Genomic DNA, 113,586 nt, shown 5'->3' on the forward strand with positions numbered 1-113,586 from the left:
AGTTATTATTAAGCTAATTAAATATCAATTTTATATTGTTTAAAAGAGTAAATAGATAAACTTACTTATAAAAATTATAGTTTTACTATTTACTCTAGATGACGACAAATATGATCTTTTTCTACAATGTGAGTAAATAGTATAATTATTTTTAATAAAATACGTTAACCATTACTCTTGTAAAAAACATTAAATTATATTTACATAAAACATTATTGTATCTTTTCATTTTTAATTATATGTTGTAAAACTTTATCTCTTATATGTATAAATAGAAAAACTGCGTATTTGTCGTCAATAAGAGTAAATGATAAAACTATGGTTTTTATAACAAACTTTTAATGTTTACTCATTTAGTTAAGTAAAAAAAGAACGCTTATCGAAAGATAAACGCTACCATAAATTGTTCTATGAAATTGTAACTATGAGTAATGAACATCATCCACCATATAGTTCTACCAACTAAAGGTATCTTTGACCAGTTTTCTTTAATACGCACTTCCTTTATGTAAAGTAGAAAAACTACTCCGAGCATACTAATAGCACCGAAGCTTATTAGTACATCATCCCAATAGTGAGGGTTGTACTTGGTTAAGCACAAGAATACCAGAGTTGACACTATTGTAATCAATAATAAAATACCAAAAACCATTAACGCTTTACTCGACTTTTCTTTACTCATAATATCCTCCTATAGAAAAAAGGTAAGGGTATTAAGCTAATAATCTTGCTTTAGCTTTCGTAAATTCTTCTTCGTCTAACAACCCGTCTTCATACATGTCGGTTAGTTTACGAAGTTCGTCTGCCATGGAGTACGGGGATTCGGAAGGTGAATCATTAAAATCAGGATAATACCCTTTTAACCCAATTAATTTTTCTAATAGAGCCATTGTTCGCACGTTGGCCATTTCATAGGCTTCGCCACCTGTGAAAAACCCTCGGCGTGCGTACGTTGTAAGGTATATAACGTCAATATCTTCCGTATAAACTTTCAAGGTAACCGTGTTGTCTGACATATGTATCCTTGGTACAAATTGTGCATCTAAAATGTTATAGCCATCGGTAATGCTAAAACGTTGTTCATACACAAACGCAACTTTCCCTTTGTTTCGGTCTAAAATAAGGGCAGTACCGTCGTTTTCTACTCGATCGTCGTGACGATACACTTCAAAATCATCTTCATGACAGTTATACGATTTAGTCATTTCCGCTTTGCATTTGTTGATGGAAGACGTTAAACGGGCATTGGAAAGGTTCCATTTGGTTTTGCGTCTCGCTTTGTTTAAGATATTAAGAACAATAAGACTGATGACAATGATTAAAAATATTTTCATGTGTGTGTTCCCTTCTAAGTTGTTAATAGTTTTAAAGTCTTAGTTATTTTAGCATAAAGTAGTTAAATAAGTAATATATGCTAATAAAATTCAACAGGACTATTAAAATAACCTCTTAGGAGAAAATTTTAAGTTGATTTTAATAAACTATCTCTGTACAAACGAAGAGAGCAGCCATCATATACTGGTTGCTCTCTTCTAGCAAAACCGATTCAAAAAAATTAATGTTTTACAACAGTTACATACGTAAGTTTACTTACATTATTTGAAGCATCCTTAGCAGTTACGTTAAGTGTAGTACCCTTTTTCTGTACTGGGATACTAACAGAGAATATTCCCTTCGAATTTGCTTTTGCATACCCAATTCGATTTTTCCCTACATTAACTGTAACAGTGGAATTAGCCTCAGCTTTACCAGTTACGACCTTATCATTATCGTCTACTTTATTAACTGTTGGCTTGTTAGGCGGCGTAACATCTGCTTTCACAACAGTTACATACGTAAGTTTACTCACATTCCCTGAAGCATCCTTAGCAGTTACATTAAGGCTAGTTCCTGCTTTTTGAACAGGGATGTTAACCGAGAATGAACCATTTGAACTCGCCTTTGCATATCCAATTCGACTTTTCCCTACATTAACAGTGACTGTTGAACCTGCTTCTGCCTTACCTGTTACAACTTTATCGTTATTGTCTACCTTGTTAACAGTAGGTTTATTTGGTGCAACTGTATCTTTAGCCTCAGCTTGAAATAAGGTTGAGATTCCATACACGTCATCAGTTTCACTACTATTTAAATCTAGAACAGGTATGTAATATGTGCCTGCTTTATTAACTTTGTATTCTTGGACTTCTACCCCATCATCATATTCAGAATCTAAGTATTCTAAATATCCATGATCTTGGTAATCATATTCGGTTGCCACAAATAATAAATCTATATCGGAAGGAGTATCCGTTACCCCTCCTACTAATAAAGTACCTTTTCCAGATACATATACCTTATAAAAATCTATATCGAAAGTATCGTCAAACTGTCCAAATGTCATTCTATCATTTAGTAAAGTGTCTGCTATTTTGAAATCATCATTGGGCTCACTCTCATACATTGGCGAACCGCTACTACCACTAATACTGGCAGCATTTGATTTTTTTGCTGAAAAAGACTTCGGAGTTTTTAATGAGTTCAGAGTTTTCTCTTTAAAATCATTAAGTACACTAGGACTAATTACGTTATGATTGAGTGGTTTATTAGTCTCTAATTGACCTTCAATTGCCTTCTTTGAAGCCTCGTAAGTATTGCTGTCCGCTTGAGCTGTACCTACTGATAATGAGGAAGCTAATAGTCCTACAGATAATAATGAGATAATACCCTTTTTCTTCATCGAATCTCTCCCCTTGGTTATATATGACCACCCACTCGCTATGACTATGATACTATTAATTTTCCAACATAACCATCTATTCTCATATTCAAATTTCGACAAAAAAGACAGCCACTATAGTAGCAGCTGCCAATGTATCATCGTCTAGTTTTATTATTCTTCGGTGGTTCAACTTCAATCATTTGCATTTAAAATATTTGATTTTCTGTAATGCCCAATTCACGCATTTCATCCTGGAGAGTAAGTACGCCATTCTTCTATTTTAATTCTTTTCTTTCTTCCTTCTCTTAGTGTAAATTCCCTAAACCAAACCACGTTAATTACTAACCCATTTTGTTTAGTTTCTTCTATACAAATACGAAAAGAGCAACCATCATATACTGGCTGCTCTCTCCTAGCAAAAACGAACTTATATAGATATGTATGTCTGTACTTATATTAAAGCATACAAACATAAGATAAAAAAGGTAAGCAACATATAAAATTCCAAATAATAATATTTACTCATCATTTCATATAGTTGTAAACTAAAATGTAGCAACGGTCTCTTGTAAGTTCCCATAATGTACGTACTTGTTCAGCTTGTGATAAGGTACCGCCACCTTCTTCATCAAAAGTTTCTTGGGCAGCTGCATCTCTAGATTCGATCCATTGGCGTTGATCAGATTGAAGCGTACTCATTTCTGAAGCAGATAATTGTGTCTTTAAAACACCGTAAATCTCGTTTAATAAACCATCCCACAATTGATAATTCTGGCTATATTGTTGCTTTCTTTCCATATCATTTTCAGAAGTAGCACTTGCTTCTAGCATATCTTTAGTATGGTCCAGTTTATATAGATACTCTTCTTTTTTGCTAGCAGGTGCTGGGCTGTTTGTAACTGTTTGATTATCTGTAGACTGATTTTGATTATTCGTTGCTTTACTTTCTGAAACAGTTGTTATTGGGCCATTTTTAGCGATATCTGTTAAAAATAAATGGTCATCATGATAAATTGCAGAATACATCCAATTATATTTTTTAGTGGCTTGGGAACCATCAGGCTTAATGATTGTAACAGTCTCGCGGGTTGCTATCTTATAAAGACTTCCTTTTGAAGATTCCCCAGTTTTATTAAAACTAACTAAAGAATAATCTTCCCATCTTTCCTTAATACCTTGTTTATATAGTTTACTAACTAATGACTTTTGTTGATTATAGAGGGATCCTTCAATAAAGTCACTAACATAATAGTCGAATCTTCCTGTATTAATAGCGTCTGTTAATCCACCTATATAATCACTCATAAGAAGACCTGCTGTATCAATTGATGGACTACCTGTATTATTAGACGTTGAATTGCTACTCACCGTCGTATCTTTATTACTAGACACAGGTTGGGAATCATTTTTATGAGTATCAGTTGCATTGCCACTACCTTTTACGGTGTTGTCATTGTCCACAGTGGTGCTTTTACTTCCTTCACTTTTATTTTCAGACGTGTTATCGCTGGTAGTACTACCGCTACCTTCCGTAGTCTTAACAGCATTGTTATTACCAGCTTCCTGATTACTACCTTTCTCAGTTTCTACCGTTTTTGAATCTGCCTTTTCCTCTGATTGGCAACCACTAATTAAAAATGTAGTTGCTGCTACTAATGAAATAATACCTTTTTTGTACATTATTGTTCCTCCTCTTAAGATGTTTATTGTATGTATGTTTAACAATATAGTTAAATATGAATATAGAATTATGCTACTTCGGCTACTTTAGCATCTACTAAGTCCATTAACTCTAATAATTCTCTTTTATGAGCACAATGAACATTTACTACTTTTCTTCTTCCTGATGAAAAAGTCACAATAAGCCTAAAATTACTTCTTTTATGTATAAGATAACTTAATAAAATTGCTGTTCCGTAGTATTTTGCATAGGTAAATACATCCCCCATAAGTAAGGATGCAATAAATCCTAAAACGCCTACTATCCCTATGTTTATTGCATATCCTGGCGTGTCCTTAGCCATATTTGTATTTACTACCTCTTTTAGGAAAATAGAATAATCTTCTTTCCAACCTCCATTTTTCTTGTCACGTATAACGAGACGTTTATTAGTTAAGATAATAGTAAGTTTCCTTTTCCACTTATACTCCTTAACAATTTGTTCACCTTGAGCTAATATCATGCTGTATCTCCTTTTAATCCTACACTTTTTCTATACTAAGACAGATATACACTTCTATCTTAATATCTATTTACGTAATAGACTTGTTTATTAGTTTGAAAGTATTAGTTATTTTAGAATAATGTTCATAAAAAATAATACTTGTTAATGAAAAGGAGTGAAGGTAACCCCCACACTCCTTATGCTTGTTTATTATTCTTGGTTACTACAGAATAAACTTTCCGTATCGGCTTCATCTCCGTTGTATACGTTAAAACAATGGTCTAAAGTTTCACTTGAGCCATCACCACTTGAAGCTAATTCCGCCTCAATCTTTTGTTGAGCCTCTGGTGATATCCAACCTTGCATATCTGATACTGCCTCATATGCAGCATAAATTTTTTCTTGTTTAGCTTGTGCGTCTGCATCAGCTTGGGCATCAGCTTGAGCTTGCGCCGCTGCTTCCGCATCTGCTTTTGCCTGTGCATCAGCTTCTTCCTGAGCTTTTTGTGCTTCCTCTTCGGCTTTTTTATCTGCATCTTCTTGAGCTTTTTGTTCAGCTGCAGCTTGCTCTTGTTTCTCTTTATCGGCTTTAGCTTGTGCTTCCGCCTCTACTTGAGCTTGTTTGTCTGCTTCAGCTTGAGCATCAGCTTCTGCCTTAGCATCAGCTTCTTCTTGAGCTTTTTGTTCAGCTTCTAGTTGAGCATAGTAATCGTCTAACTCTTTTTGCATTTGCTTTTGCTCAAGATCTGATAATTGCGCTTGTTGATCTTTGATTTGACTTTGTAATATGGCAATTTGATCTGCTGAAGCATTGTCAATTAAATTAACATTTTGAATGTAGTTACCTGTATTATCAAAAGTCACTTCCATTATTGAAAAGACATTTTGTTCTTGGTTAATTCCGTAATAGATATATTCGTTATTACCTACTTGGATATATTGATAGCCAACCATTAAACTCATAAGGTAATCCATATCAGCATTATTGGAGTTAACAGCTTTTTGTAAATCTGTTGCCTTCGTCTGTAGAGTGTGAGGTGTAGCTTCTTTTACAGTACTCGTGTCTTTAGTAGTGTCCTTGTTAGTATCATTTGTATGTACTGCTGTTCGCGGTGTAGTGACTTCTTTTTGTGGTTCAGATTCACTACTTTCATGACCACAACCAGCTAACGCCAGCGCTAATAATGGAGCTCCCAAAACAACTTTTAACATTTTCATAGATAATTATCCCTCGTACTTTTCTTTTTTTTACTTTATTGTAATTCTTGAGAACTACAAAAAGCCTTTCCTATTATACCAAAATTAAGTAGTAGTGCTTATATTTTCTTGTAAAAAATTAAAAAAATTATACTAGAAACATCTTAAGTCACAATAAAACCTCCTTAAAATCATTAAAAAAGCCCCTAGATAAACTAAGGGCTTCATAGATTCACATTAAAATGAGCGTCCAGGACCAATTGATATATTTCGTTTTGGACTAGGTAAATACTTCTCATAATAACCAAACGTATAAACTTTTAGCTAAGCATAATTTCTTTTATTTATCTCTTCTTCTTTATTAATCTTAGTCATTGCTGCGTAATCGAAAATTATATTAACATTGGCTATACTTTTCAAATTCTGTGATTGAGAGATGACATAGAAGACGAAGAGAAACAAATACTTGAAAATTAAAATATAATTAAATGTACATACTTTACACTTATTTTGAGCAGACTACTTAAGATGGATAAAATCATCACAAATAATCTTTAATTAAGTCACGAAAAAACCTGTTGGCTTGTCAGGCACGAACAGGTTTTTTCGTTTTATCTTCGCATATTTTTATAAACGTTTAGTTAACATAAAACCAATTATAAGAAGTAACAAAACTTTAACCCCTGTTTTTAAAGATTTTTTCTATTTGTAACTCAAATGTTGTAAGAGAAAAGTTCCTAAAAGGATAATGAACCTTGCATCAGTTTATTCTTTAGGATACAATTTAATACTGAGATATTTTCTCACCATCTTTATTCTGATTTGAAAAACTACTGCACTCTTTCTTGTGCAGTAGTTTTTCTAGTTAGATAAGTATATAGTCCAACTATAGTACACATGACTGATTGAAAAATAAATAAGGAAACCTAAAAATATATTTATGCAAATCTCAATAACGCTTCTTATAATTTTACATGGAGTAAAATATATGTTGACTTTTAATTCTAAACTAACTAAGATGATATACATTACATATGATTTAATTTAATAAACAAAAGCGAAGATAGGACCGTAAGTAACTTTAACCTCCCTGTTATAGAGAGCTGACAATAGGTGGAAGTCAGTACAAAGATTAGAGATGAAATTCACTCCTAGAGCTTCCTCTTCTAAAGTTGTTTTAGAGAGGACGGATAAAACCGTTATGCTAATTGAGAGGTAAGATGTTTTTTACAATATAGGGTGGTACCGCGAAATTTTCGTCCCTGCTGAATGATTCAGCAGGGGCTTTTTTATGTTAAAAGGAGGGCATCATGAAAGAAAATACTGCATCAAAGAATACGTTAAAAAAGCAACTATTACCGCGACACATTCGAATGATTGCTATTGGAGGAATGATTGGAACAGGAATTTTCAAAGGAAGTGCTGATACGATTGGATTAGCAGGACCTTCCGTTATCTTTTCATACTTATTTGCTGGTCTATTGCTTCTCATTGTAATGGGAGCTTTGGCTGAAATGGCCATTGTATACCCATCTCACAATATGAAGGATCTAATTCAAAAAGCTTTTGGGAGGCGTTTTTCTTTTGTAACTGGAGCTACTTATTGCTTTATGTGGCTTACCGTGTGTGTTATTGAAGTCATCGCTGCAGGTAGTTTTCTGCAGTATTGGTTTTCTTCTATTCCTTTATGGATTCTTTGTCTTATTTGTTCCATCGTACTTATCTTAATCAATGCTACAAGTGTAAAGTCTTTTGGAGAAATTGAGTTTTGGTTTGCAGGCATTAAAATCTTTGTTATTATTGCTTTCATTCTATTAGGTGTAAGTATTTTATTTGGAATCATTCCAAGTAATAGCCCATCTTCTGAGTACCTTCATAATTATAGCAACTTTGTCCCAAATGGTTGGAAAGCCGTTTTTTCTACCTTGCTTGTAGTCATCTTCTCATATGGAGGCTCAGAACTAATTGGCTTAACTATTACAGAAACGAAAGATGCTGAAAAGGTCTTACCAGGCGTAGTTAAAGGTGTTATGTGGAGAGTAGTTCTATTTTACACCTTACCTATCTTTATTATCTGTGGCTTAATACCTTGGGATAAAATTGATGCAAATGCTAGCCCTTTTGTCCAAGTATTCGAAATAGCCGGGCTTCAAGGGGCTTCTCATGTTATGAACTTTATTTTATTAACAGCTGTCCTTTCAGCAGCCAACTCAGGTATTTATGGCTGTACAAGGATGCTTCATTCTTTATCTCAGTCGGGGGATGCACCTAAAAGCTTATCCTATGTAAATAAACAAGGCGTACCTATTTACAGTTTAGCTTTCAGCGTCTTATTCTTATTAATGGGAACATACATTGTGTACTTATATCCTGAAAAAGCTTTTTCTTATTTATTAGCTATTCCTGGTTTTACAGTTTCTCTTATATGGATTAGTATTTGCTTAGCTCAGCTAAAGCTACGTCCTCAATATAAACAAAAACCATATTTTAAGCTTTGGGGATTCCCTTATTTAACACTTTTTGCTGCATGTGCATTAGTTATTAGCTTTATAGTCTTTCTAATAGATAGTGCGAATAGATTAAGCTCTACAGTTTGCGTGGCTTTCGTTCTTGTAATGATAATCCTTTCATTATTCAAAAGGGATAACAGATTCACTTCTCGTAAAGCACCAAATGATACAAATTAGATTTTAAATTCTCTAAGAACTTAAATCAAAAAAGCTACTTTAATAAAGTAGCTTTTTTTGATTTATAGTTTCTCTATAATGAGTTTACTACTGAAAGTACTCTCAGTAATTTAACTCACAATTTGTTTTTGAGTTTTTTCTTCCTCATTCCAAGCCTCTAATGTTTCACGACCTGGTAAGTGTGAGATACTGTCTGCATGAAATACCGGATCTTTCCCTTGTTTCTTTTGAGCTATATAATCTTTTAATACGGCTTTAGCTACTTTAGATAAGCGAGTAATGGCATATAAATTAATTAGAACCATTAGTCCCATAAAGATATCTGCAAGAGACCAAACTAACTCAGCGCTATATAATGCCCCAAATAGGACCATTAAAATGACTCCAAAACGATAAAATAAGATTGTTTTCTTGCTATGTTTCATAAAGCTAATGTTTGACTCACCGTAGTAATAGTTCCCCATAATTGTACTCAACGCAAATAAGAAAACAGATATAGATACGAACGTTGCGGCAAATCCACCAAGTCCTACACGTAAAGATTCTTGTGTTAATGGAATACCTGTTAACTCAGAAGTTTTATAGACACCAGAAACTAACACAATCATCACTGTAGATGAACAAATAACAAATGTATCGATGATAACGCCTAAAGCTTGAATAAAGCCCTGTTTTGCTGGGTGAGTAACATCAGCTGCAGCTGCAGCATTCGGTGCAGAACCCATTCCTGCTTCATTAGAAAATAATCCTCGACGGATACCCTGAAGTACAGCTGCACCCATTACCCCACTAAATAATTGTTTAAATGAGAATAGACCTTCCGAAAAGATAGCACTAAACACACTAGGAAGTACGTGATAGTTTGCAATCATAATCCATAACGATAACAGAATATAAGCGCCTGCTTTAATTGGTACTAAAATTGTAGAAAATTTAGCTACGGAATGAACGCCACCAAATATAATAAGAGCTGTAATAACCGTAAGAATGATCCCCGTCATTGTCGTATTTATTCCGAACTCATTGTTAATTGATGCAGCAATCGTATTCGCTTGAACAGCATTAAAGATAAGACCAAAAGACAACGTAATTAAAATACTGAAAGCAATACCTAATTTTCTTTTTCCTAGACCTTTTTCCATATAATAAGCAGGTCCGCCTCGCCAAGCATCTCCGTCTTTCACTTTATAAACTTGGGCTAACGTACTTTCTACAAAAGCTGAAGCTGAGCCAATTAAAGCGATAACCCACATCCAAAATACTGCACCGGGACCTCCTAATGCAACTGCTGTTGCTACTCCAGCTATATTACCTGTACCAATACGAGCAGCCATACCAATCATGAATGCTTGCAAAGAAGACACACTCTTCTTATCTTTATCTTTATTTTTGCGTCCGTCTCCTAATAAACGTACCATTTCAGGTAAGAACTTTATTTGTAAAAAGCCAAATCTAATTGTTAAGAAAAGCCCAATTGCGACCAAAAAGATAACAATCAGTTTGGACCATAAATAATCATTAAGCATTGCAATAAATTCTGTCATATTTTTCTCCTCGTTGTAAAAATTTTTAGACTATAAAGATTATAATGTTAAGCATATTATTTTGTAAACTAGATAAAATGTGGAATTCACAAATATTTTTTATAAGTAACTAACCTATATTTAAATGGTTACACAGTTGCTATTTGAGAAAATTCATCAGAAGCGCAGGTTATTATAATGGTACTTTAAGAATAAAAAAGAGCCTCCTCAAAGAATGAGAAGGCTCTTTTCGTAGTTAGAATCACCCACTATAATTTCCGTTACAGTAAGGTAAAGATAGTATAAATAAAATTCAATAGAATGTAAATAGAAAAAAACAACTGCCCATAAATAAAGAAACATGTTCCACCATGACCCCTTTGAACAGTTGCTAAAATTAATTTTCAGAATAATTAAATTATACCCCGTATGATCTGTTATGTATATTTCATTTTTAAAAAGGAAATAGCATGATTTTCTTTTTAATCCATGTTATGGTTTTAGTAGAAACCCACTTTTTAATAATCTCTCTTGCAACAATCTAATGTGTGATTTAGATACTTCTTAAATTTAAAACGAAAAAGACTTTCTCAAATAAGAAAGTCTTCTCCTAGTCTGAATGAATGTACTTGGTTAAGGTTAACATTCTCCCTTATTATACGTATTCTTCAGGTGTCTGTCACCTAGAAAACACACCATCTATTTGAGTTATTGTACTAAGAATAATTAGAAATAAGAGAGATAAAACATAATTAAAGTCTTCATTACAAAAAGGTGATTTGGAGGATTATAATGGCCATTTTAAGAGGAACAAAAGATAATTTTTTCTCCCTAATTAAGGATGGTATAACCTTAGCTTATTTTTCTAATCCGGAGACAGAAGAGTGCCAAGCAACTCGAGCAAACTTAGAATCTATAGAGAAGAATATAAAAAAAGACATTAAGTTCGTAGAAATTAATGTGAATGAAGAAAAAAAAGTAGTCGACAAATTCCCAGTCGACATATTTCCGACCATTATTTTGTTTAAAAATGGGAAAATACTGAAAAGTAAAATCGGAGGACAGCCCAGATCACAACTAACACAGTTCATAAGTCCTTTTAACTAAATATTGCACTTTTAACATGTATGTATATCAACCTAATTAAGTGATTTTTCTATAAAAGTTTGTTAACATATATTTTGAAGAAACTTATTTTCGATGAGATAATTTCTTCGAATCACATAACATGTATTTATCCAAGGTCTAAGGGTATTAACGCAATGTCTTTTGGATAAACTACCTACGATGCCGAGAGGCATTAACTTTCCTATTCTATTTTAAATGGAAGAAGCTACTGTTGATGGAGTCAGTCAGTAGCTTTTTCACCTAAAATAAGCTTCCTACAATTGAACCTCTTTCTAAAAATATGTTACAATTTAATAGACAAAAGACAACCTTTAAAAGGCCATCTAATTTGCAACCATTAGATGGCCTTTTTCGTATATTCAATTATAAGTTTTTTGTTATTCTTGGACTGTAAGTTAGTTAACATAAAACAGCTTTCCGAAAGACACGAAAAAACGGGTCCTTGGTACAAAAGGGCTCATTGGCTTCCCATATTTATCGTTTATACAATTTTTATTCATATATAGAAGCGCATAAAAAATAGTCTGTATATTGAAAAATATGTTATAATATCTTTATCGTTCATACTCAGATATGTATGAATGAACCCTTACATGTAGCAACCTCGCACTCACTGCAGAGGTTGCTTCTTTATTTTGTTAATGATAATAACCATTTTAATATGTTGAAATGTATTTAAAGATACTGTCCTTAGAAGTAAGCTCTTTAGAATCTCGGCAGTTGTAGAAAAAGTTATTCTGTTTCACCAACAACCGTAAATCTTTCATTCACATGTTGTGGCTTTTCGATTTCATCTATTACGGCAATAGCATAGTCAGCATAACTGATATAACTTTGGCCTTTATTATTTAGTATGACATGATCTTTTCCTGCTTTATAAGAACCCGTTCTCTTTCCTTCTGGATCAAAAAAACCTGCAGGACTAATATATGTCCATGCAATAGATTCTGAATTTTGTAGCTCCTCAAGTTGTTTTCCTGCATTGTATGCCGTTGGGAGAACAAACTCTGGAAAATCAGGCGTGTCCATCAGTCTCTGTGTCTTCTCTTCGTCTACAAATAGACTTCCAGCACCACCCACGACAATTAATTTTGTGTCTAAATTACCTTTAAGAGCTTCAACTAAAACCCTTCCGGCTTCTATATATAACTGTTCTTCTCCTTGTGGTGCTCGATATGTGCTAACTACAACATCAAATGCTTTTAGTTCTGAGGCTGTAAGAGTAAAAACATCGTTTTCAAGAATAGTCACATTTGGTTCTGTAACTTTTGAAGCATTTCGAACAATTGCGGTTACGTCAAATCCTCTATCCATAGCTTCTTTCATAATAAGCTTTCCAACTTTACCAGTCGCACCAATAATCGCGATTTTCATTATAAATCCCCCTTGGTTTTATTGTTTATTAACGTATATTCATATATTATGGCATTAGAAAAAAAAACAAAAGTAGTCATATTTTTATGACGTAGTCACAAAAACATGACCATTAAGAAAAGAGAGGGCTTGAATATGGCACGAACTCGATTTGAGGGTGAAACACCCCCAGAACAGAGAGAAGTTTGTCCGGTCACGGCAACGCAAAATATCATCGCGGGGAAATGGAAAATTATCATTCTTTGGCATTTAAGTAACCAGACCCTACGATTTGGGGAACTTCAACGACTGGTTCCTGGTATTTCAAAAGGAATTTTAACTAGCCAGTTAAGAGAACTAGAAAGAGACCAAATGGTTATAAGAAAAGTATACCCACAAGTACCTCCAAAAGTAGAATACTCCTTAACAGAAGCAGGAAAGGGGTTTACACCTATCCTAGAAAGTATGGGAAAATGGAGTAAAAAATATGCAATGATGAAATAAAAATGAGGAAGAAGTTTTGAAAGAGAATGTCTATGGAATTACAAAAAATTGATATTTTATATAAAACTAAATTGGTTATAGTGACTGATCAAGTAAAAGGTTCCTAATTAGCTTTCGATGTATTCTTTTTCTATGTATTATCTCATTTCCCCTTACTTTCTTGTGTAGCTTGTAATAATTAATGAATAAATTTAGAAGTTATGATAAAGAATTAATTGATAAAGTGTAATCTACACAATGTTATTAATTTCTACTCAATAAGTATAAAGAAGCGTAAAACTTAGTTAAAAAATAATTAATAAAAAAGCATCATTCCTTGTTTTCATGACGGGATGATGCTTTTTTCATTAAAAATGTGTCAGTAGTACTACAAGATGTTTCATTTCCTGTATATATGGGTATCAGAGGTTTTAGGACATTTCTCTCATAGTATGCTTTCGATTAATGACAAAACATCGTATACGCAACATGATTTGTTCATTTTCTGCTTTGAAAGGACGATTTTATTATTTATTGTCTTTCTTTTTATTTTATATAAAAACAATGAAGTACTCTCCAGAGTACTATTATCCTTAGTCAAGGGAGTTGAGATATTGTGAAAAAAACAGAGCACATCAAGAGATATGAGCAAGGTATTACTAGTAAGTTTGCTGTGTACACCTTTCCATATGTTTATGAATTTTCTATTTATGCTATTGACATCTTTTATTCTGATACAGAAGAATACCTCTTTGGTTGTGCTCAGAATACTACATTTGAAAGATTCTTTACTCGTAAAATCTACCAAGATGAGCTTGGTTATTATTTCAAGTATGTTCAAGAAAAGATCTATCTCAACAGGTTTAAGCCAATAAAGAACAATATGTTACAGTTAGCTCAATGAACTAGCTTTTTTTATGTCCTCTAAGACAAACGACTTATCCTATTCACATAGGGTAGTTTTTTCATTTGTTAGTAGTATATTTTTTATATGATTGGACCAAAATGCAATTAAAATACCTTCCGAAGTTGGTATTCGTAACACGATTTTCTAATTCTCTGTTAGGTTGTATATTATATCCATTTATTGTTAAAAATAAATTATCGGAAATAAAGATGTTATAGGGAATTTATGATACAATTTAGGTGTACTATACAACTAAATAAAGAATATAAGTAACTTAACATTTCATTGATCTTAATACACTTTTCAACATGTTTAGTCCTCTAATCCTCATCTATTAGAGGACTTTTACTTTTTTATATACTAGGAGGGGAATTTTTGCCCTATATACCACAAGAAAAATTACATGCTATTAGAGAAAATATTTTACAACGAAAAGAAGAGCTAGCTGAAAATAAAAGAGAAGATCTTGCGGAATCTCATCATATCTATACAGAGTTGACTACTTTTCGATTGGACCTTCTTACAACTTATGCTGATTCTCTTTTAATGGAAAAAGAGGCAGCAAATGAAGTCATGGCACAGTGGGGAAACAATATGGCTAATTTATTAGTCAATCATGGACTACCATTAAACCTAGCTTTAGAGGAGATTAGCTATTATCGAGATGTAATCGGAGAAATAATCAAAGAAGAAGCAAAGGATAATGATTTTTCCCTCGATGCTTTTTATCAAATCATTTCTCATTTTAATAGTATTGTAGATAATGCCATTCAGTTCGTAAGTAAGTCGTATGTAAAAGACTACACTGACAAAATAAATTATGCTCAATATGCCATTGATGAATTATCTGTACCTGTTGTTCGTATGACAGAAGAAATAGGCATCCTTCCTTTAGTAGGTGATTTAGATACCAAACGGGCACAATATTTGATGGAGAGTGCCTTAGAGAAAGGAAGCCAATATAAATTAAAATGGCTTATTATTGACTTATCAGCTGTGCCCATTATTGATACGATGGTAGCAGATCAACTGTTTAAAGTAATAGCTGGACTACAGTTATTAGGAATCGAAGTCGTTATCAGTGGGATACGTCCAGAAATTGCTCAGACCATGGTGAGCTTAGGAATAAAAGTTGAGGGAGTTAGAAGTTTCTCTAGTTTACATCAAGCTGTTCAGTATACAAATTCACTTACAGAATCTTTAATGTGAATATTTTTATGGATTATGAGCAAACTACACGAGACGCTGTGAAGCTTCTGTTTGGAAATCCTCATTACTTGTTGAGTTAACAACATGCTTCGTTAAAAAGCTACTGAACCCTGTTCAGTAGCTTTTACTTTTTAAGAAATTTATTTTATATGTGCTTTTTACTTTACATAAAACCCCTTTATAAGAACCAATCCCCCTTTATCCTATTTAGATAAAGGGGGATTTATTTATCTATAATTACTTTCTACAAGTACCCCCAAATTATCTAAATCTTGACTGATATTTAAGATAATTAGGTAGTTCCATTCTCCCTTACGTTTCCCTAGATTTACTACTTGATGAACTTCTACTTGATCATTCTCATATTCTCTAGCTGCTTCACACATTTCCCTCAAAGTACTACCAAACTCTGTGTTATCCCAATTTCTTACCGTCAAATCAATATAAGATTGGCTCTTTTTAAAATTCATATCTCACTCACCTCTATTACTAAAAATAACATTAAAGTAATAGTTTAGGTGAAAAAATTAGTTACCATAATCACAGTTCTAGGAAGCGTCAAAAACCCACTTCATAGTTTCATCTTATTATGAAGTGGGTTTTAATTAATATATAACGTAACTTTTAAATTTTAGCGTTAGCAGCGTCCAGGTCAACTACATCAGGAACGTTCTCATAAGCAGAATTAGCATACTCCTGAAGTTTTTTTAGGAAAAGTAGAATCTCTGTACCTTTCATTTTGGCATGAGTAAGATGAAAAATATTATCTTTCCCAATATTAAGCTCATCTTCTGATAAATATAAAGGCAACGTTCGGAATACATACCAGGGATAATAAAGAGAGACGAATGTTTCTCTAAAATAAATTCCATTTTCACCAATAATAATACCGTCTGTCTTCTTTAAAGGAAACGTACATAAAAAAGCAACAATCTCTTTATTAGGTTGTAAATTAAAATACTTTATTATTTTCTTTTTCAAATCTGAAGGGATATGCTGATCTACTAACAGGCCATTATTAGGCTCAAAGGCTTCTTCATATTTCTCAAATAATGTACTTATGTTCATTAAGTCATTATACGTTACAGAAGAAGATACATTGTGCGGTTTTACAAGTAATTCGTACGAATATTCGTTTAAGAAATCTCTTATATTTGTCAAAAGTTCTATAAATAATGGGATCGGATACGTATTTCCTCCACCTATTAAACATGCTTTTCTATTGTCGAAATGAACTTCGAGATTATTTTGAACTGTAATCTGATTTACTTTACCAAATTCAGTCCATTCAATATTGTCTAATTCACCACTTAGATTTTTCCACCTTAACGCCTTATCGGTAAAACACACACCGATTTTCCCTGATCCAAATATTGTACAGTCGAGAAAAGCAATCACTTCTTCATTATTTGAAATGTTAAACCTTTTATTTGCCTTAGATAAAATAGAGAGAGGAATTTCTTCGATGAAAAATTTGTCTTGTTGATACCTTGAACATAAGTCGGTTAAATAATTGAATTTTATATTATGCATTTAAATAATCCCCGTTCGTTTTTAATAAACATTTCCAATATCTATTAAATCATAATTTTTACCTTTTATTCCATTTAAAAGTAAAATATAAGCAAATCAAAATGCATAATATATTCATTTATAGTTAACATAATGTGCTTTATAGTAATAAAAAAGCCCTTCTATAAAGGGCTTTCGTCCTTATAACATGCAGAAAGATGATACCATCAACAAAAATATTATTCTACTTTATCGTAATGTTTTGTTAAAAGGTCTTCTAGTTTAACTTTCACTACATTCCACTCATTATTTGTAATACTATATAGAACTGCATCGCGAATACGTCCGTTATGTAACATTCTCTCGTTGCGTAAAACTCCTTCCTTTATTCCTCCAATACGTTCAATAGCCTTCTGTGCACCTACATTTTGGCTATCTGTTTTGATTTGAACACGTACCATATGTAATGTTTCAAAAGCATGCTTTAGCAATAAATATTTACACTCGGTATTCACACTTGTTTTTCGAACAGACTGGTCATAAAACGTAGACCCTAATTCTACAGTTTTACGATCATAAGATATATCATACAAACGAGTACTTCCAATAATGGTATTACTAACTTTATCTATCACGACAAAAGGAAGTTCTATTCCTTTATCAAAATTCTTTATTGCCTCTCTAACTAGCTTTTCCATATCTTCTAAACAATCCATTTTGCGAACCATGTATGTCCATAGATTGGGGTTTTGCTGAACAAAGTTGTAGAGGGCTTTTACATCTTCTATATTCATGATCCTTAGCTTTGCTCTTTGACCGATTAACTCCATAAATCTTCATCCTTTCCTTCTAAATAAATCCATTATGTTCCATTTTAACAATAGTATCACTTTAAATCACTATGTATATCATATACATTGCTAGTTTACATAAACACGCATATAGGAAGAAATTCAATATTTAAATTAAAACATAAGTTTTAATTCTGCTATCAAGTCCTTAACATCAACATTATCAGTTCTATTTTATCTAAAGTAATTGTTTTTTTACCAAATTGAGGTAAAATAATAATATAAAAAAGCATTGAAAAAGAGGAGTACATATCTATAGCATTACAGAGAGCTAATGGTTGGTGCAAATTAGTATGTGAGGATATGGAATGGACTTTGGAGCTTCGAACTGAAACATAAAGATTAGGATTCGACAGATTTCCTTCTGTTATCAAGGAAGCATATTCATTTTAGTTCGAATATGCATAAGTGAGTTACAGATGTAACTAAGTAAGGTGGTACCACGGGGTTTCTCGTCCTTTTATGGATGGGAAACCCCGTTTTTATTTTCAGTATAAATTTGGAGGAGATTACATGAACAAGCCTATTGTATTAACAGGAATTAAACCTACAGGTCATCCCCATCTTGGAAACTACATCGGTGCTATCAAGCCGGCGTTAGAAATGGCAAAAAAAACTAATTATCAGAGCATGTACTTTATTGCTGATTATCATGCTTAAATCCCCCAGACTATAATTGGAACAATAACTACATATGCTGCTGTAATAAAGGCGCTATTTGAAGGAGTGGTGTATTTAATACCTACAGTCTGTGTAATATAACCTCCAAAATTAAGCAATCCTACGACTAATCCTACTTTAAATTCTTTTAAATTCATTTTGCATATCTTCTTATAAAAAAAGAGAAATAAAAAAAAGCAAAGATTAGTCCTCGAAAAAAGTTAATAAACCCTGCAGGTACATTGGCATCTAAAGCAAATTTTGTTGCTACAAATCCAGATCCCCACAGCACGGCTACTACTAATAATAAAGCGTTTGCAATCAATTTTGTCATTTTCATATAATAAAGCTCCCTTCTCCCTAGTAAAAACTGTCTTAGAGATAAAGAGAGTTTTTACCTTTATTAAATTAAACTAAACCGTCTATGTACTAAGCTTTTTTCTTATAGATCAAGTGAATTCATCTCTTTGTTCATCCTTAATTCTTAGTTAATAAAAGAATAAGTATAGCAAAAAATACACCTACCTAGTACGCGTAAATTAAAAATCACCCTATCAAATAATAAGGTGATCTTTAAGTGCAAATTAAAAGCTATTTCTTTATATATTATTTAAATGTTTGTAGATATTCAGATACTTCTTCAAGACCTTTTTGTAATGTTTCCGTTTTACATGCATATCCAATTCGAACATGGCTTTCAATGTCGAAACAAGATCCAGGTGTTAAAAAGGCACCGTTTGCTTTAAAAAGACCTATGCAAAACTCTTCTGAAGACACAGGCAAATCATATTTAAGCATCGCAGTCGTTCCCGCACGTGGTTTAACATATGAAATTAACGACTCCTTCTCCACCCACGCATCTAAGATAGATAAGTTCTGCTTAATTAATTTCCGATTTCGATCCAAAATCTTGTCATAACTCTTTAATGCCTGAACAGCTAAAATATCGTCTAACATGCCGCAACTAATTGTTGTGTAGTCACGATGATGAAAACAATCGGTGATGACTTCTTTTGGAGCTGCAATCCATCCCAGACGTAGACCAGCTAACGAAAGTACTTTAGACATACTAGAGGTGCTAATTCCTTTTTCGTAAATATCAACAATAGATGGAACATGTAAGTCGTCTTCTTGTAATAGTCGACGATATACTTCGTCACAAAGAATATATGTGTCACAAGAACGCGCAATTTCTACAATCTCTTCGAGCATCTCTTGTTCGATAATAGCACCAGAAGGATTATTTGGATTATTAAGAATGATCATTTTAGTTTTTTCATTAACTAAAGACTTTAACTCTTTTACATCGGGTAAATAGTTATTTTCTTCTCTTAAAGGTAATAAGTCTACAGTTGCGCCAAATGATGCAGGTACTTCATATAATTGCTGATATGTCGGATGAACAGCAACTACATGATCACCTGGTTGAATTAATGAATAGAGCACTAAAAAGTTTGCACCAATTCCTCCATTAGTAACTAATACATTTTCAGCATCAATTGAATCATATAATCCTGCCACTAATTTTCTAAAGTCTGGAGACCCTTCAATGTGTCCATATGTTAATTGGTTTTTCCCTAGTTCAATTAGAAATTTTTCTGGATCTGTACCGTCAAGTGAAATGAGTTCATTAACTGTCATTGACTCAACACATGTCTCTGCAATATTATATACAGCTTCCATTTCATATAAATTCATCCACTGTTCTACTGCAAATGTTTTAATATTCATAGTAAAATCTCCTTTTTAATTTTAAAGTGTTGTTAAAAGTCCTACTTCTTTTTCAGCAGCTTTCTCTAGTAAGTAGTTTGCTGTTATTAGATCTTGCAAGGAAATTCCCGTACTATCAAAAATCGTTATATCTTCATTAGATACTCGTCCATTTTCTTTATTTAAAATGACGCTTCCTATTTCAGCTTTAATTTGATCTTTAGTAATGATGCCCTTCTTATAAGGAATTTCTGTCTCCCCTACACTAATGGCTTGACCTACATCATCAACAAAGACTCGTGTATCTGCAAACAAGTTCTCATCAATTTCTTGTTTTCCTTCCATATCTGCTCCTACACAAGAAATATGTGTTCCAGGTTTTACCCACTCTTTCTTTATCATTGGTGCTCGGGACGGAGTAGCTGTAATGATGATATCAGCTTGTTCAGTGGCTTGTTGGATATCTTGTGTTGCTTCAAATGTGATATCGATTCGATTCAGCATCTGATTATAAAATTCTTGATCTGTAGATTTGTATGGAGCAATGAGAGATAACAATTTATCTTTAATTGATGTACAAAAATCATTCGCATGTTCAACGGAAAGAGCATTATAAACCGTTACTTTTTTAATGTTTTCCATATTCATTAATGTAGCGATAATTTGGTAAGGTCCTAAATGCCCTGATCCAACCAATAAAAGATGCTCAGAATCTTTTCTTGCTAAATATTTTGCGCCAATACTTCCAGCAGCTCCGGTACGCATCATCGTAATGTATTCTCCACTCATAATTCCAAGTGGTGCGCCCGTACGGCTATCCAGTACTAAAACTGTTCCCACAACTGCAGGTAAATTTTTTGAAGGATTTTCTCCGAACCAGGAAACTAATTTTAATCCAAAAATATTGGCACCTGTTAATTCACCGGACTTAATATCCATATCTGCTTTTCCAGGTTCAAATTCATGGAAGACCATCGGAAATAAAGAAGCATCTTCTTCAGCCTTTAATTTATACGCTTTTTCTACGAGACCTATTGTCGTTCTCATATCTAATAACTCTTGAATTTGTTCTTGATTTAAAATTCTAAATGGGAACAAATCTATTCCTCCCTTAAGCTTATATTTATTTAAAACGTTGTTATATTGGGTTCTTTTTAAATCTATCACAGCTTAAAAGATGGGAAAAATTAAGATATTCTATGGTATCCATAAGAAAAATTTAGTCATATATTTTTAAAAAGAAGCTTAATAAAAAAGGCTTACGAACATTAATAAAATATTCGCGAGCCTTTTTGAGATTAAAAATTATAGTTGCTCTTCCAAATATAGATTTTTTTCCTTAACCGTATTGAAATGCAATCGTTGTAAATAAAATAAGCGCCACAATAGAAAAATAGCTGCACAAGCTAAGCCTGAAATTAATCCGATCCAATAACCAGAAGCTCCTGTAGACGTATAATTAGCTAATATATATCCTAATGGTAGACCAATACCCCAATAAGCTAGTAACGTACTTATAAAGGAAATATTAACGTCTTTGTATCCCCTTAAGGCTCCTTGAACTGGGGTCGCGATAGCATCAGACAATTGAAATAAAGCAGCAAAGAGTAGAAAGCCTTCAGCCACTTTCTTGATATTCGTGTCAGATGTATAAATGCTGACAATAGAATGATTCCAAATGATTATTACTGTAATATAAAGAACCGCAAAGATAAGGGCAGCTCCTACCCCTATAAAGCTATACGTACGCGCTTCTTTAAAACGCTTTGCTCCAGCTTCAAACCCCACTGAAATAGTTAAAGCTAATGCAATACTGTAAGGAGTCATATAAAGTAAAGCCTGAAAATTATTTGCGATCTGATGAGCAGCAATTGTATTCGTATCAAATTGACTCATTAGAATAGTGACTGCTGAGAAAACACTTGATTCGAAAAAAATAGAAAAGCCAATAGGTATACCTATTTTTAAGATTTGTTTCCACGTTCTAAAATGGAACGGTAAGAATTTTTTAAACACTTTATATACCGCAAATCGAGGAATTTTAGAAATAACTGAAATAGAAATAGCTAGCATACACCAATAAGTTAAAGACGATGAAATAGCTGCACCATACCCTCCTAGCTTTGGAAACCCCAGATTACCAAACATAAGACAATAATTTAAAAATAAATTAATGGGGATAGAGCACAGGGTAATCATCATTGTTATTTTTGTCTGCCCTAAAGCATCCATAAAACATCTAAGAACCGTATAAATAAACAAGGGAATAACGCCTATAGAGATCATTACTAAAAATTTATAAGCGACATCATATACTTCTGCTTCTAGATTCATCGAATCTAAAATGAAAGGTATACTAATGGCTCCTAACCCAATAATAATGAGTCCTAGTGTAATTGCTAAGTAAACTGCTTGCACGATAAAAGGTGCCACATTACTACGCTTGCGTGCTCCTACATATTGTGAAACAGTGGGCGTTACTGCCAATAGAATTCCTGCTAAACCTGTACTAATTGCTGTCCATATACTTGCTCCAATCGCAACTCCTGCTAAATCTTTTGAACTTACATGACCTGCCATTGTTGTATTAAAGAATTGCATAGCAAAAAGAGAGGTTTGAGTCACAAAGATAGGAATGAATAGTCCAAAAAACTGTTTTAATTTTTGAATAACCGTTTTTGTCTGCTGCATCTAAACACTCTCCTTTCACTTATAACTATAAGAAGCCAATTAGTTCAATAATATAGTTAAAGGTTGTTATATGAAAAATAAAATTCTAATGTCTTTGCTTTCATGTATATCTTTTGCTAATATAAATACCAGTTAACTTACGCCCTTATCAAATTTATCATAGGTTAAAATAACAAGAAAATTGATTAATTTAATAGTAACCATAAGAAAAATTTAGCGATGTATTACATTTTTTAGCTTACTTGTTATTTTCCTGTGTGAAAGGAAAAACAATGGAACTTAGAAACTTAAAAACCTTTCAAGTTGTTGCCGAGCATTTAAATATGACGAAAGCAGCTAAGATTTTAGGGTATACACAACCGACTATCACGTTACAAATTAAAGTGCTAGAAGGAGAATTGGGTCATTCACTATTTACTCGTATTGGTAAAAAAACGTTTTTAACGCCAGCAGGTAAAAGACTGCAAATCCACACAGATAAGTTGTTTCGTGTCGTTGATGAACTAGAACGAGACCTAGAGGAATTAAATGGTCCATCTGGAACTTTATCTATTGCTGCATCAGAATATTACTGCAGTCACTATTTATCAAGTTTAGTAAATGCTTATATAAAGCTGCACCCTCAAGTCAAACTAAAATTACTTCCAGCAAACAGTTTAGAAGTTATAAAAAAAGTGCTTAATAATGAAGCTGATATGGGAATAATTGCTTGCGAGTGTAATAGTCCAGATATTGAGCAATATGTTCTTGGAAAAGAGAAAGCAGTACTTGTAGTATCTGAAGAAATCTTTAAACAGCATACTAAAGAAGAGATTTTAATGAATTATCCTTTTCTCTCTTACCATGGAAGTTGTAGTTTTGATACTGTTATTCAACAATGTTTTTCTGAGATGAACTATAACCCCAAAACAACAATAGAATTTGGTGGTAGCGATGAAACAATTAGACGTGCTGTGCTTAATCAAACAGGTGTTGCTTTGTTAGGGGAGAATGTTATAAAAGAAGAGCTAGTCAATGGTACCCTCGTTCCATTACATTATTGTACTCAAGAAATTGAGACTTCTTTAATTTATTTAAAAGATCGAGGAGAGGGCCCTACTATACACTCTTTTAGTGACTTATTAAAAGATACATGGCAAGCTACAATATAATTTAAATTTAAATTTGAAATTGAATCTGTTAGCTAATAACTCCCTAATGAGGTAATCTAAGGGGTTATTAGCTAAAGATTAAATACCAGTTTAAGCATAGAAGGATAAACTAGAAAGCTATTTAAATTACATGATTTTTATAATTAAGTGCAATTTTAATTAATAAATTTATCGCTGTTTCTAATGCATCTTCATCTATATCGAACTTAGGATGGTGATGCGGATAGCTGCTTGTTTCTCCTCCAACTCCTACAAAAATAAAGGCTCCTTTTCTTTCAGCTAAATAATAAGAAAAGTCTTCAGAGGCCATGGTTGGTTTTAAGGAGACAAAAGTTTCAGATCCATATAATTTTTTAACTATATCTTCTACAAATTGACTTAGCTTCTCATCATTTATTAAAGGAGGTACTCCCCCAAGTATATCTAAATAACCCTTAGCACCAAAGCTATTGCAAATTCCTTCAACGATATTCTCCATTTCCTTACGTATCTTGTACCTTATATCATGAGATAAAGTTCGTATCGCTCCGTACATAGAAACATGAGCTGGAATGATATTATATGAATCACCAGCTTCAATTTTACCAATTGAGATAACTGCTGGCTCTAAAGTATCAACCCGTCTACTAATGATAGATTGTATAGCGTTAACAATTAAGCTAGATATGTATACAGAATCTATAGTTTCATGTGGCATACCACCGTGTCCACCCTTACCTTCAATACGAATACGAAAGTCATCTACTGACGCCATCATTGCTCCAGAGCATATACCCACTTTTCCTTTTTGAAGAGGTTGCCACAGATGAATTCCAAAAATGGAATTAACATCTTCTAATACCCCTTGTTTAATCAAAAATTCTGCCCCACTTGGAGAGGTTTCTTCAGATGATTGAAAGATAAACACAATATTTGCTTCTACCTTATGTCTATTTTCTGATAGCCATTTTGCAACTGCCAACAAAATAGCCATATGTCCATCGTGTCCGCAGGCATGAGAAATCCCATATTTCTTTGAAATATACTTCTTTTCACCTTCTTCTACAATAGGCAATGCGTCCATATCAGCTCTGAGCGCAATGGTTGTTGAACCTTTAGTTCCATTTAAATAACCAACTACGTTGGGAGCTTGATAATCTAATAAGTCAATTTCCATTTCTCTTAACTGCTTTTTTATATATTCACATGTTTCAAACTCTTGACCAGATAATTCTGGATACTGATGTAAATGTCTCCTATGTTTAATAGCCCAATCTGACAATTTATTTAGTGTGACGGTATCCATGTCCATTCCCCCTAACCAACTTTTGATTATTGATGAAAATATAAAAGTGTTATTTATTGTTAAATAGTATACTAATCATCCACTTACAACTAATTGAAAAGTTTTATTATTAGCATTAATAATTTTTATGGTTTCCCTCTTTCTAAACAAAACTATTAATTTTCCTTATCATAATCATAAAGTTTTTTAATTAGTAAAGTTAATTGAATAATCTTACTATTTAGTTAAATAAAAAAAGATCCTAGAGTAATGTGATAAATAATATATAGGGGGAATATCGCTTGGTTCAATTACAAAAAGGTAAAAAAGAAACACAATTGGAGGTTCGTAAAAATAAAACAATTAACGTATTTTTTTTACTACTGTGTGTCCTTTTGATAGCTACTTTACTAACGTATATCGTTCCATCAGGGGAATTTAACAGAGTTGAACAAAATGGTCGTGAAATTGTAGATGCTCATTCCTTTAAACTAGTGAATCAGTCACCTGTTCAATTTTTGGACTTCTTCAAAGCAATTCACACAGGGATGGTTGAAGCAGCTGATATTATCTTTTTTATTTTTATTATCGGAGGTACATTTGGCGTACTGACAGCTACAGGTACAATTGAAACTTTAATGATGGTTATGTCAAGAAAGCTTGCTAATAAAGAAAAATTGTTAATCCCTATTATGATGCTGTTTTTTGCATTGGGAGGATCACTTATGGGAATGGCCGAGGAAACACTTGCCTACATTCCTATCCTCATTCCTCTTGCTGTTTCCCTAGGCTTCGACGTACTTACTGGTACCGCCATTGTATTGGTAGGAGCTTCAATTGGTTTTACAACTGCAATTATGAACCCATTTACGGTAGGAATCGCTCAAGGCATTGCTGGTCTCCCACTTTTTTCTGGTATCACTTACCGTATTTTATTATTTATTATCTTGTATATTGTGGGAGTTAGTTTTGTATATAGACATGCGATGAGAGTCAAAAACAACTCTTTAGTCGGCTATTTCGGAGATTATAGGGATAGGAACGTTCAAAATGTCTCAAGCTCTCAGGTTGCTATGAATAAAAAACAGAAGTGGATTCTATGCTGCTTTTTCTTAAATTTCGTTTTTTTAGTAGTTGGAGTAATTAAGTTTCACTGGTATATTAATGAAATTGCTGCTCTCTTTATTTTGTTAGCAATTGTTATTGGTGTTATAGGAAGACTTTCCGCTGATGAAATTGTTAACTCTTTTATGAAAGGATCAGCAGGGCTGATTGCGGGGGCTCTAGTAATTGGCGTATCAAGAGCTACTTTAGTGGTATTGGAAGAAGGACACACAATTGATACGATCCTACACTACACTTCTAGTATTCTTCAACATGTTCCCTCTATATTTAGTGCTGGAGGCATGTTTATTCTGCAATCTATTATTCATTTTATTGTTCCTTCTGGAAGTGGACAAGCTGCTTTAACAATACCTATTATGGCTCCTTTGGCGGATCTAATTGGTGTGACTCGACAGACAGCTGTTCTTTCATTTTCGATTGCTGATGGAATTGGAAACATTATTTTTCCTACTTCAGGGTACTTTATGGCCGCCATTTCCCTCGCTGGAATCCCATGGATTCGTTGGGTAAAATGGATCTGGCCATTAATTTTAATACAATATGGAATTGGAATTATAGCTGTAATTATCGCTCACCTGATCAAATATGGTCCTTTTTAATAATTAACCCATATCTCTTATACGAGGTGTTAAAGTACTTATTATAGTTAACAAAATAAAAAGCCACCCAGTATTTGCAGGACAGGTGGCTTTTTACTATAAAATGCATGTGCAGACATATAATAACACATTTTTTACCTTGCGGACTATATTTTTCTGTACGAGCATATGAATAAAAGGTGCGTTTTTTATACACTTATTTCTAAAACGTCTATCTGGAAAACGTTGATAAATTAAGGATGTATAAAAAGCTGCATATATTTGTAATCAATCCTTTTTTAAACCCCTTGTGCCGCAAGGGGTTCTTTTTTTGGTGGGTTCCTAGAGAAAGAGACATTATGTAAACTGGATTTGTATACGATATACATATTATAATAGGTCAATTAATGCAAAGATAATACCTAATATAAGTGAAAGGGTAAGTATGAATTTCCATTTAGTTTTCTTTTCTAGATGAAAGACATTCAGTTTTTCTAATGCAAATGAAACAAGCCACCCATAAATTATTGTTTTAATAAATTCAACTATAAAATTAAAAATAAAGTCCATTTGTTCTCACTTTCTTGTTTTGAAATATTTACATTTTCTATTAAACCAATTATAAATAAACATTAAAATACTTTTGTTCCTAGAAAATAGGTTTTATGTTAACTAAACGCTTATAAGGTATACAGTTATAAAACAGAAAAAACTGCCCTCGGTGAAGGCAGTTTTTCTATTCTTGTTTAATGGTTGTTCTCTATTAAATATAACGATGCTTTTTGGATAAAACGAGAGCAGAGGTACCAATCATTACCACACCCATGATGGCTGGAGTAGTGTGACTAACTATTGAATACAGCTGACCACCAATGATAGGTCCACTAAATCGGGCTAGAGATTGAATACTCTGAGCTCCCCCTAGTATTTGACCTTGTTCACTGTCACTAACAGATTTTGAAAGCATCCCGTTAAATGATGGCCCAAAGATTGAATCACCAAGTCCGAAGAAAACCATCCCAGCAATAAAGACTAGATAAAAGGCTGTAAGGGCTGAAATCGCAATAAGGATAAAACCAATAATTTGACTTATCATGCCTAATAGAGCAATTTTTTTATCCGTCAAAGATTTGAGCAGTCGTGGCATAATAAGTGCTTGGGAAAAGATATCTAGTAGACCTATTATAGAAAATGTCAGACCAATAAATAGAGGCTGCCACGCAAATGTATCTATTGAAAACTGAGAGAAGATCGCTTGTAATGATCCATTAGGAATCCAAATTAGAAACCCGGCAATTAGCAGCCATTTAACAGAGTGAAAGGAAAAAACCTTTGATAATTGTATAAATGGATTAAGATGTCTAACAGAGATACTGGGAGAGCGTCTGGACTTCTCAAGACTCTCAGGCATAAAAAAATAGCCATATATGGCATTAAGTAATGTAATAACCGTACCAGCATACATAGGAACACTGTTTCCAAAAGTCGCAAGTGCACCTCCAATGATAGGGCCCAAAGCAGTGCCCACCCCAACAACAGCACTAATCCAACCAAAGTACTTAGTGCGTTCATTTTGAGGGGTGATATCTGCAAAGTAAGCAAAAATTGCTGAAATTTCGCCACCTGTTGAACCTTCAATGATACGACCAAGGAAGAGAATCCAAAGTGCACCTCCAAGTCCAAAGATACAATAACCAAGGGAAGAACCGATTAGACTAATAATTAATACTGGACGACGACCATATCTATCGCTTAACGCACCTAAGACTGGTGCAGCTAAAAAGACAGAAAGAGCGTATATAGACGTAAGTAATGTTACTGCAGTAGCCTGACTACTAGGACTACTAGTATAAGTCCTTACTAAAAAAGGTAAAACAGGGCTAACTATAGTCAATCCAAGACCCGCTAAGAAGACCGTGATAAGCCCAAACGTTAGGGCATGTTTATTTATTGAAGTATCCATGATCGTTCTCCTTTAAATTTATTGTTTCCGAAGAAACAAACATAAGTTTATCTCTTTATTGTTTCCTTGTCAACAATAAATCAACGTAAAAAAAACACCACTTAATCAGTGATATTTTTCAGATGATGTCTATATCGACCAATGAAACGAAAAATAGTGTCAAATTCTTCATTGGTCATGTGCTTAAATACTTCTTTATCACGTTCAAGAAAAGATTGGTGTAATTCTTGGTGGATAGCATTTATTTTTTGTCCATTGGTTGTTAATCGAAAATAGATCTCCTTTTTGTTTTCGGCACTTTGATAACTCTCAATCATATTTTTAGCTATAAGCTTCTTGGTGAGCTTGCTTATAGCACCTCTAGTCATGTAGCTTGCAGCTGCAAGTTTTGTTACATTTGCATTTGGAATTAAAGCAATATTTTCGATTAATTCTATTTCACTCAACTTATAGTCCTTTAAAGTTATTTCTACTTCAGGTTTATTCCGCCAGATTATCTCATTACACAAATCCATAAGCTCACTCATTAACTGTTGTCTTTTATCCATACTAACTCCTCCCTAATTTGTATACAGTATAACGAGTTTTTGTTTCTTTCACAACGAAATAAAGCACTATAATACTTATTGAGAATACGTAACAAGGATCAATATTAATAAGAAGTAAATAATTACGCTTTTCATCATAACTAATCTATCTTCTACTTTTCTTTCAAGAAATCGATTTGTTTATATTATTCTGACAGAAAAATAGTGAAACATTTAATCTTACAATACATTTAACTAGATATTTTCAAGTAGAAATACAAAAATACTGCATTTTATTTATAAAAGTAAATAGATAAACTTACTTATAAAAATCTTATTTGTATCATTTACACTAACCGACGACAAATATGAACTTTTTATACAATATAAAATATACAACAAATAGGTCATAGTGACAGCTAGAACTTCAGCAAAAAGCTTAGCCAAGAGTATCTTTTTTAAAGAAAGTTTATTGAAAAAACCTAGAGGATCCGAATGTAGAACTTTCTATTTCTTGTCCATTCCATATCCATCGATTCATTGTGTGGCTACTTTTATTTAGATATACGTTATTGCTAATCTCATTATATTTATTTGAGTAATGAAGATTGGCTAGAAGTAAGTTAGATTTTACTGAAACCATAATGTTATCATTGATGATGTTATGGGTCGCGTGATATTGCATTAATAATTGTCCACCATCCATTTTTATGGTATCGTTCCCATATAAGATATTTTGTGCAATCGAAGTATTCATTGTTCCCCCACGCTTTTGATCATATCCCCCAATTGAGATTCCTGTAAAACGATTCTCATAAATCATGTTTCCTATAACTTGAATGTTGCTAGTTTGTTTACCTTGGTGTTCACTAGCGATTTCTATTCCTAAATCGTTATGACTTGAAATATTATGTTCAATAACAACATCCTTTCCTCCATCTACATAGATTCCCCCAGCAGAATATTCATGTCTGTAGGCTTGGTTGGAATAACTGCTTACGTTGTAAATAGAGTTTTCACTGATAACTCCTTCACGAGCTTGATCAAATTTTTGATTAGGAGCTATCTTTTCGAAGCCAATTATATCAATTCCTATATTATCAACGTTACGAATCGTATTCGCACGGACTACAAATTTTTTAACATTCCCGTTTAGAGTCAGCGCTTCACTAAAACCTAAAGTTAGGTTTTCAAGTAAATTTCCCGATATTTCAATATTGTTTAATGAACGTGGCGCTTCGGATCCATAAAAAGCTATTCCATGTGCATTTCCTTTTTTATGTGCGGTTTTAATATCAAAAATATGATTGTTAATAATCCGAAGACCTTTTCCCCTTCCCTCCACTAAAATACCGCATGGTGTACTTTGTTCTTTCAAAGTAGAAAAATGCCCTATATTTAGACCTTGAATTGTAATATAGCTCTTGTTTTTTATGGTAACTAGCCCTCCATCTGAAGAACCACTCTTTATTTTCTTTCCACTAATAATTGGCCTTTCATTTTTATAATTTCTGAAGATAATGGGATGCTGTTTATTACCCGAACGACCAATCACTAACTTTTCGTGATAAACACCACCTCGAATATTAACAGTCGTCCCAGGTTTAGCTACTTTACCTGCTTTTTTCAAAGTTTTAAAGGGGCTGTTTTTAGTACCTGCATTTTCATCACTTCCTGCAGGAGAAACGTAGATTTCATGATGTATAGGCTCTACTGAAGGTTGATCAGCAGCCTCAACCCGTTGATTTATACAACATAGGAAAAGAAGAAGAATACTACCTGCTATTTTCATAAGATACTCCTTAATGTTCATGAATTTCACTTACAAGATCTTCCAATTATACTATCGCTTCGTTGATAAGTGTGTAGAACACCGCACTATGTCTTATTATTTTCTTAAACTACAATCATTTTTGCATTTAAAATGGAAAGTGCTAAAGTAATGCTAGAGTAATGTAGTAAATCAGTTAACACTGGAACATGTAAACCAATAAATGTTATAAGCTGAAAGGAATACTAATGATGGATGTAAAAAGTCTAGGTGACTTGCTCTTTCTCAATAGAAGGAATAAGTCGCCTATTTGTATTTCGTTTATACATTCACTGTGATTAAAAAGCTAATACCCCTACTTCTTATAAACCACTATTATATCTTCCTATCTTTAGGTAAATTATTAAAAATATAGTCATTAAATATAATTTTCATAACAATTTTCATTTAATAAGATTTTTATAAATTATTCATTAATCAAATTAAACATTGAATTTATATCATTTAAAGAAGTAAATATCGAAACTATATTATTAAAATTATGGCTTTATTATTTACTCTTAATGAAAAGTTTTATTGATAACAGTATTGACTTGTAAACATTTGAATATAAAATAAGAGGGACAATTGATTCGTTAATTTTAAAAAATAATGAGGATTTCTAACTGTACAATAAGATAACCTACTAAAAACAAGCAGGTTATCTAAAAAGGATTTAAAATTCAAGGTATCTATTCTATAAACTGAACTAATAAACGCACCTAAATAAGCCAATTTAGGCGTTATTGATTTTACTTGAGAAAAATACATTAAGTTCATTCGTGAGTTGTTATGGATACGGAAAAATTAGAAAACAGAATGGGAGAATGGCGAATGGAGATACTTTCAGCTATTTTAGTTGGAATTGTAGCATTAGAACATTTATTCATTATGATTCTTGAAATGTTTTTTATTCATTCGAAGATAGCAAAACGAGCATTCCAGTTGCCTAAGCACTTGGAAGGAGATCGGAATGTAGCTATTATGTTTGCAAATCAAGGATTATATAATGGATTTTTAGCCGCAGGGCTCGTTTGGGGGCTCATACTCGGATTTAATTCAGTTGGTTATATGATTCAGTTGTTTTTCATAATTTGTGTGGTGGTAGCAGCTATTTACGGTGGTTTTACATCTAACAAGTCAATTATTATAAAACAGGGACTTCCAGCTATTTTAGCACTGATTACTCTTTTGTTTGTTATATAGAATTTCAGTTTTTCAATAACATCGAACGTTTAGACATATGCTCCTTTAGCATATTATCTGTAGTCTACTTGACCTTGAAAATTTTGTCCAACTAGGTGTAACCTATCCCCAAGCTTTATTTCCAGTTATAGATTTTTTAAAAAGGTACCTCCTTCTCCAATGTCATTAGAACGAGGTACCGTTTGCTCTTTGTTTTAACAATGTAGGTCGACTGAATTAATTACCTTAACAAACTAAGTATATCAAGGTGAATATTACCTTTTATCTATTCGATCGGAAGTAAAGTATCAACCACGATACTGTTTACAGCATTGATATACGCAAATGCACTTGCTTTCATAACATCCGTATCTGTTGCCTTGGCAATATACTTTTCTCCTCTATATTCTACTTGAATCTTTACTTTTCCTAATGCTTCCTTACCTCTTGATACACTGCTAATATTATATTCGATCAATTTAATATCTAAATCACTAATTTCTGTAATAGCTGAATACAAGGCATCAATCGGGCCAGAACCGACTGCACTGCTTTTCAATATTTGATCACCCTTTTTAATCTTTACACTTGCAGACGGAAAATCTGTATTACTAATCACTTGCAAGTCGATTAGTTCATAAAAATGATTACTATAGTGCATTATATCCTGATTGTGAATATCATTTTTCGTATAATAATTCTCAACGATGACATATAAGTCATGATTATATACTTCTTTTTTCGCATCTGCCAATGCAAGGAAAGCTTCAAATATCCCTTCAAATTGTATGTTAGTCATCTCATTAAAGCCTAATGATTCAAGGGCATTTTTCACCGCATGACGTCCAGAACGGGCAGTTAAAACAAGTTCCATATCGTCTAAACCAACTTCAATTGGGCTAATGATTTCGTAAGCATCTCTTGCTTTTAATAAGCCGTCTTGGTGTATACCTGAAGAATGAGCAAAGGCATTATCTCCTGTAATGGCTTTATTTACTTGTACATCAAGACCCATTAAACTACTTACTAACCTAGATGTATTCATGATTTCTTTCGTATTAATATTTGTGTATGCATTATAAACTGATGAGCGCGTATTAATTGCCATCACGACCTCTTCTAGTGCAGCATTGCCTGCACGTTCACCAATGCCATTTATCGTACACTCGACTTTATCTGCTCCATTTTTAATTGCAGCTAACGTATTCGCAGTTGCCATACCAAGATCATTATGACAATGGACACTTAAAAGCACTTTATCATTCAAATTTTTCAAGCGATTATTTATTTTAAAGATTAGTTCACCAAACTCTTCTGGCTCGGCATAGCCAACTGTATTGGGCACATTAATAATGGTAGCTCCTGCCTTTACAACAGCTTCAATCGTTGCCCATAAATATTCAAAATCGGAGCGAGACGCATCCTCCGTTGAATATTGTACTTCTGGTAGAAGTGTTTTTGCATATTTTACTGCATCAACACCAAGATCTAAAATTTGACTTTTCGATTTTCCAAACTTCTTCTCCACGTGAATGTCTGAAGCGCCTAAAACTATATGGATTAACGGTTTTTCAGCATATTTCACACTATTATAAACAGCATCAATATCAGCCTTTACTGCTCTTGCTAACGCTGTGATGATTGTGTCATCTGTATTCCCTATTTTCATAGCAATTTCTTTCACAGCATTAAAATCACCAGCTGAAGATGAAGGAAAACCAGCTTCGATAATATCGACTTTCAGCTTCTTTAGTTGCTGTGCTACTTCTAGTTTTTCATACAGATTCAGCTTAGCCCCCGGAACTTGCTCGCCATCTCTTAAAGTCGTATCAAACATCCAAATTTTTCTCGTCATTTCAGAAACACTCCTTTTTCATATGAATGTATAAAAAAAGCCCCGTCTCTATAAAAATATAGAGACGAGGCGTTGCTCGCGGTACCACTCTAATTGGTTAATCATTACATAATTAACCCACTCATTTTCGGCAGCTATCACCACCTATCTTCATAACGGTAGAAAACCGACATCCCCTACTTATACTATTCAGAGAGTAGCTCTTGGATGAGTTCAAAGGCAATAACTACCGATTCTCACCAACCATCGGCTCTCTGAAAAGTTTATGCATCCTTCTACTATTTCCAATCTTTGCTTATTATTATTTGATTACATGCAATACTATATCTATCTACTCAATTTGTCAACAGATTTTTTAGAATAAACAAAGTATTCAAAATTCAATAGTATCTCTTTTACAAGTTATTAAGTTGTATATAAACATCCACTACGCTTGAGTAATTTCTAAAGTACTTCCTTAAAAATACTTTTGTATATTACTAATATCGTAGAAAACCTTCGTATTTTTCTATAAGTTAGGTAAATGATATAACTATTTTAATAAAATACGTTAACTATTACTTTTATTAAAAACAATAAAACTAATTAATTCAACGAAATACTTTATTCTTTCATGTATACTTTAATATCTATTTTGAAAGACCTAAACATGACAATATGATTAAGCGATGGGTGTACCATTTTTAATAAACTCACTAGGCTTTAGTAGCACCACATCTCCTTCTTCTGGAACTCCACCCATGACTAGTACCTCAGACTTAAAACCCGCAATGCGCATAGGAGGAAAATTCACCACAGCGATTACTTGAGATCCAATCAGTTGTTCTGGTTTATAGCGTCTTGTAATCTGAGCTGAAGAACATTTTACTCCAAGCTCACCAAAGTCTATCTCTAGTTTTATTGCTGGCTTCCTTGCTTCTGGAAACGGCTTGGCTTTTACTACCGTACCAACACGGATATCTAACTTTAAAAAATCATCGATTGTAGCCATCACTATCACCTATTCTTCCATTATTTTAGAATACCTGTTATAAAAATCCTTGAGATTTACTGATTCTATCATAAGCAAAAGGGACATTTTTGTCCTATCCTAAGAATAAATTGTTCGATTATAAGATGTAGGGGGAACTTTCCTTATAAGAACGACACATTCCTAGTTGAAAACTAAATATAAACCCACTCTCGTCTATTAGTCATTTTTAACAGTGTATCCAATATACAATCACTACTTTTTGCAGTTTCTCAAATCGTTATTCAAGCGAGTTAATTGCTTCGCCAGTACTTTTAATTCTTCTTTTGACCATTATAAAGAATATCAGCGTACGCTTCCTTACGTGCAGTTTGAACATCCTGCAGAAGCGCCTTCCCTTTAGGTGTAATAGTAATAAGGCTAATTTTTCTATTTTTAGGATAAGGAAAACGTTGAACCAATTCCTTAGTTTCTAATGTAGAAACTTGTCTGCTTGTTGTAGAAATAGTTAGCCTTAAGTTGCAAGAAAGTGCATTAATAGATAAGGAATCCCTTTCTTGCAGTTCAGTTAATAACAAATACTCAGACCACTCCAAGTTTCTAAAACGAGGCCCAAGAGACGTAATAAGACGGACCAGTAGGGCAGTTTCATACTCAATTTTCTGAGATGACTTATATTCCATCACGATTCCTCCTTATTTAGGTTATTATGCGCCGAAGACTACTTTCCTACTTACGCATAATTACCTGTGACCACTTACATATTAAAGATTTTTTATAACTTTGTACTTATGAGGATAAGGCAGAGACACTTGGATATATTAATTTTTGTGGAGGTGATTGTAATGGAAAACAATAAATACACTAACAAGACTGCTTCAGGAACAGACGTACAACATGTGAAGCAAAAAAATGCTCAAGCTTCTTCTAGTAAATACGGTACAGAATTTGCTAGCGAAACGGACGTTCAACACGTGAAACGTCAAAACGCTCAAGCTGCTGCGAACAAAAACCAAAATTCTGGTAAATAACAGAATTTACGTTAAAAGGGTTCTTCCATCGTGATTGGGAGAACCCTTTATTACGCTTATTTTTTTAATAAGCTAAAAATACTACATATTAATGCTACCTTTGAACAAACTACTAGATAACATTGTAACTCCACTTACAACTTGTTGTACCAGTCGAAAAGCTACCTTTATAAAAGGTAGCTTTTCACTTTTTAAACAGATTGTCATTAAGACTCATAAGGCAGCATGTTATCTAAAAAAGAACTCAATGCATCCTTTTATGAATTGAACTAGCCAGACCAAACTACAAAAGATGCTGTGAAGCGGCAATTTTTTTATTCTCATTGTGGCAAAATGAACATCGTGAAGCCGAAAAAACTACTTAAAAAAGTAACTAAACAATTAGATGAGGTAGTTTTTTCAGGTTTTCAATTTACTGTGACATGCATACTTCATTTGTATAAAACTTAATTCTCAACACTCTATCTACTCTGACCTTATCGGTGCATAACGGTCTTGGTTTTGAAACATACTACGTATAATGGCGTAAGGTCTCTATACGTTGTCACTTAAAGCTCTTGGGTGGATTTAAGCCAAGATCTTTTTTGTTTTGTATGACAAATATGTTTCTTCTTTTTGAATCAAACAATCCTAAAAAGAGCAACCTGTTAATGGTTGATTACAGCTTCAAAATTACATTGTAAAGTATTGATAATAAGAGACAAAAAAGCACCTTAGAGAGAGGTGCTTTTTTGGTTGAAAGGAATAGATAAAAAGTGAAAAAAGCACTCAAGTATCTGGCTTTCGTAATTGGTGGAGTTATTTGTATCAGCCTCTTACTATTTTCCATCTACACCAATCTTACTCACCTTAATGGATACAATCCTATTTCTAGTAGGAAGTAAAAAGTGCACGTACATACATATTGATACGATGGATGAGCTTATTCTTTGAATAAAAATACTTTTAGAGGAGCAAACTACTCAAGACGCCGTGAGGCATCTATCCAATACTTTAAAATCCTTGTTGTTTTTAGCAGAAAAACCTACTGGCGCCCGATGAACCAATAGGTTTTTTTGTTTCATAACTGTAAATCCTATAGGCATGTAGTTAACATAAAACGCCCTAAAAGAATTGTCATTAAAAATACATTTATTTCTTTTTATGGTAAAGTGAAAGTGGTCACATATAGGAGGATTTACATTGATTAAAAATTTGCCTTTGCTACTCTTCATTTTAATAATTGGAGTTAGTACTTCTATAATAAGTACTAACGAGCATTTGCCTACGTTTCTTGAATGGGCTTTACCGATAATAAGTATTATCTTTAATGCTACTGCAGTTGTAGGACTATCCTTACACGTATTTGTATATAAACCTATGAAGCAAGCAGAAGATAACCTAAATATTAAATAAAAGAACTTTGTAAGCCATAAAACGGAGGCATAAAGAAAGTTGACTGAAATAAAAATCCCTTAGAAACAAATATTCTAGGGATTTTTATTGTCGTTGTTGTCACAAAAACTTATTTCCTACATCAACGCTAAAAAACAGTTGTTTTTCTCCAATGAAGGAATGGGAAAGGCTCTATATGAAGCTTGTCGTATTCGGATTTATAGCTATGTAATGCGGCATCCAGCAATCTGAATTCTCAGTACCAATTTCATGACCATTTAAACAGACTCTGTTCATACCGTCTAAACCATCTAAACCGCAGCATCCGTTTAAACGATCTCCATCTGGATGATGCTTAGAATCGATTAGGTCCTTCATATTTATAATAATTGTACCTTTTTTATCAACTTCATCATCTTCATCAACGATTAAGAAATAACCTTGGGGAATATAATCTTCCTCCATTTCCTCTTTGAGTAAGCTCATGTCACTTAGTTCTGTTAATACGTTAGAAATGTCTATTTCGCAACTTTTACAAACTAACTTCAATATAGTAAAACCCCTTTAACTAGTTTATATTCAAACACAACATTTATAAATATGATGTTTTTTCAATAATTTGTCTAGTTAAGTGGTTTGCTATTTAGAAATTCATACTCCTTTGTTTCCTATATAAAACTTCCAATTAGTTTACTTTACCTTGTACTCCCTACATCTCAACTAACAATGATTATCGGTTCTTTAACCGTAAGAAAATATTCGTAGACCTGTGATATTATCCTAAAATTGAAAAAGACCTTCAAAAAAATATAAAATTCCAGACTTATATGTTCTAATGCCTTGAAAAGCGCCTTTGTATATACTGTTGTGAATAAAACGTTATTATGGTATAAATCTACTATAATATAACAAAGTAGGTAATTTATATGTCAAAAGGTAAAAGGTTTTTGGTTTTATTTATTGTGTTAATTCCTATCGCTTTTTTCTTTTTTGTGCTCAATGACGATGGAGAAATCAAAAGAGATAATATAGAAATAGGATATAAAACAAATGATGAATCTCAACGAATTATTGATCCACAAAATAAAGTGGATCGACACAAGGAGATAATTGTCTCTACACATTTTAAAGACAATTCGGAAAAGGAAAAACAAAATAAAAAATTTGTACTAAAGTTGGCTAATATCAGGGATAAGAGCAATGTTTTGATGGAAGAAACTATTCCTAATGACGAGGCCACTTCGGGTTACGAATTTAAAATTAGTCCAGGGAAACTTTCTGCAGGAAAATACCAATTTTCTTTGTATAGAGATAATAATTTGAGCATAAGAAAAGTCTTTACATTCAAATGATAAAAAATTTATCATTCTCGACTTTCACTTAATTCAAAAACGTTTTATGAACGTTCTTTAAAATACATGTAATTTTACGAACGCTTTTAATAAGATAATAGATTGGAAAGTCTACTTCCTATAATTAATCAAACTTATTTTAAGTAAACGAAAGCTTCTTCTTTATAAAGAAGAGGCTTCGATATAAATATAAACATATATAAAATCTGAACAAAGGTTGAGCTTTTATTTTTTGTTATTCACTACATTCTTGCTCTCATTATGCTAGTGGTATTAAGGGTAAGTCTTGCAGCACTTATAGGGTCGATTAATAATGACTCGTTTATAAATTTTAGATGATAGCTTACTCTTTTTTCTAATTCAGATTCATATTAGCGTACCCACTGCATAATCGTTATGTGAGCCATTGATAATCCTCGCTATTCCATTATTTCCATTAAATCACGGAAGCGTAAGTAGTACAGTAGGTACCTCCTTGACTTTAATAAAATGACCTCATGATGAGAATGTTTACATTTAAATAAATTATCTTTTCCATATCGATAACATAACTTTTTAAAAATAATAGTATCAGTATAACTAAGATTAAGAGATTACTTACAAGTGAATTGGAATTCTTGTAACAGAACACAAATAATTTTGTTAGTAATTATAAGATGGGAACCTGTACCCCTATGTGGTATGATGTATTGAAGGTTATCTAATAATCTTTATATTAATATATTTTGGAGGTTTATTTATGAAGTTAAAAATGAAAATCTGCAAAGGACTTAATCACGGTACGGGGGTAGTCTACTATGAGCCATAAAGTATATCATCCTTTAGGGGAACGTTTAATGCGTCAATTGGCATTCATAGACGAAAATTGTACAGAATTTACTTCTGCTTATTTTTCTTCTGATACGAGGGAATATCTAAATTTTTTTTATAGGTATGCTCATGAGGTACAAAAATACCTATTAAGTTTTAGTGCTCTGTCTGAAGATATTTCTGTTGTACCCAAAGTTTTTATTGGAAGCCAGGTTTCGTTAATGTACTTGGACGATAAGGAAACTGAACAATTCACTATTTGCTTCCCGGATCAATCTGATCCGGATAAGGGAAATATTTCATTTTTATCTCCTGTTGGGAGTCAATTGTTATTACGTTCAGCTGGAGATAAATTAGTACTAACAACTCCAGGAGGCAGTACCGAGGTAATTATTAAGGAGATTAAGTTTAAAAGTCATTGGTAGATAAGGCTAAGTCCTTACCAGAAAGTTTGGTAAGGACTTAATATTGTTTTTTGAATAAGATTATCTACTCAATAAATAATTTTAAAGATATTTATAATGCGAAAAGAGGAATTTTTTAAAATGCTTTTAATAGAAATCTTTGTATATCTAGGTATTATAGCTGCTGGTGTATCTGGGGTATTAATAGGCATTAAAAAACAACTAGATTTGTTAGGAGTTATTTGTTTAGGTGTCACTGCTTCTTTAGGTGGAGGAATTATCCGAGACTTACTGATAGGTAATATACCACCTGTTGCTTTCATTAAGCCTAGTTATTTTTTTGTTAGTCTAATTGCTGGACTATTAGCATGGTGTTTTTACAATAAAGTATCTACAATAAAAAATATTATTATAGTTTCTGATGCGATAGGATTAGGTGTATTTACAGCTGTTGGTTCAAACACAGTAATGATATATCACGGAAACAATTCCTTTGTTATTATTGCTATGGGCCTTATAACAGGAATCGGTGGGGGTGTTTTAAGAGATATATTCGCAAAAGAAATACCTTATGTATTTAAAAAGGAAATTTATGCGATAGCGTCAATTTTGGGATCCGTTAGTCTTATTCTTACGTATGATAAAGTCCCTCACCCTTTGTCCTTATACATTTGCCTTTTCGTCACTTTTTCCTCTAGAGTCTTATCAGTCTTATTAAAGTTAAATTTCCCTGTTTATAAAGTGGAGAAATAAACTTAACCTATAAGGTTCGTTTTTTGAATGAGAGAGTCCTTACATATATAGTACGTAAGGTGATGTTTAGACTATAAAAGAAGGCAGGACTTGAATGGCAGTTGTTATTATTTGTTGCATGATCTCGGTAGGACTTTTTATTATTTATGCAGGATGGAAGCGCCCATATGATGAAATTAGTTCGCCTCCTGACATGTGGATACTTGAACTCCTCTTTATTATTATTGGAAAACTATTCAAGGTGTCAGCAGAAAAACTCACGCGGGTCTCATTCATGATTCTTGGAACTGCTTGGTCTCTACTATTCCTTGTGATATTGATTACACATGCATATTAAAATAAAAAAGAAGTTATCAAGGGATAACTTCTTTTTTATTATGAATATCTATAAAGTTATTAACTCTTATTATAACTGAATTACTTTAATTGTTTATTTTCATTTTTTTATTCGACATTTCATTTTCCAGAGATGTTTTTAGTTGTTCTTTGCTCATTATTAGTGCGGCCACAAATGCAAGCACGGTAGGAATGAGCGCCCACATAAATGTATGGGCGATAGAAGAAGAAAGAACTCCTACAATTTTATCTAACACAGGTGCTGGGATATGAGCACGAGCCTCAGGCGCAAGAATTACGCGAGGATCGTTAAATGTTGGGTTGTTGACCATTTGATCTTGTCCTGCAAAAATCTCCTTAAGTTTAGAAGAAAATTCGTCCCGTTGAATGATTCCAAAAATGGTAATACCAAGCGTCATGCCTAATGAGCGAATAAAAGAAACGGTTGAGTTAACGGATCCTCTTTGTGCCGGCTCAAAATGATGAATTGCTGCGTTACTAAGAACAGAGAATGTTGCTCCAATTCCTAGTCCTGTAAGAATCATATAGATTGTAACCAAGAAACGACTTGTATCAGGACTCAACGTTGTTAGTAAGAATACACCTGCTCCTAGAATAATTGTAACGACAATCATAATGCTACGATAGCTTAATTTATTCATTAGAAAACCACCGGTTGTGGCTGAAACGACAGAGCCTAACATCATCGGAAGCAATACAAGACCTGAGTTAGTAGCTGTTCCTCCAAGCACACCTTGGATATAGATAGGGATATAAACTGAAGCCGTGATGAATGCCATCCCACTAAAAAGACCCAAGAGGTTACTTGTAGTAAATAAACGAACTTTGAACATTCGAAAAGATATAATAGGATCTTTTACTTTTCTTTCAATTAAAATAAAAGCAACAAATAATACGACAAAAGCAATGAATAAACTTAAGATTTCTCCAGAACTCCACTCATATTTATTACCGCCAAGCTCTAAGGCAAACATTAAGCTGACAATAGAGCCAACCAGAGTTACAGCACCCCACCAATCAATTTTTTGTTTGGTATGCACTGGTGATTCCTTGTAGAAAAATACGATAAATGCTAATGCTAGAAGTCCCAAAGGAATATTTACATAAAATACCCAGTGCCAGTTGATGTAATCTGTAATATAAGCACCTAACAAAGGCCCAAAAATACTCGACAAACCAAAAACTGCTCCAAATAAACCGCCTAGTTTACCACGTTTCTCAACAGGAACCGTATCAAACATAATAGTAAAAGCAATGGGGATAAGTGCTCCGCCGCCAATTCCTTGAATTGCTCGGTAAATACTGAGTTGGATAATACTTTCTGCTGTACCACACAAAATGGATCCAATTAAAAAGACGATTAGTCCAAAAATAAAAAACAACTTACGTCCAAACATATCTGAGAGCTTACCGAATATGGGCATTCCCGCCATTTCGGCTACCATATAAGCTGATGTAACCCAGACAAATTTATCGAGCCCACCAAGCTCTCCAACTATAGTTCCCATAGCAGTAGCGACAATGGTGTTGTCCATAGACGCCATTAAAATTGCTAGCAAAAGACCTGCCAGCACTAGCTTTAAATTACCTTGTTTTGCATTCATATTTAATCATTTTTCTCCTTTTGTAACACAATAAATTCTGAAAGTGTGTAAATTCTAAATAACTGAACAAGCACCAGCCAGGGCTAGTCCACTGGTTCTTCTTTAGAATTAAGATATAACGATATCTCGCGTAACCATTCCCAATCCCATTTTAATTTTTCATCTTGAATATCGTCGATGGTAGATTGGATCCATTCTAACTCAGCTAGTGACATAGTTCTCTGATATTCCACCTCAAGTAAGAATAAGCGTGGAATCCCCCTACTTGTCGCTATTTCCATCTGTTTTTCTACGTAAGCTAATGTTTGCTCTAAAGCCAGCACTCTTTTTTGAAGTTGCTCTTTCACGTCTTCAGGTGTTAAAAGAGGGAGGAAAGAAATAGCAGCTGGAAATTCTAAGAATTCCTGTTTGGGTGTAGAAAGCATTTCTCTTATCCACTCGTACGCAGCTTCTCTCCCTTCTTCTGTTACTTCATAAACAATTAAATCTGGTCTCCCTTCGTTCTGCTTTTTCTCTTGAATGACAATCGCTCTATCGCGATGCAAACGATCAATGGTTTGATAGATGCTATTTCGATAACGAACGTTAATAACTTCATCCTTTCCTCTCTCTTTAATAAGCTGTTGCATACGATATGGATGCATAGGCTCTTCAACGAGGAGACAAAGTATAGCTAAAGCAAGAGGTGATTTTTTAATTTTATTTTTCATAGTTATAATATTACTATTAATAACATTACTAAAGCAAGAGTGAGATAAATCCAATAAGTACGGAGATAGATTTATCAGTTCCTAAAATATATCCCTAACTAATTGACTTAATGTTTTTTTATTTCCAAAAGAATGTATGATGTACTTAAATCTCAAGCCTTAAATGGTTTTATGTAAATAAACAGTTCCCGTAATATGTCATAACAAAAAAGCCGAAACGGTAACTCTCGGCTTTTTGAATCACATGATATCTATATAACTTTGTATACAATTAGTAAGAGCGTTTAATCTTCCCAAACCTCATTTATTAGGTCTTCAATTTCTTTTGAGAGTTTTTTCGTTTCGCTTTTATCAACCTCAACTTTGTCTCCGATGATATAAACCACGTCCCCAACTTGTGTATCTCGAGGGAAGATATCTTTAGGGTAGTCCTTTGTCTCGCCTCTGATTTCCACAACAGCAAATCCCTCTTCAAACCGATCAATAATACCTTTTATCTTTTTCATAATTACCTCGATTTTTTAACAGAATAAGATGTTCGATCACCAGTGATAATAATTGTATCACTTTGGTCTGTTCGGAGAATACTTGCTCTAGAATTTTTTAGTAAGTTCGCTACTTGAGAAGAGAAATTGATAAAGCCTTAAAAACGCTACTAAACGGTTAATTTATGCTTATCATCATTGTACTAGATTCATGAGTTGAATAAAAAGAGACATTACATATTAGTCGTATAAAATATATAAAAACCTTTTATTTATCTATCTTTTTTCAACTTAAGTCTTGATAATAAGGTCAGTGGTAGGTGCGACAACTGCAGCTCAGCTTACTTCAAAAGTTCGGTAAAAGGTGGCATTTTCTTACGTGAATGTCGAGATTGCAGCATGAAGAAGAGCATCTAAGTATAGAGCTTATATAGTAAAAGGAGAGTGATTTTTACCCTTCTCCTAATTATGTAAATGTAAATGTAAATGTAGTTGTGTTGACTCATTTTTAGAATTAGAAATATTTACTCTATTACACTGACGAGACCTTGTATTACAAACTACTTTAAAACGTAAGGCATCCGTTAATCGCTCCTCTTTTACCCTCTAATAATCACCTATTACTGCCTGTTCTGTCATCGTGAGAGAACGAAGTTTCCGAGGAATAAAAGCTCTTATCTCTTCTTCTTTATATCCAATTTGCATTATTTTATGATCTTGTAGAAATAATTTCATCTGTACCCTTTTCTGTCATACTAAGAATAGTCTTAATTTCATCTTCTGTAATAGGTTCATACGATAAATTTCTCTCAATATAATCAATTTGATGTTTCTCAAGCCAAGCCTTTGCTTTTCGACAAGAAATACAGCTGGTTGTCGTATATAGATGAATCATTTTTCACACCTCGTCTATATGTATTTTTTCAATCTTTAATTAATCAATGTAAATAAAAGTATATAGATTTCTAATAAGTAAAAGCCACTTGTATACTACAAGTGGCTTTTCGCTACGTGGAATACATTAGATGATTCACGTATTATTCCCATCTCTATTGTAGCATAACTTATCTATCTGTTTAATGTATTCTCGTCTTACTACGGATGCAAACAAGAGGCTGGCAATCTACGGTGTTCTTCCTGCTTACTTGATATTCTTGTTTATCATCCTTTTTCTCCTACATGGCAAACAACAAAAGCAGCAACAACAACGAATTATTAGTATACGGTGCTGAACAAGCAATCGATCAAATGAAATATGAAATGGCGAGCGAATTTGGTGTAAACCTTGGTGCTAATACAACTGCACCTGCAAACGAATCAATAGGTGGCGAAATCACAAAACGTTTTGTACAAATGACTGAACAACCACTTGGCAGGGGGACGTTTCTAAGACAATTTTATAATGATGGCTGAAGGAAGAATGGGTATCCATTCTTCTTTTTCCTTATTAAAATTAGACATATATACTTACATTTTAAAATAAAGATTTTGTTAAATGAAGCATCTCATAAGAATAAAAGACATCAATTTAATCTTTATCATGTATTGAAAAAGTAACATAACGCTGAGTTAAAAATAAAGAACAAATAAAGAATAGCTCAAAGATATTTATTATAGCTGTACTTGGAAGGTTAATGGGTATAGCACTTCCTGCAACCATAAGAGCTACTCCAATCATCATTATCTTCCATCGTGTTTCGCGATAGAGAGAAACTCCAACAACAAGTAAAATGAATGCCACAATAATAACCATTAAAGGTGGACCAGAGGCTCCTACAAGAGTATATCGAACAATGCCATACTCGCGTAATATCTCCGGATTTTTATTAATCGCTTCTATAATCTCATAACTAATAAGAGCAAGTGTACTCATTAGGAAGATGATTTTGAATATAAATTTGTTAACCCATTGAAGGTTAGATTGTTTAGCTACTCCATAAGCAAAAAGTAAAAGAGTAGGCGTGAATAAAGCATGGAACCAAAAGCGAAACATACTAAGAAGAAGGAGTACATTACCTTCCCCAATAAATGATCCCACAAAAATAATGATATTATCGTAAATCAAACCAACTATTACAAGAGGTAGAAATACCATATAAAAGGATACATTTCTTTTTTTAATAAGCTTTATGCTTAAAATCAGCAACGTTAAATAGCAAATACTAAACAGAAAATAGAGTATTGTATCAATCATTTTTTTCTCCTTGATTATTTAAGTCGAAACTAAAAGCTAAGTCTTATAATTTATTTTAGTGTCCCATCCCAAAGTTGCTTTTGTTCATTTAGCAATTGGCAACTTTTCCACTCCTTGCGCGTATTATTTTTTACTTTTACCTTTTGAACTGGAATGTTTTTTGCTCTTAAGGCTTTGATTAAAAGATCTATTGAATTCATAAAAGTCACCCTTCAACAAAATTCTCTTATAACAAACCATTAATTAGTTAATATTTTCTTTTAACCATGTTGAAGTAACACGAACCATTTCGTTCTGTTGTTTCTTTACAGATATAGATGATTTAGAGTCACCTTTCTGTGCTCCATAAATGCCAAATTGACCATGATTACCACCTTTTATTTCATGCATGGTTGTTTGTTGGGACAATAAATGCTTTGTATCTTCAATTTTTTCTACGGTTGATAAACCATCTTTTTCACCATAAATTGAAAGCATAGGAAGATTCTTATTTGAGAAATCAGTTCCTTCATCTGGATAAGAACCTAACAAGAACACACCATCAATTTCTTTAGGATGATTATAAGCAAATTTAGATGCAGTAACCCCGCCTAAGGAATGACCACCTACAACCCATTTTTGGACAGAGGAGTGAGCATCTATTATCTCCTGTGCTTTATTAGAGTCAAATAATGCAAAGTTAAAATTCACATTAGGTATAGCCACTAAATAACCTTGTTTTGCTAATTGTTTACCGTAATAGCTGTACGCTTCCGGTTCTACTTTTGCTCCAGGATACAACACAATTCCCACTTGATTATTATTTTTCGAGTTAAAAATAATCCAATCGTTTTCATACTTAATGTCCTTTTTATTCACAAGTGTATAAAGTTTTTGAGATGGTTCATACGTTTGTTGTGACCATGTAAAGAAACCAAGAAAACCTACCATGATTATTGCAACGAGACCAATGAAAAAATACGTCACTTTTTTCTTCATAGATGTATCCCCTTTCGTACTCCTTTGAATTTTTACAACTAATTCCCATTTCTATTTATGTTTTTATTCTAAGGACTTAGTGAGAGTTAGGTGAAACCTTACAAGTTAAGTAGCACTATATATTTAATTATATATACCAGAAGGTTAATTAATCAACTAGTTTAATTTTGGAAATATTTTGATCTGAAATAAGAGAAGTATGCTGAATTTCTGTATAAGATTAGGAGCTGTTGCAATCACTGCAAGTCAGCTTACTTCAAGAGCTCACTAAAATATCACATTTATCTTCAATAGTTAGGGAAGCTTCTGAACTCTCATTTACTTTATGCAAAAGGTGGACTATTAGGAATAGATACAGCATATAAAAACTCATTCCTTCTTACATAATTGGCTAACTCTTACCTACTGCGGTAAGGGTTCTTTGTTCTTTTCCGATTAGACAGACAAGATTACTGCAGTAGCTACATAGTATCTAAAGAATCTTAACTTCATCACCTATTTCAGTAACGTTACTGCGTTAATACAAGCTGTATACGCTTAGTGAAGCCCTTCATCGAATCTGTAAATGTTGTATCTAAAAAATAGGATATTCTGTTTTTGGGGATCACTACAAGAAAATGTGCGTATAAAAGCAGTGTATTTCACGATTGAAATTACACTGCTTTTGTTGTTGGAGCAAATATGCTGCTAAATAAATGAAGAAAGCCTAAAACACTCGATTTCTCTCTTATTACAATAAGGTTCTATCTGTGTTCAGGCCTCATTTCTAAGGATTCTTCCTCGAATTTTTGGTAGGCATTCTGTAATCCCATTATCACTTTTTTTATTTTAAAGTAGCCATTGGAATAAGCATATGTATCACGGATTTCTTCCCACATAAAATGATACATTTTTAAGTCTGATGTTTCACAAAAGATGAAATCGGTATAAGTACCGTCTCCAAACGCATCCGCGTCAAAGAATTTCACTTTAACATTCTCATTGTACTTTTCAATTATTGAATATAAATCTTCCGCAAGCTCTCTTCTTTTTTCACGTGTTAATGCTAACCACGTAGGATAAAACTCTAATAAAATTATAATGCCATGATTTAAGTTGTTTTTTTTCATCTTATTATCTCCTTTAGATTCACCAGAAATACAATGTAATTATACTACCTTTTAGTATTTAATGGTAAAATCGGTTTTCTTTACCGTTTAAATACTCGAATAAGTTAAATAGAGAAGGACCCCTACTAGGCTCTTTTAAATGCTCTAATGAAAATTAACATCATTTTTCTTTTAATCTGTTGCCATTTTAGGCATTCTAACTTCTAGAACTTCATTTTTATAAGAGATTTTTTATTCATTCGCTGAATATAGGAATTGGGTAATTTAACCATAAAGTATTAATTTTATTTAACAAGGAAGAAGATATTTATAAGATGAGGATAATTTATCTGCTTGATATACATATTTATAAAAACAACAACATTAAAAAAATTTTTTTATTTTATGAATAAATGATTCTTCTTTTACGCATGTTAACGTTGTAAACTTTAAAGGATTTGAATAAAATGGAAAACAATAAAAATAGCAATACAAATGAATTATTAGTATATGGTGCGCAACAAGCAATTGACCAGATGAAATATGAAATTGCTAGCGAGTTTGGTGTTAACCTAGGTCCTGACACAACTGCTCGTGCAAACGAATCTGTAGGTGGAGAAATTACAAAGCATCTTGTACAAATGGCTGAGCAACAACTTGGCGGAGGACATTTCTAAGACAATTGTATAATGGTTGCTAAAGGAATAATGGTGTTCATTCTTCTTTTTTTCTATGATTTAAATAAAAAGAGACACGTGCATGGCACGAAGAAGCCTCCATCAACGTTGATGGAGGCTTCTTCATTAAAACATAGTTTTGCCCTTGTGAGACCCTTTCGTTACGTATATCGGTTCATAACTAAAGTGCCTTGTTAAGATACGGATATCTACTTGCAATTTGAGGTAATACGTTTCTTGAAGTCGCTGTTAATCCTTTCAAAACTAATCAGTCCCTTCAATAAATTAAGTATTTACCTTCTCACAACAATCAATAATATTGATGTTGTACTATGCGTGTACCACATACTTTAAAGTTAAAACATTAATTATCAAATTTTTAAAACTGTTAATAACAAATAATCAGATATAAATATATAAGCACAATTGCAATTAAATAGGATTTTGATACAACGAAAGAATGTTAATCTTTGAGCTCTAGCTAGAAAAATATGTTGTACTCTCTGTTTGTTCTCTTTCCTTACATACTCTATGGTCGTAACATTTAAACGATTTATCTCCTATCCACTAACTCTTTCTTTTAAATAACCCAGAAATCCATTTTGGACTTTTACTATATGGTCACCTATCCAAACACTATTGACTCTAAAGTAATACCAACTTCGGGATTCACCTAAAAATTCTTTAACTCCATAACCTTCTTCGATTAAATGAGCTTGAATTTCTTCTTTCCAATCATTAAACATCCTCTTCCCTCCTATTTAAGATTGTAAAGACTTTCCTTTTACTAATCCCCATCTTATTCAAGGGCAAACCACTCATTCTTTTTATTCATATATGTTAGTATGATTTATGCCATATAAGTTTTATAGCAATTCCAACTACTCTGAATGGAGCACATTCAAAAGATTTATAGAAGGTAATATGCCTCTTGAAACGTATGGACAATTACTATAAAAAACCATGCCTTCTTACATAATCAGCTACCCTTTACTTACTGCGGTAAGGGTTCTTTGCTATTTTTTGATTGGACAGACAAGCTTACAGCAGTAGTTACATAGTATCTAAAAAATCTTAACTTCATTACCTAATCAGTATCTATTTCAGTAACGTTACCACGTTAATACAAGCTGTATACGCCTAGTGAAGTCCTTCGTGGAATCTGTAAGGGAGCTTATATATATTCCTGTAGGCTGATTTATATTAGCTAGAAACGTATACATGGATTGCCCAATCACATATAAAAAGAACCCATTTTGAAAATAACTAATCAAAATGGGTTCTCTTCATGTAGATTAAGGTCTATGGAAGTTGACCGTCTTTTCATCATCTCCAGTTCGTTCAAACCAACCCCTAAAGGCCCAGTTATCATATCCCCCGTCACCTTCGTTAATAAAAGTTCCTTCTTCAAATATCCAAACCCCAAACGTGATGCCATCGTAATCTACAGTATCAAAATATTGCACACCTTGTAATTGATTAGAATTGTAACCTTGACTTAAATTCATCACCACTACGTTGTACTGTTGACCCGATTCAAAAAAGGCTTTTTCCATAGCTCCTTTAACAAATCCACTTCGATTGTCAGCCGTTTTAGCTGCATCTGCAATCGCTTGCCCGATTGCTACTGGATCAATACCGACGTCTGCTCCAACTTCTGCAGCTTCTGCGGAACCAGCAGAATCTCCTAAATTCGGTAGAGCTAATGGTGTCGCTAACATAGCTATACCCACGGCAGAAGCTACAACAGCTTGTTTCGCTCTTCTCATTTGATCTCCTCCTATTTTAGTTGATTCTTAGAACAACTACCCCTTTTTACCATTTTAAAACAAAAATGTATGATTAAGTTACAAAAGATAAATAAAAGAGAAAATATTTTAAATATCTCAGCATTATCGCGATAACAAAAAAAGGGTTATATACTCCATATAATCTCTTTACTCTTTGTTTTATTTACTCGTTTATTTCTTACAATATTAATAATTTTATATAATTAGAAATTGTTTTGGAACTACATTAGGCGAGAGATTAATATAAATTATCTTTATTTAGAAAGATTTATTAATAGATAACATATTCATGGCTTTTTCTAAAAGTACAATATCTTCTTTTAACATTGTTTTTACATCATTGAGTTCAAGATGTAGGTATTCTTCTCTTAAACGTTCTAACTCCCTAATAAATAGGGGGTCAATGCAGTATGTGTACTTTATCATCAATACGTACCCCCTTTATATTTTGATGTCATATATGATGATTCCCCTTCATTCGTACAAATAATCATAAAAGGAAATAAATTCAATTTATAGATTTTAGATAACCAAAAGCAATTTAAATAAAAGACAATTATACTAATGATTATTTTCCAAATATTAAATAGAAAATGTATGGAAAAGGATTAATTAAGATTGGAAGGGTAATAAAGGCTTTAGAGCTATTGAAGGTAGTGATGTTTATAACCATCGTTTCGGAGGACAAGAATGGAATGTACCAAAATGTCAGTTATGTGGCGAAGATTTACATCAGATTTTATGTTTCGATCTAAAGGATGATAGATTAAGTGAACTAAGAACTTCTAAACTTGAAGAACTACCTTTAATATCATGCTTAAATTGTTCTACTTTCTGGGAGCCTCAACTATTTCAATTAAATCCTTCAATAAAGAATGTTACTGCTTTAAGCCAAAATGATAAGGGGAAATGGATTCAAGACGAAGAAAATAAAATACCTGTTCCTCTTCCTTATACAAAATTCAAACTGATTAATATGTTAGGAGAAGATATACCAGTCAATGAAGAAGCCTACTATGATGCATTTGACTTATTTGGTCAGGAATATATATGTAGAGTGTTGGGAGCGCCTCTATACGTTGAAAAGCCAAATGACATAAGCTGTCCAACCTGTAACCATGACATGCAATATGTTTCCAGTGTCACTCATGATTTTGAAGTAGATCTTATATCCGTGGTGGGCCTTTTCCTGGGAGAAATGATTATCTATTTTTATTTTTGTAAGGAATGTTTAACCCTAAAAACAGAGGTACAAGGTACGTAAGCTAAAAAAAGCCCTCGTAAGGGCTTTTTTTACTTCTCATGATAAAAATATTATGGTAACTAAAATGTATAATTTTACGAACATATACCTTTCTATTTTTTAATATAGATAATGAATTTAGTTACCATTTTTGTCAGACCATTTGTCTTCACTATCGATCCATTTGTTCTTCTTTAAATCAAAAGATTCTATACCATCATGAAAGTCTAGATAAACAGGCAGCTTTATTCTATTATCGCCAGCTTTATTCCAACAAGAAATAAACCAGTTTGAAATCAATTCTTTCTCAGCAGCAGATATTTCTTCTTCATTTTGTTCATAAAAATCCCAAAACTCATCTGAATGCTCGTCGGCTAGCTCATAGTATTCAAACTCTTCAAGTAGCTCATAACTACCTGAAAAAATGGCACGATTGTTTCCTTCATAGAAAACTTCATTCGCTTCATTGTCCATAGAAAACATCCTGATAGACAAATCAAATGGCTGAATGAAGGTTTCAAAGTCTAGTAAGTCAATGTCCTTATAATAATAAAAAGTATGTACTTTTTCGATATTGTTAATTAACTTATCTTCATTTTGTTCAAGTGTTTTCTTTAATGAACCAATATATGAATCAACCGTAAATAACTTATCACCTTTATTTTCTTCTTCTGTATGCTTCCAAGTATCAAAACGCTCATTAATCTTTGTATTAATAGCCTCATAATTATTCCACGTATCTTCTACCTCATAAAGGGATTTTATATGAGGAAATATAGCTTCATAATCATCTAAATAAGTACCTTTATCGAAATCAAAGTAATCTTTTGTAAAGGCCCTTCCTTCCGCATTCAGCATATCGCTGGCAAAGACGCCATCCCATTCCATATATATTTCAGTTCCGGTCATGTTCTTTTGTTTAAACTCTATAATTTCCTGAGCAGCCTCTTCTTCAAATTCTTTGCTATATAAGTTTTCTTTAATAATCCAACCGAGATACATTCCAGTATGAACGAATGCCTGCTTTTCACTCAAGTTACTTGGGAAATCTCCTTCATAATGCCATTTAGCTTTATCATAGACGGTTGTCATGGCCTCTTCCTCTTTCTCTATATCTTCTATTAAGGTAATTTCTTCTTGTTCACGACTACTTTTTTTATTTAATGAGTCTTCGCAGCCTTGCAGGAACAAAATAATAAACACAAAAAATGGAATGCACTTTAATTTATACAAAATTCCCTCCATGAATTACATTAAAAGTAAACGATATACTGCATTATATACTGTAGAGATTAAACAATATATATTAAACCAATGAAAATAGAATTATAGCAAAAAAATGTAGTCTCTAAAAAACTGGTTTAGCTTAATCATTCTTTGCGGCTATAACTGCTTTCTAATTGCTTTGGATCTAGTGGGGGTACACGAAATAATTGCTTTAGAAAATCATCGAAAGTATCTGCTATTTTAATATACTCCCATTCTGTAGTATCGCTTGTTGAAGCTGAGAAGTTTTCTGCGATATACATAACAGTAGGATCTTGTGATTTATTACGATAATCCAACACGATCCAATAGTGAAAATCCGTCCACAAAACCACAAATCCACCTGTGAGTTTGACTTCTTTTAATAGTTCTTTGGAAGATAAGATACTTATATCATCATTTTCAAAATGTATAGGGTCAATTGAATTAATGTTTGCTCTTCCTCCATAAGGAATACTTTCTGCATCGCCATCAGGTAACATAAAGTATGGGTAGTTTAATCCACCACCATTTCTTATTTTCAGTAAATCTAATAATGAACTAGGCAACTTAACACCTAAAATAACTCCAGCTTTCTTTATGATTCTCTCATTTATCAGATAATCTATACACTGATATTCACTATCGTCGCTCCAAAAACTATCTCCCTGATAAAATTCTTTTTTCAAAACTTCACCTTCTTTCGCTTTAAGTGTTAAACAATTGTTTTAATTCCTTTTTCAAGCTTTTATAATGCCAATTAATATGATCAAGCTCGACCTCTATTTCAATTAATTGATCTATTAGCTTCTTTTGGTCTAGTGAAGAACTAAGAGTGTCTGTAATCAATCGATCAAGTTTATTGCTACTTTCGTAAATGTCGTTTAAATCAACTGCTAATTCAACACATTCCTTGTTTGAATCGAGTAAAGAAAGCTTCTTTATGAGTTCATCTACAATAGTTGGGTTCATTCTATCTCCTCCCCTTTAATCAGTGTATATTCTAGGTCCTTCAAGCCTTCATAAAAAGTTATTGAAGATGGTTAGAAATCTAAAATTGAATCAATGTTTTCGGCATATTCATCAACTAGTTGAGACCCTTTCTCTTCAGCTTCTCCCTCCTCTAGTTCCTTATCTTCCAACCACTGTTGATAATGACAAAGTTCATGAGCAATGCTGTCTAGCATCGCATACAATGCATCTATTTTTCCTCTTTCTCTAATCAAATCTTTATAATCCCCAGTAGCAATGCGGATATATGGTTCAACATCTTTTTCATAAGGAGCAAAGAAAGTGGCTGTTACCAACTCCTTTGTCGTCCGGTTCTTAATTTGAACATCTTTTTTTAGGTAAAGAACAACTCGGATAGGAAACTCCATTTGCGTTCTTAACCATTTACAAAAGCTAATGCATGCTTTTCTTACTTCTGGGTCTACGCTAGGCTCACTCCTTAATCTTAAACCTGTTCTAGGATAGTCATTCATGCTTATTTCCTCACATTCAACCTTCTATTTGCATTAATAGTTTATTAGAATAATTAAATTACATAAATTTCTTAATTTGTAATATTATAGACCAGTTTTTACCATACATCATGTATAATAAAGGAACTTAATAATAGAAAGTCGGGAACAAAATGAAAAAACTTCTTCTTTATATGCTATATATCTCTCTTACTTATGATGTGATTCGTTTAATTTATAGGACGGTAACAAAGTATAGCCTTGAGAACTTTGGTTACGATGTCCTTTCAGTAATAAGAGACTTAATTGTCATTTGGATTATTTTTAAAGTCACTCGTTTAGAGTTATAATTTTTATTTATTATTTATACATGTAACTGCTGATTAACCAATCTCTTTACTCTCTCATAAGCTTTGACCTCATCCTGGTAAAACAATGCACTATTCCAGTCTTCTCTTTTCTCCGCATCTTTTCTCCACGCATCAGATTGTTCTAGTAACTTATCAATGTATTTAATAAACTTCTTTCGTTCCATTTAATCATCTACTTCTATTGAAATTGGAAATATTTATAAATTATTTTGATAAGTAATATTTCTAGAATTTAGTGAGAATACCTGTTGGAATTTGATATAATCTCCAGGACTTTTATTTTATTGCCTATTTATGCGCATTTTAATGAGTTATTTTAATTCTTTTTTGATTTTAGAAACATTACTTATGTTAATTTAAAGAGAAATAAAAAAAGCTACCAATACAGCTAGGCAGCCCTTCCTTAAATATCCCTAATTATTCTCTCTGCTATAAACCATAGAGGAGATATACTTATTTCTTTTGCTTGTTTGTCAGTTTCTCATTGTTTTTTTCTTTTTCAGAAGTAGTAATATCCGTATCTTTATTTTGCCTTTCTGGTTTCCGGTTGTTTACTGAGGTTGCAACCTCTTCAATCTCTTTAATAACAGGAGAATATGTCTGTTTCACGATACCCTTGATGTTTTAACCCCTTAATTGCATGTATCGCTTCTTGCTCCGAATGAAAAATCCCTTCAACTCGTTTTCTCGTTCCCATTTTCCCATCCCCTTAAATTTTAATTAAACGAAAACTTCTTTTCGCATTTAATTCCATCCTTATTGTGTATATCATGTACCCAGTGGGTTTTTATTTGAAGCTTAATAAGGATGACTATGTAAATGACCCCTACATTATAAAATGTAGAAAGATGAAGTAGAGGCGATATCCATATTCGGGAAAACTTTAGAGTTTTTATTGAAAAAGAACATCTGTTCGTATATAATGTAAAAAAGGAAAAACCTCATATTTTTCCTTAATTGAAACATATAGGATATTTAATACAGAGATAATTTACAATTAGTTTTTATGGGGGAGAAAAAGCGATGAATTCTACATACCATCATTTAAAAGATACAAAAAAAGAAGAAGGGCAAAAAGAATTACTTGAGAGAAACCTAGAAGCTCATAGAAGTAGAAGATGGGTAACCAACTCTATTTACGCTATGTCCCTACTTGTAGTCGTACTTTGTTTCTATTTTCATGTACCACAGGCTGCAATTATTACTCTAATCTTATTTTTGATATGTGCAACTAGCGAAATACTATATAGAGCGTTAGATAAAAAGATAGAACTACGGTTAAAACGGATTAAACAGGAGAAAAGAAAGATCATATTTAAAGGAAATAAATCCTAACAGCTTTTCTATAAATTCCTTTCTGCTATACAGATTTGAAATTATTTTTCACATGAGAACGAAGAAGAAAGAGTTAGCTTCGTTATAGAATAAAGTAAAAAAGCAGTTCTTTAACTACTCAAGGACTGTTTTTTTACTTTATAGAAGAGAAAGAGTAGCAAAAAATCATCCTTGATAAAGTTTACGACTATGCTGAATTTCCGAATAAAGTTAATGTCCAATGCGATAACTGCAATTTATCTTACTTCAAAAGTTCTATAAAAAGTTGAATTCGTCTACGTGAACGTCGAGAGTGTGCCATGAAGAAAAGCATTTAGGTAGTACTTGGACTATAAAAAATAGCCTGGTTTGAATGGCATGTGGTATTTTTAGACGTTTATACCGAAAATAAGCCACCTAGGGATATCCCAAGTAGGTGGCTTATAAGATAAACTTAATATGGAGCAAGCTGTTAAAAATTAATTTCTGTCAAAAAGAGAGCTGCCAGATATGCCTGGGTTCGTCATTTCATAGGGATTTAAAATTAACTCAAGCTCCTCCTCAGTCAATACGTCATATTGCAAACATAGTTCTCGTACCGACTTTCCATTTAAAATAGCCTCTCTAGCAATTCGTGCTGCTACTTCATATCCGATATGTGGATTTACGGCTGTAATAATCCCTACACTTTTTTCTACATACTCTTTTAAACGTCCCTCATTTGCTTCAATGCCTTTTAGACAATGGTCTGTGAAGACGTGGAATGCGTTATTCATAATACTGATTGACTGAAGCAAGTTAAATACAAGAACAGGCTCCATCACATTTAGTTCAAGCTGACCTGCTTCCGATGCCAGGCAAATTGTATGATCATTACCTATAACTTGAAAAGCTACTTGATTAATCATTTCAGGCATGACAGGATTGACCTTTCCAGGCATAATAGATGAACCAGGTTGACGAGCTGGTAATATAAGTTCAGCTAATCCTGCACGAGGACCCGATGCCATTAATCGGATATCATTCGCAATTTTAGACATATTAATCATGCAAACTTTTAAGCTAGCGGAGACTTCTGTATAAGCGTCTGTATTTTGAGTCGCGTCTACAAGATGATTGGCCTTCTTAAGTGGTAAACCACTAATATTTGCTAGATATCTTACAACATTTTCGATATAACGTGGATCTGCATTTAAACCCGTTCCAACTGCAGTTGCTCCCATATTAACCTCATATAAATGTCCATAAGATTGCTTAATACGTTTCATATCGCGCTCAAGAACACGACTATATGATTCAAATTCTTGACCAAGACGGATTGGAACCGCATCCTGTAGGTGAGTACGTCCCATCTTTATAATAGAATCAAATTGTTCTGCCTTTTTCTGAAATACACTGTGCATATAATTCATTGTTTTCAGTAACTTATTTAACAGATTAAGCGTTGCAATATGGATAGCAGTTGGGAATACGTCGTTTGTTGATTGTGACATGTTTACATGACTATTAGGGCTTAAATCGGAATAAGAACCTTTCTTGTGACCAAGTAACTCTAAAGCTCTATTTGCAATAACCTCATTTGCATTCATATTCATTGAGGTCCCCGCACCGCCCTGTATTGGATCAACAATAAATTGATTGTTTCTTTTCCCTTCAATAACCTCGTCTGCTGCTTCAATAATTGCATTACCCAACCCATCATATAACCTTTTTGTTTCCATGTTAGCAAGAGCAGCAGCCTTTTTAACGATCCCTAATGCTTTAATAAGTTCTGGGTGAATTTGATATCCTGTTATTGGGAAGTTTTCAACTGCACGTAAAGTTTGAATCCCATAATAAGTATAATTAGGAACTTCTTTTGTTCCTAGGAAATCTTTTTCAATTCTTACATTTTGTTTTTCTGGTATTTCTATATTTGTCATAACATTGATCTCCTTCTTTACATAAAAAGAAATTTTTTTATGCTACGTCCGATTTTCTAATAGAATCTGTATAATGCTTTGCTTTTTCTTTGTCGAATCCGCCTTCCCACTTAGACATCACAATAGCAGCTAATGCGTTACCTACTACGTTGACAGATGTACGAAGCATATCTAAAATACGATCAATACCAGCAATGAATGCCATACCTTCTAGAGGTAATCCCATTGATCCCAATGTTGTTAATACAACAACAAATGAGGCGCCCGCAACTCCTGCCATTCCCTTAGAAGTCAACATCAACACAAGTAAAAGTGTAATTTGTTCTACGAAAGATAAATGAATCCCATACATTTGTGCAATGAAAAGGGCAGCAATGGCTTGGTAAATGGATGATCCATCAAGGTTAAAGGTATATCCTGTCGGAATAACAAATGATGTGACAGCTTTCGGACAACCAAAGTTCTCCATTTTAGTCATTAACCTTGGCAATACTGCTTCAGAGCTTGCGGTTGTAAACGCTAAAATCAACTCATCTTTTAAGATTTTTATAAGGACTAAAACATTAGTTCCAGCCATCTTTGCAATAATACCTAATACTACAAAAACAAAGAAAATCATGGTCAGATATATAACGAGTACTAACTTTCCTAAAGGAATCAATGAACCGATTCCAAACTTCGCGACATTCAAACCAATTAAAGCAAATACCCCAAATGGAGCAAATTTCATAACTAAGTTTGTCATCCAAAACATGGATTCTAGTACGCCTTCAAAAAAGTTTAAAACTGGTTTACCTTTTTCCCCAATTGCTGCAACTCCTAGACCAAATAAGACTGAGAAAAAGATAATCGCTAATAAATTTCCTTCAGTTAATGATTGGAATATATTAGTTGGGATAATATGAACGATTTGAGCTGCTACACCTGCACTCTCAGTTGTTTTAGATGTTTCTTCATATTTGGATATGTCACCTTTCTCAAGGTTTCCCATATCTATACCACTACCTGGGTGGAATAAATTTGCGGCTAATAAGCCCACTGCTAATGCAATCGTAGTAACAATTTCAAAATAAAGAATGGTTTTTCCACCTAGTCTTCCTAGCTTTTTAATATCACCTACACCAGCTATAGATACGATTAGTGCAGATACAACGATAGGAATAACAATCATTTTGATTAGGTGAAGAAAAATATCTCCTAAAGGTTGAAGAATGGCCATCGCTGTATTATTTCCATAAAAAATAGCGCCTATAGCAATCCCGAACGCAAGTCCAATAAATATTTGTGTAGCTAATCCCAATTTCTTCATAGTTGTAACCCCTTTCAATTTACAGTTCATTAAAACACTTAAAGAGAGCCTATGCTTAGGCTAGCGTCTATAAAAAAAGACAATAATTAAAAATAAGTCCAATGTGTAAATAATCTTTAAAATAAATGGTAATCATATAATTTGAAATTAACTCCCCCCTTCAGTAAAGCGTTTTCAAAATCTTTAATGTAAAATACACTTTTTCGGCTCACCTTATATACCTGAGCATATAGTATCATGTATAAAGAGATTTTCTATTATCCTTTTAACCTTTTGAAATCCTGTTTATTGTCTAACATTCATATAAACCTAGAAGTGACTGTTACTAGATTTATATGAATGTTAGACAAGAGTACCTTAATCTATTATCCCTTCATTTCAGATAAAGTAAAGAAATATCTTCTTCTTTTATTTAGAGATAAGGAAATCATAACATTAGATATCTCTATAACTTGTTAAAATAATTAAATCTCTTAAAATGTTTTTCTTCAAATTAAATGATATCGCTTTCAAAAATTTCAATCGTAGTAACTACATATATCTTCTCTGAAAGCTAAAGGAATTTAGGATTTATTTCAAGTGTAACTTAATTAACTAAACTACAGCATTAAGTTGGGGTATCTCCTTCAGCCTCTTCATACTGTAATCTCATTATAATAAACATGCGTTTCTTGTATATAGGTAATGAATGGAATCAAAAAAATGATAATAACGAAAAATATATTTTTAATTTCATGTTCTCTTTTTGCGTACTTCAGTTACATTATATTTATATACGACAGATAAATCAAGAAAATTATTATTCATTTCGCGTACATTTTATTTAGACAGGTCTCATAGAAGTAAATAATATTTTAATAACGACGAACTGTTATGGAAAAAACAAAGTAATTTTAACATACACCTTTTATATAGATCTAATTGTGTTAGTCTAATAAAAGTCAAATAGAAAAGAATGATCAACCTGGAAGAAGTAACAGAGCAAGAAATCGATTTTGATAAAGTGTATGACTATGTGGAATTTCCGAATAAGGTTAGTGGCCGTTGCGATCACTGTAACTCAGCTGACTTCAAAAGCTCCGTAAAAGGTGGCGTTTTCTTACATGAATGTAGAGAATGTGGCATGAAGAAGAGTATATAAATATATGATAACCAGGCCCTTCAGAATTTAAAGGGGCCTTTTGTTTATGTTTAATAAGGTTGAGTAATAGATACTTCAGTTTAAGTGAGGAAGCTAATCCCTAACCTATAAAAAAGCGCAGATTCTAGGGCCGTTTACGCCTGACCTACTGCAGTAATGAAGCATATCTGCACTTTATTTTTAAATATTTTCCATAATAATAAGCGACCCTATATACTGTAAACAAAGTTACTAAGGTCGCTTATACTATATTTTGATTTATTGTTTTTTTGTCTGTTTCTTTATAATAAAATATCTGTAATCTCATTAATCTTCTGACAGAATTTCGCTATCATTATTAATTTGATCGAATAAATAAGTAAGATAAGAATCTAGTTCAAATTGATTACCTTCAACAAAATCATATAGCATAGAATTATTTTCTTCTCTCATTTTTAATCACTCCAATTTAAGTTTTTTCAATTTTTATACATGATGACCATGATTCTTTTTTTGACCCATTTTTCTTAAAAGAAAGCTTACAATTAATACTAAAATGATTGATCCAATAATTGCTGGGATAATTGCAAAACCGCCAATGACTGGCCCCCAACTTCCCAAGATAAGGCCGCCCAACCAAGAACCAATAAAGCCAGCGATAATATTACCAATAATACCTCCAGGAACGTCGTGTCCCGTAATTAAACCGGCGAGCCACCCGATAATTCCACCTACAATTAGCATCCATAGAATCTCCATTACTACTTCCCTCCTTTTAAATTATTTAGTTAACTTTACCCCTCACTAAAACTCATTAATCTTGTTATTTTTTTCCTGATCAGAGTTTTTCTCGTATATAACCATCTACGCCTTACTTACTGCAGTAAGAGCTCCTTGTTGTTTTTTGAGTAGACAGGTAAATTTACTGCAGTAGCTACATCATAGTATCTAAAGAATTACGACTTGATTACTAATCAGTATCTATTTCAGTACCGTTGCCGCGTTAATACGCATTGTGGACGTCCAGTTTTAATTAGCCATTTTTCTTTCCTTTGTTAATCCGGATTACACGTTATCTTTCCATATCTTAATGCATCATAGATAGCTCGCCCATCACTTAAACTCGTTTCTGAATATTCAAAGGGTAAGAGCGAGAAAACAATATAATAAATAGAGAAATAAACAAATTGGTAAGAAAAGAGATTCTTTGAGAGAACACCCAACATAATTAAACCATACACAAGAAGGATAGACGCTACATTAGCTACGGTACCTCCAGCATAAACACAAGCATGAGCAAAACGGTTATCATACTTTAATTTTTCGTAAATACAAAAGGAGTGCAAAAAATAAATAGATTTTATTTTAATTTTCTTCCACCTAAAAATCGTTCTCCCCTGTCCAATGGTAAAATCGACCTTTCCTCCTAGAATGATAGCCATAAGTGAGTGCCCCAGTTGGTGAATAACAGACACAAGTGGAATGACAATCAAAAAAGAAAATAATAGTTTCGGCATATCACTCCATCCAAACATACCTGTCTCCCTTCCCTCTTAAAATAATCTTACATTTGATATTCCACATTTTCGCCTATCAAAACCGGTATTTTTATGAGGGCTGTATAAGAGAATGATGCTTTTCTATTCTTTGTATTTATGATTTCCATTAGGTTAACTAAATAATTAAACCGGACTTTCTTTACAATAAAAAGAGCTACCTCGAAATAGAAAAACTAACCTGAAGAGACATAAGAATACGAGGAAAGAGCTTATAGTGGTAAATAAACTGAATGGATGAAAAGGAGCCATTGATTTCTTTAAAAATAAAAAACGCTTAGTATGATCGATTAAGCGTTTTTTATCTTTATTCCAAATCAGTTAATGGCCGGTATTGTTTAGACGTAATTAAATCACCTTCAATGAGAACATAAGGGTGTGTTTCCATCAGAATAGTTTTGAGATACTCTGGCATTCTCTCTCCTTTGTATGCACAAATCAATGGGAATGAGAGTTTATTCACCGCACTATCCACTATTCTTTCAAAATCTTCGATTAGATGTAAAGGATCTTCCATTGTGCTCCATTCTACATGTGCCCATGACCTGAAAGAAATTTTATTTTCTAAGTAGGGCTGAACGCTCTTATTAAAATAATTAAGAATGGCGGGAGGGTGATAGCTACCACTTGAATAATAGAAATCAAAGTTGTTTATACGATGTATCATTTTCATTTGATCTGTGGTCAATAGTATTTTCAAATGATCATGAATAAAAGGATAAAAACGGTCATTTTCAATAAGAAGAATGCAATCTCCAGCAAAAATCCCCTCTTGGATATAACTTACAACTTGTCGTATATAATTTTCTTGCTGGTCGTAGGAATACAGTATATGAATACTCTTTTGTTCTGCAAACAACTGATTCATTTTACTTTTCAACACATAATCCCTTCTTTCTTCTCGCTCTCTCATTATACTAGGATTATGTAAACAAAATATAGTGGTAACTTATTGAATTTTCAAACAAATAAATAAAACCACATACAGAAGGTGCGCTTTTTATACACTTTTCTAAGCTCTGTCTCAAAGAGAAACCTTGTTAAATCAACGATGTATAAAAATATGCATAAACTAAAAAACTCTTCTTCCTGCGACCCCTTTTCTATAGAAGTAACATCTAACGTATTTTATTAAAAATATCGTTAACTATTACACACATTGTATAAAAAGTTCATATTTATCGTCACTAAGTGTAAATAATAAAACTTTAATAATAACTAAAATACTTTAATGTTTACTTAACTAATAATAGAACGAAGATGAGGTTATTTTACACTCGGAGATTTAATCACAATATTTATTTTTAAAGCTATATGTATATGAATCTAAAAATCTGGTCAGACTAATAACGTATTCCCCCTATCCCAATAAATTCCTATCGCGATCATATAATTTTTAGATAGATGCCATATCTCGGGGAGGAGAACAATCGTTAAAAACATCATAAGGGTCATAACAGAAGTGGTCATAAGTAGATTTTTAAGTAACGTATTATCCGTTTTTATCATCATTTTCCCGGAATTGGTCTTTCCAGTTCCAATAACTATCATAAACCTCGTCATGTAGCATTAATTCACTATGTTCATCTTCCAATTCTTTCAGGTAATAAGTGCTTTGGTTTTATTTGAAGACCTAGCCAGACTCCATCGTTATCAATTTCAATTTCATTCGGATCTGAAACGCCATCTACTAAACACATAAAATCATGAAATAAGCCCATCATATTATCCTTAACTATTTTTTCAATTGCTTTTATTGATGCTGGCGATAAATTTTCGCTACTTAAACTTAGGGCTTCTTCATCTGTTAAGTTTAGTTCCTGCCAAACGAGTTCTTTATTAATATTAGTTAGTTGGTTACCCATTTGCGAATATTCATGTATAAGTTTCTGCATTTCCATCAACATAGCTTTTCTTGAATCCATCGTTATATCCCCATTCTTTTCTTCTTAGTGAAAATTTAATCCCAGTAGTTATAAAGAACTTCCCCTACAGTAATTGGTTTCCAATATGCTATTTGTGCTAATTCTGCATGGTTTAGTTGGTTGTCATTTTTTATTAGAACAGATCCTTTGTTACGCATATATAGTAACCTTTCGTTCAGTGACTCTGCATTTAATAATGTTTTTATTTAAATAAAAGATCTATTTCTTCCCGGTCATAATCTAAAATCCAATAATTATATTCTTCATAAAGAAACTTTATAGATTCTTTATTAGAGGCTAATACATCACAACCTCGATCATCATACAAATGAAAAATGATTTCTTTAGAAAGATTAACAAAATAAATATCATAACCACTTTGTGGGTTGTTTTTAAGTATGCTAGATGGATGATCAAAGTCTTCATAACAAATAGCTTTTAAGAGTTGTACATATTTTAGTTCTGGTTTCTTACAAGAAAGTGCAAATCGATGAGTGACAGATTGATCATCTGCCTCATCAAATACACTAGGTAAAGGATGATGACTTAATTGATATAGCTTTTCCTTATTTTTTATGTATTTTAAATATACGTTTAAAGGTCTTTTTTGGAGGAAGATATCTTTTTTTATGGAGTGTACATCCGTAACAAGAAGAATCTCATCTTCTTCCTCAAATACTGCTTCAAATAATCGGATTGAACGATAAAATGCTTGCTCTAAATGTTCCTTCTTATAATAAGGTATCAAAGGATCCGATATTTCAAAACGAATGCTATTTTTCCATGAATAAAATAGAGAAGGGCCTAATATTAGTCTTTCAAAATGTTTTTCTAAAAATGAGTGTAGAATATCATGGTTCATATATTTTTCTCCGTGGTTTTTGATTTTATTTTAACATTTTTCTAAGTGAATTCTTTATATACGATATAAAAAGCTCTCTTTATAAATTCTGTTCTCAGAACACATTAAAAAGGAAATTTTATGAAACTTCAATACTCAATTTAAAGGTAGAAATGAATAGTAATAAAAAAACACCTGAATAATAATTTATTCAAGTATCTCTTGATAATAGTGATTTAATTTTCTTTAATTACACTTGAAGGGCTCTTTTTATTAGGCAAAAAGACAAACTTCGAATCAATAATGAAATGTAGTGCGATAGGAACCCACAAAGAGCCTGTCCCCACAAGAAGAAAAAACATAATGCCACCTAAATAGGAAGTGAATAGTACCCCTTTCCAGCCTTGGTATAGGTGAACAATTCCAAATAACAGACTTGAAATAATTCCAATTGCAACGGTAGATAAATGAAAAGGGAGGTGGTCGAAATAATGAAACATTGCGCCACGAAAAATAATCTCTTCGCAAACTCCTGCTGTAACTGCTACCAAAAGAAAAAACAGCCTTTCCTTGAAGTTTGATGGCAACAGAAATTGAATACTCTCATCACTTAATCCTTCGGAAATTTTCTCTCTAGCATTTTTGGAAAAGGAAATCATAAAAACAATCATTATAATACTAATTCCTGCCCCCACTCCCGCAGACAGTAAAAAATCTTTATCTAAAGAAAATAAAGGTTTTTTAATAGAAAATAAGTTGTTAAACGTGTGTTTAGTCAAAAACCAATAGACTAGAAATATGATGACCAATATCCATTGAGTAATAACAATTTCCCCGTACATTCTCCATTTGTTTAGTTGATTGCTTTTTATTTTCTTTAAATAAAAATAGTCCCATACTGGATACCCTACAATAATTAATAGTAAAAACAGAGTAAGAAATATCATGTTTATCCCCTCTTAGTTGTTAAATATTTTCAAACCCATTTTATTATAACATTGTGATTTTTAGTAATTAGAATAAATTATGTTTTATTTTCTAATTGTAAACAATTAATACTGTAACCATTTTTGTATTGAATATTAACAGAAGACAGGTGTTAACACTGAGACAACTGTCTAGGGTTCCTATTTAATGAGCGTAAGAAGTTCCCCCCTCTCCCAAAAGGTAGGTTCTTTTGTTTTTAAGTTCTATTTAATTTTTTTATACCTCTAGTTTTTATAAACCACGTTATTGGCGCAGATTCAACTATATGGTAAAATGACCCTTTAGAGGATTAATAAAGAAATAGGAGTGTATTTTATTTGTTACATGTAGTAATACCGCTTTTAGTACTAACAACTGTGCTCTACTTTTTCATTTTAAGAGCTAGAATAAAAAAGGTAGGTTTTCAACCTAAAGAAATTCTCTCCAGTTTATGTTTTTATATCATATCCATTAATTGTTTTTTATCGATGTGGCTAAATTATAACGGTACAATAAGTTGGGTTGTTAATATGATGTTACTATTACTCGCTGCTTACTTTACAAAGTATTTAAAAGTAAATAAAAATACATAAGATATTTGATTTGTAATTAATATAATGGACTTTATTGGTAGTGAAGCTAAATATTAATGGCCACATCTGTGGTTAGATATGGCCATTATGTATACATAAAAACTATCGATTATGAGTTTATTCTGTTTATGATTGTCGCCCTGTTTGTAGTGAAAAGTATGTAATTTTTCTTCTTAGTTTTAATGAAAATTCGATCAGTTGTTCCATATGGAGGACCTATGCGGATTGCATCAACTGCTTTACCTCCATACGTATCGTCTTCCGTAATCTCAATAATATCTTCTAGTGCAATATTAAATTTAGCAAGTTGCCATTTTATGATTAATTCTTTTTCTGTTTTCTTAACGTCAATTCCCACTGTAAACATATAAACATCCCCTTTTTTCCTTATAATTACATTTTAACACACTGTAAAAGAAGATAAATTAATGAATACAATATGCCGAGTTAATTAACATAAAACGTATTATAAGAACCATAAACATTTGAAATAAATTTAGTTAGATGTTTCTCTTTTTAATTTGGTAAAATTATCTAAGAAGATAGAAAGGGGGAAGAAAACATGAGCACAACCGAAATCATATTATTAAACATAAAAGAGATTAGAAGAAGAAGCATAAAGATATGGGAAGCAATTCCTCAAACTGAATTGGATTGGAAGCCAGATAAAGAAGCTATGACATGCATAGAGATGGTTCGACATGTCTTAGAGTCAGAATATTATTATCATCTAGCTATTAAAAATAGGGGTAGCTTAAAAGAATTTGACTCTCCTTTTGAAAAAAAACCATTGATTTGTGTAAAAAGTGAATTGGAATTTGCAGACATATACCATCAACAATTTCTAGAGATGATAAGTACCTTTTCAGATGAGGATTTAACATGTATTCAAATAGATCGTTCAGATGTAGGCTATATTCGTTCTTTAGGTGATATGTTATTGCGTATAGGTTATCATGAGTCCGTACACGCAGGACAACTCTTACAGTATTTAAGAACAATGGGAGTTGATCGTCCTAAAGTCTGGGATTAAACCAGTTAAGCGCTTATGTATACCACATATACAAACCCAGTTAACATAATCAGCATTTGAGATTCTAACTGTTTCATTAGAATCTCAACTCTGAGACATATAGTGAAATTTTCACCATACACCGCTTGGAGATATTATAAAGTGCCTTGCTGTCGATAAAAAAGTTCCAATTAATTTGACATTATCCAGTCCCTAGAAACCTAACGCGTTTTCTTTTTCAGGTTTCCATCCAATATGCCATATTCGTTTTGAGAAATTCTTTCACTTTCTGCATAGCTTATAGATTACAATAAGCAATGTCAATTCCCATTAAGTGCCCAAAATGGTGATATACGAGTGTGTTTGACATACCTTTGTTATCCACACTGTAAATTCGTTAATCATGTTAATTAACTCACGAATGTACTGGTTTTTGTGATGATCAAACTGTTTGTACGTTTCCTCCACTTTGCTAAAATCAATCCATTTCTTTAGTTTAAGCATAGGCGGGTTGGTGCTCAAAAAATACGCGAGTTCTTGCAGCTGATTACTGATTCTCAGCCATGTTTCTGCTTTGATTTCTGTCACTTGGGTAGGTTGATACTGTGGCACATACTTGCAAATCGTGGTGTAGAAATAAGCAAAAGCTTCATCAGCAAAATAGACCGATTCTTTATTCCAATACTTTGCATTGTACTCACCTGGCTTCACTTCGATATAATAAGCATTTTCGACCTTGTCCACGTTGGTTATCATTTCAAAAGGAGATTCCATAGTAACACCTCTTCTTTAGATAACGTTAGTATGTCCGTTTTTATTAGTGATTCACCTAAAAATCACTCCCAAGTTAATAACATGTAATTTTATTTTTTTAACCATTTATAAAACATAGGTATGATTGCCCTTCCTTTGAATAGGTTAGTTGTAAAAAAACATATAGCCGAAAGGAAGTAGCAATTATGCATATAGAAATAAATACCTTATTTATTTTAGGTTCTTTAATGGGTTTATTAGTAGGTGGAGGACTTCTTAAATTAGTTAGTCACCTGTCACGAGGTAGAATTCAGTTTATGTATGCGATATGTGGAGGAATCTTATTAGGGTTGTTATTTTTTGATATCCTTCCTTCCACATCGCATCTGTATGATTTAAAAGGCGTTCTATTAGGCATCGTAGCAGGATATATCGTTATGCTATGCATTGACCTCTTTTTGCATAAAACAAATAGTGCAATTTCACCTTTTCAGTCACTTATTTTATTAACGGCTGCAATCTTCTTTCATAATATTATCACAGGTATTACCTTTGGGATAACAGATCTACATCAGTCAGCTTCCGTATTTGTAGCTACCCTCTTACACCAAATTCCAGAGGGGATGGCCCTAATGACCGTTCTCTCCATAGCAAAAATACCTAACGTCTTCTTTTTATTCATTATAGTCCTTCTATCACTATCTTTGGGAGGGAGTTTATTACTTGGAGAAAGTGTACAAGCTTCCTCGCTTAAAATACAAGCTTTATCGACCGGAGGAGCAATTGGTACTCTATCTTTTGTTATTTTTCATGAAATAATAGGAAAGGCTATTAGCCACTTCAGAAACCTACATGTATGGCTATTAATATCGCTAGGAGTACTAATTATTTATATTTATCACTATTCCCTTTCACTATTTCATAGTCATTAAACTTATATAGAAAATTTTAGAGATCTTAATTTATAAGGTCTCTTTTTTTATTCTTATAAGATTAATCATATTACATAAGAAATTCAAAAATCGTGATCCGAATTTTTTCTGATTTGTTAAAAAGAAGTATGAGATTGATTTGGAAACAGCTTTTGAGTGACATAAATGATTTTTGATGAAGTTGAAAATACTAAAACAAATGGTCAAATTAAATCTTTAAATGATGAAGCTTCTGTTAGGGTTTCCCAGAACTTAAAAGCACCATCCCATCATAAAAGAATTAACATTCTGTATATACTGTATTAAAAGGAATCTTTAGTATATAAGGCTTTCGGGGATTTAAAGATCCACCCATTGAGTTTTTTGAATAAACTACTTTTAGTGACATCCAGAACAAGAGAAATAACGTTTTTTCAAACAATGATCATGTTTTTGCAGCAAGGAGAGATTTTTATGGGAAACAACCACAATCACGACCACGGAGATGTATTTCACTCCCATGCTCCGATTGGGAAAATGAAATTAGCATTTTTTCTTACTTTAATTATCCTGGTAGTCGAATTAATTGGAGGATTCATTTCACACAGCTTAGCCCTACTTTCTGATGCTGGACATGTACTTACAGATATTGCAGCCATAGGGCTATCGTGGTTTGCTATGCACCAGGCCCAAAAGCCAGCTTCGGAAAATTTCACTTACGGGTATCACCGTTCAGGGATACTAGCTGCTTTTATTAATGCCATGACGTTAATTGTTATTGCTGTTGTCATACTATACGAAGCGGTTGATCGCTTTAAGGATCCCCAACCAGTGGGAAGTACATGGATGTTTATTAGTGCATCTGTTGGTTTAGCCATGAACCTTTACTTAGGTCTTGGCTTAAGGAAGGAAGACAACATCAATGTGAAAAGCGCCGTACTTCATATGATTGGGGACGCAATGGCTTCGGCAGGAGTTATTATCGGAGGACTTATTATCCTATTCACTGGGTGGAATATCGTAGATCCAATCCTAAGCGTTCTTATTGCATTCTTAATTGCTTTGGGCGCATGGAAAATTGTAAAGCAGACAATAGGAATTTTAATGGAAGGTACACCGAAAGGAATCTCTTTAGAAAAAGTAATGGAAACAATTCATGCAGTTAAAGGTGTACTAAATGTCCACGATTTACATGTTTGGAGTATAACTAGTGGGAAAAATGCATTATCCTGTCATGTGGTGTTAAATAATCAAATAAGTTTCCTGGAAAGCCAGGTCATATTAAGAGAAATTGAATCCAAACTTCAACATCAAGAAATTGAGCATGCGACTATCCAGTTAGAAAACGAAGAGCACCCTCATGATGATTCAGCTATTTGCTCTACCATCAAACGTGAAGGTCATTACTAATACAATTTGGTGTTTTTATATGTGTAAACCCTGAAGAATATTGCTGTCGATAATAAACTAAATGTATAGGTCAACAGACAAAAAAATCATGATTCACTTTTACGAATTATTATTTCCCAGCTCTTTCTTACATTATGAATGAGTTTTTGTGTTTCTAAAAAGATATATTTTCACGAACAAAATATTCAAATCTATTGCAGAGTGTTAAAGAAATTATTATCGTTAATAAAATAAAAAGCCACCCAGTATGAACTGAACCCCAATTGTTAGACAAAGAAACTTTAATGAGTGGGGTGCTTTTATGTCTAGACATACATACTATATCTTTTCATACAATCACATGTAAAAAAGACTAGAAGAATTTAAAGAAAGTATTAATAATAAAAATCACACTTAAAAGTGCAATAAAAACAATCAATTCAATTGTTTCCTCACTATCTTTTATTTTATACTTTAAATCTCTATCTTTAAGCTGTATGTTTTTCTTATATCCTAATTCCATATGATTAATTCCTTCCCTTTATGTATTCGTTTTAATTGGCATGTTTACTATTTGGCTTGTTTCCACATATAAGTTAGCACCCTCTATACTGTGTTCTTATGCTAATGTATTCTCTACTTTAGCTGTTATATTATGAGCAGCGTCTACTCCCAAGATGGAATTTGCGAGAATGGAGATATCTACTACGGGACTCCATAATGTTTTCTCTCTTTTATCCTAACAAAGCAAGTTCAAGTGGGTCTATAGCAACCTTTTTGAAGGATTCTATAAAAATAAACCCCTATCAAGAAAGTTTCGTTAAGTAAAAAAAGTAACAATCTTAGATTTATCTGTTACATGTTTAATTGAATTTATTCAATATTTCATGGGACGTAGCTTAGATATAGGCGATGTTCTATTTAATATGTTTGGAACAGTTATAAGTTATGTGGTTCTTTTAATAAAATAAACAAGCCAGTAAAATAAAAAAGGGAGACTATATAGATAGATGCCTTTTTATTCTAATAAGCTGGTTGATGGTAACTAGGTATATAATTTATAAAGCAGAACAACCTACTGCTCCTATACAGTAGGTTGTTCTGTTGGGAATACGTTATTAGTCTGGCCAGATTTGTAGATTCATATACATATAACTTTAAAAATAAACATTGTGATGACTTTGTTTTTAAAAATATACTCACTGACTAAAACATTCAGGTTGAGGTGTGCTAGCATCGTCTTTCCCACCTACAAAAAAGGTAAAATAGTTTCCGTTGTAGTCATCTTTAGCCGTCATTTCCCAATTAATGTCCCTCTCCCAATTCAATTTCTTCACTTTTTTTCCCTGATCATTTACATAATAATATTCTGAGTTGTGCCAACCTGAATCTTCCGTAGAATACCAACCAAAAGATTCTGGCGAAGATGTTTCCAACTTTCCATCCTTAGAAATTTTATGAATAACTTTATCATTTTGGACTTTTAAAGGCGGCGTTCCTTTTACGTTATAAAAGACACCAACACAGCCTTTGTAGCCATTTGGTATTAAATATACGGTATCTATTCCTCTTCGTTCGTGAAAAAATAAAAAATAGATTGTACCAACCAACAACAATAGTACCACAAATATGTATCCTATTTTTTTCATTCTTTACTCCTTCAATTTCAGTACAAATATTTGATAAATTTATAAAAATACAACGTTCGTTCATATGACAAACGTTATCGCTAATAAAAAAAGGTTCATTTATCATCATAAGTCTTCGCTTTTATATAATTGATGGCTCAGTTATAACCCGACATAAATTACATTTAAGAACTTGTATACTCCGTTCATTATTAGTTAATATAATCATGATTTTAAGCACTTACTAAAAGAACGAATTAAGAGATATTTCTTTGTCACATATTAAAGCTTCAAGATTAAGGGGTTTAATTATATCCTCGATATTTTTATCTTTAGCTACAAGCAATGTTATAAAAGAATCATAGATTCCCATAAACGCAAAATCCATATTTTCATCTGTAATAATTGACTCATTAGGAGATAAGTTAGCTATTTCTAAAAATGACATATCATTGACTTTAAATGAACCATTTGTGTCATGAATAGGTTCAGAAAAATACAAAGTATTTGCCCCTTTTGAACAGAGGATTCTTAATAAACTATTTAGTATAAATAATGATGTACAATCTTCTTCAGGGTAATAAAAATCATAATTAAACCTAGCATAGGAAGCTAACTTTTTATATTCATCGCTAGTATCAGTAAGGTTTTGCAACGCTATGGATAATTCTTTGTAGGATCCTAGATTACTCTTGGACATTACTTCTTTCCATGATATCGGTTCGCCAAGGTTAATTATTTCCTCATCACTAGGATATATATGCTGATAAGGGTTTTCTCTCTTTGATTTTTCCCAACCAAATGGCATCTGAACGAAAGGATGAAATAGGATAGCAGCAGATTTAAAGTCGTGAGGTAATTGAGGTAAAATAGGTAGATCCCAGTCTAACCTTATATAATCCAACAATACATGAACATCTCCCTTCAATGTAGGTAGTTACGTATATTTTATATGTGTAGAATACTCACTTCTATTTCCTTAGCGTTCTTTATCTTTAAAGAACATTAGATCAAAAAAAGTTAAACTAATAGCCATCGCTAAAGGCGTGCTAAAATCATAACTATCTATTTCAGAGGGCCGAAAAATATAGTTGAAAAAATATATGGCAGCGCTAAAACAAATGAACAGTCCAATAAATTTAAATAGTCTCTTTCTTAGTTCACACCATTCCATGTTTTTGATGTTGAGGATAAATGTAATGATCAAATATAAAGATGCTAGAATAATGAAGAATACATAACTTAATGTAAATCCAAATGAATTATCAATATCCATATAAACAATAAAAGATATAATAATTGTACTTAATACACATAGTGTACATATGATAGGTGTTACGGTATTTTGTCTCAATTTCTCCCCTCTTTCAGTTTTTAAACTTATCGTCTATTTACGAAGAAATGCTTTTACTCTAAACAAGCTTCGTGAAAATAAAGAAACGCTATATGTATAGTACTTGTTTCCTTTATAGAACATACAAAATGAATCCAATAACATAAACTAAAAGAGCAATCGTCCATTTGACTGTTCGGGAGCATTTAAATTTATTTAGTTTACTTGATAGACAAATAGCAATTATACCGATAACAATGTAAGTCCCTGGAGACCTCCATGATTCAGGAGTCAATGTAAAGAGTATCCAGCACATCCCTAATACAAATGCAGCACTAAGCTGAGATGAGTGCTCTTTCGTTTTATGTCTTTCACTTCTTGTCGGTAGTTGATTAGTGTCCATTTACTTCGTTCTCCTCTCTTATCGTTACATTTTATCAAAAGATTGGCATGATTTCAGTCGCGAATGAAAAATTTGTATAATAAGGGTGTATGAAGGAGGACATTAAATGAATAAAGATATAGAAGAAACTGTTGTGAAATCCTTTTTTTGGGAAGAGAATTTAAGAAAGAGTCATGTTTAAACTTTTTTCTCCTAAAAAACGGGATAAAGCATTGTATCGCTTTAACCACAATTATAAAAAAAATTTACGTGAACAATATATGATTGAAATTCCGACGCCTAATTCATGTGCTAGTGAATTAGCTAATCTACTTAAAAAACATGGTGCAGGGAATCAGTGCTACACCCTTTCTTTTAACGAAGATATCGATGGAAAAGAACCACCTTTACTTACTGCTTTAGAGCATGCAGTAGGCTATGGGTTTCCTTCTCTTATTGTATGTATTCCAAACAAACTTGCCTATTTTGAAGCTGAACAAGTTTATGGTCCTCCACCACGTTACATTTTAAAGCGATAAAAAAAGCCCTTCTAAAGGGCTTTTATACGCGCTGTATTTATCCATTTGTTTTTATTAGCGTTAACTTTTTATGCTTCCAATGAAATGAATGGACTTGAAGCTGCCGGGAAAGGCATTTTAAGCTTTTATTAGCTTTCGTTTTCACTATCGCTATCGTTATCAATATCATTATCGTTGTCAGTATTACCATATTTAAAATCAATAATGTTTTTTCTAATTTCTTCTCTGATTTCAGGGTTTTCTTTTAAGAAAACCTTAGCGTTTTCTCTTCCCTGTCCTAAACGTTCTCCATTATATGAAAACCAAGATCCAGACTTTTGAACAATATCTACTTCAGAACCAATATCTAAGATTTCTCCTTCTCTTGAGATACCTTCTCCATACATAATATCTACTTCAGCAATGCGGAAAGGAGGTGCCATCTTATTTTTGACTACTTTAATTCTTGTTTTGTTACCAACTATGTCATTTCCCAGTTTAAGTTGTTCAGCGCGGCGAACCTCAAGACGAACGGAAGAATAGAATTTTAGTGCTCTTCCACCTGGCGTTGTTTCCGGATTTCCAAACATAACGCCTACTTTCTCCCTGATTTGATTGATGAAGATAGCAATGGTTTTAGACTTATTAATTGCTCCAGATAGTTTACGAAGGGCTTGAGACATCAAGCGAGCTTGTAGACCTACATGAGAATCTCCCATTTCCCCTTCAATTTCTTTTTGCGGAACTAATGCTGCTACTGAGTCAACAACAATAATATCTACAGCACCACTTCTAACTAATGCTTCAGCAATTTCAAGTGCCTGCTCACCAGTATCTGGTTGAGATAACAGTAACTCATCAATATCTACACCTAGTTTTCTTGCGTAAACTGGATCAAGTGCGTGTTCAGCATCAATAAAGGCAGCTCGACCTCCATTTTTTTGTACTTCTGCAATCGCATGTAAGGAAACTGTTGTTTTACCTGAGCTTTCGGGTCCGTACACTTCCATGATTCTTCCTTTTGGATAACCATTAATTCCAAGAGCGATATCTAAAGCTAATGAACCTGAGCTAGATGCCTCAACTTTTGTATGTGTGCCTTCCCCCATCTTAATAATTGATCCTGTACCGAATTGTTTTTCAATTTGTTTTAGAGCCATATCTAGTGCTGCTTGTTTATCATTCATAATTTAAAACCTCCGATTGTTAGTACGTTTACAGTAAACGACAATGTATATGGATAAATAATAAGGATTGGCTCAAATGTTTTTGCTCCGTGCGAGAAAATTTTGTGTTTAACTGTCTTGGTTTATTCTATTGTTCCTTTATTTATCTCTAAACCCTTAATATCGAACGAATGTTCCTATTTTGTAATCATACAATAAACGCATCTAGTTGTAAAGGAGAAAGTTTTGTACAAACCAGCCAAAGAAATATCTTTTTTGTAAAAAGTAGGTTTATGCTTTTAATATTTATAGTTATTGAAATTTTAATTTATAAAATAATCCTTATTATAGGAACAAAAAACAATTCATTCTCTTGTATACATTATTCCGGGAGACATGCTAAAAACGAGCCCTTGATAATCAAGGGCTCGTTCACTTTATGTTTTTCTTTTTTATCCTTGAAATACTATTGGTTATTGTGCATTTTTACTACATCTAAATTAAACTCGGTTGCAAAAACTTGTTGTTGTGCCCCATAAAAAAATCCCCCTCCAAATATAGTGTAACCCTCACTCTCAAAGAGTAATTTCTTTACACTATACTTAGAGGAGATAATACCAAATTTTACTGTTTTTCTTGCATTACTTGAGCTACTTCAGTAAAAATTACACCTAATCCATGTGCACCTGCGTCCGGATAACCAAGACTTCTTTCTCCAACCGTACCAGCACGTCCCATACGTGCAACAATCTGTTCAGTTGATTTTGCTCCTTCAACAGCAGCTTCTGCTGCTTTGACAAGCGCATGTTTCAAGCTTTCACCTTCAGCAGCACTTGACGTTAACGTATCTGCATAAGGTACTAAAGCATCGATTAAAGTTTTATCTCCTACAACAGCTCCACGTCCAAAAGAACGTTCTCCTGTTGCTTGAATGCCTTTTACAGACGCTTGGATCATTTCAGCAAATTCTGTTAAAGTCAGTTCGGTTTTAGATTCGGTGTTCTTTCCAGCCGCACGAAATGCTGATCCCCAAATAGGACCTGATGCCCCGCCACAATGCTCCATGATAACGATGGAACAAGCCTCTAAGAAGTTGCCAATATCATTTGATTTATTTTCTAGAATTTCGTGCCATTCAGCTTTCAACTGTTTGAACCCTTTAGCAACACTCATACCAAAGTCTCCGTCACCAGCATGGGAATCTAATTCACAAAACGGTATTTCATTTCTAATAATACATTCACTCATTTGGTCTACCATAAAAATAATATTATTCAACGTCAATCGATTTTCCATTACTACGGAATATTCTTTGTTGGTTTGCACCTCATAAGACACTTTCGGGGCCTCTACGCTACCGATGATTTCATCATAAGTGACAGCTGGTACTTCACCTTTGATTTTTAACGCAGGAGTATCGCACTCTTCAGATAGGAGACTCTTTAAGTTTTCATCTAATTTCATAATCGAAATAGAAGCACCGGCCATATCAATGGCTGTCATATAGTTTCCGACAAACGTTCTTGCAATCGTTACTTTTCTACGTGACAATTCACGAATGACAGAATGATTTAATAAATACAGTTCTTGAAGAGGTGTGCTTCCAAATCCATTAATTAGGACAGCCACTTCTCCTTTTCCATCTTCTATCCCTATTTCTTTTAATAATGCCGTTACCATGCGCTCTGCAAGTTCGTCTGCTGAAATAATTTTTTCACGACGGATACCAGGTTCTCCATGAATGCCAACGCCAAATTCCATCTCATCTTCTGCAATCTCGAAAGTAGGAGTTCCTTTAGCGGGAACTGTACAAGAAGTTAATCCAATACCAATGCTTTTAACATTCGCAATAGCGCTTTCTGCTGCCTCTTTCACTTTTGATAGATCATATCCGCGTTCTGCTGCAGCACCTGCTATTTTATGGACAAGAACAGTACCAGCCACTCCACGTCTTCCAACTGTATATAAACTGTCCTGTACAGCGATATCATCATCTACTTTTACATAATCCACTTGAATTCCATCTTCTTCAGCTAGATAAGCAGCATTCTTGAAATTCATCATGTCACCACTGTAGTTCTTAATCACGAGTAAAGTTCCCTTATCGCTAGCAGTTTCTTTAATGGCTTGATAAATCTGTATTTGAGAAGGTGAGGCAAATACATCACCACAAACTGCTGCATCTAACATACCCTTCCCGACATACCCAGCGTGAGCAGGTTCATGTCCACTGCCGCCCCCGCTAATTATGCTTACTTTATTTTTGTTAATTTGTTCTTTTTTAATGATTTTATATTTTTCAATTAAACTCAGTTCCGGATGTGCTAGAACCATCCCTTTACACATCTCAAGTACGACATCTTCTGGTTTATTAATAATTTTTTTCATCTTATATCAACCTCTTCTTATAATCATTTCCAATTTGATCTGCTGCAAGGATAGCTGCAGCTACTGACTCTGGAGTAACAGGGAATGGCATAGAATAAATAGATTCCTCTGGAATACAAGCTTTGTTAGCTACTTCCATTAACTCTTCTTGTGTAATTTGTTCTACTCCAATATCAGCAAGACAAACTGGGAGTCCTACTGCTAAACAGAAATCTAACACTTCTTCTATTTCCTCAGTTGGCGCATTTTCCAATACCAATTGTGCTAATGTACCAAAAGCTACTTTTTCACCGTGGAAGTAGTGGTGCGCACTTTCTAAAAGAGTAAGCCCATCATGAATGGCATGTGCTCCAGCTAATCCACCACTTTCAAACCCTAATCCTGATAATAAGATATTGGCTTCAATAATGTTTTCTAAGGCTGGAGTAACAACATTATGATCGCTTGCTGCTTTTGCTTTAACCCCGTCCTCTAATAGAGTGTTGTAGCAATGTTCTGCTAAAACTAGCGCTGCATTTGTACCTTTTGCTGGTGCACATAAGTCCTCACGCACTCCACAAGGTAATCCAGCATTTACATTAGAGAAAGAACGTGCTGTTGCTCTTGCTTCGAAATAAGTAGATAACGCATCCCCCATACCAGATACTAAGAATCTAGTAGGTGCATTAGCAATGACTGTTGTATCAATTAATACAACACTTGGGCTTTGCTTAAAGTATGCGTAATCATCAAAAGCACCCTCTGGTGTATAGATAACTGCGGAATGACTTGTAGGTGCATCCGTAGCAGCAATTGTTGGGACGATAATTAACCCTTCTCCCTCTGCTACACATTTTGCCGTATCAATTGCCTTACCGCCACCTAAACCAATTGTACAATCACAGTTGTTTTCTTTTGCTATTTCCTGCAATCTAGAAATTTCTGGTCTGGAGCACTCGCCATTGAATCCGCCTTCAAAAAATGTAATACCATATTTTTCTGCTGTTGCATCTAATTTGCCTTGTACACGTTTAATATCTTCAGGATGTGCTATTAAAAGTGCAGAGGTACCAAATGTTTTCACAAAATAACCTAAATTTAAAATCTCATCTTCACCTTGAATGTATTTTGAAGGACTAATAAATGCTTTTCTCATAAATAAAACCTCCTAATTAACTTTGTAATCCCTTACAATCGGAATTTTACTATCTTTTGTGTAAGATTACATTAGTCTTAAATGACGAGTTTTTACAACTTTTTATCGTATTTTTTTGCTCTCTTCATTTAATATGGTATTATTATGACATTATTTTAGGTGAAAATACTACCAAGTTCACGTTGAAAAGAGGTTACCTTTATCGCTGAACACTCTTTTATTTTACAAACTCAGGAATAAAATAAAGGTATTCTCAAGTAGGTAATACAAACTACCACACGGGAAGTAGAAGCAAGGGAGATAAAACATCATTGAAAACTACTTACATGAATTTAGATAAAATACTAGATTTAAAGAAATGGCGAAATCTTCAAGATTCACTTGCGCTTGTTACAAAATTAGCGATTGTTACGGTTAACTATAAAGGAGTGCCCATTTCTCAACACAGTGGTGTACGTCCATTTTGTGAGACTATGCGTAAAAATCCTGATACGGCAAAACTTTGTGAAAAGTGCGATGCGCGGGGAGGATTAGAGGCAGTTAGAACCAATGCTCCTTATATCTATTTATGCCACTGGAATATTGTCGATATTGCCATTCCCATTATAATTGATGATAAATATGTAGGCGCTATCATGGCGGGAGAAGTAAAAATTGAGGATGGTGACAAACATCCTCAATTGGAACAAATGCTTACTGTTCCATCAAAGGGATTTGAACAGAAGTTAAATAATAATGAAGAAATACAGCGTCTATATGATTCTATTCCTACTCTATCCTATACAGAAATTAACGAAGCTACTCAAATGTTATATAGGCTTTGTAACTACATTGTAGAGGAAGCTATGAATAAAAATTTGATTTTAGAAGTATATGAAAAGATGGCTCCAGTAAAAGAAGACGTTTCTACTGAAGATATTTCTTACGGTTATTCTCTAGATAATATTCAAAATATAAAAAAGGAATTAGCCAACACAGTTACTAATGCTTATGTAAAAACGTCTATTAACGATCACTTAGTTTGTAAAAACAAAGTATTACAGCCAGCCTTTGACTACATTTATAAACATAAAAGAGAAAAAATATCTCAGCAAAAGATGGCTGATTTATGTCACATTAGCACAGGTTATTTCAGCCGTGTATTTACCAAAGAAACGGGTATGAATTTTTCTGTTTTTATTTCGCTCAAAAAAATAGAGTGGTCCAAGCAATTATTAGAAAAAACGGATTTGTCTATTGCACAGATTAGCGATGAATTAGGTTTTAATGACCCTGGATATTACATCAAGACATTTAAAAAATATGAAAACATAACTCCTAACGTCTATCGGAAATATTATCAAGAAAAGATGTAAAGTTTTCATTCCTGACGTAAGAAACATATAACTTTTCCATACTGATACTAGTATTCTGAAAAAGGGTGCTTTTCAGTATGGAAAAGCAATGAGACACAGTCATGTGCTGGCCTTTACGCTATAAATAATATATAAATATTTATTCCGCATGCTTATAAACATTGGGTCTCAGGCCTTCAAATATTGGGATGTTTTTTTGTTGTTCTGTAACTTTCTGTATATGGATTTCTGCTGTTATGATTTCTTCTTTGTCTCTCCCCTCTTCTATAATGTTTCCATTTGGGTCAATGATCATTGAGTGTCCCGCGTAGGTGTTGCCAGCATGATTTTTATGATTCACTTTTCCCACGCTGTTACATGCAATAACGTATACACCATTTTCTATAGCTCGTGCTTTCAATAGTGTTTTCCAATGGTCTATATTTTTAGTAGTCCATTGTGCAACGTAGAATACAATTTTTGCACCTTGAGAAGCCGGAAAGCGTGTGATTTCTGGAAAACGTAAATCGTAACATATAATTTGACTAGCTTTGATACCGTTAATTTTGAATACTTCCGGTACTTCATCTCCACCTGTTAAATAATGATGTTCATCTAACATCGGCAGGAGATGTATCTTATCTTTTTGGTAGAGTAGCTCCCCTGTTTTTGATACCGCAAAGGCCGTATTATAAATGTTTTTATTCCTTTTATTTGAGACTGAACCTGCAATGATATTCACCTGATGCTCGGTTGCTAAACTTTGGATAAAAGGAAAAGCTCTCTGTAAGTCAATATCAGCTTTTTCTGCTACATTTTCTAAATCATAACCCGTATTCCACATTTCAGGTATTACAACAATTTCCGTATCTATATCCAGCTTTTCTGCAAATAAGGATACAATACGGTTTTCGTTTTGCTTAACTTCTCCTTCTATAATCTCCATTTGAAATAATTGTATTTTCATGTTTTTCCCTCTTATTCATAGATAAATTTATAGACAGAATATAAATCATTATTATATTTGACATCTTCACCATGTGAAGATGAAATTATAGACGGTTTAATTTCATCTATAATTCGTCCACTATTAATGTTTTCGCTCATATCAACTGTGAACTTTCGAATCGGTGGATGTAAGGATTCGGTATTAGAAAAGAATAAGTCTCCAGTTAGCAGCACATTGTCATCTTTATGATGGTATATGACATGTCCCGGGGTATGACCGGGTGTTAGATATACGTCTACGGGTAACGTTTTAATGATATTGTCACTTAAACTTTCAACTTGATGTTCTACGCCTGTTGTTTCTTTTTCTGCCTTGTTTGGATACGGTTTTTCGCCATTGATAAAAGGCGTTTCAATTTCGTGTGCGTAAATAGGAATATTTAAATGATCTTTTAAATACTTGGCACCATTAATGTGATCCAAATGGCCATGTGTCAGCAAGATACTCTTGGGAATACCTAAAGATTTTGCTGCATTCAACTGCGCATATGCATAGTCTTCCATTCCGGTATCGATGAGATAAACATCCTCACCATCCACTATGTACCATGTATTGATCTTAACTCGAATACCAACGACGGTTTCATAAGTGAGTCTATAAACATGTTCAGAGATTTGAACAAATTCCAATTCATACACCTTCTTCTGATTTATTTGATATTATAAGTGTAATCAGAAAAAATAGGAGTAACAAGAAGGCACAAATTTGTTACTCCCCATTGAGGTGAGGAAATGTCAGAGTTTAAAAGCGATCAATACGGCCCTTGTACGTTAACTGTAAAGCAAGCCTGTCCAATTGAATTAGCGATGCACATTATGGGCGGTAAATGGAAAGGCATTATTTTGTCTTTGTTATCAAAGTCACCTATGTATTATAATGCAATGCGCCGTGAAATACCGGGTATTACTCAGCGCATCCTTACACTCCAGCTTCGCGATATGGAAAAAGACGGATTAATAGAAAGAGAAGAAACAAACGATAACCCTAAAAGAGTTTTATATTATTTAACAGAGCTTGGAGAAAGTTTTATCCCAATACTTAAATCTTTAGAGAAATGGGGCAATGCTTATATAAGCAAGCAGGAAGAAGGAATAAAAGAGTCTCAATAATTAAGGAGAGTTGGCATTTTTATTTTTGGTAACAGACTCTTTAGAATTTAGCCTATACATGGCTATAAACTCCCAAATTTAGTTTTCTATACATAAACATCTATAGCTATTTTAATGAAGATTAAGAAATAGTGATAACGATACAAATACTAAAGTTTCTACTATTTTTTTAGAATGGCATGATTTTTTTCATTTTCCTTTCGAAAAGGCATATGTTAGTTAATAAAAGATACCTTTATTGTTGAAAGGAAAATTGATCCTATGATTGCGTCAAAGGTTAAATTTGCTGCCTCGTTCTATGCAGTAATGTCTATTAGTTTTTGGGGAATTTCCTTTGTCTCTACCAAAGCGGTTTTAGATAAACTAGATCCATACACACTCCTTGTTCTTCGTTTTGGAATTGGGGCACTTTTTTTATTGGTATTATTAGTGCTAAAGAGATATCCATTAAACATTCCGCTCAAGTATATTCCTCATTTGATTGTGTTAGGTATCCTTGGAGTATTCATTCATCAAGTTATTCAGGCAACAGCACTTCTCACAATAAATGCTTCTGCAGCAGGATGGATTATTTCGTTTTCTCCTGTATTTACGGTCATTCTCTCCGTATTTTTTTTGCATGAAAAGATGACGTTATTAAAAGCATCAGGGATTATTGTAGCTATTATTGGCGTTCTACTGGTGACCACTTCTAGCAATCAGCATTCACTTCAGCTTCCGGTTAATATCGGTTACCTGTTAATGATTTTAAGTACATTAAACTGGGCAATCTATTCTGTCCTATTAAAAAAGCTGGATATCCAACTTCCCTCTCTTGTTGTTACGTTTTATATGTGTTTAATAGGGTTTACTCTAACAACTCCTTTTCTCGTAAGAAATAAAGGATGGGAGACCATGCCTTTTTTAACGAGCGTAGAGTGGGCTCATTTATTATTTCTCGGTGTATTCGTTTCAGGTGTTGCCTATTGGTACTGGGCAAAGGCATTAGAGGTTTTAGAGGCGTCCCAGGTATCTGTGTTCCTTTATTTAGAACCAGTAGCGACATTGATAACAGCTGTTTTACTGTTACGGGAAAAGATTATTCCCGTCAGTATATTAGGAGGAGTCATAATTATAGTGGGAGTAATTGTAGCTAATGGAAGACTACTAACTTTTTTAAGGTATTTGCCATGGAGAAACAAAAAATTGTAGCTATGCAGAAAACCCAAAAATTTGTGCTGCTCATAAGGAGGTAATGCGTGTATGAGCTTAATTGAACAGGTAAAGCATATTTTAGATAACTTGGACTCCCCTACCAAATTGGAACTGAGAGAAGCACTTTTGGCTTTAGATATAAACTTTAATGATTTAAAACCACTATTGCAGTCAGCAAAAGACAAGCCATACTATAGAAAGCTTCTCTATCAAAATGACGAAGTGGAATTACTTGTTATGAATTGGTCAGCAATAGAGTGTGCTCCTCACGATCACGGTCATTCGCATGGATGGATTCAAGTAGTAAATGGTACAACTATAAATACGGTTTACGAAGTTAAAGAAAACCAAATGCCAGAAGAGCTGTTTTCTCAGCATCAGGGAAAAGGTAAGCTTTTTTTTGCTCCCAAGAAAGGTGTGCACAAGATGAAGAGTGCTGAAGGCGCGGGTCTAGTTACTCTTCATCTCTACTCTCCCCCAATCAAGGAGATGATGGTTTATGATTTCAAAACATGCGCTGCTTGCATTGTATCTGATGATTGTGGAGCGTGGTGGCCAGATCATCTTCGTCAAAAGGTAAGAGAGATTCAATTAAAGAAGAAAGAATGATATTTGTTGACCCTTGGAATGTTTCTCATACAGAAACAAAATAACTGTTTAGTCGAGTTAAAGGACGTACATCACGAGATTTTCTCGCTTAGAGTTACTGTCTCAACAAGAAAACTCCGCTAAACATAATCGATTTTATGTTAAATAAAAAAGACAGAAAGAGTCTACTTCTTCCTGTCTTTTTTGTCATTTAAGCATCAGCAACATGAGTTGCTTGCAGGTGACTTTTCATTCACTCCAACGCTATCCTCAGTCTTATGAACCTCACTATCAGATTTCGTATAAAAAAACTCCCACTCGTTTCCGTCAGGATCTGTTACCCAGAATTTATCTTGTACAGCGTAGCAGCAGGTCGTATCTATTTCTTCACGAGCAAAGAACCCCTCTTTTTCTAGTCGTGATTTATGAGAATGAATCTCCTCAGGAGTTTCTACTTGGAAGCCGAAATGATTCACTTGATTACCTTTTACATCGTCACGTACGTTCAAGGTGAAATTTAATCCGGGTTCATCTAACAAGAATTTAGCATAATCTATTTTCGTTTTCACAGGTTGAACGCCAAATACCTTTTGATAAAACTTAATGGACGCCTCTAGATTCGTTACATTAATTCCTACATGAACATATTTCATTTACACTTCCTCCTTCGCATGCTAAATAATATTGTTTGGAATGTAGTAAATTAAGAGCATGGGCCGCTTTTACTTGTATCTTTTCTAAACAAGCAGCATAGTTCTTCTGATAAGAGGTGGTTCACCTCTTTATCATTTAAATCATAATAACTCCATGTCCCTTTTGTTTCTTTTGTGATGAGGTTTGCTTCTAATAAAATCTTTAAGTGGTAGGAAAGTTTAGATTGAGACATCCCAAAGAATTCAGTTAGATCACATACGCATGTCTGTCCTCGCTGGCAGAGCTCATACATAATTTCTAATCTCTTTTGATCAGCAAGAGCTTTAAATTTTTGTTCGTACTGTTTAAATGGGTGCTTTCCTTCCTTGACTGTTTCCATTGTCATTCTCCTTCATCAATTTTTTTTGATTTAAAGTTCGAAGCTCTCGGAAGCTTTTTTAAAGTTACTGTATGTAGTTTCCCCTCTTAACATAGGATCTTGATGAAAAAAACGCTGAAAGATTAGACTTTGTGCTTCCTTATAGTTCATCCCTTGAGTGTTCATAACTAAATGAAAATAGGCTCGAAAGTACGTAACCGATAAGTTTCCAGAGTTGTTGACTCTCACTGCTTTTCCCCTCACTTTTATAAATCAATTTTTTTTGATGTATTCATCATATCTGGAAATTTTAGATAAATCAAGACATTAATCAATTTTTTTTGTTTAATAGTAGTGTATATTTTTGTTGAATGTATAATAAAATACTTATATAATTATATTTGGAAATAAGGAGGTGAGTTGGATTGGATGTAAAAGTACAAATAGAAATGGAGAAAGCAGCACAGATACTGAAGCTGCTTGGCGATAAGACAAGATTATCTATGATGAAACTGCTCCAAAATAACGAGTGCTGTGTTTGTGAGCTAGTTGAAATTTATAAAGCAAGTCAACCGGCTATTAGCCAACACTTGCGTAAATTAAGAGATATCGAACTTGTAAAGGAAAGACGACAAGGGCATTGGATTTTCTATTCATTAAATAAAGAAAACGGCTATTATCAGTTTGTCCTTAATATACTTGAATCTTTACCAAGCGAAGATGGACGATTAAAAGAACTAGAAAAGCAAGGATTACGCATTAGTTGTTGCTAATAGTAGGAGGTTTGTAAAGTGGTATCAGTTATAGTAGCCTCCCTCACCTTCTTAGTGACATTGATTTTTGTCATTTGGCAGCCAAAGAACTTGTCTATTGGTTGGTCAGCGTGTGGAGGCGCAGTAATAGCTCTTTTAGCAGGTGTGGTTGATTTCCATGACGTGCTGGATGTAACTCAAATTGTATGGAACGCAACGTTAACGTTTATTGCAGTTATTATTATTTCTTTAATTTTAGATGAAATTGGATTTTTTGAGTGGGCAGCGTTACATATGGCACGAGTTGCAGGAGGTAATGGCGTTCGCATGTTTGTATATGTATCCCTCCTAGGAGCTGTAGTAGCCGCATTATTCGCTAATGATGGGGCAGCCTTAATTCTAACACCTATCGTACTTGCTATGGTGCGAGCACTTAAATTTGAAGATAAAATGGTCTTTCCTTTTATTATCGCCAGTGGATTCATTGCGGATACAACATCATTACCTCTTGTGGTAAGTAACTTGGTCAATATTGTATCAGCGGATTTCTTTGGGATTCGCTTTTCTGAATTTGCCTCACGCATGATTGTGCCAGATTTATTTTCACTTTTGGCAAGTATTGCTGTCTTGTATTTGTATTTTCGCAAAAGCATCCCTAAGAAATACAATCTAGATGATTTACAGAAACCGGTTGAGGCCATCAAAGATGAGAAAATGTTTCGTTTATCAGGAATTGTTTTATTCATTTTAGTTCTGGGTTACTTTATTGGTGAGTTTTTCGATATTCCCGTTTCTATTATTGCAGGAATTATCGCCATTTTATTCTTGGGAATAGCAAGAAAAAGCCCGGCTGTTCACACGAGAAAAGTGTTAGCAGGAGCTCCGTGGGCGATTGTTTTCTTTTCGATTGGTATGTATGTTGTTGTGTATGGATTACGCAATGTGGGGCTAACTGAAGTACTAGCAAGCCTTATTCAAACAACCGCTGATCAAGGATTATTTGCAGCAACCATTGGTATGGGATTTATTGCAGCCATTCTCTCATCGATTATGAACAACATGCCAACCGTGATGATTGATGCTTTGGCCATTGATGCAACTTCTGCAACAGGTACGATTAAAGAAGCTCTGATTTATGCAAATGTCATTGGTTCGGATCTAGGACCAAAGATTACACCTATTGGCTCTCTAGCGACGCTCTTATGGCTTCATGTTCTCTCGACAAAAGGAGTTAAGATTTCTTGGGGAACTTATTTTAAAACAGGTATTATCTTAACCATCCCAACATTATTTATTACACTTGTTGGTTTATATATTTGGTTATCAATTATTTCTTAACACATCATAAAGGAGATTTTACACATGTCTAAAAAAACACTTTATTTCTTATGTACAGGTAACTCTTGCCGTAGCCAAATGGCTGAAGGATGGGCAAAAAAAAATCTAAATAACGATGAATGGGATGTACGCAGTGCAGGATTAGAAGCTCATGGATTAAATCCTAACGCTGTAAAAGCAATGAAAGAAGCTGGTGTTGATATTTCAAACCAAACATCTGATATTATTGATCCTGAAATTTTAAATAATGCGGATTTAGTGGTTACATTATGTGGCCATGCAGCTGATCATTGCCCCGTAACACCTCCTCATGTGAAGCGTGAACACTGGGGATTTGATGATCCTGCAAAAGCAGAAGGAACAGATGAAGAGAAATGGGCGTTCTTTCAACGTGTCCGTGATGAAATTGGTAAGCGTATTCAGCGTTTTGCCGAAACAGGTAAATAATTAATCAAGAAGCAGTCTATTTGTGTAGACTGCTTTATTTTTTCTCCACTAATAAGGGGCTTTTCACTTTTATAGTTCATGAAAATAATAGGCTCTTGTTTAGTACCTGAACGGCTAATAATTAATTATTCGTAATAAATACCACCTCTGATGTAAACCGTAGTTCCGGGTTGAGCTGCTTCACTTGCCTTCCTTAATGTTCTAAAAGGTTTGCTTTTAGTACCTAAGTTTTTGTCGTTCCCTGTATGAGAAACGTAGATCTCATGATGTATAGGTTCTACTGAAAGCTGATTAGCTGCCTCAACCCTTTGGTTTATACAACACAGTAAAATAAGAAAAATACCAGCTGCTTTTTTCATAAGATACTCCTTAAAGTTAATGAATTTCACTTATGGCTCTTTTAATAAATATGTAAAACATCGCACTATGTCTTGTTATTTTTTAAAACTATAGCAACTTTTACATTTAAAACGGAAAGTGCTAAAGTAATGCTAGAATATGGAGGTTTGAGAAATGAATAAGGAACTTAAGTTACGTCCTTTAGAAAGAGAAGATTTAAAATTTGTTCATGAACTCAATAATGATGCTAATATTATGTCTTATTGGTTTGAAGAGCCTTATGAAGCTTTTGTAGAGCTACAGGACTTATATGATAAACATATTCACGATCAAGGTGAGCGTCGGTTCATACTAGAAAAGGACGGGGATATGCTTGGATTAGTGGAATTGGTTGAAATTGATTATATTCATCGTAGAGCAGAGTTTCAAATTATCATTGACCCTACATATCAAGGTCATGGTTACGCCATGATTGCCACAAATCTAGCAATGAATTATGCCTTTTCGGTATTGAATATGCATAAACTTTACTTAATTGTAGACAAGGAAAACGAAAAAGCAATTCATATCTATAAGAAGGTCGGTTTTTCTATTGAAGGTGAGTTAAAAGATGAATTTTTTGTCGATGGAAGCTATCATAACGCTATAAGAATGTGTATGTTTCAAAAAGAATATTTACAAACCAAAAATAAAAACTAAGGTTGAATTAGTATAAGCTTCCTGCTCAGACGCAACAGGAGCTTTTCTCTTTTTAAGCTGTAGATGATATACAAATTTCTATTCTGCATGCTTATAAACATCCGGTCTCAGGTTTTCAAATATTGAAAAGAGCCATTACCATGACGGTAAAGGCTCTTCATATGCTCTTCCCTGATGGGAGTCTTATGTTATCTTTAGTTAAGGTCTATGAAAATTGACTGTTTTCTCGTCATCTCCTGTGCGTTCAAACCAACCTCTAAAGGCCCAGTTATCATAACCTCCATCACCTTCATTAATAAATGTTCCTTCTTCAAATATCCAGACTCCATACGTAATACCATCATAATCTACGGTATCGCCTAATTGGAAAAAGTTGAGGTAGCTTATTCAACATGATAATCAACTATTATTTAATAGATTTAGTCGCAATATAACAAGGCATATATTCAGTGATTTTCCCCTTGTGATGATGATCTTCATAAAGGTCTTGTAAGGTGAATCCAGCTTTTAGCTGTCCGCCAATTTGAGTTTCTAATGAATGGCTAAACTGTACACCGCCATTTTTTATAAGTTCTTCATCATTTTCTACGGTGTTTTTCGTTCTATCATAAGGTGATTTATTAACCACTTGTAACGCTTCCTCATCTTCTCCAAATAAATAAAGAGCAGGATTTGCAAAGCCAGATAGCAGAACGCCACCTTTTTTTAGAACTCTAAAACATTCTTGCCAAACGTGTACAACATCTTGAATATAGCAGTTTGATACAGGGTTAAAAATCATATCGAACGTCTCATCTTCAAATGGAAATGTCTTACTCATATCCCCTTTAACTAAGTCAATAGAATAGCCTTCTCTAGTGGACACCATTTTTTCTAATTCTAATTGCTTATCAGAGTAGTCAAAAACCGTAACTTCCGCATGTTGCGCTGCAAAGACTGGGCACTGCTGTCCTCCTCCGCTAGCAAGTCCCAATATTTTCGCTTTTTTAAATGGAATAAACCAGTTATGCGGAACAGGCTTACAAGGTGTTAAGTAGATATCAAAATTACCTTGAGTTGCATCTACAAAATCTTGATGATTAATGGCTAATGACCATTCTCCTCCAGCTGAAGCCCATTCATCCCACATTTCGGAGTTGATTTTTGTATAATTAGATTTTTGCGTCATAGTTAATCCCCCTTTACCTTTTTACGTACTTTGTTTAATTTTACCATGTTACTAGAAGAATTTAGATGTACTAATTAATTTGTTCTGTTTCAGATAATTAATCTTTACTGGAGAAGTACTTAATAGATATTTTTTAAAATAAAAAACACCCTTTTGAAAAATCAAAAGGGTGTTTGTATCTTAAATATAAAAGCTTGTATATAAACAAGGTACGAGTTTTATTTTTAATGGCTTGTCTCGAAGCTTTCAGCCATCATAAGGTCATTTTTATAGGCAGCCATTGCGAGTTCATATCGCACCTTTTGGCTCGCTTCTACAAAATCAGCTTCCTTCACAAGTCCTGATAATGAATATTGGTGACCTTTAAAACCTACGTTCAGTTCAGTAATTTGATTGAATTGAAAGCTCTCTATAGGAATTCCATTCACATCTTTTAACAAATATTGACCATATTTCTCGTTACATGTTTGTGCTACCTGCTCCATTACTTTGAAGGCATCGTCCGGGTTTTGCCTATAGTTGAGAATAAGACTTTCATTTACCCGGCGTCTTCCTCGGGTTCCGTTCTGAAGTTCCGTAATGTTGCTATATGAGACGGTATAGAGGTAGCCGTCATATTGACGAATCTTTAAGTAGCGCATCGTAATTTCTTCTATTTTCCCTTGACGGTTTCCGTTGAGAATAACATAATCTCCGTGGTGGATCTGGCGTTCAAACAAGTAAGTCAGTCCCATTATATAATCACGGATGATATGCTGGAGGATTATTGCCAGGGCACTGGCTAACACTACCGAACTAGTGAGAATCTTTCCGAAGTCAAAGAAATGGCTAAGCACATAAATAAAGAAAAAAGCCAGCCCCAATACTCTTGTGACCTGATTAGAAAAGTGCATGAGCGTCTCTTCTCGTTTTTCATCTAAAAAGCTCGTTTTATCAAAGAAAAGCTTAATGAATTTGCGAATAAAATAAACGATAAGTACAATCAGCAGCCCTACTGTTAAAACCTTTACGGGAAACTGCTGGAAAAATTCAGTGAAAACCAACTTACCCACTCCTTATTTCTAACACTATACCAAAAAAATGTACGGAAAGACAAAAATCTTCGGTTCCTTACAAACCTTAATGATAATAGCACGGTTTCCTCAAAAAAAGAAGCATATTCTATGCTTCTTGAAGGTCGGTCATATTCGGCGACAGTCTTTCAAATTGTCTTCCATCCTTATATATCTTTTGAATTTTGGAGGCTTTCTAATAAAGACATTCCTATATGTTCATCCTTATTTCTACTTAGTCTATAATTAGCTAAAACGACGGAAGCAACTTTCTTTTCTTTATCAATCCCTAAAAATGAGCTGAAGCATCCTGTTCCACCGCCGTGCAATATCACATTATTGTTTTTCTTTAAAAGCAACCATCCAAGACCCATATCAAACTTCTTTGTTCCATTGGCGTATTTTTTATGACAAAAAGACAGATATGGTTTATCTTCATCCATATTTATTTTTGCGTATTTAAGTAAATCATCAGCGGTTGAGGATACTGCGCCCGCAGGTGATATAAAATTCCCCTTGTCCCACTGCCAGTTGCCACAATCATTATTTTTGCGGTCATAGCCATGTAGATTATTGTTTGAAGCGCCTAAACAAGTATCCTTTAGTCCAAGCTCATTAAGAAGAAAGTCATTCATAGTATCCCAATACCCCTTCCCCGATATCATTCCCAACACGTATCCAATAAGGGATATACCGAAATTGGAATACTTCCATGAATAATCTACTTCTTTTAATTTACTTTTTTCGATCAGCATCTTCATTTTGTTAAAATCCATATGTAACGGATTATTTTTATTCAAATCACTTCCGCCAAAAATCAAATTAAAAATTATTTTAAAATATTCCCGTTTATTTAAAGGTAAGCTTCCTGAATATCCAGAAGAGTGAGTAGCGAGGCGGAGCAATGTAGGATAATACGTGTCTTCCTTAAGTTCTTTTATGTACTTTCGTATAGAATCGTTTAGTGTCAACTTGTTTTCAGATATGTATTTTGATAGCAGCGATATAGTAAAAGTCTTAGTAATAGAACCAATTTCATAATGGTATTTTTTGGATGATTCAATTTCACCGCTTTCATTATAAATTTTGGTAACATATTGGTTGTCCGTTAAATAGCCAACGGTTAATTTCAAATTCTTTTTTCCTCTACAGGTCTTGTTAATTAATCGTACTGTTTCATCACTGATTTCAAACATAATGAGTGCTCTCCCTTATCCTTTATTTCGAAAATCATTAAAAGGATCGATATGCTTCAAAGTAAAGTAGCCTATCAAATTTATTTTTATAAGTTCTTTTTTATATTATCAATTGCTTGAACTCTTCGACTTTCAAGCTCCCTTATCACTCTCAACTGTAATTCATTGTGATCTTCATCCATTTTGATGTTGCCTTCTTCTTCAAATCCATCATGTTCTTCCCCGTCAAAGCTATAAAGTTTCTTTAAAAGCTTCCACATTATTTCCAACTCTTCGGTTGAAAACTTTTTAAAAAGGTCTTCCAAAAAGAAAATTCCTTTTTCTGAAACAACAAGCAGCGCCTCTTTTCCCTCTTTTGTGATTTTCACGTTAACTGCACGTTTATCTTTACTGCTAGGAACCACGTCAACATACCCCTTCTTTTCCATAATGGTAATTAACTGCTTGACGCTTTGTTTTGTGGTTCCTAATTTTCTAGCAATATTATTTAACGTTGTTTCATCTTCAGGTAAATGAGCAATTGCCACCATCGCCATATGCTGTCTTGATGTTAAGAGTTCAAGAGACTGATCTCCTTTCACCTGGACTTTATTTGCCAGAGAAAATAAGGTAGCGTAAGTTTGCTGCATTAAAAAAAGCTCTCTATAAATATCCATATCCACCCTCCATTTTAGACAATATATTGTCTAAAATGATAGTGTATTTTGATAATTAAGTCAATATACTGCTTATTTTAATTTTGACTATTCTGTTACACTAAAGTAGGCAAAGAAATAGTGGCCGTTCGTAAGCAAAAGTTGTCCTTTCTATATCTAATTAGATATACTAAAAAGGCACTCTAATTTAATATCACTCTAAAAAAATGTAAGAAAACCGATATGAAGTAAAGGAGAAAAAACATGAACCAACACACACAACCTTTAAACCCTATCGCCTTCCACCTTGGTCCACTTGAGGTCCATTGGTATGGAATTATTATAGGGATAGGAGCTTTTTTAGGCTTTTTGTTAGCCTCGAAAGAAGGAAAGAAACGAGGTATCTCTTCAGAAACCATCTCTGATTTACTTCTGCTAGCACTACCCATTGCTATCGTTACTGCTCGAATTTACTACGTACTTTTTGAATGGAGTTACTATAAAGACCACCCAGGCGAAATTATAGCAATTTGGCATGGAGGCATAGCTATTCACGGTGGAATTATTGGATCTGTATTAACAGCTATATGGTTTTGCAGAAAAAAGAATCTTTCTTTTTGGAAAATGGCTGATGTTTTAGCTCCTAGCTTATTATTAGGCCAAGCTATTGGCCGGTGGGGAAACTTTATGAATCAAGAAGCACATGGCGGACCTGTTACACGTCAGTTTTTAGAAACTTTACATTTACCTGATTTTATTGTTAATCAAATGTATATCAATGGAACTTATTATCATCCTACATTCCTTTATGAATCCCTTTGGAACATAATAGGTGTTCTTGTCTTGATCGTACTAAGAAAATCTTTGTTAAAAAGAGGCGAAGTCTTTCTTACTTACCTACTATGGTATTCGATAGGACGATTTTTTATAGAGGGATTGCGTACAGATAGCTTAATGCTAACTTCTCATATCGGAATAGCTCAGCTCGTTTCTTTCCTTTGCGTGCTAGGCAGTTTGATCGTGCTATGGTATAGACGTAAAAAAGGCTTAGCAACTAGTAAGACTGTATCTCTCTCATAAGCACATATGTTTTTGTATGAATGATTTTTTAAAGAATTAAAGGATAAAAACATACAAAAGGAGCAAATTGATTTTCAGTAACTCTGAAGATCAACTTGCTCTTTTTTTGTTTCGTTTATTAATATTTTTAATCTTAATAATGATTTATCTATATTTTACTAATAATAAAATGTCTTTTATAGTTAAATTATACACTTCTTGTGTGAAGCCGTGCTTGATAAGAATTCATATTGGAGATGAAATGTATGATAAATATAAATAAAGCCCAAAAGCGGACTGTATTCTTACGAACAAATGCCCGGACGTCATCTAATGTTTCTTTATGGGCCGGAGGAATTGCTTTTACTTTTCTTTTTGCTTTACTTGCTTATGGATTAGCGAAAGTCCCGGGATTTAATCATATCGGTCCACTAGCCTGTTCAATTATAATGGCAGTAATCTATCGTCAAATTTGGGGATACCCCGAAAAAATAAGGTTTGGAATTGAGTTCTCTTGTAAAAAGCTGTTACGTTATGCGATTGTTTTATATGGACTAAAACTTAATATTGATGTTGTTATTCATCAAGGGCTAGGAATGCTACTTCGCGATGTGGGAACGGCTGTATTTGCGATTGTTTTAACAATTCTTCTAGCCAAATGGATGAAGGCTGATCGTGGTTTATCTCTTCTTTTAGGAATAGGAACAGGAATATGCGGTGCGGCAGCTATTGCAGCTGTTTCTCCGATTGTAAAAGCAAAAGAAGAAGATACAGCTATCGGAGCTGGTGTTATCGCTTTAGTGGGAACTCTATTTGCAATTGGATATACCATTTTAAGACCTTATATACATTTAACAAATATACAATATGGAATTTGGTCAGGCGTTGGCCTCCATGAAATTGCCCATGTAGCTCTAGCTGCAGCACCAGCTGGACGCGACGCCCTAGCTATTGGCCTGTTGGCTAAGTTAGGCAGAGTGCTTTTACTTGTGCCATTAAGCTTTATCTTAATGTACTGGATGAAGCGAACAGGAAAAATGGAAAAGGATACGAAGATTGAATTTCCTTGGTTTTTAATAGGTTTTATCATCATGAGTATTTTTGGAAGTTATGTCGTAGGCAAGCACCTTATCATACCTAAAACGATTATGAATGATATTTCAACTCTAACCACGTTTCTTTTAACAATGGCTATGGTCGGCTTAGGGTTAAATGTAAGTATGAAGGCTCTTCGAACAAAAGCATTAAAGCCGTTGATTGCGATGTTTATTACCTCTATACTCTTATCATTTCTTACGTTTTGGACGATGTAAAGACCAGTAAATTAAAATGATTAAGTAACAGCTAATACTTCGTATACAACTGTTAATGTGAAAAAGTCTTTTATTTCTCAGGTTTTAAATATCTTTCCAAATTTATGGATTAATTATAGAGAAATCTAAACCTATACTAGATACTAATGGCAGTTCCTCTCCTTAATAAACGGTTTCAATTAAAAAACACCCTTTATTGCAGTAAGTAGTGATGTAATAAAGGGTGTGTTTGTATATACTAGGGGTTGTAGTGCTGAACTTGGTGTTGTTTTAAGAGCATCAAGCGGATGAAAAGATAAAGCATCTTCTACCCATGGAATACAGTAAAGCATAGACACATTTAGAAAATACATTGACGCCTTTGAATCAGTCATGGTATAAACACAATAGGAGAGTTTAGTGCTTAAAAGCATAAAAGCGATAAAGTTTAAAAAAATACATAAATAGACGACATAGGAGGAAATAAATACCATGGAACATAATAGCAAAATTATAGACTGTACCATTCGTGACGGAGGTTTAATTAATAATTGGGATTTTAGCGTTGAATTTGTGCAAGACTTATATAACGGCCTAAGCGCAGCCGGCGTTGAATATATGGAGATCGGTTATAAAAATTCACCTAAGCTTCTTCAAGCAACTGAGCCCAACCCATGGAGATTTCTTGACGATAACTTTCTCAAAGAAATTATTCCTGAGAAAAAGTTCACGAAGCTATCTGCTTTAGTAGATATCGGGCGTGTAGATCCGAATGACATCCTGCCGCGTGAACAAAGTATGTTAGATATGATTCGAGTGGCATGCTATATTCGCGAAGTAGATAAAGGCTTAGAGCTTATAAAAATGTTCCACGATTTAGGCTATGAGACTTCACTTAACATTATGGCACTATCTAGCGTACCGGAAAATCAGCTTATTGAAGCATTTGAAATGGTAAAGAAAAGCCCCGTAGATGTTGTGTATATTGTTGACTCCTTTGGAAGCCTAGACCCTGCCGATATCGAGCATCAAGTGAAAAAGTTCCAAGCCATGATTCCTAGCAAGCAGCTTGGGATCCATACGCATAACAACATGCAACTAGCTTTTGCTAATACATTAACTGCGATGCGTAATGGCGTTACATTCCTTGATTCATCTGTTTATGGTATGGGCCGTGCAGCTGGTAACTGTAACACAGAGCTGCTTGTTAGTTACATACCAAAACCAAGCTATGAGATGAAGCCGATTCTTGGCGTAATTGAAAAGCATATGCTTGAAATGCGTCAAAAGTGGGAATGGGGCTATATCATTCCTTACATGATTTCTGGTGTGCTGAATGAACATCCACGTGTTGCTATGGCTTACCGTGATAGCGAGGATCGTGACAAATTCGTAGATTTTTATGACAAAGTAACGTCTCCAGAAGTTACTACGTCTCCAGCATCAAAATAAGTTAAAATGCTAAAAGTACCTCTGTTAATCGGGGTACTTTTTTGTTTTCGTACAAAAAGCCCATGATTGTATAGCATATCCTTAAACTTTGATACCCTCGATCTCGACAATTAACTAAATGTAAACAGTCGTGCTCTTCTTAAACTATTATTTATGTATATAAACCGGCGTTCCAATAGGAACTGCAGAGGAAAGTTCTAGAATATCTTCATTATCCATTCTGACACATCCATGTGACATATCTCTGCCAATAGAAGCTGGATCATTAGTCCCGTGTATTCCATATGTAGGCTTTGACAGTCCCATCCATAAGGGGCCAAATACAGCTGGAGGGGTCGTATCTTTATTAATGATTTTAAATTTTCCAGTTGGAGTTGGAGTAATCATTTTCCCTACAGCAATAGGATATGTCTTTACTAATTTAGCTCCATCATATAGTTTTAATTGATGCTGCTTTATTGAGACATCTATCCTTTTTGCCATAGAAGAACCCCCCACCCTCTTATAATTTACTATACATGAAATTTTCTGGATTGATCCATAATGACTACTGCTATTTATACCGTTCTAATAGTGAAAAATTTCTTTAAAAGCCAAGGCCCTGGCGTAAATCCAAGTGTTAATTGCCAAGCTCCTATTGCTTGCAAGCCGAATTGACGAACTAACACCATTTTTTCACTCATGCTTCTTACATCTTCAAACCATACTTCATGCATCTGCCCCGCTTGATCTTTATATCGAAAAAATGGGGATTTATACTCCTTAGAATATTGGATGGGCGACTGATATCTCATCGCTGTTTTAATCGCATTTTGATTTGATATAGCGGGTGCTACTGTCCCAGGCCTGTAAGGAATTGACCAGTTATATCCATACAACGGGACTCCAATGATAAGTTTTCTTCGAGGAATACTTTTTATCGCGAATTCTATTGTTCTTTGTACTTCAGTAATAGGTGCAACAGGCCCTGGTTCGCTGCCTGCATGATGCCAATCATATGCCATAATGAACATATAGTTAACAACTGCACCTATTCCCCCGTAATCATACCCTTTTAACCAAGGAATATCTTCGCTTGTCTTGGCTGGAACTGCTATGGTCAACACGTACCCTGCAGGTTTTAAACGTTCACCCAACTGACGTAAAAATCCTGTAAAAAGATCTCTATCCTCGGCCTTTACACGTTCAAAATCAATATTCACCCCTCCGTATCCTTTTCTAGATACTAAATAAAAAATATTATTAACAAGATTGTTTCTTGCCTGAGGATTATTTAAAACTTGATGGGCAAGATCAGAACTAAATCCTTCAGAAGTTAGATTAGTAATCGTAACTAACGGTGTAACTCTGTTTTTCCAAGTCGTTTCAATCGCTACTAAATCGTTTAAATTATTTATAATATCTCCATTGCTGCCAAAATGATATTCAAAAATAGAAATGGACGAGGAATAAGTTGCAAAATCAGTAATTAAATTGCGATCTAATTCTGGATTTCGAACAGCATAGTATTGCAGTGTACCTGCAATGTAGTTGGATATATTAGGGATTTTTATTTTCATTCCCACCTGCAAATAATTATAATGAACTGAAGAATTAACCCTTTTTAATTCTTCTAAGGATACATAAGCTTTTTTAGCAATGCTGCTCATTGTATCACCAGGTTGAACTGTGTATACATAAGAAGCTATAAGTAAGGCCTGACCTGGAACAATATTCGTTTCTTCTAACCCATTTACACTTCTAAGCTGTGCAATGGGATAATCATATCTGCTGCTTATTGAAGACAACGTATCACCAGGTTGAACTATATAAACAAACATGTTTTCTCCTCCTATGTACTCTTTATCGAATTATGTTTTATTTCGTGATAAGTTTAAAGAAGCCATTCAATAAATGTATATGAGGATTGTTTGTTTATATAACTGAGTTAAGTAAGGGGTAACTTCTTTACACACTCCCCCTCTATGGCGCCCCTAATACGGGTAGAAATGTTCCAGAAATGATCTCAAAATCTATGTATCATAAATGTATGTTTTTGGTGTACTTGAAACAGGCTGTTTTTTGTCAGATAGGATTATATTAAGAAATAAAAAGAGCAAGCTCTCTATCATGAGAGCTTGCTCCTTCCATTTAAAGATTAAATGGAATTGTTCATAATTTCCCACACCTTTTTCTCATGTTTCTAAGCCTCTTGTGATTACTGCAGAGAAAAATTTTTGTCCTACGGCTAAGAGTTAATAGAGGAGAAGCACATGCTGAAGGCACCAACTCAAGCATGTGAAATATCTTAACCGTATCCCAGAGCAGGATCATCAGGGGATGATATTTTTAGAAGCTATCTCCTATTTAATAAAGGAGTTTTTTGTAAAGAGGAAGTCAGTTCTTTCTTAACCTTTTACCTTGTGTTTCTTTTATTTATTTCTTTTTTTCCATTTTATAACCTCGATGTTAACGCCATGATCTTCTTGAGATGATATGGTGAATTCGTCCATTAATTTTTTTACCCCTGATAAACCAACCCCTAATCCCCCTGACGTTGTATAGCCACTTTCTAGCGCTTGTTGAATATTTTTAATGCCTGGTCCTTTATCTATAGCTATTATTTTGAGTCCTATTTCAAGTTGATTCTCTATTATTTCCATTATAATTTTTCCCGTAGTGGCATATTTATATATATTTCTGGACAATTCTGAAATAGTCGTAATAATTCGGGCTTGATCAAGTGTGCTGAAGCCTAAGCAGTTAGAGAACATCCGTCCTTTCTGACGCGCTTCTACTATATCCACTTCAGTGTGTATCTCAACAGTTAAAGGTTCCTTTCCTTCATCCGATTGAAATAGCATCATTATCACCACTTTCTTTATTTTAATAGGAGAGGAAAAACAATAGGCCAAAAAGAAAGGTTAGATAACCTTTCTTTTTGGCCTATATCTAGTTCAGTGCCTAGCTTATCAGTGCCGTTATGAAGTTGGGTTTAAAATCAGAAGAATTGTACTTTTATCTTTATGAAAATCCCATGCGACTAGTATATCTGTTACCTCTGAATCTAAAATCACTTCTAATGATTGGCTATGCTCATGGAGTAGCCTTTTTTCGAGATTTCTTTTAGCCAATGTAAGGTTTTCTTCAAACCCTAATTGAACTAATTCTTTCTCTACATTTACCATAATACCTTCCCTGATTATAAGGAGTGTTCTCTGATCTAATAAATAAGAAGAAACATCTTGAGGAAGTTTTTCTGCTTTTTGAGTCACTTCCTCAACTTCTTTATGCAGCAATTTTTGATTTTTATAGGAATGATTGACTATGTTTTCTTTATTAGAATGGATCATAGTAAACATGCCAGACTGCAGCTCTAAATTCCAATCATAGTAAAATTCTTCAATATCTAAATGTATATTTAATTGTATATACCCTTTTATCTCTTCAATTAGAGTCTCCATTAACAAATCACGTGTTTTTTGAACATAGATAACTTGTCCCTTGTCTAGCAAAGCCTTTTCTAAAGGTAATAAAAAGGCTTTAAAATAAACGGTTATAAAAGGAGGAGAAATGACGGTGAATACACCTCCAGGACCTCTTCCAAAGTTTTCACGAAGTAACCTTCCCATATAACTACTTAATTCTTTTTCCAGTTTCGTTTTATCCATAGATGGTGCACCTAGTTTCTAGTTTCATAAGGTATACTATTCGTGATGTTTTATGAAAACTCCTTCTTCATCATAAGGTCAATTTCGGTAATAAGCATTCACTTTTTCCAAAGTGTAAACGAGGCGCACTAGTATATCTTTAATAGATTGGTTTCTGTTTACCTTTGTATTTCCTATGTTTAAAGATTCTTCTTTTATTTGAAATTCCAATTTTACTTCCATAGATAATAGTACTTAAAAGTATTATATCCTTGCTAATTTCTTCTTTGTAAAATTCATTGTCATGCTTTTGGTAATCCTGCAACAATCGACGAAGCTCTTTTATAAACAATACAATCTCATGATTATCAGCCATACTGACCAAATCCTTTCTGATGGCACATCCTATTTTCAGGTGCTGTTTTAGGGAATTATTCCGTTACAAAAGGACTTCCTTTTTTTAGACAACAAAAATAAGCCGAAAAAGAAAAGGTATGAGCTTTTCTTCCTCGGCTTATGTTTGGCACAATGTGTCCAATTCATTACTGCCTCATTAATTTTTTGGTTTTAAGATAAGCGTAATAATGCTATTGTCCTTTTCAAAATCCCAATCCACAAAAATATCAAGAATGTCTGCATTTAATATCTCATCATAGTCATCGTTTTGTCGTAAGATTCCTTTTTCCAAAGGGCGTTTAGAGATGCGTAAGGTGTCATCAAAACCCAACGAAATTAGCTGCTTTTCAATAGCTACCAGTATTCCTTCTCTTACGATGACCAATGTACGATCACTTAATTTATACGAAGAGATTTTCTCAGGCCCTTTTTGTGCAATTTCACTCATCTTTATAATCCGATCATGAATTGCTTGTTTTCCTTGGTAAGGGTCACCCTCAGTCAAATCGGCTTTCAAATCGTCCAGACAAACTCCCACAAAAATTCCGGAGTGATGATCTAAATTCCAATCATAATATAAGTGCTGGATGTCAAGGTCGGTAATCCCTTTAATTTGACCAGTGATTTGAGGTTCAAGAGTCTTTACCAAAAGCTCTCTTGTAGTCATAACCTGAAGTTCTTCATTCTGGTTTAACAGTACTTGTTCCATCGGCGATACAAAGCCACTGACATAAATAACAACATAAGGTTCATAAATCGTAACATGAACAGCCTCGGGGCCTTTTCCAAAGTTATCTCGTAACAATTTGCCCAAGTTATTCGCCAATTTTGTTTGCTGAGCCTTAATATCCATATTTCTTCATCCTTTATTAAGAAAGAAGCATCATATCCTCTTTCCGTCATTTTATTGTACCATTACGAACGAATAATTTAAATATACAGAATAAATAAAAATAATTTGTTACTTCATGTTTAACCGAATTATAAACGTTCAAAACCTCTTCTTTCTATTGCTTGGTACGTATTGTGAATGTCACCGAAAAATACGAATCCGTTGGATTCGTACTGATGTTTTCAATGAAGTGAGTTATAGTATGTAGTCAAATTATTGTTGGGGAAATATAGCTTTATCTTTTAATTGATGCATCGCAGGGACATACTAAAAAATAAAAAGAGGCGCAGCATGAAAGAGAAAAAGGAGCCACTTATTTTACGCAAGTGGCTCTTTGCTATGTTGATTGAATTCACTTGAACCTCTAATAAATAATGGCAAAATGCAATCTATAATCGATTTAGATTATTCTTTGACTAATTTAACAAGCATATGAGCAAGATGATGTTGTTCTTCCTCGTTTCCAACTTTCCATAACTCATGTAACAAGTATTGCTCTTCATTTTGTGGCTCCTCATGGGTTGCAAGATAGTCAGCTATTTTTTTAGCTGCTAGAGCTAGTTGATTATCATTTAACCCTAGTTTCTCACCTTTTGTGACTTTATCTCCTAAGTAACTTTTAAATTCGTTAAAACTAGAAAGGATGTTGTCTTTCTTCTCTTGACTCATTTCATTTAGTTTATCCTCTACTTTATTCTCAACGGTTTCAGTATTATTGTTCATTTTTCATTCTCCTTCCAATTAGGTATCAATGTTCTTATATGGTAAATTCCCCATTTACAGGTATATAAACATTTCGCAGCCTATTCATATGGTAAGTAGAATAATAGTAAACCTTGAATAAAACTCGAGTATTTGTAATAAAGTTTAGTGAAACACCTTTTTGATAACAGGATGTATTTCTTAGGATGTTAACAACCTAGGTTAGTTCCACAAAACTTAACGGGTTATTTAGATGAGGAACGGAGTGAATACAAATGAGTTTAGCTACTTATATAGGTTCGAACGTAGAATTACCTATTAATAAGGAACTAGATGATTTAGTTACTATTGGGAATTGCTTTTCAGATGAAAGAAATCGATTGAACATAAAGAAACACCAATTTACTACCCTTTATGTTTATGAAGTTGCAAGTGACTGGGGAATTGAGATTACGGAATATATGAATAAGAGCAGGCGCAAAGAATCAAAAGAGAAACTAATTGCACTATGCAAATTGATGGACCGCTATCTTAAGTCAGGAGACTTTTTTGAATTGTATAGTTGTTGGGTAGGAGAAGAAGCTGAAGAACCAGAGAGGAAATTAACGTTAAACATCCATTACTTTGACATCGACGACATTGACATGCCAGAAAAAACATTAGTTAGAATTGAAAAATGAGTTCGTCCTATTATTATGGTGAAATTACCCTTATATAGTATACATAAAAACAGAAAAACTCCCTTAAGGCATTAGGGGAGTTTTTCTGTTTAGTTAAATATTAAGGGTGTAATTGCTTGTTACTTACATATCATTTAATATTTTTGTAGATATTTATTATAACCTATCAAATGATTTCGGGAAAGCAAAAAATGAAAGCGATTACTTTTAATTCAAAATAATAGATGAAATATAACTGTCTTTTTATGAGATGTATTTTGGTTCTGGAAAAATACAGTGCTTAAGCTTACATGCTCTAAATTTCTCCTTATCTATTAATAGATAAGGGGGAATTTTTATTCTTTATCGTTTCCTGGCACAGCATTAGAAACTATAGAAGTGTCTCCAGTATAATACTTATGGGGATAAGGATCAGAAGGCTTTGTTGCAAACTCTTTCTCAAGATCAGCTAATTCCTCTGATACCTGTTCTAAATCATTTGATTGATTATCACTCATATAAAACTCCTCCTTTTAATTAAACAATGTTCATCGCGCATTAAGGATACGTTTTTTCATAATGTGGATATACATGCTGTTTTTATTCTATACTTTCCTGTGCCTTTTCTTCATTTAGTATATATTTCAAATTAATATTTATTACTTTTTTGAACTTGTGAATGATTTATTTGCACCTTTAAAATCTATTATGTTAACTAAGAAAGTATGCTATATTCACTTCAAAAAGCAGAGACCGATTGGCCCTGCTTGTTATTTGACTATCACTTTCCCTACCATCCCACTATTGAAATGATACCTACATATCAGTTCATACGTACCGGAATTTTGTGGTTTCACGGTAATGGTTTTTTCTTTTCCAGGCTGGACTTCAGCATCGATTCCGAGTTTTTCCACTGTGAAGGTATGCTCTTTCTGACCTTTATTTTTCAATATCAATGTTATCGTTTTTCCACTTGGGATAGTGATGGTTTCTGGATTAAAGTAATCATCGTTCAACTGAACCTCCATGGCTTTTTGTCTTACCACGTCCGATTCAGCCAAAACGCCGAGTGCCGCTGAATTTATCACACCGATAAGCATCGCAAACAAAATGACCCATCTCGTTAACCACTTTTTCATAGACATTTGCAATCACTCCTTTCCTAAGCCATATTCTTTTCCAATTCATAAAATAATATTAATATTTTTTGTAAATTAAGTATTTTTTTCCTTAGTCGCAATTTCTGGAAACTACAAATAGTTAGGAGAATCGTGAGTACTAAGAGAGGAAAATAGCAGGCGTACCCAGGAATAAATAAGTTTTATGAAAGAAGCTTCTCAATTAGGTCTCTCAATTAAATTGCAGCACTTTATAAAATAGTATTGATACTAATAGAACAGTTTCAATCATATTCTTATAAGAGAAAACATTGAAAAGGAGTGTCAAGTTAGTTGATAAAAGCTAAGGTTAGTTTACGGCCTATTATTAGTAAGATAAATTTACCTACCGTTTTGAAAACAGCTATACTTCCCGGTGACTCAATTGAAAGCTTATTTATTGCAACCCAAGTAGGAGAGATCTTTTACATAAGGAACGGAGCTATACGGACTTTTTTAGATATTGGCTCACAAATCATAAAATTGGGTACGTCTGAACCAGGTGTTTCTCGTGGGGGATATGATGAACGGGGATTGCTGGGGCTAGCGTTTCATCCAGAATTTCATTATAACGGTCTGTTTTATCTTCATTACTCAGTAGTTGGAACACAAGGACCAGGTGCACTTTCTGAACATTTTAAGCCTAACCCGTGTGATCCTAAAACTTCAAACCTAAAGTGGATAAATAGAGAAACTAAATATGATCATATTGATACAGTGGAAGAATGGATTTTCCAACCAAATGCTCAGCCTCAAAAAAGACGGACGTTACTTAACTTAAGAAGACCATTTTTTAATCATAATGGTGTTAACAGCTTAAACTTTTCACCTGAAACTGGAAAACTTATCTTAACAATTGGAGATGGCGGATCAGGATATGACCCCTTTAATTTAAGTCAGGATGATATGGAGATTTACGGAAAAATAATTGAAATTGATGTAAGTAAGAATACATTCATCCATAATCCACCCGCAGTCACACGTTTTAGTGAACTCCCCTCACCTATTCAGGAAACCCTTGCGCTCATTGCCAAAGGAGTTCGCAATATAACCGGCATTTCATTTCAAAAATTTTATAATCAGTACATCAAATATGTGGGAAATGTTGGGCAGGATGTGGTAGAGTCGATTTTTTCGTTCGTTCATTATAAGCCAATACCTGTTCCTCAACTTGTTCAAGCTTCTTTAATGAGAGCTAAACCCAGCCAAGAAGGATTTATTAACCTTGGATGGCGGGGATGGGAAGGAGATTTTCCAACTTCATTTATAAAAAGGTGTTCTGAAAATCCGGCTTTGGATGAGAAAATAATTGCTTATTACAATGAAGCAGTAAAAACTTCAGCGAGACGTCTTCAGCCTTTAACTAGTTATTTTCACAAAGATCCCCGTCCTAACAAATTTGGAGGGACCTCCCTTACAGGAGTTCAGCCATATATGGGAAATAAAATCCCTAGCTTAACAGGAAGCGTTATGTTTACGGATATTGCCCAGGTTAAAGAATCTCAATCCCCAGTTAGAGGAGTTTTAGCTTATACCAGAACAGGTACAGATTGTAAGCTAAATGATTTTAGTATTGTGGAAATTGATTATAATTTTGGTTCTCAATCAGCTTACTACGTTAGTTTGGGAACGAACCTGGATCAAACGAGGCTTTATTTAGGAGTTTATGGCTCTATGAAAGTGTCTGACTTTAATCAAGGTACTGTTTTTGAAATTGTTCCATGATTTACATTTATAAAATTCGACTAAGCATTGATTTCCCCCAAAAAATTATAGCTTAATTTTTTCAGTAGCTATTTTATAGGAATGAGCAAATGAACTTTCTAGAAAATAAAAAAGCCTTTAATCAATAAAGCCCATAAAAGATTCATTTTATGGGCTACAGTACCATACCTTTAGAAAGTACGACCTATCTCTGTAAAAATAAATGCGACTTATTAGTCCTCCCTCTTAATTTCTTTATATATTACACGTAAGAGTTGATATATCGGGCAGTGGTCTAAATTAATCTTTACCCCCCTTATAATGTAAACACAGTTAACCGAGGTGAAATTCATGTACTTTTTAAAGTCTCTTTCAAATGAAGTAAAATCTGCGCAGCTTCTTTTTAATAGATTATCTAAAACTAAGCAGCTTGTATCAGGCGCTCTTTTCGCCAGCATAGCAGCCCTTTTTCAATCAGCAGGAGGTTTCTTACCAGGAATAGGAATGTTCATTAGTCCATTATCTACTGCACCCATTCTTTTTTGTTTTGTACTTTCGCTCCCTCTAGGGTTTATTATCTATATACTAACAAACCTGCTTCTTCTGATTATCCAGCCAAGTGAACTTATTATTTTTCCTTTTACAACAGGAATACTGGGAATAGGCATAGGAGCTGCTTTTTACTTTTTTAAAAAGAGATTGTACATTATTATAAGTGGTGCCACCTCATTAACTGTTGGGATTATTACCTTATTGTGCATCTTCAAATTCCCAGTGCTAGGTCCCGTGATCTCCAATAATTTTTCTCTTTCTACTACCGGTTTAATTTTTGTATTTACTTTCCTTTATAGTTGGATTTGGGTTGAGCTCAGCTTAGCTTATTTAAAAAAATTAAAAACATTTATTTCCTAGTGAATCTACAGATTAATCTCTTAACAGAGATAACTCGTTAAAATAATGGAGAAATCGCAATCAGCTTTTTAGATGAACGTCAATTAGGATAATCTCATCTGCATTTTTTAAGGCTCTTTTTATTATATTTTCAAATTCGACTAAACTATTTGCCCGTTCTCCTTTAATTCCAAAGCTAGCTGCCAATTGGACAAAATTTGGGTTTGTAAAAGTTACTCCATAGCTCTTACCAAACTTTTTGTTCATCATTTCCTGCTCTATTTTTAATGTAGAGTCGTTTAAGACAATAATCATGAATGAAAGCCCTAAGCGCTTTGCCGTCTCTATTTCTGCAAAATTCATTAAAGCTCCTCCATCTCCAGTAATACAAATAACTGAATCATTAGGGCAGGCTAGTTTAGCTCCAATTGAGCCTGGTAAAGCAATACCCATGGAAGCTAGACCATTTGATATAATGAACTTGTTAGCGTTTTTGGGTTGATAAGTTCGAGCTATAGATACTTTATGAGCTCCCACATCTGAAATCACAATTGTTTCCTCTGAAGAGAGCTTATCGATACTATGCAAGATATTCTCGATTGTTAAAGGCAGTAAATTGCTGTCTATCTTTTTCTCTTCAATATGATAGGATTGCTTAATTTGTTTCTGGAGATTACCAGAAGGAATCCACGGTTTAGAAGGAATATCGAGCTGATTGAATACCCGTAAAGTCTGCTTTATATCTCCAACCAATTCAGCTTCTACAGGATAATATTCATCTATTTCTGCTGGTAAGGTATCTATATGTAAAATTGGTGTTTTTTCCGTGTTCCATTCTTTGGGTAGCTTCTCGACAAAATCAAACCCAATTACAATAAGCAGATCAGCTTCCTTTAAGCCTGCGAGCACTTCATCTTTCTCATTAAATCCAAACGTAAAGAAATTTTGTGGATGATCTTTAGATAACACACCTTTAGCCATATAACTATGGGTAACCGGTGATTGAAGACGTTCAATAAATAGTTGAAGCTCATCCACGGCTTCCTGTCTAACAACGCCGTTACCGATAATAACAAAAGGTCTCCCATACTGCCAAATAAGAGTATTGGCAGCCTGAATTGACTCCATGATAGGTATACTTACGGGTATAGATGTAGGTGAAATAGGTTTGATGGGAACGATTTGAGTTGCTAAGTCTTCTGGCAATTCTACTACTATGGGTCCTGGCTTTTCCATTTGTGCAATTTTAAATGCTTTTCGAATAATCTCAGGAAGCGTTTGTGCATCTTTTATCTGAACACGCCACTTCGTTGCTGGTTCTACCATTTTAATAATGTCCATATATTGATGTGACTCTTTATGTTGTCTCCCCAAAACAGCCTGTCCCGTTAATGCTACAACAGGAGAGTGGTCTAGCTTTGCACTAGATATACCTGTCAATAAATTAGTAGCTCCTGGTCCTAATGTTGATAAACATACCCCTACTTTGTTTGTTAACCTTCCGTATACGTCTGCCATGAAAGCAGCTCCTTGTTCATGCCGCACATTCACGAATTGAATCTGTTTAGAGTTGGATAAAGAATCAATAAAATCCAACGTCTCTTTACCAGGTATTCCGAAAATATATTCAACTCCCTCATTTTCTAAACATTGAACAAGTGTATCCGTCACTTTCATATTGTTCGACCTCTCTTTAGATAGTATTCTGACAAGCTTATGTGAAAGAAATAGCTCATTAATTCTTATCTCGTCTTTTATCGTTTTAACTAACCGAAACCCTAAATATATGGAATGAAATCATACTCACTAACTATTGTTTATAGTGTTACCATTAGGTTCTTATGTTAAATACATTTTTTAGATAATGTATAAATAATTGGATGAGTCAACCTTTCATCCGTGTGAACTGATTAGGAGTGTGACAATACTCTATAAAGAATTATTATGAGAAAGTAACATTTTAAGGGATGTAAAAAATCCCATATACAAATAATAAGCCGAATACTAGTATAAAAGGTACATGTAGATATTCTGCATAAATCGTCATACCAAAAAAAGGTTTATTAAACTTAAACACTGGGTATTATCAAATCAAGACGATGTGTTAAGAGTACCGCCCGTGCATAGGGTGTGTCCTTCTCTATTCTATAAAAAATGGCGCCTCCAACGGCGTCATTTTTTATTTGTAAACAAGTTTAAGAATGCTTCATGCGAAGGTTGGATTTATATGAAAAGGTACATAGATTCTTATCTAATAGAATCTATTTTTACACCACTATTCAAAAAGATTTTGAGTGAACTTCCCTTTCTTTTGGGCAGATGGGTCCCCGTGTGCTCTCTCATCTAATTTAGTTCATATTTATGAATAAAATGCCCATAATGAGTATGTGGGCATTGGTTGATCTTTGACTTCTATCATTTCGATGTTTAGAAGATCACTTATAAATATTTTGATGTTTTTGCATATGAACCTCATTATGATGTAAATCGTCATACCCCAATCACCTTTTTAGTGAAGTGAATATTGATAAAGAAAGTTAGAAAGATCACATTAATTTAAGTTTAAGATGTCTCTATTGGGATAATATAATAAATAAGCTAGATTTAATGATAATCTGGTTTATTTTCTACATTCTAGGAGGCAACAAAAAATGGAACACGGTAAAGTGAAATGGTTTAATGCTGACAAAGGTTTTGGATTTATTGAGCGTGAAGGTGGAGAAGATGTATTTGTTCACTTCTCAGCTATTCAAGGTGAAGGCTTTAAATCCTTGGATGAAGGTCAAGAAGTGACTTTTGATATCGAACAGGGGCAACGCGGACCACAAGCGACAAACGTAAATAAAGCATAAAAACCATACTAAAAAGCAGACTCTATTTTCAGAGTCTGTTTTTATTTAAAAAGATTTTTATATCAAAACTTATTTATCAATAATTATAGTTCGTGTTTTTTTAATTCTTCTTCAAAGAAAAAGGTACTTGGATATTTGTCGACTGTATAAGAGTATCTTTTCATGTTTTTTACATAATGATTTTTTAAGATTGTTACTGATTCATTCGATACTCTTATAGTTACTATTTCTCCATTACTAAATATTTTCTCACTCATAGCCTTTATCCTTTTTTGCACCTCTGTAGATTACATACAAAATAATAAGCGTATTAAGAAACCTGCTGTTTTTGTGTATATAAAATTTTTCATAAAATTGATATCTTGGGCATAATACAGGATAGATACGTGGTAGAGGGGGGATTGTTTGAGACTGAAGGATGGAAACTTTTATACAGATAGTAGAACCAATAAGGTATATAGATTAAATGAAGATGACAAGGGAAGCTGGTACCTGAGTACACGTGATGATGAAGATCATCATCCAATGTCAAGAACTTCGGGGCGTAACATGATGAAATTGATAAAGAGTTTTTATACCAAAGTGAACGACAGTTGAAAATTTATCACTCTGCAAAACAACATAAAAAAATAAAGCTAGCTTAACCCAGCTAGCTTTATTTTTAGTTTATAGAGCTAGTTATCATAATTTTTTTTAGGAATTAAGCAACGATACGAACAAAAATTTTTAACCTGGCCGTTGGCAATCACCTATTATTTAATTTCGATTGCAGAAGCCTTGTTGTCCCAATCCGACGCCATAATACCATTTCTATATTGTTTTTTGAAAAATCATCTATAATTGATATTGTTTTAATCTCATATTGAGATATATAATAAAAATAAGAAAAAAAGAAAACGCTTTCTGAATTTAAATACATTGTTACTTTTCAAACTATAAGGAGGATTTAAAATGAGCCAAGTGGAAAGAAATTCTAAAGTACAGAAATTAGTTGAGTATAAAAAATTCAATGAAGAAGAAGTTTTAAAAATGACAGATCCGCAGGTTGAATATTATCACTGGCTCTATTTTGATGATTCCGCTTATGATTATATGTAACTCAACTATAAAATAAGAAAAAAGCACAAAAACGTTTGGTTCCAACGGGTTTGTGCTTTTTCCGTTTCTTTAATTATACGATTACTCGTTTTCAATACCTTTTCCTGTGACAACAAAGTGAGGGCTGTCTTCCTTTCGGTTGAAAAGTCTCCAGAACTCACTATACTCATCGTCTTCTGACGTATCCGGAAATCCCTCCACTAAATAACCCTGAGATAAAAAGATCTTTAGCCCTCCTACTTCATCCGAGTCAACTCTTTCAACAATCGTGTGTTCGTTTATACCTTCTATAAAAGATTCAATTCGTTCATCGAATCGATTATTTCCTTGGACATCCCATTCAAAGTACTCATTTTCATCATCCAATCCTGTTCTTGGAGAATAGAAATCCCGTGAGGCTACTACAATTTTATTACCTTTGACAATACGCCATGAACATTGAATATGTAAAGCGTATTCAGCTACCTCTTCCGTTTTCCCCCTTCTGGTTACTAAAATTTTTTCTCCAAATCCTAGCCAAAACAAATTTGAGGCTCTCCCCGCGCATCTTACATTTAAGCCCACTAATTTGTCTAATTTTGATATAGTTGCTTTTCTCATGCTTTTCTCCTTTTATTTGCAGCTAAAGCTTTCTTTGTAAGTAACTAAACAATTAGAATGTATTAATCTATTTTGTTTATGGCAGTAAGGTTAATTACCTTTTTATTTTTGCAACTTCTGGTTAAAAGTCTCAGCGACAAATTCAAATTCTACATCGTTTTTATGAATAAAAAATGTAGTACACCCGTCAATCCCAATGCGTTTATTAGACTGAGCACATACTACATCTACCTCAACCAGATTAAAATGAACAGCCTGAGGATCCTGACTATCTAGACCCATTGTTAAACAATTAATACTATCGCCAAAAGACTTAAAAATAAGCTTTTTCCCTTCCACGTTCTCTTTGCTAACACCAAATTTTTCATTATTCAGTATCCCTTGAAACGATGACGCTTTGGGAAGGCATTGGATATGATGAATGCCTTCGTAACACCTTAAAGTAAACAAAAAAGGGTGTGCTTCATCTGCCATAATCTCAACGCCATATTTGAACGAAAAAGTTTTATAAACCATTTCATAAAATAAAGGGATGACAATATCATCCCATGATTCATAAGCATGAGCATGTATGCGTATTAGATGGGGATATAAGCTGGTAATGGCACGCTGAAAATTTAATAAAACTTCCGTATCCGTAAGCTCAGATAAAGAATCATCGGTTTCATGATTCTTTATCTTTCGTAGCCTATTATCAATCATCAACTTTCCCCTCCTACCTCTAGTTAGTTAATCTTCCGATAGTACATGTACGTCATGAAACTATTCGTTATTATACTTGTCTAGGTCTTTCCATTTTGCAAACTTGTTTCTAAAATTCCTAGATATTTCTTCGTCCTTGCTCAAAAGTAAAATTAAAGATGAGTCCCAAAAAACTAATTCTATAATTGCTTTAGGGTGCTGAATTGTCGGTGTTTCAATCCAAAAACCCGGATTACCATCAGCATAAGGCTCTTCTTTAAGCATATCTAAATTTATAGTTTCTTTCTTATCAAAGGCAGAAAAAACTCCCCATATAAAATAGATGTCCTCTTTATTAGCAAGCTTTGTGAGCTTTTCACCTGTAATCCAATATGTATTGCGGCTCGTTCCATTGTTGTAAATTCTGTAGTCAGTAAAGTAATCAAGGTACTTATCTGGAAAAGATCCATCTAAATCAGTCAACAGCCAATTGTACTTTTCATGAAGATTATTAAAAGAACTCAGATTTCCTTTAAGTCATAAAAGCTCTCTAGGATCGTATTCATGAATTCCACTCCATATTTTAGTTTTATTTTAACATTTCCCTTAGTAATTTTTCTGTATACAATATGTAAGAATAGTTAACATAACGCTCATTCAAACTCCTCAGGACACCAAACAGCTATGTCATCACCCAGAGTTGCAACTAAAACCCAATCACTTCCTGCAAAAGGGTCTCCTAATTGCCAGCATTCATAGTTAGGATCATGACCGTTCACAAATAATACTCTCCCCGATTCTAGAGAAATGATAAGATGAGGCGATACGGCATCCAGCTGAACATTTACTACTTTTTGTCTCCTGATATCCCAAATATGCTTAAAATATTGCTCTTCTGTATGGAAAGGCACTGCATCCTCTGATGATGGGTATGTATCGCGGGCTTCAGGATATACAGTCCAAGTTGTTTCGATATTCAATACAAAATCACTATCATCTTTTTTATTATAGTTAGTAAAATACAATAGAGTTACAGAGCTATTAAGCCCACATTTCACGCAATCTATTTGACTGCTAATAAGTAAGTGCTTCAGTACTCGTTCCGTAAATTTTTTGTCCTCTATCTTCACTGCAGCTGCTCCTTTACACGTTTCTTAGATGTATACCATATAAAAAGTTAAGCAGCGTAATCCTCTTTAGATATTAAAAAGCTCACTTTTACTGCTCAAATTAGCACTTGGTATATTCATCCTAAACATAGGCTAAATAAAAAAGATCTTTACGAAAAACAGTCTGATTATTTCTGATTTTTCCTTTCTCTTACTTCGCTGATTGTCTTTGTAAATTCACGCTCA

At 33.6% G+C, this 113,586-nt stretch carries 120 protein-coding genes, 4 pseudogenes and 3 other annotated features (1 of these 127 only partly in view); of the genes and pseudogenes, 40 read left to right on the top strand and 84 right to left on the bottom strand.

The window, feature by feature from the left end; genetic code table 11:
- Positions 1-376 precede the first annotated feature (376 nt).
- From ACNHOZ_RS21550 to ACNHOZ_RS21575, 6 genes are all read right to left on the bottom strand, one after another.
- Positions 377-682: a hypothetical protein gene (locus ACNHOZ_RS21550; RefSeq protein ID WP_048018746.1), complete on the bottom strand. Its 306-nt coding sequence runs from the start codon at positions 680-682 to the stop codon at positions 377-379.
- A 31-nt stretch (positions 683-713) separates the two neighbouring features.
- A complete protein-coding gene (locus ACNHOZ_RS21555; RefSeq protein ID WP_048018745.1) occupies positions 714-1,334 on the bottom strand; it encodes an SHOCT domain-containing protein in 621 nt (206 codons plus the stop codon).
- Between the two features lie 221 nt (positions 1,335-1,555).
- Positions 1,556-2,719 carry an Ig-like domain-containing protein gene (locus tag ACNHOZ_RS21560; RefSeq protein ID WP_048018744.1) on the bottom strand — a complete coding sequence of 388 codons (1,164 nt, stop codon included), beginning with the start codon at positions 2,717-2,719 and terminating at the stop codon, positions 1,556-1,558.
- Between the two features lie 507 nt (positions 2,720-3,226).
- Positions 3,227-4,381: a lysozyme inhibitor LprI family protein gene (locus tag ACNHOZ_RS21565; protein ID WP_053074018.1), complete on the bottom strand. Its 1,155-nt coding sequence runs from the start codon at positions 4,379-4,381 to the stop codon at positions 3,227-3,229.
- Between the two features lie 68 nt (positions 4,382-4,449).
- The gene (locus tag ACNHOZ_RS21570; RefSeq protein WP_308215566.1) at positions 4,450-4,902 is read right to left on the bottom strand and encodes a hypothetical protein; all 453 of its coding nucleotides are present in this window, start codon (positions 4,900-4,902) and stop codon (positions 4,450-4,452) included.
- 174 nt (positions 4,903-5,076) lie between these two features.
- Positions 5,077-6,084: a hypothetical protein gene (locus tag ACNHOZ_RS21575; protein WP_053074017.1), complete on the bottom strand. Its 1,008-nt coding sequence runs from the start codon at positions 6,082-6,084 to the stop codon at positions 5,077-5,079.
- Positions 6,085-7,114: 1,030 nt separating this feature from the next.
- Positions 7,115-7,330 (top strand) — a binding site (T-box leader).
- A 43-nt stretch (positions 7,331-7,373) separates the two neighbouring features.
- Here ACNHOZ_RS21575 and ACNHOZ_RS21580 point away from each other — a divergent pair.
- Positions 7,374-8,750, top strand: a complete 1,377-nt coding sequence (locus ACNHOZ_RS21580; protein WP_048018742.1) for an amino acid permease — start codon at positions 7,374-7,376, stop codon at positions 8,748-8,750.
- 110 nt (positions 8,751-8,860) lie between these two features.
- Here ACNHOZ_RS21580 and ACNHOZ_RS21585 read toward each other — a convergent pair whose 3' ends face one another.
- Positions 8,861-10,294, bottom strand: coding sequence for an alanine/glycine:cation symporter family protein (locus ACNHOZ_RS21585; protein ID WP_048018741.1), 1,434 nt, complete (start codon positions 10,292-10,294; stop codon positions 8,861-8,863).
- 771 nt (positions 10,295-11,065) lie between these two features.
- On the opposite strand from ACNHOZ_RS21585, the gene ACNHOZ_RS21590 reads away from it, so the two are divergent.
- A complete protein-coding gene (locus tag ACNHOZ_RS21590; protein ID WP_048018740.1) occupies positions 11,066-11,380 on the top strand; it encodes a thioredoxin family protein in 315 nt (104 codons plus the stop codon).
- A gap of 753 nt (positions 11,381-12,133) precedes the next feature.
- Here ACNHOZ_RS21590 and ACNHOZ_RS21595 read toward each other — a convergent pair.
- Complete coding sequence (locus tag ACNHOZ_RS21595) at positions 12,134-12,775, bottom strand: NAD(P)-dependent oxidoreductase (RefSeq protein ID WP_048018739.1); 642 nt, start codon at positions 12,773-12,775, stop codon at positions 12,134-12,136.
- Between the two features lie 135 nt (positions 12,776-12,910).
- Between ACNHOZ_RS21595 and ACNHOZ_RS21600 the strand changes: the two genes are divergently transcribed.
- From ACNHOZ_RS21600 to ACNHOZ_RS21610, 3 genes are all read left to right on the top strand, one after another.
- Positions 12,911-13,258 (top strand): winged helix-turn-helix transcriptional regulator, encoded by a 348-nt coding sequence (locus tag ACNHOZ_RS21600; RefSeq protein WP_048018738.1) that lies wholly within the window; start codon positions 12,911-12,913, stop codon positions 13,256-13,258.
- 595 nt (positions 13,259-13,853) lie between these two features.
- A complete protein-coding gene (locus ACNHOZ_RS21605) occupies positions 13,854-14,141 on the top strand; it encodes a hypothetical protein (protein ID WP_048018737.1) in 288 nt (95 codons plus the stop codon).
- A gap of 378 nt (positions 14,142-14,519) precedes the next feature.
- Positions 14,520-15,353 (top strand): STAS domain-containing protein, encoded by an 834-nt coding sequence (locus tag ACNHOZ_RS21610; protein WP_048018736.1) that lies wholly within the window; start codon positions 14,520-14,522, stop codon positions 15,351-15,353.
- A gap of 227 nt (positions 15,354-15,580) precedes the next feature.
- Here ACNHOZ_RS21610 and ACNHOZ_RS21615 read toward each other — a convergent pair whose 3' ends face one another.
- From ACNHOZ_RS21615 to ACNHOZ_RS21625, 3 genes are all read right to left on the bottom strand, one after another.
- Positions 15,581-15,823: a hypothetical protein gene (locus ACNHOZ_RS21615; protein ID WP_048018735.1), complete on the bottom strand. Its 243-nt coding sequence runs from the start codon at positions 15,821-15,823 to the stop codon at positions 15,581-15,583.
- Positions 15,824-15,977: 154 nt separating this feature from the next.
- The gene (locus ACNHOZ_RS21620) at positions 15,978-16,886 is read right to left on the bottom strand and encodes a hypothetical protein (protein WP_048018734.1); all 909 of its coding nucleotides are present in this window, start codon (positions 16,884-16,886) and stop codon (positions 15,978-15,980) included.
- Between the two features lie 218 nt (positions 16,887-17,104).
- Positions 17,105-17,695, bottom strand: a complete 591-nt coding sequence (locus tag ACNHOZ_RS21625; RefSeq protein ID WP_048018733.1) for a GNAT family N-acetyltransferase — start codon at positions 17,693-17,695, stop codon at positions 17,105-17,107.
- A gap of 244 nt (positions 17,696-17,939) precedes the next feature.
- Positions 17,940-18,179: a binding site (T-box leader), on the top strand.
- Between the two features lie 50 nt (positions 18,180-18,229).
- Here ACNHOZ_RS21625 and ACNHOZ_RS21630 point away from each other — a divergent pair.
- Positions 18,230-18,373 (top strand): annotated as a pseudogene (locus ACNHOZ_RS21630) (tryptophan--tRNA ligase); the annotation flags it as partial.
- On the opposite strand, the gene ACNHOZ_RS21635 reads toward ACNHOZ_RS21630, so the two are convergent.
- The 5 genes from ACNHOZ_RS21635 to ACNHOZ_RS21655 form a co-directional block, all read right to left on the bottom strand.
- Complete coding sequence (locus ACNHOZ_RS21635) at positions 18,373-18,534, bottom strand: hypothetical protein (RefSeq protein WP_155404442.1); 162 nt, start codon at positions 18,532-18,534, stop codon at positions 18,373-18,375. The pseudogene ACNHOZ_RS21630 and the gene ACNHOZ_RS21635 sit on opposite strands and share 1 nt — an antisense overlap.
- Positions 18,531-18,716, bottom strand: a complete 186-nt coding sequence (locus tag ACNHOZ_RS21640) for a hypothetical protein (protein WP_053074016.1) — start codon at positions 18,714-18,716, stop codon at positions 18,531-18,533. Before ACNHOZ_RS21640 ends, ACNHOZ_RS21635 begins: the two co-directional genes overlap by 4 nt.
- A 266-nt stretch (positions 18,717-18,982) precedes the next feature.
- Positions 18,983-20,107: an aminotransferase gene (locus ACNHOZ_RS21645; RefSeq protein WP_255900389.1), complete on the bottom strand. Its 1,125-nt coding sequence runs from the start codon at positions 20,105-20,107 to the stop codon at positions 18,983-18,985.
- Positions 20,108-20,128: 21 nt separating this feature from the next.
- Entirely contained in the window at positions 20,129-21,184 is a 1,056-nt protein-coding gene (locus ACNHOZ_RS21650) for an ornithine cyclodeaminase family protein (protein ID WP_048018730.1), read from the bottom strand.
- Positions 21,185-21,391: 207 nt separating this feature from the next.
- Entirely contained in the window at positions 21,392-22,777 is a 1,386-nt protein-coding gene (locus tag ACNHOZ_RS21655) for an MATE family efflux transporter (RefSeq protein ID WP_255900386.1), read from the bottom strand.
- Positions 22,778-23,049: 272 nt separating this feature from the next.
- Between ACNHOZ_RS21655 and ACNHOZ_RS21660 the strand changes: the two genes are divergently transcribed.
- The gene (locus ACNHOZ_RS21660; protein ID WP_048018728.1) at positions 23,050-23,928 is read left to right on the top strand and encodes a LysR family transcriptional regulator; all 879 of its coding nucleotides are present in this window, start codon (positions 23,050-23,052) and stop codon (positions 23,926-23,928) included.
- A 121-nt stretch (positions 23,929-24,049) separates the two neighbouring features.
- Here ACNHOZ_RS21660 and ACNHOZ_RS21665 read toward each other — a convergent pair whose 3' ends face one another.
- On the bottom strand, positions 24,050-25,213 hold the full coding sequence (locus ACNHOZ_RS21665) for a M20 metallopeptidase family protein (RefSeq protein ID WP_048018727.1): 1,164 nt from the start codon (positions 25,211-25,213) through the stop codon (positions 24,050-24,052).
- Between the two features lie 281 nt (positions 25,214-25,494).
- Here ACNHOZ_RS21665 and ACNHOZ_RS21670 point away from each other — a divergent pair, with 281 nt between their 5' ends.
- Positions 25,495-26,916, top strand: a complete 1,422-nt coding sequence (locus ACNHOZ_RS21670; RefSeq protein ID WP_048018726.1) for a YfcC family protein — start codon at positions 25,495-25,497, stop codon at positions 26,914-26,916.
- Between the two features lie 742 nt (positions 26,917-27,658).
- Here the strand turns inward: ACNHOZ_RS21670 and ACNHOZ_RS21675 are convergent.
- The 3 genes from ACNHOZ_RS21675 to ACNHOZ_RS21685 form a co-directional block, all read right to left on the bottom strand.
- A complete protein-coding gene (locus tag ACNHOZ_RS21675; protein WP_048018724.1) occupies positions 27,659-28,858 on the bottom strand; it encodes an MFS transporter in 1,200 nt (399 codons plus the stop codon).
- A 101-nt stretch (positions 28,859-28,959) separates the two neighbouring features.
- On the bottom strand, positions 28,960-29,406 hold the full coding sequence (locus ACNHOZ_RS21680; RefSeq protein WP_048018723.1) for a MarR family transcriptional regulator: 447 nt from the start codon (positions 29,404-29,406) through the stop codon (positions 28,960-28,962).
- A 448-nt stretch (positions 29,407-29,854) separates the two neighbouring features.
- Positions 29,855-31,177, bottom strand: coding sequence for a DUF1565 domain-containing protein (locus ACNHOZ_RS21685; protein ID WP_048018722.1), 1,323 nt, complete (start codon positions 31,175-31,177; stop codon positions 29,855-29,857).
- A gap of 852 nt (positions 31,178-32,029) precedes the next feature.
- Here ACNHOZ_RS21685 and ACNHOZ_RS21690 point away from each other — a divergent pair.
- The gene (locus ACNHOZ_RS21690; RefSeq protein ID WP_048018721.1) at positions 32,030-32,401 is read left to right on the top strand and encodes a DUF1304 domain-containing protein; all 372 of its coding nucleotides are present in this window, start codon (positions 32,030-32,032) and stop codon (positions 32,399-32,401) included.
- A gap of 265 nt (positions 32,402-32,666) precedes the next feature.
- Here the strand turns inward: ACNHOZ_RS21690 and ACNHOZ_RS21695 are convergent, their stop codons facing one another.
- The 3 genes from ACNHOZ_RS21695 to ACNHOZ_RS21705 form a co-directional block, all read right to left on the bottom strand.
- Positions 32,667-34,235 (bottom strand): 2-isopropylmalate synthase, encoded by a 1,569-nt coding sequence (locus ACNHOZ_RS21695; protein WP_255900377.1) that lies wholly within the window; start codon positions 34,233-34,235, stop codon positions 32,667-32,669.
- Between the two features lie 57 nt (positions 34,236-34,292).
- Positions 34,293-34,536 (bottom strand) — a binding site (T-box leader).
- A 360-nt stretch (positions 34,537-34,896) separates the two neighbouring features.
- Positions 34,897-35,226, bottom strand: a complete 330-nt coding sequence (gene csaA, locus ACNHOZ_RS21700; RefSeq protein WP_048018719.1) for a chaperone CsaA — start codon at positions 35,224-35,226, stop codon at positions 34,897-34,899.
- 293 nt (positions 35,227-35,519) lie between these two features.
- Positions 35,520-35,888 (bottom strand): MarR family winged helix-turn-helix transcriptional regulator, encoded by a 369-nt coding sequence (locus ACNHOZ_RS21705; RefSeq protein ID WP_230683565.1) that lies wholly within the window; start codon positions 35,886-35,888, stop codon positions 35,520-35,522.
- 162 nt (positions 35,889-36,050) lie between these two features.
- Here ACNHOZ_RS21705 and ACNHOZ_RS21710 point away from each other — a divergent pair, with 162 nt between their 5' ends.
- Both ACNHOZ_RS21710 and ACNHOZ_RS21715 read left to right on the top strand, forming a co-directional pair.
- Entirely contained in the window at positions 36,051-36,236 is a 186-nt protein-coding gene (locus tag ACNHOZ_RS21710) for a gamma-type small acid-soluble spore protein (protein WP_048018718.1), read from the top strand.
- Between the two features lie 1,182 nt (positions 36,237-37,418).
- Positions 37,419-37,631, top strand: a complete 213-nt coding sequence (locus ACNHOZ_RS21715) for a hypothetical protein (RefSeq protein ID WP_048018717.1) — start codon at positions 37,419-37,421, stop codon at positions 37,629-37,631.
- Between the two features lie 171 nt (positions 37,632-37,802).
- Here the strand turns inward: ACNHOZ_RS21715 and ACNHOZ_RS21720 are convergent, their stop codons facing one another.
- Positions 37,803-38,159 carry a hypothetical protein gene (locus tag ACNHOZ_RS21720; RefSeq protein WP_230683566.1) on the bottom strand — a complete coding sequence of 119 codons (357 nt, stop codon included), beginning with the start codon at positions 38,157-38,159 and terminating at the stop codon, positions 37,803-37,805.
- A gap of 377 nt (positions 38,160-38,536) precedes the next feature.
- On the opposite strand from ACNHOZ_RS21720, the gene ACNHOZ_RS21725 reads away from it, so the two are divergent.
- The 3 genes from ACNHOZ_RS21725 (at position 38,537) to ACNHOZ_RS21735 (ending at position 40,929) form a co-directional block, all read left to right on the top strand.
- Positions 38,537-38,962 (top strand): hypothetical protein, encoded by a 426-nt coding sequence (locus ACNHOZ_RS21725; protein WP_048018716.1) that lies wholly within the window; start codon positions 38,537-38,539, stop codon positions 38,960-38,962.
- 797 nt (positions 38,963-39,759) lie between these two features.
- Positions 39,760-40,197: a GreA/GreB family elongation factor gene (locus ACNHOZ_RS21730; protein WP_048018715.1), complete on the top strand. Its 438-nt coding sequence runs from the start codon at positions 39,760-39,762 to the stop codon at positions 40,195-40,197.
- A 120-nt stretch (positions 40,198-40,317) separates the two neighbouring features.
- A complete protein-coding gene (locus ACNHOZ_RS21735; RefSeq protein WP_048018714.1) occupies positions 40,318-40,929 on the top strand; it encodes a trimeric intracellular cation channel family protein in 612 nt (203 codons plus the stop codon).
- A 422-nt stretch (positions 40,930-41,351) separates the two neighbouring features.
- On the opposite strand, the gene ACNHOZ_RS21740 is transcribed toward ACNHOZ_RS21735, so the two are convergent.
- From ACNHOZ_RS21740 to ACNHOZ_RS21755, 4 genes and pseudogenes are all read right to left on the bottom strand, one after another.
- Complete coding sequence (locus ACNHOZ_RS21740) at positions 41,352-42,890, bottom strand: MDR family MFS transporter (protein ID WP_048018712.1); 1,539 nt, start codon at positions 42,888-42,890, stop codon at positions 41,352-41,354.
- A gap of 83 nt (positions 42,891-42,973) precedes the next feature.
- Positions 42,974-43,600: a PadR family transcriptional regulator gene (locus ACNHOZ_RS21745; protein WP_048018711.1), complete on the bottom strand. Its 627-nt coding sequence runs from the start codon at positions 43,598-43,600 to the stop codon at positions 42,974-42,976.
- Between the two features lie 284 nt (positions 43,601-43,884).
- Positions 43,885-44,106 (bottom strand): DUF3006 domain-containing protein, encoded by a 222-nt coding sequence (locus ACNHOZ_RS21750; protein ID WP_048018710.1) that lies wholly within the window; start codon positions 44,104-44,106, stop codon positions 43,885-43,887.
- A gap of 585 nt (positions 44,107-44,691) precedes the next feature.
- Positions 44,692-44,980: pseudogene (locus ACNHOZ_RS21755) on the bottom strand (glutaredoxin domain-containing protein).
- 284 nt (positions 44,981-45,264) lie between these two features.
- Here ACNHOZ_RS21755 and ACNHOZ_RS21760 point away from each other — a divergent pair.
- Positions 45,265-45,498 carry an alpha/beta-type small acid-soluble spore protein gene (locus ACNHOZ_RS21760; RefSeq protein WP_048018709.1) on the top strand — a complete coding sequence of 78 codons (234 nt, stop codon included), beginning with the start codon at positions 45,265-45,267 and terminating at the stop codon, positions 45,496-45,498.
- A 115-nt stretch (positions 45,499-45,613) separates the two neighbouring features.
- On the opposite strand, the gene ACNHOZ_RS21765 is transcribed toward ACNHOZ_RS21760, so the two are convergent.
- The 4 genes from ACNHOZ_RS21765 to ACNHOZ_RS21780 form a co-directional block, all read right to left on the bottom strand.
- Positions 45,614-46,279, bottom strand: coding sequence for a hypothetical protein (locus ACNHOZ_RS21765; RefSeq protein ID WP_048018708.1), 666 nt, complete (start codon positions 46,277-46,279; stop codon positions 45,614-45,616).
- A gap of 50 nt (positions 46,280-46,329) precedes the next feature.
- Entirely contained in the window at positions 46,330-46,479 is a 150-nt protein-coding gene (locus ACNHOZ_RS21770; protein WP_155404441.1) for a hypothetical protein, read from the bottom strand.
- 43 nt (positions 46,480-46,522) lie between these two features.
- Positions 46,523-47,257, bottom strand: coding sequence for an alpha/beta fold hydrolase (locus ACNHOZ_RS21775; RefSeq protein WP_048018707.1), 735 nt, complete (start codon positions 47,255-47,257; stop codon positions 46,523-46,525).
- A 743-nt stretch (positions 47,258-48,000) separates the two neighbouring features.
- Complete coding sequence (locus ACNHOZ_RS21780) at positions 48,001-48,366, bottom strand: darcynin family protein (protein ID WP_048018706.1); 366 nt, start codon at positions 48,364-48,366, stop codon at positions 48,001-48,003.
- 446 nt (positions 48,367-48,812) lie between these two features.
- On the opposite strand from ACNHOZ_RS21780, the gene ACNHOZ_RS21785 reads away from it, so the two are divergent.
- Complete coding sequence (locus ACNHOZ_RS21785; protein ID WP_048018705.1) at positions 48,813-49,022, top strand: alpha/beta-type small acid-soluble spore protein; 210 nt, start codon at positions 48,813-48,815, stop codon at positions 49,020-49,022.
- A 560-nt stretch (positions 49,023-49,582) separates the two neighbouring features.
- Here ACNHOZ_RS21785 and ACNHOZ_RS21790 read toward each other — a convergent pair.
- The 3 genes from ACNHOZ_RS21790 to ACNHOZ_RS21800 all read right to left on the bottom strand — a co-directional run bounded on the left by ACNHOZ_RS21790 (position 49,583) and on the right by ACNHOZ_RS21800 (position 51,238).
- Positions 49,583-49,768 (bottom strand): hypothetical protein, encoded by a 186-nt coding sequence (locus ACNHOZ_RS21790; RefSeq protein WP_048018704.1) that lies wholly within the window; start codon positions 49,766-49,768, stop codon positions 49,583-49,585.
- Between the two features lie 549 nt (positions 49,769-50,317).
- Positions 50,318-50,791, bottom strand: a complete 474-nt coding sequence (locus ACNHOZ_RS21795) for a hypothetical protein (RefSeq protein ID WP_048018703.1) — start codon at positions 50,789-50,791, stop codon at positions 50,318-50,320.
- Between the two features lie 279 nt (positions 50,792-51,070).
- Positions 51,071-51,238, bottom strand: a complete 168-nt coding sequence (locus ACNHOZ_RS21800; protein WP_196299105.1) for a hypothetical protein — start codon at positions 51,236-51,238, stop codon at positions 51,071-51,073.
- 220 nt (positions 51,239-51,458) lie between these two features.
- Here ACNHOZ_RS21800 and ACNHOZ_RS21805 point away from each other — a divergent pair, with 220 nt between their 5' ends.
- Positions 51,459-52,076 (top strand): hypothetical protein, encoded by a 618-nt coding sequence (locus ACNHOZ_RS21805; protein ID WP_080968574.1) that lies wholly within the window; start codon positions 51,459-51,461, stop codon positions 52,074-52,076.
- Positions 52,077-52,733: 657 nt separating this feature from the next.
- Here the strand turns inward: ACNHOZ_RS21805 and ACNHOZ_RS21810 are convergent.
- The 6 genes and pseudogenes from ACNHOZ_RS21810 to ACNHOZ_RS21835 form a co-directional block, all read right to left on the bottom strand.
- Positions 52,734-53,147 (bottom strand): annotated as a pseudogene (locus tag ACNHOZ_RS21810) (DUF7832 domain-containing protein); the annotation flags it as partial.
- Between the two features lie 278 nt (positions 53,148-53,425).
- The gene (locus ACNHOZ_RS21815; protein WP_048018702.1) at positions 53,426-53,989 is read right to left on the bottom strand and encodes an SMI1/KNR4 family protein; all 564 of its coding nucleotides are present in this window, start codon (positions 53,987-53,989) and stop codon (positions 53,426-53,428) included.
- Positions 53,990-54,008: 19 nt separating this feature from the next.
- Positions 54,009-54,272, bottom strand: a complete 264-nt coding sequence (locus ACNHOZ_RS21820) for a hypothetical protein (protein WP_048018701.1) — start codon at positions 54,270-54,272, stop codon at positions 54,009-54,011.
- A gap of 71 nt (positions 54,273-54,343) precedes the next feature.
- Entirely contained in the window at positions 54,344-54,784 is a 441-nt protein-coding gene (locus ACNHOZ_RS21825) for a hypothetical protein (protein WP_255900356.1), read from the bottom strand.
- A 343-nt stretch (positions 54,785-55,127) separates the two neighbouring features.
- Positions 55,128-55,298, bottom strand: a complete 171-nt coding sequence (locus tag ACNHOZ_RS21830) for a hypothetical protein (RefSeq protein WP_196299104.1) — start codon at positions 55,296-55,298, stop codon at positions 55,128-55,130.
- Between the two features lie 416 nt (positions 55,299-55,714).
- A complete protein-coding gene (locus ACNHOZ_RS21835; RefSeq protein ID WP_230683543.1) occupies positions 55,715-55,831 on the bottom strand; it encodes a general stress protein in 117 nt (38 codons plus the stop codon).
- 326 nt (positions 55,832-56,157) lie between these two features.
- Between ACNHOZ_RS21835 and ACNHOZ_RS21840 the strand changes: the two genes are divergently transcribed.
- Positions 56,158-56,469, top strand: a complete 312-nt coding sequence (locus tag ACNHOZ_RS21840) for a hypothetical protein (protein WP_048018699.1) — start codon at positions 56,158-56,160, stop codon at positions 56,467-56,469.
- Positions 56,470-56,927: 458 nt separating this feature from the next.
- On the opposite strand, the gene aspA is transcribed toward ACNHOZ_RS21840, so the two are convergent.
- Together aspA and ACNHOZ_RS21850 are read right to left on the bottom strand one after the other, a co-directional pair.
- Positions 56,928-58,370: an aspartate ammonia-lyase gene (gene aspA / locus ACNHOZ_RS21845; protein ID WP_048018698.1), complete on the bottom strand. Its 1,443-nt coding sequence runs from the start codon at positions 58,368-58,370 to the stop codon at positions 56,928-56,930.
- Positions 58,371-58,407: 37 nt separating this feature from the next.
- Positions 58,408-59,679, bottom strand: coding sequence for a cation:dicarboxylate symporter family transporter (locus tag ACNHOZ_RS21850; RefSeq protein ID WP_048018697.1), 1,272 nt, complete (start codon positions 59,677-59,679; stop codon positions 58,408-58,410).
- Positions 59,680-60,634: 955 nt separating this feature from the next.
- On the opposite strand from ACNHOZ_RS21850, the gene ACNHOZ_RS21855 reads away from it, so the two are divergent.
- Positions 60,635-60,820: a hypothetical protein gene (locus ACNHOZ_RS21855; protein WP_080968573.1), complete on the top strand. Its 186-nt coding sequence runs from the start codon at positions 60,635-60,637 to the stop codon at positions 60,818-60,820.
- 306 nt (positions 60,821-61,126) lie between these two features.
- Here the strand turns inward: ACNHOZ_RS21855 and ACNHOZ_RS21860 are convergent, their stop codons facing one another.
- The 8 genes from ACNHOZ_RS21860 to ACNHOZ_RS21895 all read right to left on the bottom strand — a co-directional run bounded on the left by ACNHOZ_RS21860 (position 61,127) and on the right by ACNHOZ_RS21895 (position 67,047).
- Complete coding sequence (locus ACNHOZ_RS21860; RefSeq protein ID WP_255219823.1) at positions 61,127-61,252, bottom strand: hypothetical protein; 126 nt, start codon at positions 61,250-61,252, stop codon at positions 61,127-61,129.
- Positions 61,253-61,285: 33 nt separating this feature from the next.
- Entirely contained in the window at positions 61,286-61,558 is a 273-nt protein-coding gene (locus ACNHOZ_RS21865) for a GlsB/YeaQ/YmgE family stress response membrane protein (protein WP_048018696.1), read from the bottom strand.
- 296 nt (positions 61,559-61,854) lie between these two features.
- Positions 61,855-62,334: a site-2 protease family protein gene (locus ACNHOZ_RS21870; protein ID WP_048018695.1), complete on the bottom strand. Its 480-nt coding sequence runs from the start codon at positions 62,332-62,334 to the stop codon at positions 61,855-61,857.
- Between the two features lie 328 nt (positions 62,335-62,662).
- Positions 62,663-63,238 (bottom strand): MEDS domain-containing protein, encoded by a 576-nt coding sequence (locus ACNHOZ_RS21875; RefSeq protein ID WP_080968572.1) that lies wholly within the window; start codon positions 63,236-63,238, stop codon positions 62,663-62,665.
- 700 nt (positions 63,239-63,938) lie between these two features.
- Positions 63,939-64,280 carry a hypothetical protein gene (locus tag ACNHOZ_RS21880; RefSeq protein ID WP_048018693.1) on the bottom strand — a complete coding sequence of 114 codons (342 nt, stop codon included), beginning with the start codon at positions 64,278-64,280 and terminating at the stop codon, positions 63,939-63,941.
- A gap of 202 nt (positions 64,281-64,482) precedes the next feature.
- Complete coding sequence (locus ACNHOZ_RS21885) at positions 64,483-65,142, bottom strand: DUF3885 domain-containing protein (RefSeq protein WP_048018692.1); 660 nt, start codon at positions 65,140-65,142, stop codon at positions 64,483-64,485.
- A gap of 215 nt (positions 65,143-65,357) precedes the next feature.
- Positions 65,358-66,068 carry a type II CAAX endopeptidase family protein gene (locus ACNHOZ_RS21890; protein ID WP_049164005.1) on the bottom strand — a complete coding sequence of 237 codons (711 nt, stop codon included), beginning with the start codon at positions 66,066-66,068 and terminating at the stop codon, positions 65,358-65,360.
- Positions 66,069-66,789: 721 nt separating this feature from the next.
- Positions 66,790-67,047 carry a SunI/YnzG family protein gene (locus ACNHOZ_RS21895; protein ID WP_048018690.1) on the bottom strand — a complete coding sequence of 86 codons (258 nt, stop codon included), beginning with the start codon at positions 67,045-67,047 and terminating at the stop codon, positions 66,790-66,792.
- A gap of 195 nt (positions 67,048-67,242) precedes the next feature.
- Here ACNHOZ_RS21895 and ACNHOZ_RS21900 point away from each other — a divergent pair, with 195 nt between their 5' ends.
- Positions 67,243-67,713 carry a DinB family protein gene (locus tag ACNHOZ_RS21900; RefSeq protein WP_048018689.1) on the top strand — a complete coding sequence of 157 codons (471 nt, stop codon included), beginning with the start codon at positions 67,243-67,245 and terminating at the stop codon, positions 67,711-67,713.
- A gap of 309 nt (positions 67,714-68,022) precedes the next feature.
- Here the strand turns inward: ACNHOZ_RS21900 and ACNHOZ_RS21905 are convergent, their stop codons facing one another.
- A complete protein-coding gene (locus ACNHOZ_RS21905; protein WP_048018688.1) occupies positions 68,023-68,466 on the bottom strand; it encodes a hypothetical protein in 444 nt (147 codons plus the stop codon).
- A 185-nt stretch (positions 68,467-68,651) separates the two neighbouring features.
- Here ACNHOZ_RS21905 and ACNHOZ_RS21910 point away from each other — a divergent pair, with 185 nt between their 5' ends.
- Positions 68,652-69,377, top strand: a complete 726-nt coding sequence (locus ACNHOZ_RS21910; protein ID WP_048018687.1) for a hypothetical protein — start codon at positions 68,652-68,654, stop codon at positions 69,375-69,377.
- 453 nt (positions 69,378-69,830) lie between these two features.
- The gene (locus ACNHOZ_RS21915; RefSeq protein ID WP_048018686.1) at positions 69,831-70,766 is read left to right on the top strand and encodes a cation diffusion facilitator family transporter; all 936 of its coding nucleotides are present in this window, start codon (positions 69,831-69,833) and stop codon (positions 70,764-70,766) included.
- Between the two features lie 352 nt (positions 70,767-71,118).
- Here ACNHOZ_RS21915 and ACNHOZ_RS21920 read toward each other — a convergent pair whose 3' ends face one another.
- Positions 71,119-71,268, bottom strand: a complete 150-nt coding sequence (locus ACNHOZ_RS21920) for a hypothetical protein (RefSeq protein WP_155404197.1) — start codon at positions 71,266-71,268, stop codon at positions 71,119-71,121.
- Between the two features lie 316 nt (positions 71,269-71,584).
- On the opposite strand from ACNHOZ_RS21920, the gene ACNHOZ_RS21925 reads away from it, so the two are divergent.
- The gene (locus ACNHOZ_RS21925; protein WP_080968571.1) at positions 71,585-71,716 is read left to right on the top strand and encodes a VanZ family protein; all 132 of its coding nucleotides are present in this window, start codon (positions 71,585-71,587) and stop codon (positions 71,714-71,716) included.
- 228 nt (positions 71,717-71,944) lie between these two features.
- Here the strand turns inward: ACNHOZ_RS21925 and ACNHOZ_RS21930 are convergent, their stop codons facing one another.
- From ACNHOZ_RS21930 to ACNHOZ_RS21940, 3 genes are all read right to left on the bottom strand, one after another.
- A complete protein-coding gene (locus ACNHOZ_RS21930) occupies positions 71,945-72,394 on the bottom strand; it encodes a DUF6843 domain-containing protein (RefSeq protein ID WP_053074013.1) in 450 nt (149 codons plus the stop codon).
- Positions 72,395-72,617: 223 nt separating this feature from the next.
- Positions 72,618-73,280, bottom strand: coding sequence for a DUF2711 family protein (locus tag ACNHOZ_RS21935; RefSeq protein ID WP_080968570.1), 663 nt, complete (start codon positions 73,278-73,280; stop codon positions 72,618-72,620).
- Positions 73,281-73,839: 559 nt separating this feature from the next.
- Positions 73,840-74,109: a hypothetical protein gene (locus ACNHOZ_RS21940; RefSeq protein ID WP_048018684.1), complete on the bottom strand. Its 270-nt coding sequence runs from the start codon at positions 74,107-74,109 to the stop codon at positions 73,840-73,842.
- Between the two features lie 173 nt (positions 74,110-74,282).
- Between ACNHOZ_RS21940 and ACNHOZ_RS21945 the strand changes: the two genes are divergently transcribed.
- Positions 74,283-74,627: a hypothetical protein gene (locus ACNHOZ_RS21945; protein WP_230684693.1), complete on the top strand. Its 345-nt coding sequence runs from the start codon at positions 74,283-74,285 to the stop codon at positions 74,625-74,627.
- Positions 74,628-74,755: 128 nt separating this feature from the next.
- Here ACNHOZ_RS21945 and recA read toward each other — a convergent pair whose 3' ends face one another.
- From recA to ACNHOZ_RS21960, 3 genes are all read right to left on the bottom strand, one after another.
- Positions 74,756-75,793, bottom strand: a complete 1,038-nt coding sequence (gene recA, locus ACNHOZ_RS21950) for a recombinase RecA (RefSeq protein WP_028413795.1) — start codon at positions 75,791-75,793, stop codon at positions 74,756-74,758.
- A 603-nt stretch (positions 75,794-76,396) separates the two neighbouring features.
- Positions 76,397-78,160, bottom strand: coding sequence for a dihydroxyacetone kinase subunit DhaK (dhaK, locus tag ACNHOZ_RS21955; RefSeq protein ID WP_447697287.1), 1,764 nt, complete (start codon positions 78,158-78,160; stop codon positions 76,397-76,399).
- Between the two features lies 1 nt (position 78,161).
- Positions 78,162-79,295 (bottom strand): glycerol dehydrogenase, encoded by a 1,134-nt coding sequence (locus ACNHOZ_RS21960; RefSeq protein WP_048018682.1) that lies wholly within the window; start codon positions 79,293-79,295, stop codon positions 78,162-78,164.
- Positions 79,296-79,606: 311 nt separating this feature from the next.
- On the opposite strand from ACNHOZ_RS21960, the gene ACNHOZ_RS21965 reads away from it, so the two are divergent.
- Positions 79,607-80,650: a PocR ligand-binding domain-containing protein gene (locus ACNHOZ_RS21965; RefSeq protein WP_155404440.1), complete on the top strand. Its 1,044-nt coding sequence runs from the start codon at positions 79,607-79,609 to the stop codon at positions 80,648-80,650.
- 139 nt (positions 80,651-80,789) lie between these two features.
- Here the strand turns inward: ACNHOZ_RS21965 and ACNHOZ_RS21970 are convergent, their stop codons facing one another.
- Both ACNHOZ_RS21970 and ACNHOZ_RS21975 read right to left on the bottom strand, forming a co-directional pair.
- Positions 80,790-81,596, bottom strand: coding sequence for a carbon-nitrogen family hydrolase (locus ACNHOZ_RS21970; protein ID WP_255900333.1), 807 nt, complete (start codon positions 81,594-81,596; stop codon positions 80,790-80,792).
- A gap of 11 nt (positions 81,597-81,607) precedes the next feature.
- Complete coding sequence (locus ACNHOZ_RS21975) at positions 81,608-82,267, bottom strand: MBL fold metallo-hydrolase (RefSeq protein WP_048018680.1); 660 nt, start codon at positions 82,265-82,267, stop codon at positions 81,608-81,610.
- A gap of 102 nt (positions 82,268-82,369) precedes the next feature.
- Between ACNHOZ_RS21975 and ACNHOZ_RS21980 the strand changes: the two genes are divergently transcribed.
- The 3 genes from ACNHOZ_RS21980 (at position 82,370) to ACNHOZ_RS21990 (ending at position 84,550) form a co-directional block, all read left to right on the top strand.
- Entirely contained in the window at positions 82,370-82,747 is a 378-nt protein-coding gene (locus ACNHOZ_RS21980; RefSeq protein WP_047751227.1) for a winged helix-turn-helix transcriptional regulator, read from the top strand.
- 261 nt (positions 82,748-83,008) lie between these two features.
- Positions 83,009-83,938 (top strand): DMT family transporter, encoded by a 930-nt coding sequence (locus ACNHOZ_RS21985; protein ID WP_048018679.1) that lies wholly within the window; start codon positions 83,009-83,011, stop codon positions 83,936-83,938.
- Positions 83,939-83,989: 51 nt separating this feature from the next.
- Positions 83,990-84,550, top strand: coding sequence for a cysteine dioxygenase (locus ACNHOZ_RS21990; protein ID WP_048018678.1), 561 nt, complete (start codon positions 83,990-83,992; stop codon positions 84,548-84,550).
- 197 nt (positions 84,551-84,747) lie between these two features.
- Here ACNHOZ_RS21990 and ACNHOZ_RS21995 read toward each other — a convergent pair whose 3' ends face one another.
- Positions 84,748-85,182: an ArsI/CadI family heavy metal resistance metalloenzyme gene (locus ACNHOZ_RS21995; RefSeq protein ID WP_033578632.1), complete on the bottom strand. Its 435-nt coding sequence runs from the start codon at positions 85,180-85,182 to the stop codon at positions 84,748-84,750.
- Between the two features lie 50 nt (positions 85,183-85,232).
- Positions 85,233-85,562, bottom strand: a complete 330-nt coding sequence (locus ACNHOZ_RS22000) for an ArsR/SmtB family transcription factor (RefSeq protein ID WP_033578631.1) — start codon at positions 85,560-85,562, stop codon at positions 85,233-85,235.
- Positions 85,563-85,966: 404 nt separating this feature from the next.
- Between ACNHOZ_RS22000 and ACNHOZ_RS22005 the strand changes: the two genes are divergently transcribed.
- From ACNHOZ_RS22005 to arsC, 3 genes are read left to right on the top strand one after another with little or no spacing between them, the layout of a single operon-like run.
- On the top strand, positions 85,967-86,314 hold the full coding sequence (locus ACNHOZ_RS22005) for an ArsR/SmtB family transcription factor (protein ID WP_014460639.1): 348 nt from the start codon (positions 85,967-85,969) through the stop codon (positions 86,312-86,314).
- Between the two features lie 18 nt (positions 86,315-86,332).
- Positions 86,333-87,631 carry an arsenical efflux pump membrane protein ArsB gene (locus ACNHOZ_RS22010; RefSeq protein ID WP_048018676.1) on the top strand — a complete coding sequence of 433 codons (1,299 nt, stop codon included), beginning with the start codon at positions 86,333-86,335 and terminating at the stop codon, positions 87,629-87,631.
- A gap of 24 nt (positions 87,632-87,655) precedes the next feature.
- Positions 87,656-88,078: an arsenate reductase (thioredoxin) gene (arsC, locus tag ACNHOZ_RS22015; RefSeq protein ID WP_048018675.1), complete on the top strand. Its 423-nt coding sequence runs from the start codon at positions 87,656-87,658 to the stop codon at positions 88,076-88,078.
- 125 nt (positions 88,079-88,203) lie between these two features.
- On the opposite strand, the gene ACNHOZ_RS22020 is transcribed toward arsC, so the two are convergent.
- On the bottom strand, positions 88,204-88,437 hold the full coding sequence (locus ACNHOZ_RS22020) for a DUF1565 domain-containing protein (RefSeq protein ID WP_048018674.1): 234 nt from the start codon (positions 88,435-88,437) through the stop codon (positions 88,204-88,206).
- Between the two features lie 154 nt (positions 88,438-88,591).
- Here ACNHOZ_RS22020 and speG point away from each other — a divergent pair, with 154 nt between their 5' ends.
- A complete protein-coding gene (speG, locus tag ACNHOZ_RS22025) occupies positions 88,592-89,116 on the top strand; it encodes a spermidine N1-acetyltransferase (RefSeq protein ID WP_048018673.1) in 525 nt (174 codons plus the stop codon).
- Between the two features lie 198 nt (positions 89,117-89,314).
- Here speG and ACNHOZ_RS22030 read toward each other — a convergent pair.
- From ACNHOZ_RS22030 to ACNHOZ_RS22050, 5 genes and pseudogenes are all read right to left on the bottom strand, one after another.
- A pseudogene (locus ACNHOZ_RS22030) lies at positions 89,315-89,497 on the bottom strand (stress protein); the annotation flags it as partial.
- A 25-nt stretch (positions 89,498-89,522) separates the two neighbouring features.
- On the bottom strand, positions 89,523-90,284 hold the full coding sequence (locus ACNHOZ_RS22035; RefSeq protein ID WP_048018672.1) for a class I SAM-dependent methyltransferase: 762 nt from the start codon (positions 90,282-90,284) through the stop codon (positions 89,523-89,525).
- A gap of 224 nt (positions 90,285-90,508) precedes the next feature.
- Positions 90,509-91,327 (bottom strand): mechanosensitive ion channel family protein, encoded by an 819-nt coding sequence (locus tag ACNHOZ_RS22040; RefSeq protein ID WP_034264905.1) that lies wholly within the window; start codon positions 91,325-91,327, stop codon positions 90,509-90,511.
- Positions 91,328-91,503: 176 nt separating this feature from the next.
- A complete protein-coding gene (locus ACNHOZ_RS22045) occupies positions 91,504-92,532 on the bottom strand; it encodes a serine hydrolase domain-containing protein (RefSeq protein WP_255900312.1) in 1,029 nt (342 codons plus the stop codon).
- Positions 92,533-92,618: 86 nt separating this feature from the next.
- Positions 92,619-93,188, bottom strand: a complete 570-nt coding sequence (locus ACNHOZ_RS22050) for a MarR family winged helix-turn-helix transcriptional regulator (protein ID WP_048018670.1) — start codon at positions 93,186-93,188, stop codon at positions 92,619-92,621.
- A gap of 243 nt (positions 93,189-93,431) precedes the next feature.
- On the opposite strand from ACNHOZ_RS22050, the gene lgt reads away from it, so the two are divergent.
- From lgt to ACNHOZ_RS22065, 3 genes are all read left to right on the top strand, one after another.
- Entirely contained in the window at positions 93,432-94,247 is an 816-nt protein-coding gene (gene lgt / locus ACNHOZ_RS22055; RefSeq protein WP_447697288.1) for a prolipoprotein diacylglyceryl transferase, read from the top strand.
- A gap of 245 nt (positions 94,248-94,492) precedes the next feature.
- Entirely contained in the window at positions 94,493-95,539 is a 1,047-nt protein-coding gene (locus ACNHOZ_RS22060) for a YeiH family protein (protein WP_048018668.1), read from the top strand.
- Between the two features lie 471 nt (positions 95,540-96,010).
- Positions 96,011-96,970, top strand: coding sequence for an aldolase catalytic domain-containing protein (locus ACNHOZ_RS22065; protein WP_034264917.1), 960 nt, complete (start codon positions 96,011-96,013; stop codon positions 96,968-96,970).
- A 147-nt stretch (positions 96,971-97,117) separates the two neighbouring features.
- Here the strand turns inward: ACNHOZ_RS22065 and ACNHOZ_RS22070 are convergent, their stop codons facing one another.
- From ACNHOZ_RS22070 to ACNHOZ_RS22100, 7 genes are all read right to left on the bottom strand, one after another.
- Positions 97,118-97,453, bottom strand: coding sequence for a L,D-transpeptidase (locus tag ACNHOZ_RS22070; protein WP_013056432.1), 336 nt, complete (start codon positions 97,451-97,453; stop codon positions 97,118-97,120).
- Positions 97,454-97,527: 74 nt separating this feature from the next.
- Positions 97,528-98,790: a glycosyl hydrolase family 18 protein gene (locus tag ACNHOZ_RS22075; RefSeq protein ID WP_048018667.1), complete on the bottom strand. Its 1,263-nt coding sequence runs from the start codon at positions 98,788-98,790 to the stop codon at positions 97,528-97,530.
- 591 nt (positions 98,791-99,381) lie between these two features.
- Complete coding sequence (locus ACNHOZ_RS22080; RefSeq protein WP_033578618.1) at positions 99,382-99,813, bottom strand: ATP-binding protein; 432 nt, start codon at positions 99,811-99,813, stop codon at positions 99,382-99,384.
- Positions 99,814-99,930: 117 nt separating this feature from the next.
- On the bottom strand, positions 99,931-100,620 hold the full coding sequence (locus tag ACNHOZ_RS22085) for a Na-translocating system protein MpsC family protein (protein WP_048018666.1): 690 nt from the start codon (positions 100,618-100,620) through the stop codon (positions 99,931-99,933).
- A gap of 139 nt (positions 100,621-100,759) precedes the next feature.
- On the bottom strand, positions 100,760-100,975 hold the full coding sequence (locus ACNHOZ_RS22090) for a hypothetical protein (protein WP_048018665.1): 216 nt from the start codon (positions 100,973-100,975) through the stop codon (positions 100,760-100,762).
- A 177-nt stretch (positions 100,976-101,152) separates the two neighbouring features.
- Positions 101,153-101,848 carry a Na-translocating system protein MpsC family protein gene (locus tag ACNHOZ_RS22095; RefSeq protein ID WP_048018664.1) on the bottom strand — a complete coding sequence of 232 codons (696 nt, stop codon included), beginning with the start codon at positions 101,846-101,848 and terminating at the stop codon, positions 101,153-101,155.
- Positions 101,849-102,292: 444 nt separating this feature from the next.
- Positions 102,293-102,610 carry a DUF3243 domain-containing protein gene (locus tag ACNHOZ_RS22100; RefSeq protein WP_014460657.1) on the bottom strand — a complete coding sequence of 106 codons (318 nt, stop codon included), beginning with the start codon at positions 102,608-102,610 and terminating at the stop codon, positions 102,293-102,295.
- Between the two features lie 254 nt (positions 102,611-102,864).
- Between ACNHOZ_RS22100 and ACNHOZ_RS22105 the strand changes: the two genes are divergently transcribed.
- Positions 102,865-103,269 (top strand): hypothetical protein, encoded by a 405-nt coding sequence (locus ACNHOZ_RS22105; RefSeq protein ID WP_028413830.1) that lies wholly within the window; start codon positions 102,865-102,867, stop codon positions 103,267-103,269.
- Positions 103,270-103,604: 335 nt separating this feature from the next.
- Here the strand turns inward: ACNHOZ_RS22105 and ACNHOZ_RS22110 are convergent, their stop codons facing one another.
- Both ACNHOZ_RS22110 and ACNHOZ_RS22115 read right to left on the bottom strand, forming a co-directional pair.
- Positions 103,605-103,766: a hypothetical protein gene (locus ACNHOZ_RS22110; RefSeq protein WP_165635770.1), complete on the bottom strand. Its 162-nt coding sequence runs from the start codon at positions 103,764-103,766 to the stop codon at positions 103,605-103,607.
- Positions 103,767-104,018: 252 nt separating this feature from the next.
- The gene (locus tag ACNHOZ_RS22115; RefSeq protein ID WP_048018663.1) at positions 104,019-104,393 is read right to left on the bottom strand and encodes a cupredoxin domain-containing protein; all 375 of its coding nucleotides are present in this window, start codon (positions 104,391-104,393) and stop codon (positions 104,019-104,021) included.
- Positions 104,394-104,699: 306 nt separating this feature from the next.
- Between ACNHOZ_RS22115 and ACNHOZ_RS22120 the strand changes: the two genes are divergently transcribed.
- Together ACNHOZ_RS22120 and ACNHOZ_RS22125 are read left to right on the top strand one after the other, a co-directional pair.
- On the top strand, positions 104,700-106,130 hold the full coding sequence (locus ACNHOZ_RS22120; RefSeq protein WP_048018662.1) for a PQQ-dependent sugar dehydrogenase: 1,431 nt from the start codon (positions 104,700-104,702) through the stop codon (positions 106,128-106,130).
- Between the two features lie 330 nt (positions 106,131-106,460).
- Positions 106,461-107,021 (top strand): hypothetical protein, encoded by a 561-nt coding sequence (locus ACNHOZ_RS22125; protein ID WP_048018661.1) that lies wholly within the window; start codon positions 106,461-106,463, stop codon positions 107,019-107,021.
- Positions 107,022-107,081: 60 nt separating this feature from the next.
- Here ACNHOZ_RS22125 and ACNHOZ_RS22130 read toward each other — a convergent pair whose 3' ends face one another.
- Positions 107,082-108,677, bottom strand: a complete 1,596-nt coding sequence (locus ACNHOZ_RS22130; protein WP_048018660.1) for an acetolactate synthase large subunit — start codon at positions 108,675-108,677, stop codon at positions 107,082-107,084.
- A gap of 974 nt (positions 108,678-109,651) precedes the next feature.
- Between ACNHOZ_RS22130 and ACNHOZ_RS22135 the strand changes: the two genes are divergently transcribed.
- Entirely contained in the window at positions 109,652-109,852 is a 201-nt protein-coding gene (locus ACNHOZ_RS22135; protein ID WP_013056409.1) for a cold-shock protein, read from the top strand.
- Positions 109,853-110,803: 951 nt separating this feature from the next.
- A complete protein-coding gene (locus ACNHOZ_RS22140) occupies positions 110,804-110,950 on the top strand; it encodes a BH0509 family protein (RefSeq protein WP_014460666.1) in 147 nt (48 codons plus the stop codon).
- A gap of 81 nt (positions 110,951-111,031) precedes the next feature.
- Here the strand turns inward: ACNHOZ_RS22140 and ACNHOZ_RS22145 are convergent, their stop codons facing one another.
- The 5 genes from ACNHOZ_RS22145 to ACNHOZ_RS22165 form a co-directional block, all read right to left on the bottom strand.
- On the bottom strand, positions 111,032-111,550 hold the full coding sequence (locus ACNHOZ_RS22145) for a hypothetical protein (protein WP_033578610.1): 519 nt from the start codon (positions 111,548-111,550) through the stop codon (positions 111,032-111,034).
- A gap of 102 nt (positions 111,551-111,652) precedes the next feature.
- The gene (locus ACNHOZ_RS22150) at positions 111,653-112,252 is read right to left on the bottom strand and encodes a hypothetical protein (RefSeq protein WP_048018659.1); all 600 of its coding nucleotides are present in this window, start codon (positions 112,250-112,252) and stop codon (positions 111,653-111,655) included.
- Positions 112,253-112,312: 60 nt separating this feature from the next.
- A complete protein-coding gene (locus tag ACNHOZ_RS22155) occupies positions 112,313-112,714 on the bottom strand; it encodes a hypothetical protein (RefSeq protein ID WP_230683540.1) in 402 nt (133 codons plus the stop codon).
- Positions 112,715-112,884: 170 nt separating this feature from the next.
- The gene (locus ACNHOZ_RS22160) at positions 112,885-113,361 is read right to left on the bottom strand and encodes a hypothetical protein (protein WP_168760606.1); all 477 of its coding nucleotides are present in this window, start codon (positions 113,359-113,361) and stop codon (positions 112,885-112,887) included.
- Positions 113,362-113,528: 167 nt separating this feature from the next.
- On the bottom strand, positions 113,529-113,586 hold the final stretch of the coding sequence (locus ACNHOZ_RS22165; protein WP_048018656.1) for a LysR family transcriptional regulator. The gene runs 830 nt beyond the window's last position; 58 of the gene's 888 nt are visible here — the last part of the coding sequence; the start codon falls outside the window, past its right edge; its stop codon occupies positions 113,529-113,531.

This window comes from Priestia sp. D51 (genome assembly GCF_053345675.1).

What these genes read in the sequence shown, in the direction of transcription:
- ACNHOZ_RS21585 (WP_048018741.1), bottom strand. Translation starts at nt 10,294, where the DNA reads ATGACAGAATTTATTGCAATGCTTAATGATTATTTATGGTCCAAACTG.
- dhaK (WP_447697287.1), bottom strand. Translation starts at nt 78,160, where the DNA reads ATGAAAAAAATTATTAATAAACCAGAAGATGTCGTACTTGAGATGTGT.
- ACNHOZ_RS21910 (WP_048018687.1), top strand. Translation starts at nt 68,652, where the DNA reads ATGCATATAGAAATAAATACCTTATTTATTTTAGGTTCTTTAATGGGT.
- ACNHOZ_RS21740 (WP_048018712.1), bottom strand. Translation starts at nt 42,890, where the DNA reads ATGAATGCAAAACAAGGTAATTTAAAGCTAGTGCTGGCAGGTCTTTTG.
- ACNHOZ_RS21855 (WP_080968573.1), top strand. Translation starts at nt 60,635, where the DNA reads ATGATCAACCTGGAAGAAGTAACAGAGCAAGAAATCGATTTTGATAAA.
- ACNHOZ_RS21640 (WP_053074016.1), bottom strand. Translation starts at nt 18,716, where the DNA reads ATGAAAATGACAAAATTGATTGCAAACGCTTTATTATTAGTAGTAGCC.
- ACNHOZ_RS22065 (WP_034264917.1), top strand. Translation starts at nt 96,011, where the DNA reads ATGGAACATAATAGCAAAATTATAGACTGTACCATTCGTGACGGAGGT.
- ACNHOZ_RS22105 (WP_028413830.1), top strand. Translation starts at nt 102,865, where the DNA reads ATGAGTTTAGCTACTTATATAGGTTCGAACGTAGAATTACCTATTAAT.
- ACNHOZ_RS21620 (WP_048018734.1), bottom strand. Translation starts at nt 16,886, where the DNA reads ATGCATAATATAAAATTCAATTATTTAACCGACTTATGTTCAAGGTAT.
- ACNHOZ_RS22035 (WP_048018672.1), bottom strand. Translation starts at nt 90,284, where the DNA reads ATGACGCAAAAATCTAATTATACAAAAATCAACTCCGAAATGTGGGAT.
- ACNHOZ_RS21575 (WP_053074017.1), bottom strand. Translation starts at nt 6,084, where the DNA reads ATGAAAATGTTAAAAGTTGTTTTGGGAGCTCCATTATTAGCGCTGGCG.
- ACNHOZ_RS21800 (WP_196299105.1), bottom strand. Translation starts at nt 51,238, where the DNA reads ATGATAAAGTACACATACTGCATTGACCCCCTATTTATTAGGGAGTTA.
- ACNHOZ_RS21645 (WP_255900389.1), bottom strand. Translation starts at nt 20,107, where the DNA reads ATGAATATTAAAACATTTGCAGTAGAACAGTGGATGAATTTATATGAA.
- ACNHOZ_RS22045 (WP_255900312.1), bottom strand. Translation starts at nt 92,532, where the DNA reads ATGTTTGAAATCAGTGATGAAACAGTACGATTAATTAACAAGACCTGT.
- ACNHOZ_RS21730 (WP_048018715.1), top strand. Translation starts at nt 39,760, where the DNA reads ATGAGCCATAAAGTATATCATCCTTTAGGGGAACGTTTAATGCGTCAA.
- ACNHOZ_RS21990 (WP_048018678.1), top strand. Translation starts at nt 83,990, where the DNA reads ATGAGCTTAATTGAACAGGTAAAGCATATTTTAGATAACTTGGACTCC.
- ACNHOZ_RS21725 (WP_048018716.1), top strand. Translation starts at nt 38,537, where the DNA reads ATGTCAAAAGGTAAAAGGTTTTTGGTTTTATTTATTGTGTTAATTCCT.
- csaA (WP_048018719.1), bottom strand. Translation starts at nt 35,226, where the DNA reads ATGGCTACAATCGATGATTTTTTAAAGTTAGATATCCGTGTTGGTACG.
- ACNHOZ_RS22085 (WP_048018666.1), bottom strand. Translation starts at nt 100,620, where the DNA reads ATGGATAAAACGAAACTGGAAAAAGAATTAAGTAGTTATATGGGAAGG.
- ACNHOZ_RS22115 (WP_048018663.1), bottom strand. Translation starts at nt 104,393, where the DNA reads ATGTCTATGAAAAAGTGGTTAACGAGATGGGTCATTTTGTTTGCGATG.
- ACNHOZ_RS21580 (WP_048018742.1), top strand. Translation starts at nt 7,374, where the DNA reads ATGAAAGAAAATACTGCATCAAAGAATACGTTAAAAAAGCAACTATTA.
- ACNHOZ_RS22020 (WP_048018674.1), bottom strand. Translation starts at nt 88,437, where the DNA reads ATGAAAAAAGCAGCTGGTATTTTTCTTATTTTACTGTGTTGTATAAAC.
- ACNHOZ_RS22060 (WP_048018668.1), top strand. Translation starts at nt 94,493, where the DNA reads ATGATAAATATAAATAAAGCCCAAAAGCGGACTGTATTCTTACGAACA.
- ACNHOZ_RS21820 (WP_048018701.1), bottom strand. Translation starts at nt 54,272, where the DNA reads ATGAACCCAACTATTGTAGATGAACTCATAAAGAAGCTTTCTTTACTC.
- ACNHOZ_RS21565 (WP_053074018.1), bottom strand. Translation starts at nt 4,381, where the DNA reads ATGTACAAAAAAGGTATTATTTCATTAGTAGCAGCAACTACATTTTTA.
- lgt (WP_447697288.1), top strand. Translation starts at nt 93,432, where the DNA reads ATGAACCAACACACACAACCTTTAAACCCTATCGCCTTCCACCTTGGT.
- aspA (WP_048018698.1), bottom strand. Translation starts at nt 58,370, where the DNA reads ATGACAAATATAGAAATACCAGAAAAACAAAATGTAAGAATTGAAAAA.
- ACNHOZ_RS21770 (WP_155404441.1), bottom strand. Translation starts at nt 46,479, where the DNA reads ATGAATTCAATAGATCTTTTAATCAAAGCCTTAAGAGCAAAAAACATT.
- ACNHOZ_RS21765 (WP_048018708.1), bottom strand. Translation starts at nt 46,279, where the DNA reads ATGATTGATACAATACTCTATTTTCTGTTTAGTATTTGCTATTTAACG.
- ACNHOZ_RS21860 (WP_255219823.1), bottom strand. Translation starts at nt 61,252, where the DNA reads ATGAGAGAAGAAAATAATTCTATGCTATATGATTTTGTTGAAGGTAAT.
- ACNHOZ_RS21775 (WP_048018707.1), bottom strand. Translation starts at nt 47,257, where the DNA reads ATGAAGAAAAAAGTGACGTATTTTTTCATTGGTCTCGTTGCAATAATC.
- ACNHOZ_RS21835 (WP_230683543.1), bottom strand. Translation starts at nt 55,831, where the DNA reads ATGGGAACGAGAAAACGAGTTGAAGGGATTTTTCATTCGGAGCAAGAA.
- ACNHOZ_RS21885 (WP_048018692.1), bottom strand. Translation starts at nt 65,142, where the DNA reads ATGAACCATGATATTCTACACTCATTTTTAGAAAAACATTTTGAAAGA.
- ACNHOZ_RS21555 (WP_048018745.1), bottom strand. Translation starts at nt 1,334, where the DNA reads ATGAAAATATTTTTAATCATTGTCATCAGTCTTATTGTTCTTAATATC.
- ACNHOZ_RS22145 (WP_033578610.1), bottom strand. Translation starts at nt 111,550, where the DNA reads ATGAGAAAAGCAACTATATCAAAATTAGACAAATTAGTGGGCTTAAAT.
- ACNHOZ_RS21695 (WP_255900377.1), bottom strand. Translation starts at nt 34,235, where the DNA reads ATGACGAGAAAAATTTGGATGTTTGATACGACTTTAAGAGATGGCGAG.
- ACNHOZ_RS21685 (WP_048018722.1), bottom strand. Translation starts at nt 31,177, where the DNA reads ATGAAAATAGCAGGTAGTATTCTTCTTCTTTTCCTATGTTGTATAAAT.
- ACNHOZ_RS22100 (WP_014460657.1), bottom strand. Translation starts at nt 102,610, where the DNA reads ATGAACAATAATACTGAAACCGTTGAGAATAAAGTAGAGGATAAACTA.
- ACNHOZ_RS21600 (WP_048018738.1), top strand. Translation starts at nt 12,911, where the DNA reads ATGGCACGAACTCGATTTGAGGGTGAAACACCCCCAGAACAGAGAGAA.
- ACNHOZ_RS21590 (WP_048018740.1), top strand. Translation starts at nt 11,066, where the DNA reads ATGGCCATTTTAAGAGGAACAAAAGATAATTTTTTCTCCCTAATTAAG.
- ACNHOZ_RS21920 (WP_155404197.1), bottom strand. Translation starts at nt 71,268, where the DNA reads ATGGAATTAGGATATAAGAAAAACATACAGCTTAAAGATAGAGATTTA.
- ACNHOZ_RS21655 (WP_255900386.1), bottom strand. Translation starts at nt 22,777, where the DNA reads ATGCAGCAGACAAAAACGGTTATTCAAAAATTAAAACAGTTTTTTGGA.
- ACNHOZ_RS22090 (WP_048018665.1), bottom strand. Translation starts at nt 100,975, where the DNA reads ATGGCTGATAATCATGAGATTGTATTGTTTATAAAAGAGCTTCGTCGA.
- ACNHOZ_RS22000 (WP_033578631.1), bottom strand. Translation starts at nt 85,562, where the DNA reads ATGGAAACAGTCAAGGAAGGAAAGCACCCATTTAAACAGTACGAACAA.
- ACNHOZ_RS21930 (WP_053074013.1), bottom strand. Translation starts at nt 72,394, where the DNA reads ATGAAAAAAATAGGATACATATTTGTGGTACTATTGTTGTTGGTTGGT.
- ACNHOZ_RS21710 (WP_048018718.1), top strand. Translation starts at nt 36,051, where the DNA reads ATGGAAAACAATAAATACACTAACAAGACTGCTTCAGGAACAGACGTA.
- ACNHOZ_RS21625 (WP_048018733.1), bottom strand. Translation starts at nt 17,695, where the DNA reads ATGGAGTTAATCGGTCAAAGAGCAAAGCTAAGGATCATGAATATAGAA.
- ACNHOZ_RS22095 (WP_048018664.1), bottom strand. Translation starts at nt 101,848, where the DNA reads ATGGATATTAAGGCTCAGCAAACAAAATTGGCGAATAACTTGGGCAAA.
- ACNHOZ_RS22125 (WP_048018661.1), top strand. Translation starts at nt 106,461, where the DNA reads ATGTACTTTTTAAAGTCTCTTTCAAATGAAGTAAAATCTGCGCAGCTT.
- ACNHOZ_RS21890 (WP_049164005.1), bottom strand. Translation starts at nt 66,068, where the DNA reads ATGATATTTCTTACTCTGTTTTTACTATTAATTATTGTAGGGTATCCA.
- arsC (WP_048018675.1), top strand. Translation starts at nt 87,656, where the DNA reads ATGTCTAAAAAAACACTTTATTTCTTATGTACAGGTAACTCTTGCCGT.
- ACNHOZ_RS21850 (WP_048018697.1), bottom strand. Translation starts at nt 59,679, where the DNA reads ATGAAGAAATTGGGATTAGCTACACAAATATTTATTGGACTTGCGTTC.
- ACNHOZ_RS21865 (WP_048018696.1), bottom strand. Translation starts at nt 61,558, where the DNA reads ATGGAGATTCTATGGATGCTAATTGTAGGTGGAATTATCGGGTGGCTC.
- ACNHOZ_RS21690 (WP_048018721.1), top strand. Translation starts at nt 32,030, where the DNA reads ATGGAGATACTTTCAGCTATTTTAGTTGGAATTGTAGCATTAGAACAT.
- ACNHOZ_RS22135 (WP_013056409.1), top strand. Translation starts at nt 109,652, where the DNA reads ATGGAACACGGTAAAGTGAAATGGTTTAATGCTGACAAAGGTTTTGGA.
- ACNHOZ_RS21750 (WP_048018710.1), bottom strand. Translation starts at nt 44,106, where the DNA reads ATGAAAAAGATAAAAGGTATTATTGATCGGTTTGAAGAGGGATTTGCT.
- ACNHOZ_RS21745 (WP_048018711.1), bottom strand. Translation starts at nt 43,600, where the DNA reads ATGAAAAATAAAATTAAAAAATCACCTCTTGCTTTAGCTATACTTTGT.
- ACNHOZ_RS21970 (WP_255900333.1), bottom strand. Translation starts at nt 81,596, where the DNA reads ATGAAAATACAATTATTTCAAATGGAGATTATAGAAGGAGAAGTTAAG.
- ACNHOZ_RS22140 (WP_014460666.1), top strand. Translation starts at nt 110,804, where the DNA reads ATGAGCCAAGTGGAAAGAAATTCTAAAGTACAGAAATTAGTTGAGTAT.
- ACNHOZ_RS21595 (WP_048018739.1), bottom strand. Translation starts at nt 12,775, where the DNA reads ATGAAAATCGCGATTATTGGTGCGACTGGTAAAGTTGGAAAGCTTATT.
- ACNHOZ_RS22150 (WP_048018659.1), bottom strand. Translation starts at nt 112,252, where the DNA reads ATGATTGATAATAGGCTACGAAAGATAAAGAATCATGAAACCGATGAT.
- speG (WP_048018673.1), top strand. Translation starts at nt 88,592, where the DNA reads ATGAATAAGGAACTTAAGTTACGTCCTTTAGAAAGAGAAGATTTAAAA.
- ACNHOZ_RS21780 (WP_048018706.1), bottom strand. Translation starts at nt 48,366, where the DNA reads ATGAAAAAAAACAACTTAAATCATGGCATTATAATTTTATTAGAGTTT.
- ACNHOZ_RS22130 (WP_048018660.1), bottom strand. Translation starts at nt 108,677, where the DNA reads ATGAAAGTGACGGATACACTTGTTCAATGTTTAGAAAATGAGGGAGTT.
- ACNHOZ_RS21905 (WP_048018688.1), bottom strand. Translation starts at nt 68,466, where the DNA reads ATGGAATCTCCTTTTGAAATGATAACCAACGTGGACAAGGTCGAAAAT.
- ACNHOZ_RS21665 (WP_048018727.1), bottom strand. Translation starts at nt 25,213, where the DNA reads ATGGATACCGTCACACTAAATAAATTGTCAGATTGGGCTATTAAACAT.
- ACNHOZ_RS21795 (WP_048018703.1), bottom strand. Translation starts at nt 50,791, where the DNA reads ATGAGAAGAGCGAAACAAGCTGTTGTAGCTTCTGCCGTGGGTATAGCT.
- recA (WP_028413795.1), bottom strand. Translation starts at nt 75,793, where the DNA reads ATGAATGATAAACAAGCAGCACTAGATATGGCTCTAAAACAAATTGAA.
- ACNHOZ_RS21660 (WP_048018728.1), top strand. Translation starts at nt 23,050, where the DNA reads ATGGAACTTAGAAACTTAAAAACCTTTCAAGTTGTTGCCGAGCATTTA.
- ACNHOZ_RS22070 (WP_013056432.1), bottom strand. Translation starts at nt 97,453, where the DNA reads ATGGCAAAAAGGATAGATGTCTCAATAAAGCAGCATCAATTAAAACTA.
- ACNHOZ_RS21945 (WP_230684693.1), top strand. Translation starts at nt 74,283, where the DNA reads ATGTTTAAACTTTTTTCTCCTAAAAAACGGGATAAAGCATTGTATCGC.
- ACNHOZ_RS21895 (WP_048018690.1), bottom strand. Translation starts at nt 67,047, where the DNA reads ATGTTTACAGTGGGAATTGACGTTAAGAAAACAGAAAAAGAATTAATC.
- ACNHOZ_RS21870 (WP_048018695.1), bottom strand. Translation starts at nt 62,334, where the DNA reads ATGTTTGGATGGAGTGATATGCCGAAACTATTATTTTCTTTTTTGATT.
- ACNHOZ_RS22080 (WP_033578618.1), bottom strand. Translation starts at nt 99,813, where the DNA reads ATGCTATTTCAATCGGATGAAGGAAAGGAACCTTTAACTGTTGAGATA.
- ACNHOZ_RS21985 (WP_048018679.1), top strand. Translation starts at nt 83,009, where the DNA reads ATGATTGCGTCAAAGGTTAAATTTGCTGCCTCGTTCTATGCAGTAATG.
- ACNHOZ_RS21735 (WP_048018714.1), top strand. Translation starts at nt 40,318, where the DNA reads ATGCTTTTAATAGAAATCTTTGTATATCTAGGTATTATAGCTGCTGGT.
- ACNHOZ_RS21550 (WP_048018746.1), bottom strand. Translation starts at nt 682, where the DNA reads ATGAGTAAAGAAAAGTCGAGTAAAGCGTTAATGGTTTTTGGTATTTTA.
- ACNHOZ_RS21880 (WP_048018693.1), bottom strand. Translation starts at nt 64,280, where the DNA reads ATGGATTCAAGAAAAGCTATGTTGATGGAAATGCAGAAACTTATACAT.
- ACNHOZ_RS21900 (WP_048018689.1), top strand. Translation starts at nt 67,243, where the DNA reads ATGAGCACAACCGAAATCATATTATTAAACATAAAAGAGATTAGAAGA.
- ACNHOZ_RS21825 (WP_255900356.1), bottom strand. Translation starts at nt 54,784, where the DNA reads ATGAATGACTATCCTAGAACAGGTTTAAGATTAAGGAGTGAGCCTAGC.
- ACNHOZ_RS21560 (WP_048018744.1), bottom strand. Translation starts at nt 2,719, where the DNA reads ATGAAGAAAAAGGGTATTATCTCATTATTATCTGTAGGACTATTAGCT.
- ACNHOZ_RS21915 (WP_048018686.1), top strand. Translation starts at nt 69,831, where the DNA reads ATGGGAAACAACCACAATCACGACCACGGAGATGTATTTCACTCCCAT.
- ACNHOZ_RS22075 (WP_048018667.1), bottom strand. Translation starts at nt 98,790, where the DNA reads ATGTTTGTTTATATAGTTCAACCTGGTGATACGTTGTCTTCAATAAGC.
- ACNHOZ_RS22050 (WP_048018670.1), bottom strand. Translation starts at nt 93,188, where the DNA reads ATGGATATTTATAGAGAGCTTTTTTTAATGCAGCAAACTTACGCTACC.
- ACNHOZ_RS21940 (WP_048018684.1), bottom strand. Translation starts at nt 74,109, where the DNA reads ATGGACACTAATCAACTACCGACAAGAAGTGAAAGACATAAAACGAAA.
- ACNHOZ_RS21705 (WP_230683565.1), bottom strand. Translation starts at nt 35,888, where the DNA reads ATGGAATATAAGTCATCTCAGAAAATTGAGTATGAAACTGCCCTACTG.
- ACNHOZ_RS21980 (WP_047751227.1), top strand. Translation starts at nt 82,370, where the DNA reads ATGTCAGAGTTTAAAAGCGATCAATACGGCCCTTGTACGTTAACTGTA.
- ACNHOZ_RS21830 (WP_196299104.1), bottom strand. Translation starts at nt 55,298, where the DNA reads ATGGAACGAAAGAAGTTTATTAAATACATTGATAAGTTACTAGAACAA.
- ACNHOZ_RS21995 (WP_033578632.1), bottom strand. Translation starts at nt 85,182, where the DNA reads ATGAAATATGTTCATGTAGGAATTAATGTAACGAATCTAGAGGCGTCC.
- ACNHOZ_RS21635 (WP_155404442.1), bottom strand. Translation starts at nt 18,534, where the DNA reads ATGAATTTAAAAGAATTTAAAGTAGGATTAGTCGTAGGATTGCTTAAT.
- ACNHOZ_RS21760 (WP_048018709.1), top strand. Translation starts at nt 45,265, where the DNA reads ATGGCAAACAACAAAAGCAGCAACAACAACGAATTATTAGTATACGGT.
- ACNHOZ_RS21960 (WP_048018682.1), bottom strand. Translation starts at nt 79,295, where the DNA reads ATGAGAAAAGCATTTATTAGTCCTTCAAAATACATTCAAGGTGAAGAT.
- ACNHOZ_RS21675 (WP_048018724.1), bottom strand. Translation starts at nt 28,858, where the DNA reads ATGGATACTTCAATAAATAAACATGCCCTAACGTTTGGGCTTATCACG.
- ACNHOZ_RS22110 (WP_165635770.1), bottom strand. Translation starts at nt 103,766, where the DNA reads ATGAGTGATAATCAATCAAATGATTTAGAACAGGTATCAGAGGAATTA.
- ACNHOZ_RS21680 (WP_048018723.1), bottom strand. Translation starts at nt 29,406, where the DNA reads ATGGATAAAAGACAACAGTTAATGAGTGAGCTTATGGATTTGTGTAAT.
- ACNHOZ_RS21790 (WP_048018704.1), bottom strand. Translation starts at nt 49,768, where the DNA reads ATGTTTAATGATTGGAAAGAAGAAATTCAAGCTCATTTAATCGAAGAA.
- ACNHOZ_RS21785 (WP_048018705.1), top strand. Translation starts at nt 48,813, where the DNA reads ATGGAAAACAATAAAAATAGCAATACAAATGAATTATTAGTATATGGT.
- ACNHOZ_RS21840 (WP_048018699.1), top strand. Translation starts at nt 56,158, where the DNA reads ATGAATTCTACATACCATCATTTAAAAGATACAAAAAAAGAAGAAGGG.
- ACNHOZ_RS21615 (WP_048018735.1), bottom strand. Translation starts at nt 15,823, where the DNA reads ATGAATTTTAAAAAGAGCCAATCTTATATTGATTTGACGGTAAGAAAT.